General features: G+C 54.4%; 102 protein-coding genes and 1 tRNA gene (2 of these 103 running past the window's edge). 64 read left to right on the top strand and 39 right to left on the bottom strand.

Annotated elements, in window-relative coordinates; genetic code table 11:
• Positions 1-1,528, bottom strand: partial view of a replication restart helicase PriA gene (gene priA / locus F5984_RS16560; protein ID WP_152125494.1) — the 5' portion only. 986 nt of this gene lie to the left of the window's left edge; 1,528 of the gene's 2,514 nt are visible here — the first part of the coding sequence; it begins with the start codon at positions 1,526-1,528; its stop codon lies off the left edge, out of view.
• Positions 1,529-1,766: 238 nt separating this feature from the next.
• On the opposite strand from priA, the gene F5984_RS16555 reads away from it, so the two are divergent.
• Positions 1,767-5,411 carry an SdrD B-like domain-containing protein gene (locus F5984_RS16555; RefSeq protein ID WP_152125326.1) on the top strand — a complete coding sequence of 1,215 codons (3,645 nt, stop codon included), beginning with the start codon at positions 1,767-1,769 and terminating at the stop codon, positions 5,409-5,411.
• 78 nt (positions 5,412-5,489) lie between these two features.
• Positions 5,490-6,494 (top strand): YpdA family putative bacillithiol disulfide reductase, encoded by a 1,005-nt coding sequence (locus F5984_RS16550; protein WP_152125325.1) that lies wholly within the window; start codon positions 5,490-5,492, stop codon positions 6,492-6,494.
• Positions 6,495-6,573: 79 nt separating this feature from the next.
• Here the strand turns inward: F5984_RS16550 and F5984_RS16545 are convergent, their stop codons facing one another.
• Positions 6,574-8,232, bottom strand: coding sequence for a hypothetical protein (locus F5984_RS16545; RefSeq protein WP_246169045.1), 1,659 nt, complete (start codon positions 8,230-8,232; stop codon positions 6,574-6,576).
• 111 nt (positions 8,233-8,343) lie between these two features.
• Here F5984_RS16545 and F5984_RS16540 point away from each other — a divergent pair, with 111 nt between their 5' ends.
• Positions 8,344-10,773, top strand: a complete 2,430-nt coding sequence (locus tag F5984_RS16540; protein WP_152125324.1) for an alpha-L-rhamnosidase-related protein — start codon at positions 8,344-8,346, stop codon at positions 10,771-10,773.
• Between the two features lie 63 nt (positions 10,774-10,836).
• Here F5984_RS16540 and F5984_RS16535 read toward each other — a convergent pair whose 3' ends face one another.
• Both F5984_RS16535 and F5984_RS16530 read right to left on the bottom strand, forming a co-directional pair.
• A complete protein-coding gene (locus F5984_RS16535) occupies positions 10,837-14,931 on the bottom strand; it encodes a two-component regulator propeller domain-containing protein (RefSeq protein WP_152125323.1) in 4,095 nt (1,364 codons plus the stop codon).
• Positions 14,932-15,001: 70 nt separating this feature from the next.
• Positions 15,002-18,142: a cyclic nucleotide-binding domain-containing protein gene (locus F5984_RS16530; RefSeq protein WP_152125322.1), complete on the bottom strand. Its 3,141-nt coding sequence runs from the start codon at positions 18,140-18,142 to the stop codon at positions 15,002-15,004.
• 108 nt (positions 18,143-18,250) lie between these two features.
• Between F5984_RS16530 and F5984_RS16525 the strand changes: the two genes are divergently transcribed.
• The 4 genes from F5984_RS16525 to F5984_RS16510 all read left to right on the top strand — a co-directional run bounded on the left by F5984_RS16525 (position 18,251) and on the right by F5984_RS16510 (position 23,443).
• Positions 18,251-19,630: an ATP-binding protein gene (locus F5984_RS16525; protein ID WP_152125321.1), complete on the top strand. Its 1,380-nt coding sequence runs from the start codon at positions 18,251-18,253 to the stop codon at positions 19,628-19,630.
• A 124-nt stretch (positions 19,631-19,754) separates the two neighbouring features.
• Complete coding sequence (locus F5984_RS16520) at positions 19,755-21,872, top strand: sensor histidine kinase (protein WP_152125320.1); 2,118 nt, start codon at positions 19,755-19,757, stop codon at positions 21,870-21,872.
• Positions 21,873-22,003: 131 nt separating this feature from the next.
• Positions 22,004-22,381: a response regulator gene (locus tag F5984_RS16515; RefSeq protein ID WP_152125319.1), complete on the top strand. Its 378-nt coding sequence runs from the start codon at positions 22,004-22,006 to the stop codon at positions 22,379-22,381.
• Positions 22,382-22,396: 15 nt separating this feature from the next.
• Positions 22,397-23,443 carry an adenylate/guanylate cyclase domain-containing protein gene (locus F5984_RS16510; protein WP_152125318.1) on the top strand — a complete coding sequence of 349 codons (1,047 nt, stop codon included), beginning with the start codon at positions 22,397-22,399 and terminating at the stop codon, positions 23,441-23,443.
• 100 nt (positions 23,444-23,543) lie between these two features.
• Here the strand turns inward: F5984_RS16510 and F5984_RS16505 are convergent, their stop codons facing one another.
• Complete coding sequence (locus F5984_RS16505; protein WP_152125317.1) at positions 23,544-24,740, bottom strand: dipeptidase; 1,197 nt, start codon at positions 24,738-24,740, stop codon at positions 23,544-23,546.
• A 184-nt stretch (positions 24,741-24,924) separates the two neighbouring features.
• On the opposite strand from F5984_RS16505, the gene ubiE reads away from it, so the two are divergent.
• The 36 genes from ubiE to carA all read left to right on the top strand — a co-directional run bounded on the left by ubiE (position 24,925) and on the right by carA (position 46,852).
• Complete coding sequence (gene ubiE, locus F5984_RS16500) at positions 24,925-25,650, top strand: bifunctional demethylmenaquinone methyltransferase/2-methoxy-6-polyprenyl-1,4-benzoquinol methylase UbiE (RefSeq protein ID WP_019988493.1); 726 nt, start codon at positions 24,925-24,927, stop codon at positions 25,648-25,650.
• Positions 25,651-25,664: 14 nt separating this feature from the next.
• Positions 25,665-26,414, top strand: a complete 750-nt coding sequence (gene porT, locus F5984_RS16495; RefSeq protein WP_246169043.1) for a type IX secretion/gliding motility protein PorT/SprT — start codon at positions 25,665-25,667, stop codon at positions 26,412-26,414.
• A gap of 174 nt (positions 26,415-26,588) precedes the next feature.
• A tRNA-Val gene (locus tag F5984_RS16490) sits at positions 26,589-26,663 on the top strand.
• Positions 26,664-26,739: 76 nt separating this feature from the next.
• The gene (locus tag F5984_RS26930; protein WP_019988495.1) at positions 26,740-26,865 is read left to right on the top strand and encodes a hypothetical protein; all 126 of its coding nucleotides are present in this window, start codon (positions 26,740-26,742) and stop codon (positions 26,863-26,865) included.
• 226 nt (positions 26,866-27,091) lie between these two features.
• Positions 27,092-29,215, top strand: coding sequence for an elongation factor G (fusA, locus tag F5984_RS16485; RefSeq protein WP_152125316.1), 2,124 nt, complete (start codon positions 27,092-27,094; stop codon positions 29,213-29,215).
• A 168-nt stretch (positions 29,216-29,383) separates the two neighbouring features.
• Complete coding sequence (gene rpsJ / locus F5984_RS16480; protein ID WP_019988497.1) at positions 29,384-29,689, top strand: 30S ribosomal protein S10; 306 nt, start codon at positions 29,384-29,386, stop codon at positions 29,687-29,689.
• 265 nt (positions 29,690-29,954) lie between these two features.
• A complete protein-coding gene (gene rplC / locus F5984_RS16475; protein ID WP_027302969.1) occupies positions 29,955-30,575 on the top strand; it encodes a 50S ribosomal protein L3 in 621 nt (206 codons plus the stop codon).
• Positions 30,576-30,579: 4 nt separating this feature from the next.
• Positions 30,580-31,215, top strand: a complete 636-nt coding sequence (gene rplD / locus F5984_RS16470; protein ID WP_019988499.1) for a 50S ribosomal protein L4 — start codon at positions 30,580-30,582, stop codon at positions 31,213-31,215.
• Complete coding sequence (gene rplW, locus F5984_RS16465; protein ID WP_019988500.1) at positions 31,212-31,499, top strand: 50S ribosomal protein L23; 288 nt, start codon at positions 31,212-31,214, stop codon at positions 31,497-31,499. Before rplD ends, rplW begins: the two co-directional genes overlap by 4 nt.
• Positions 31,500-31,531: 32 nt before the next feature.
• A complete protein-coding gene (gene rplB / locus F5984_RS16460) occupies positions 31,532-32,356 on the top strand; it encodes a 50S ribosomal protein L2 (protein WP_152125315.1) in 825 nt (274 codons plus the stop codon).
• Positions 32,357-32,363: 7 nt separating this feature from the next.
• Positions 32,364-32,642: a 30S ribosomal protein S19 gene (gene rpsS, locus F5984_RS16455; RefSeq protein ID WP_019988502.1), complete on the top strand. Its 279-nt coding sequence runs from the start codon at positions 32,364-32,366 to the stop codon at positions 32,640-32,642.
• Between the two features lie 90 nt (positions 32,643-32,732).
• A complete protein-coding gene (rplV, locus tag F5984_RS16450; protein WP_152125314.1) occupies positions 32,733-33,122 on the top strand; it encodes a 50S ribosomal protein L22 in 390 nt (129 codons plus the stop codon).
• A 6-nt stretch (positions 33,123-33,128) separates the two neighbouring features.
• Positions 33,129-33,989, top strand: coding sequence for a 30S ribosomal protein S3 (gene rpsC / locus F5984_RS16445; protein ID WP_019988504.1), 861 nt, complete (start codon positions 33,129-33,131; stop codon positions 33,987-33,989).
• 99 nt (positions 33,990-34,088) lie between these two features.
• Positions 34,089-34,514: a 50S ribosomal protein L16 gene (gene rplP / locus F5984_RS16440; protein WP_027302970.1), complete on the top strand. Its 426-nt coding sequence runs from the start codon at positions 34,089-34,091 to the stop codon at positions 34,512-34,514.
• Positions 34,515-34,594: 80 nt separating this feature from the next.
• Positions 34,595-34,792: a 50S ribosomal protein L29 gene (rpmC, locus tag F5984_RS16435; protein ID WP_019988506.1), complete on the top strand. Its 198-nt coding sequence runs from the start codon at positions 34,595-34,597 to the stop codon at positions 34,790-34,792.
• A 13-nt stretch (positions 34,793-34,805) separates the two neighbouring features.
• On the top strand, positions 34,806-35,108 hold the full coding sequence (rpsQ, locus tag F5984_RS16430; RefSeq protein ID WP_019988507.1) for a 30S ribosomal protein S17: 303 nt from the start codon (positions 34,806-34,808) through the stop codon (positions 35,106-35,108).
• Positions 35,109-35,111: 3 nt separating this feature from the next.
• Positions 35,112-35,480: a 50S ribosomal protein L14 gene (gene rplN / locus F5984_RS16425; RefSeq protein WP_019988508.1), complete on the top strand. Its 369-nt coding sequence runs from the start codon at positions 35,112-35,114 to the stop codon at positions 35,478-35,480.
• A 1-nt stretch (position 35,481) separates the two neighbouring features.
• Positions 35,482-35,811: a 50S ribosomal protein L24 gene (gene rplX, locus F5984_RS16420; RefSeq protein WP_152125313.1), complete on the top strand. Its 330-nt coding sequence runs from the start codon at positions 35,482-35,484 to the stop codon at positions 35,809-35,811.
• 39 nt (positions 35,812-35,850) lie between these two features.
• Positions 35,851-36,405 carry a 50S ribosomal protein L5 gene (gene rplE, locus F5984_RS16415; RefSeq protein ID WP_152125312.1) on the top strand — a complete coding sequence of 185 codons (555 nt, stop codon included), beginning with the start codon at positions 35,851-35,853 and terminating at the stop codon, positions 36,403-36,405.
• Positions 36,406-36,436: 31 nt separating this feature from the next.
• A complete protein-coding gene (gene rpsN / locus F5984_RS16410; RefSeq protein WP_019988511.1) occupies positions 36,437-36,706 on the top strand; it encodes a 30S ribosomal protein S14 in 270 nt (89 codons plus the stop codon).
• Between the two features lie 99 nt (positions 36,707-36,805).
• Positions 36,806-37,204, top strand: a complete 399-nt coding sequence (gene rpsH / locus F5984_RS16405) for a 30S ribosomal protein S8 (RefSeq protein WP_019988512.1) — start codon at positions 36,806-36,808, stop codon at positions 37,202-37,204.
• 15 nt (positions 37,205-37,219) lie between these two features.
• Positions 37,220-37,777, top strand: a complete 558-nt coding sequence (rplF, locus tag F5984_RS16400; RefSeq protein ID WP_152125311.1) for a 50S ribosomal protein L6 — start codon at positions 37,220-37,222, stop codon at positions 37,775-37,777.
• 126 nt (positions 37,778-37,903) lie between these two features.
• Complete coding sequence (gene rplR / locus F5984_RS16395; RefSeq protein WP_019988514.1) at positions 37,904-38,257, top strand: 50S ribosomal protein L18; 354 nt, start codon at positions 37,904-37,906, stop codon at positions 38,255-38,257.
• 7 nt (positions 38,258-38,264) lie between these two features.
• On the top strand, positions 38,265-38,780 hold the full coding sequence (rpsE, locus tag F5984_RS16390) for a 30S ribosomal protein S5 (RefSeq protein ID WP_019988515.1): 516 nt from the start codon (positions 38,265-38,267) through the stop codon (positions 38,778-38,780).
• A 12-nt stretch (positions 38,781-38,792) separates the two neighbouring features.
• Entirely contained in the window at positions 38,793-38,972 is a 180-nt protein-coding gene (gene rpmD, locus F5984_RS16385) for a 50S ribosomal protein L30 (RefSeq protein WP_152125310.1), read from the top strand.
• A 188-nt stretch (positions 38,973-39,160) separates the two neighbouring features.
• On the top strand, positions 39,161-39,649 hold the full coding sequence (gene rplO / locus F5984_RS16380) for a 50S ribosomal protein L15 (RefSeq protein WP_152125491.1): 489 nt from the start codon (positions 39,161-39,163) through the stop codon (positions 39,647-39,649).
• A gap of 30 nt (positions 39,650-39,679) precedes the next feature.
• On the top strand, positions 39,680-40,993 hold the full coding sequence (gene secY / locus F5984_RS16375; protein ID WP_019988518.1) for a preprotein translocase subunit SecY: 1,314 nt from the start codon (positions 39,680-39,682) through the stop codon (positions 40,991-40,993).
• Between the two features lie 17 nt (positions 40,994-41,010).
• Positions 41,011-41,838, top strand: coding sequence for a type I methionyl aminopeptidase (gene map, locus F5984_RS16370; RefSeq protein WP_152125490.1), 828 nt, complete (start codon positions 41,011-41,013; stop codon positions 41,836-41,838).
• An 8-nt stretch (positions 41,839-41,846) separates the two neighbouring features.
• Positions 41,847-42,065 carry a translation initiation factor IF-1 gene (gene infA / locus F5984_RS16365; RefSeq protein WP_019988520.1) on the top strand — a complete coding sequence of 73 codons (219 nt, stop codon included), beginning with the start codon at positions 41,847-41,849 and terminating at the stop codon, positions 42,063-42,065.
• Between the two features lie 89 nt (positions 42,066-42,154).
• The gene (gene ykgO / locus F5984_RS16360; RefSeq protein ID WP_009284800.1) at positions 42,155-42,271 is read left to right on the top strand and encodes a type B 50S ribosomal protein L36; all 117 of its coding nucleotides are present in this window, start codon (positions 42,155-42,157) and stop codon (positions 42,269-42,271) included.
• Between the two features lie 6 nt (positions 42,272-42,277).
• The gene (gene rpsM / locus F5984_RS16355) at positions 42,278-42,655 is read left to right on the top strand and encodes a 30S ribosomal protein S13 (protein ID WP_019988521.1); all 378 of its coding nucleotides are present in this window, start codon (positions 42,278-42,280) and stop codon (positions 42,653-42,655) included.
• A gap of 85 nt (positions 42,656-42,740) precedes the next feature.
• Positions 42,741-43,136 (top strand): 30S ribosomal protein S11, encoded by a 396-nt coding sequence (rpsK, locus tag F5984_RS16350; protein ID WP_019988522.1) that lies wholly within the window; start codon positions 42,741-42,743, stop codon positions 43,134-43,136.
• Positions 43,137-43,211: 75 nt separating this feature from the next.
• On the top strand, positions 43,212-43,817 hold the full coding sequence (rpsD, locus tag F5984_RS16345; protein WP_019988523.1) for a 30S ribosomal protein S4: 606 nt from the start codon (positions 43,212-43,214) through the stop codon (positions 43,815-43,817).
• 146 nt (positions 43,818-43,963) lie between these two features.
• Complete coding sequence (locus tag F5984_RS16340; RefSeq protein WP_027302974.1) at positions 43,964-44,953, top strand: DNA-directed RNA polymerase subunit alpha; 990 nt, start codon at positions 43,964-43,966, stop codon at positions 44,951-44,953.
• An 83-nt stretch (positions 44,954-45,036) separates the two neighbouring features.
• A complete protein-coding gene (rplQ, locus tag F5984_RS16335; protein ID WP_152125309.1) occupies positions 45,037-45,648 on the top strand; it encodes a 50S ribosomal protein L17 in 612 nt (203 codons plus the stop codon).
• A 103-nt stretch (positions 45,649-45,751) separates the two neighbouring features.
• Complete coding sequence (carA, locus tag F5984_RS16330; protein WP_152125308.1) at positions 45,752-46,852, top strand: glutamine-hydrolyzing carbamoyl-phosphate synthase small subunit; 1,101 nt, start codon at positions 45,752-45,754, stop codon at positions 46,850-46,852.
• 70 nt (positions 46,853-46,922) lie between these two features.
• On the opposite strand, the gene F5984_RS16325 is transcribed toward carA, so the two are convergent.
• A complete protein-coding gene (locus F5984_RS16325; RefSeq protein ID WP_152125307.1) occupies positions 46,923-48,527 on the bottom strand; it encodes a hypothetical protein in 1,605 nt (534 codons plus the stop codon).
• A 16-nt stretch (positions 48,528-48,543) separates the two neighbouring features.
• Positions 48,544-49,314 (bottom strand): hypothetical protein, encoded by a 771-nt coding sequence (locus F5984_RS16320; RefSeq protein ID WP_152125306.1) that lies wholly within the window; start codon positions 49,312-49,314, stop codon positions 48,544-48,546.
• Positions 49,315-49,638: 324 nt separating this feature from the next.
• On the opposite strand from F5984_RS16320, the gene eno reads away from it, so the two are divergent.
• The 6 genes from eno to F5984_RS16290 all read left to right on the top strand — a co-directional run bounded on the left by eno (position 49,639) and on the right by F5984_RS16290 (position 55,126).
• Positions 49,639-50,916 (top strand): phosphopyruvate hydratase, encoded by a 1,278-nt coding sequence (eno, locus tag F5984_RS16315; RefSeq protein ID WP_152125305.1) that lies wholly within the window; start codon positions 49,639-49,641, stop codon positions 50,914-50,916.
• Between the two features lie 102 nt (positions 50,917-51,018).
• Complete coding sequence (locus F5984_RS16310) at positions 51,019-51,327, top strand: septum formation initiator family protein (RefSeq protein ID WP_152125304.1); 309 nt, start codon at positions 51,019-51,021, stop codon at positions 51,325-51,327.
• A gap of 79 nt (positions 51,328-51,406) precedes the next feature.
• On the top strand, positions 51,407-51,904 hold the full coding sequence (locus F5984_RS16305) for a low molecular weight protein-tyrosine-phosphatase (RefSeq protein WP_152125303.1): 498 nt from the start codon (positions 51,407-51,409) through the stop codon (positions 51,902-51,904).
• Positions 51,905-52,002: 98 nt separating this feature from the next.
• Positions 52,003-53,577, top strand: coding sequence for a 2,3-bisphosphoglycerate-independent phosphoglycerate mutase (gene gpmI / locus F5984_RS16300; RefSeq protein ID WP_152125302.1), 1,575 nt, complete (start codon positions 52,003-52,005; stop codon positions 53,575-53,577).
• A 153-nt stretch (positions 53,578-53,730) separates the two neighbouring features.
• Positions 53,731-54,300, top strand: a complete 570-nt coding sequence (locus F5984_RS16295; RefSeq protein ID WP_152125301.1) for a hypothetical protein — start codon at positions 53,731-53,733, stop codon at positions 54,298-54,300.
• Positions 54,301-54,532: 232 nt separating this feature from the next.
• On the top strand, positions 54,533-55,126 hold the full coding sequence (locus F5984_RS16290; RefSeq protein ID WP_152125300.1) for a YceI family protein: 594 nt from the start codon (positions 54,533-54,535) through the stop codon (positions 55,124-55,126).
• A gap of 85 nt (positions 55,127-55,211) precedes the next feature.
• Here F5984_RS16290 and F5984_RS16285 read toward each other — a convergent pair whose 3' ends face one another.
• The 5 genes from F5984_RS16285 to F5984_RS16265 form a co-directional block, all read right to left on the bottom strand.
• Entirely contained in the window at positions 55,212-56,024 is an 813-nt protein-coding gene (locus tag F5984_RS16285; RefSeq protein WP_394367420.1) for a TPM domain-containing protein, read from the bottom strand.
• 6 nt (positions 56,025-56,030) lie between these two features.
• Positions 56,031-56,456, bottom strand: a complete 426-nt coding sequence (locus F5984_RS16280) for a TPM domain-containing protein (protein ID WP_019988536.1) — start codon at positions 56,454-56,456, stop codon at positions 56,031-56,033.
• Between the two features lie 92 nt (positions 56,457-56,548).
• Complete coding sequence (locus F5984_RS16275) at positions 56,549-57,133, bottom strand: LemA family protein (protein ID WP_152125299.1); 585 nt, start codon at positions 57,131-57,133, stop codon at positions 56,549-56,551.
• Between the two features lie 204 nt (positions 57,134-57,337).
• Positions 57,338-58,786, bottom strand: a complete 1,449-nt coding sequence (locus F5984_RS16270; protein ID WP_152125298.1) for a DASH family cryptochrome — start codon at positions 58,784-58,786, stop codon at positions 57,338-57,340.
• Between the two features lie 208 nt (positions 58,787-58,994).
• Positions 58,995-59,732 carry a DUF547 domain-containing protein gene (locus tag F5984_RS16265; protein WP_246169042.1) on the bottom strand — a complete coding sequence of 246 codons (738 nt, stop codon included), beginning with the start codon at positions 59,730-59,732 and terminating at the stop codon, positions 58,995-58,997.
• Between the two features lie 109 nt (positions 59,733-59,841).
• Between F5984_RS16265 and F5984_RS16260 the strand changes: the two genes are divergently transcribed.
• On the top strand, positions 59,842-60,630 hold the full coding sequence (locus tag F5984_RS16260) for an SDR family oxidoreductase (protein WP_152125296.1): 789 nt from the start codon (positions 59,842-59,844) through the stop codon (positions 60,628-60,630).
• Positions 60,631-60,697: 67 nt separating this feature from the next.
• Here the strand turns inward: F5984_RS16260 and F5984_RS16255 are convergent, their stop codons facing one another.
• Entirely contained in the window at positions 60,698-61,627 is a 930-nt protein-coding gene (locus F5984_RS16255; protein WP_152125295.1) for an NAD-dependent epimerase/dehydratase family protein, read from the bottom strand.
• Positions 61,628-61,829: 202 nt separating this feature from the next.
• Complete coding sequence (gene prfA / locus F5984_RS16250; protein ID WP_152125294.1) at positions 61,830-62,900, bottom strand: peptide chain release factor 1; 1,071 nt, start codon at positions 62,898-62,900, stop codon at positions 61,830-61,832.
• A gap of 217 nt (positions 62,901-63,117) precedes the next feature.
• On the opposite strand from prfA, the gene F5984_RS27015 reads away from it, so the two are divergent.
• Genes F5984_RS27015 through F5984_RS16235 form a run of 3 tightly spaced genes read left to right on the top strand, consistent with a single transcriptional unit; the run spans position 63,118 to position 64,300 of the window.
• Complete coding sequence (locus F5984_RS27015; RefSeq protein WP_152125293.1) at positions 63,118-63,402, top strand: DUF4160 domain-containing protein; 285 nt, start codon at positions 63,118-63,120, stop codon at positions 63,400-63,402.
• Positions 63,362-63,673, top strand: coding sequence for a DUF2442 domain-containing protein (locus F5984_RS16240; RefSeq protein ID WP_152125292.1), 312 nt, complete (start codon positions 63,362-63,364; stop codon positions 63,671-63,673). The genes F5984_RS27015 and F5984_RS16240 overlap by 41 nt, the downstream gene beginning before the upstream one ends.
• A 30-nt stretch (positions 63,674-63,703) precedes the next feature.
• Positions 63,704-64,300, top strand: coding sequence for a hypothetical protein (locus F5984_RS16235; protein WP_152125291.1), 597 nt, complete (start codon positions 63,704-63,706; stop codon positions 64,298-64,300).
• Here F5984_RS16235 and mnmH read toward each other — a convergent pair.
• Both mnmH and F5984_RS16225 read right to left on the bottom strand, forming a co-directional pair.
• Positions 64,281-65,324: a tRNA 2-selenouridine(34) synthase MnmH gene (mnmH, locus tag F5984_RS16230; protein WP_152125290.1), complete on the bottom strand. Its 1,044-nt coding sequence runs from the start codon at positions 65,322-65,324 to the stop codon at positions 64,281-64,283. The two genes, F5984_RS16235 and mnmH, sit on opposite strands and share 20 nt — an antisense overlap.
• Positions 65,325-65,360: 36 nt before the next feature.
• On the bottom strand, positions 65,361-66,083 hold the full coding sequence (locus tag F5984_RS16225; RefSeq protein WP_152125289.1) for a pyridoxine 5'-phosphate synthase: 723 nt from the start codon (positions 66,081-66,083) through the stop codon (positions 65,361-65,363).
• Between the two features lie 477 nt (positions 66,084-66,560).
• Here F5984_RS16225 and F5984_RS16220 point away from each other — a divergent pair, with 477 nt between their 5' ends.
• Positions 66,561-67,688: a spore photoproduct lyase family protein gene (locus tag F5984_RS16220; RefSeq protein WP_246169041.1), complete on the top strand. Its 1,128-nt coding sequence runs from the start codon at positions 66,561-66,563 to the stop codon at positions 67,686-67,688.
• 15 nt (positions 67,689-67,703) lie between these two features.
• On the opposite strand, the gene F5984_RS16215 is transcribed toward F5984_RS16220, so the two are convergent.
• The 4 genes from F5984_RS16215 to F5984_RS16200 form a co-directional block, all read right to left on the bottom strand.
• Complete coding sequence (locus F5984_RS16215) at positions 67,704-68,051, bottom strand: DoxX family protein (RefSeq protein ID WP_152125288.1); 348 nt, start codon at positions 68,049-68,051, stop codon at positions 67,704-67,706.
• A gap of 62 nt (positions 68,052-68,113) precedes the next feature.
• On the bottom strand, positions 68,114-69,427 hold the full coding sequence (locus F5984_RS16210) for a DUF2851 family protein (protein ID WP_152125287.1): 1,314 nt from the start codon (positions 69,425-69,427) through the stop codon (positions 68,114-68,116).
• A gap of 116 nt (positions 69,428-69,543) precedes the next feature.
• Positions 69,544-70,698: an acyltransferase family protein gene (locus F5984_RS16205; protein ID WP_185155532.1), complete on the bottom strand. Its 1,155-nt coding sequence runs from the start codon at positions 70,696-70,698 to the stop codon at positions 69,544-69,546.
• A gap of 62 nt (positions 70,699-70,760) precedes the next feature.
• Positions 70,761-71,603, bottom strand: a complete 843-nt coding sequence (locus F5984_RS16200; RefSeq protein ID WP_152125286.1) for an SDR family NAD(P)-dependent oxidoreductase — start codon at positions 71,601-71,603, stop codon at positions 70,761-70,763.
• A 256-nt stretch (positions 71,604-71,859) separates the two neighbouring features.
• Between F5984_RS16200 and F5984_RS16195 the strand changes: the two genes are divergently transcribed.
• Positions 71,860-72,303, top strand: coding sequence for a thioredoxin family protein (locus F5984_RS16195; RefSeq protein ID WP_152125285.1), 444 nt, complete (start codon positions 71,860-71,862; stop codon positions 72,301-72,303).
• Positions 72,304-72,352: 49 nt separating this feature from the next.
• Here the strand turns inward: F5984_RS16195 and F5984_RS16190 are convergent, their stop codons facing one another.
• The 9 genes from F5984_RS16190 to F5984_RS16150 form a co-directional block, all read right to left on the bottom strand.
• Positions 72,353-73,477, bottom strand: a complete 1,125-nt coding sequence (locus F5984_RS16190) for a DegT/DnrJ/EryC1/StrS family aminotransferase (protein WP_152125284.1) — start codon at positions 73,475-73,477, stop codon at positions 72,353-72,355.
• A gap of 73 nt (positions 73,478-73,550) precedes the next feature.
• A complete protein-coding gene (locus F5984_RS16185; RefSeq protein ID WP_152125283.1) occupies positions 73,551-74,174 on the bottom strand; it encodes an acetyltransferase in 624 nt (207 codons plus the stop codon).
• 246 nt (positions 74,175-74,420) lie between these two features.
• Positions 74,421-75,005 (bottom strand): sugar transferase, encoded by a 585-nt coding sequence (locus tag F5984_RS16180; RefSeq protein WP_246169040.1) that lies wholly within the window; start codon positions 75,003-75,005, stop codon positions 74,421-74,423.
• Complete coding sequence (locus tag F5984_RS16175; protein WP_152125282.1) at positions 74,974-76,215, bottom strand: glycosyltransferase family 4 protein; 1,242 nt, start codon at positions 76,213-76,215, stop codon at positions 74,974-74,976. Before F5984_RS16175 ends, F5984_RS16180 begins: the two co-directional genes overlap by 32 nt.
• A 5-nt stretch (positions 76,216-76,220) precedes the next feature.
• Complete coding sequence (locus F5984_RS16170; RefSeq protein ID WP_152125281.1) at positions 76,221-77,366, bottom strand: glycosyltransferase family 4 protein; 1,146 nt, start codon at positions 77,364-77,366, stop codon at positions 76,221-76,223.
• Entirely contained in the window at positions 77,359-79,203 is a 1,845-nt protein-coding gene (asnB, locus tag F5984_RS16165; protein WP_152125280.1) for an asparagine synthase (glutamine-hydrolyzing), read from the bottom strand. The genes F5984_RS16170 and asnB overlap by 8 nt, the downstream gene beginning before the upstream one ends.
• Positions 79,179-80,381, bottom strand: a complete 1,203-nt coding sequence (locus tag F5984_RS16160) for an O-antigen ligase family protein (RefSeq protein WP_152125279.1) — start codon at positions 80,379-80,381, stop codon at positions 79,179-79,181. The genes asnB and F5984_RS16160 overlap by 25 nt, the downstream gene beginning before the upstream one ends.
• Positions 80,382-80,479: 98 nt before the next feature.
• Complete coding sequence (locus tag F5984_RS16155; protein ID WP_152125278.1) at positions 80,480-80,920, bottom strand: peptidylprolyl isomerase; 441 nt, start codon at positions 80,918-80,920, stop codon at positions 80,480-80,482.
• 52 nt (positions 80,921-80,972) lie between these two features.
• Positions 80,973-82,748, bottom strand: coding sequence for an ABC transporter ATP-binding protein (locus F5984_RS16150; RefSeq protein WP_152125277.1), 1,776 nt, complete (start codon positions 82,746-82,748; stop codon positions 80,973-80,975).
• Between the two features lie 185 nt (positions 82,749-82,933).
• Here F5984_RS16150 and F5984_RS16145 point away from each other — a divergent pair, with 185 nt between their 5' ends.
• From F5984_RS16145 to F5984_RS16125, 5 genes are all read left to right on the top strand, one after another.
• Positions 82,934-84,121 carry a glycosyltransferase gene (locus tag F5984_RS16145; RefSeq protein WP_152125276.1) on the top strand — a complete coding sequence of 396 codons (1,188 nt, stop codon included), beginning with the start codon at positions 82,934-82,936 and terminating at the stop codon, positions 84,119-84,121.
• Between the two features lie 146 nt (positions 84,122-84,267).
• Positions 84,268-85,062, top strand: coding sequence for a TolC family protein (locus tag F5984_RS16140; RefSeq protein ID WP_152125275.1), 795 nt, complete (start codon positions 84,268-84,270; stop codon positions 85,060-85,062).
• Positions 85,063-85,064: 2 nt separating this feature from the next.
• Positions 85,065-87,251, top strand: coding sequence for a GumC family protein (locus F5984_RS16135; RefSeq protein WP_152125274.1), 2,187 nt, complete (start codon positions 85,065-85,067; stop codon positions 87,249-87,251).
• 135 nt (positions 87,252-87,386) lie between these two features.
• Positions 87,387-94,067, top strand: coding sequence for a polyketide synthase (locus tag F5984_RS16130; RefSeq protein WP_152125273.1), 6,681 nt, complete (start codon positions 87,387-87,389; stop codon positions 94,065-94,067).
• A gap of 8 nt (positions 94,068-94,075) precedes the next feature.
• On the top strand, positions 94,076-99,283 hold the full coding sequence (locus F5984_RS16125; RefSeq protein WP_152125272.1) for a non-ribosomal peptide synthetase: 5,208 nt from the start codon (positions 94,076-94,078) through the stop codon (positions 99,281-99,283).
• Between the two features lie 167 nt (positions 99,284-99,450).
• Here the strand turns inward: F5984_RS16125 and F5984_RS16120 are convergent, their stop codons facing one another.
• The 3 genes from F5984_RS16120 to F5984_RS16110 are packed head-to-tail and all read right to left on the bottom strand — an operon-like array spanning position 99,451 to position 103,991.
• Complete coding sequence (locus F5984_RS16120) at positions 99,451-100,890, bottom strand: MOP flippase family protein (RefSeq protein ID WP_152125271.1); 1,440 nt, start codon at positions 100,888-100,890, stop codon at positions 99,451-99,453.
• Complete coding sequence (locus F5984_RS16115; RefSeq protein ID WP_246169039.1) at positions 100,887-102,989, bottom strand: glycoside hydrolase family protein; 2,103 nt, start codon at positions 102,987-102,989, stop codon at positions 100,887-100,889. Before F5984_RS16115 ends, F5984_RS16120 begins: the two co-directional genes overlap by 4 nt.
• Positions 102,990-102,992: 3 nt before the next feature.
• On the bottom strand, positions 102,993-103,991 hold the full coding sequence (locus F5984_RS16110; protein ID WP_152125270.1) for a T9SS type B sorting domain-containing protein: 999 nt from the start codon (positions 103,989-103,991) through the stop codon (positions 102,993-102,995).
• Positions 103,992-104,089: 98 nt separating this feature from the next.
• On the opposite strand from F5984_RS16110, the gene F5984_RS16105 reads away from it, so the two are divergent.
• From F5984_RS16105 to F5984_RS16090, 4 genes are read left to right on the top strand one after another with little or no spacing between them, the layout of a single operon-like run.
• Positions 104,090-104,869 (top strand): 4'-phosphopantetheinyl transferase family protein, encoded by a 780-nt coding sequence (locus F5984_RS16105; RefSeq protein ID WP_152125269.1) that lies wholly within the window; start codon positions 104,090-104,092, stop codon positions 104,867-104,869.
• On the top strand, positions 104,866-106,008 hold the full coding sequence (locus F5984_RS16100; RefSeq protein WP_185155531.1) for a glycosyltransferase family 4 protein: 1,143 nt from the start codon (positions 104,866-104,868) through the stop codon (positions 106,006-106,008). The genes F5984_RS16105 and F5984_RS16100 overlap by 4 nt, the downstream gene beginning before the upstream one ends.
• A gap of 18 nt (positions 106,009-106,026) precedes the next feature.
• Positions 106,027-106,980, top strand: a complete 954-nt coding sequence (locus F5984_RS16095; protein ID WP_152125268.1) for a hypothetical protein — start codon at positions 106,027-106,029, stop codon at positions 106,978-106,980.
• 21 nt (positions 106,981-107,001) lie between these two features.
• Positions 107,002-107,871, top strand: a complete 870-nt coding sequence (locus tag F5984_RS16090) for an alpha-1,2-fucosyltransferase (RefSeq protein ID WP_152125267.1) — start codon at positions 107,002-107,004, stop codon at positions 107,869-107,871.
• Positions 107,872-107,896: 25 nt separating this feature from the next.
• Here F5984_RS16090 and F5984_RS16085 read toward each other — a convergent pair whose 3' ends face one another.
• The 7 genes from F5984_RS16085 to metG form a co-directional block, all read right to left on the bottom strand.
• Positions 107,897-109,090, bottom strand: coding sequence for a glycosyltransferase (locus F5984_RS16085; protein WP_152125266.1), 1,194 nt, complete (start codon positions 109,088-109,090; stop codon positions 107,897-107,899).
• Complete coding sequence (locus F5984_RS16080; RefSeq protein ID WP_152125265.1) at positions 109,074-110,582, bottom strand: O-antigen ligase family protein; 1,509 nt, start codon at positions 110,580-110,582, stop codon at positions 109,074-109,076. Before F5984_RS16080 ends, F5984_RS16085 begins: the two co-directional genes overlap by 17 nt.
• 42 nt (positions 110,583-110,624) lie before the next feature.
• Positions 110,625-111,839 carry a glycosyltransferase family 2 protein gene (locus tag F5984_RS16075; protein WP_152125264.1) on the bottom strand — a complete coding sequence of 405 codons (1,215 nt, stop codon included), beginning with the start codon at positions 111,837-111,839 and terminating at the stop codon, positions 110,625-110,627.
• Between the two features lie 20 nt (positions 111,840-111,859).
• Positions 111,860-112,783, bottom strand: a complete 924-nt coding sequence (locus tag F5984_RS16070) for a glycosyltransferase family 2 protein (protein WP_152125263.1) — start codon at positions 112,781-112,783, stop codon at positions 111,860-111,862.
• On the bottom strand, positions 112,762-113,658 hold the full coding sequence (locus F5984_RS16065; RefSeq protein ID WP_246169038.1) for a sugar transferase: 897 nt from the start codon (positions 113,656-113,658) through the stop codon (positions 112,762-112,764). Before F5984_RS16065 ends, F5984_RS16070 begins: the two co-directional genes overlap by 22 nt.
• A 394-nt stretch (positions 113,659-114,052) precedes the next feature.
• On the bottom strand, positions 114,053-114,553 hold the full coding sequence (locus tag F5984_RS16060) for a response regulator transcription factor (RefSeq protein WP_019988579.1): 501 nt from the start codon (positions 114,551-114,553) through the stop codon (positions 114,053-114,055).
• A 372-nt stretch (positions 114,554-114,925) separates the two neighbouring features.
• On the bottom strand, positions 114,926-115,343 hold the 3' portion of the coding sequence (gene metG, locus F5984_RS16055) for a methionine--tRNA ligase (RefSeq protein WP_185155530.1). The gene runs 1,646 nt beyond the window's last position; only the last 418 of its 2,064 coding nucleotides appear in the window; the start codon falls outside the window, past its right edge; the stop codon is at positions 114,926-114,928.

The following is a 115,343-nucleotide window of genomic DNA, read 5'->3' as shown; positions in this document are numbered from 1 at the left end:
ATGTAAACTCATTTTTCATCGTCTTCTGCTTCTTTTCCACCTTCGTATCCACGAGGGTAATCTGCGGCAGCGTCGCATCGCCAAACCGCTGAAACAGCTCTACCAGTCCGTATCGTCCCTGCTGAGCCTGATAGTAACTCTCCAGAGAAGGTGTAGCCGAGCCCAGCAACACTTTGGCCTGTTGCCACTGGGCGAGCATCATAGCTACGTCGCGGGCATGGTAGCGCGGGGCCGGGTCATGCTGTTTGTACGAGGTTTCGTGCTCTTCATCGACGATAATCAGGCCAAGATTGTCGAACGGTAAAAACACGGCCGACCGCACGCCAACTACAAACTGATACTGACCCGATACCACCCCTTTCCAGACTTCTACGCGCTCATTGTCTGAAAACTTGGAGTGGTAAATACCCATTTTATCACCAAAAACGCGCTGAAGCCGAACCACAATCTGGGTGGTCAGGGCGATTTCGGGAAGCAGATATAGCACCTGCGAGCCACTTTCAAGAGCCTGCTGAATCAGGTTAATGTAAACCTCCGTTTTGCCACTACCCGTAATACCGTGGAGCAACACGATATTCTGCGTATTAAACTTGGCCATAATGGCTTCAGATGCCTGTTGCTGAGCCTCGGTAAGCCGAATTTCAACGGTGGGCGCGAGGTTGTCAGAAAAGCGCGGCTGAATGACCTCGAACGTTTCAAAAATCCCGTTTTTTATCAGAGTAGTCATCGACGACTGGGAGATTTCGTCGTCCTGATTCAGCACCGTTTTGTCGAGTCCCCGGCTGTTAAGAGCCGAATTGAGCAGCACCGGTACGTGGCGCAGATAGCGCATAACCACTTCCTGCTGTTTGGGCGATTTGTCCAGCTTTCGAATCAGGTCCAGCAAGGCTTCGCGGTCTTCGTAAGCGGCACCGAGCCGTACTTTCCGAATCATTTTCGGCACATATTTCTCCCGCACCTCCTCAAAAACAATGACGGCCCGCTTCCCAACCAACGCCTTAATAACGGTCGGTACGTTGAGTTCGCCCACCAGCCGCCCCAGTTCTTCGTAGGTGAGGGCCGGGTGTTTTTTAAGCTCTTCGAGTAGGGTAACCTCCTCCGGGCTGAGCAGTTCAGGATAGTCGAAATCGGGGTTGTACTGCACCTTCGACTGACTCGAAATCTTAAGCCCAGAAGGCAGAGCCACATTCATCACCTCGCCAATGCAGCACATGTAGTAGTCGGCCATCCAGCGAAACAGCTCGAGCTGATAGCTGGTAATCAGCGGGTAATCATCCAGAAGTTCAAGAATATACCGGGCCTGATACCGGGGCGGAGGAGTATTATGAAGCCTTGCCACGATAGCCGTTAATACACGACCATCCTTTTTACCAAAAGGAACAATCACTCTGGCACCAATTTTGATAACCTCAACCATCGTTCTCGGAACCCTGTATGTAAACAGGTTTGGAATAGGCAAAGGCAATATTAAATCCGCGAAGTAAGTAACCTCTTCTTCGTGCGAATGGGAAAATACCAAGTCTGGCAGGCTAAGTTGATTATCTGGCTCACTCACGAAGTAAAGTTACCGAAATATGGGCAAATAGCTTGGCAAGATGTTTGCAAGTCACAGCTTGTCGTAAATGTAACTAAGTAAGACCTGCACAAACCGATAGGTAGATTGGCGCTTAGCTACCGACCAAAACCCGTACGATATATCTCAACCTCTTAACCCTGACTGAATGCTCTGATTTTCAACGTTCCTTTTTAATCCAACGTACAGCCTCATGAAACAAAATATAGTATTCAATATGCCTGGCCGAGTCTGGCTTTTCGGCATTATATTCTATCTGACGGGCACATTGGCCTCTGCTCAGATTAGCGGAAGTGTATTTCGGGACTTTGACAACGACGGCGCCCGGAGTACCTCGGTTCCTACCCTAACCGGCGCCCGGAGCACCTCTGCTCCGGTTGAACTTGGGGTCGGGGGCATTACAGTTCGGGCGTACGTCGAACTGAGTACAGTTCCCATCACAACAACTACCGACGCAAACGGCGCTTACAGCTTCTCGGCGGCTCAGATCCCAGCCAACAGCCGGGTGCGTTTGGAATTTGCTAATTATCCAGGCGGCTATTTTCCCGCCCCCCACAACGGACAGGGCGGTGGCACCACCGTTCAATTTGTGCGGGCCCCGGCCTCCGACGTCAATACCGGTATCAACTACCCAAGCGACTACTGTCAGCCCGGCCCGGTGAAAATTGTGACGCCTTGTTTTGTCAACGGCGACCCCCTCAAAACAACCGACGCAAACGGGCCTATCCCAACCGAATTACAATCGGCTAATGCCGACGCTATTGTGGCCTTTGACTACAACGCGTTTTCGGTTAAAGGTGACGGCAACAGCTCGGGCAATAAAGCCCAATTCCCGGCCGACCACCTGGCCTTGGGTGGCCAGGTCGGTAGCGTATGGGGCCTGGCTTTACAGCGCCGAACGAAACAGATTTTCAGTGCCGCTGTAGTGAAACGGCACGCTGGCTTTGGTCCTCTGGGCTCCGGGGGTATCTACGTGACCGACCTCAACAGCACCTCAGCGAACCCAACCACCCCATTTTTAAGCTTCCCTAACGATCTTGGTATTCAGACCGGCCCCGATCCGCACAGCGGACTGCCGGGCAATAAATTATTTCCGAGCAACGATCCCGGCCCGATGCAGGCCATGGGACGGGTTGGTTTTGGCGGCACCGATATGTCGGAAGACGACCAAACGCTCTATGTGGTAAACCTATTCGACCGCCGGGTGTACGGCGTTAAAATCGGGGTTCCTGCCCAAAAGCCCAATCCGGCTACGGATGTCAAGTCGTGGGCGATCAATGGCCCCGGTTGCCCTCAGGGCGAGTTTCGGCCCTGGGCGCTGAAGGTTCACCACGGCAAGGTATATGTAGGCGGGGTTTGTTCGGGCGAATATGCACCGACCGATGCCTCGAATCTGAGCACGGCCGTGAGCAACACCTTACTGTCGGGGCACGTGTACGAACTCGACCCGAGCCTGCCCAACGGACAGTTTCAGCACATTCTGGAGTTTCCGCTTTCGTTTGAACGCGGCTCTGCCGACCTCACCGGCGACTGTATCAATTTCAAATACTGGCAACCCTGGACCGATCAGTTTCCGGCCCCTTGTAATGCCAATTTTGTGATGTGGCCCCAGCCCATGATCACCGACCTTGAATTTGATGTCAATGGGCACATGATTATCGGCATGCTCGACCGGTTCGGGCACCTGTCGGGCGTGGCCAATCACGACCCGAACGGCAACGGCTACTACGATGGCTTTACCGGTGGTGACCTGCTCCGGGCAGCCCCCGCAACCGGTAACCAGTTTGCCCTTGAAAACAACGGCACAGTAGGTACACTAACCAGTCAGAACGGGGTTGGCAACAATCAGGGGCCTGGTGGTGGTGAGTTTTACAGCGACGATGCCTGGGTATTTTTAGGCAACAAAGCCCACGATGAAATTAATAACGGCGCCCTGAGCCTCATCCCCGGCAAAAACGAGGTTATCTCGTCGGCCTATGACCCTATTGATGAAATTTACAAGTCGGCTGGCTGGCGGGTTCACAATAACACCAGCGGCAAGGCTGAGCGGGGGTTTGTGGTGTTTATCGACGACGCAGGCTCATTTGGTAAGGCATCGGGTCTGGGCGACAACAAGCCTATTTGCGATGTGGCTCCGGTCGAAATTGGTAACCGGGTGTGGTTCGATGATAACCGCAATGGTATTCAGGACGCCTACGAACCCGGTATTGATGGGTTGGTTGTTTTGCTGTACGACGGCAACACACAGGTGGCCTCAACCACAACCGCCAACGGCGGCCAGTGGTATTTTAACAATAGCAACGTGCCCGGTGGTCTGAAGTTCAAGTATAACTATCAGGTTCGGATGGACATGACGCAGCTGACTAATTACCTCCTGACGGCAAGCGCCCGGACCATCCGGCCCACTACCCGAAACGGAGCCCGGCTGGCGGCTACGCCAACGTACGCGCTGTCGCCGTATCAGGTAGGCAGCGGCACCGATAGCGGCATCCGGGATTCGGACGCTCAAATTGACGGCAATACCGCATTTATTAACGTCGTAACGGGCGATGCGGGAGAGAATAACCAGAACTACGATTTCTCGGTCTATGCCTGCCCGACCATTGAAGCCCAACCTAACGGCCTTACGGTTTGTCAGGGCGCACCAGTTGGTAGCCTGACGGTGAAAGCGGCATCGCTGGCCCTGACCGACAAGATAAAGTTTGTGGCATTCGATACCCCCCAAACCGACCCAACGGTTATTTACAGCGCTACCAATGTACTCGGCATTGTTACGCCCAGTTCATCGTCGACGGTAGCGGGTGGGGTGCTGGTTTCGATTGATGCTTCGGCTATCCAGACCAATACGAACGCGACCGTTACTACCTTCAAGTACGTGTATGCGGTTGTGGAGCCGGTATCGCCTATGCCGAGCACGTGCTTACCCTACGACGGCATTGTGATTACGATTCTGCCCAAAGCGCGGGCAACGGCAACGGGAGGAGTTGTTACCTGCGCCCAGCCATCGGTAACGCTCACGGCCGCGCTGACCGATGCCCAGAATACGCCGATCACCAACGGCGTGTATCGCTGGACCGGGCCTAACGGTTTCACCAGCACCGAGCAAAACCCGGTGGTCACAGTAGCCGGTACGTACACACTCAGCGCGGCAACGGCCGCTTGCCCCGACGCTTTTACCACGGTGACCGCCCTGGTTGAGCAGGATGAGGAAATACCGGTAATTGTGGATGCATTCGGGGGTGTACCCGACTGTACCACCTGTACCGTAACGATCTCGGCCACGGTAACGCCCGCCAACTCAACCCTGCTTTGGCAAGGGCCCAACAGTTTCACCGCAAACCAGGCAACGGTCGATGTATCGGAACCGGGCTTCTACGTACTCACCGTAACCGGCCCGAACGGCTGTACAGCCAGCACTGAGGTTGAGGTGCAGCCCCCCTCAAACGAAGAGCCCTGCCCCGTATTTACAGGCGGCACGTCGCTAACGCTTTGTTCGGGCAATCCGGTACCGCCCCTATCCGTTACGGTGCTTACCGAGGGAACGTATGCCGGCAGTTCGGTCGCGTTTGTTTACTCGGCAACTCCGCTGGCAGACCCGGCTGATGCATACAACGGCATGGGTACCCTGCTGGATACGGTTGCACCGACTAACGCGGTGGCTACACTCAGCACAACGGCCATTCCAACGACGAACACCTCTACGCAGACCATACGCCGGTACGTGTACGCGATCCTGTCGCCCACTCCGGCTGACCCCACCTGCCGCCCAGTTAGCCAGTTTGTCTTGTCGATCGACAATCCCCTCTGTGTGCCTATCAGCTCGGCTCGGATTCGGTAGACTTTTTACAGACAGCTAAACTTCCAAAAAAGCCTTCCCGGTGCAAACCAAGGAAGGCTTTTTTCGTGTTATGAGGCTATGCAACTCTACGACGTAATCATCATTGGTGGTGGCCCTTGCGGCCTGGCTGCGGGTATCGAAGCCGCAAAAAATGGTTTGTCTCACCTGATTCTGGAAAAGGGCAGCATTACCGAATCCATTCGGCGCTACCCGAAACTGATGCGTTTCTTTTCAACGGCCGAAAACATCGAAATTGGCGGCATCCCGTTTCCAATCTCGGGCGTAAAAGCTACCCGCAACGAAGCCCTCCAGTATTACCGTAAAGTGGCGGCTTATTATAAGCTCAACACCAAGGTGTTTACCGAGGTCGATCGGGTTGAAAAAGAAGGCGAGTTGTTTACCGTATTTACCACCACGGGCGATACGTTTTCGGCACACCGCGTGATTATGGCCACGGGGTATTTCGACAAACCCCGGCAGTTGGGTATTCCGGGCGAAGACCTCCCGCACGTATCACACTATTACGACGAACCGTTCCGGTATTCGTTCACCAAGGTCGTGATTGTGGGCGCGGCCAACTCGGCCGTTGAGGCTGCTCTGGAGTTGTACCGGCACGATGTAGACGTGACCGTGGTGCACCGGCGCGAAGACTTCAAACCAACGGTGAAGTACTGGCTCATACCTGACGTTAAAAACCGGGTGAAGGAGGGCAAGATAAAAACCCAGTTCAACTCGCGGGTAACCCGGATTGAACCGCATCAGGTGCACCTTGAAAACGTCGAGACAGGTGAGACGTCGGTACTCCCGGCCGATTTTGTCCTCGTTTTATCGGGTTACACACCCGACGCCAGCCTGCTCCGTCGGTGCGGTATTGAACTGGACCCCGAGACCCAGATTCCAACTTTCAACAAGCAGACATTTGAAACGAATGTTCGGGGACTATACGTTTGCGGAACGGTACTCGCGGGCATTTACACCGAGAAGGTCTTCATCGAGAACGGTCGCGAACACGCCCGGGCCATTCTGGAGCATATCATGGGCAAAGAAGTGCAACCGGTGAAAGAGCTCATCGACCGCATATAGACCCAAGTAGGCAGATCGTGCGCTTTCGTAATTAACTGGCGAAGGGCTCATGGCAAAACCGTGGGCCCTTCGCCGTTTTTTAGTTGCAATTTCTGCAGCCGAGCGCCAGTGTGTACACCTTGGGCATGGTGGCACGACCCAGAAAAATATCGTCGCCTTTCAGGTTGATGGTCGTGTAAAACTGGTAGTTCCCCTCGGTGTACCGAACCATCATCTGGCTTTCCTTATCGGGCGATGCGTACGGCTGGGTAGCCGCAATCAGTATTTGATCGCCATTGACAATAGCCCGCGCAAAGGGCTTCCCACTCCGTTTCTGGGCATTTGAGTTCATCCGAACCCAGGTTTGGCCGTTGTCGTACGAGCATTCGGTGTTCTCATTCAGGTACTTCTCTTTCCCGTTGAACAAGTCTCCATGGTACTTAAAGAGCCGCCAAAGCCCGTGAAGGTAGTGTTCGTACACGCTATAGTTGCGGTTGTTATCGAGGTTTTCGCGGCCCGGCACCACGGGGGCATTGGGGGTCAGCTCGTTCCAGTCGTCCCAGAAAATGGCCCCATGAGCGCCCGTAAACCAGTAAAAAATAGCCATTCCCTCAGCAATAGCAGGTGGTGCCGGAAACTCCGCCCGACTCGCCTGTCCCGGCTCCGAGCTTTGGGTATTAAACAGCCACTGCCAGGCTATCCGTTTTTTAGGTGAGAGTTTCATGTTTACCTCCTGCTCACCAAGCAGGCTCGCGAGCCAATGCCGGTCTTCATCGCCATTGTGCGGGGCTGCGTAGTCGAAGTCGGACGACAAATAGTACGTACCGGGCATCTGAAAATGAACCAGTTCGCCAAACGACTTCCCAACAATGGTATCGGGCATACCCCGGCCTCGGGTGTTTGTGGCTTCAATATGTTGCGCGGTCATTTCCCAGAGCCAGTCGGGCGAGCTGACATTATTAAAATCCGACGAGCGCGAGTACCCGTAGCTGTTGTGCGGCACCGGACCAATGCCGCCAACTTCCGTAAAGGGACTAATTACCTTCAGCAACTTCCAGATTTTGTACACGTACAGGTTGGCGTGTTCCTGCCGGTTCTCGAAGCTCGTACCCTCATTCTCAATGTCGAAGAATATTTTTCCGTACGTGCTCATCTCTCCCGAGGGCGGGCAATCGTTGAAGCCGACACAACCGCCGTCCAGCTCCGACATGGCAACGCCCATACTCTCACGCACATTGGCCGACCCCGGCGGGCGCGTGAAGTACGTATCTTTTGCCAACTCGCTATTGCGGGCCCAGGGCAGGTTGAAGGGCGGATCAGTAAAGTAGCTTTGGTACAGAATCAGGGCCCGCTGATCGGGGCGTAACCGGCTCTTCCACGTAGCCGATTTGTTGTATTTCGCTTCGTAGTCGTGCCGGTTATAGGCATCCGGGTCAAAACCAATTTCGTCCGCCGTCATCCGGGCGCGCTCAATCGACGAAAAGCCACGCCGGAAGAGTTTGTCCCAGCTTTCGTTCACGTGCAGGTTACGCCCGGCCCCGCAAAACGTGAGCGATTTAGTTGTGGGCAAGTAGAAATCGCCCACGACATCAATATTCCAATACCCCCGCACAGATTGCGGAGTAGGTACAAACGACTGCCGGGGCGTGGGCGTGAGAGTTGTTAGGTTAGGCCGGGGCTGGGCCTTTAGTGGAATGGTGGCAGCGCTGAGCAATACACAAACCAATACCCGAGCGGGCATTCGGTAGAATGCGTTCATACGGTCGTGTGAAACGTGGTGGTTACAGTGAGGCTGCGGAGGTGATTTATCAAAATCTGTGCCATTTGCAGGAAATAGACGATATACCCGTATCCTTTGTAGTTTTACCCTATGTTTCGTTTTGCCCTTATCTTCCTGTTGGTTGTTTCGGCCGCATCTGTAGAGGCCCAACTGACTCCCGCCCCTGCTACGACCGCGACCAACGCGCCGACAAACCGCTGGCAGTCGACATTTTGGGATGCCCGATGGCTGGCCCACCCCACCGCACCCGTGCGGCAGTACGGCGTGTATCATTTCCGAAAAACAGTTACCCTACCCCAGAAGCCAACCCGCTTTGTGGTTCATGTCTCGGCCGACAACCGGTACCGGCTCTTTGTCAATGGCAAGCCGGTGGCTTTTGGCCCGGCCCGCAGCGACCTGATGCACTGGAACTACGAGACGGTCGATCTGGCACCGTATTTACAGGCTGGCTCCAATGTGCTGGCGGCCCAGGTCTGGTATCTGGGCGACTCGGCCCCGTTTGCCCAGATGAGCTATCAGGTTGGGTTCCTGCTCCAGGGCGACGGGGAGGCCGAGAAAATAGCCAACACCGACGCTAGTTGGAAAGTGACGCAAAATCAGGCGTACGAACCCTTCAAAGGGCCCAATCTGCGGGCATACATCGTGGTGGGCGACGGCGACCGGGTACTCGCCGAACGATACCCCTGGGGTTGGGAACAACCGGGGTTTGATGATAGTCAATGGCCATCGGCCCGCGTGCTGTGGTTTGCGGCCAAACCTCGTGGATTAGGTACCGATGGCAACTGGGCACTGGTACCCCGGCAGATTCCGGCTATGGAGTCGTTTAAGCAGCGGCTTAAAACCGTTCGCCGGGTCGAAAATGCCCGCATGACCGACGAATTTCTGGCCGGAACCGCCCCGGTTGAAATACCGGCCCGGACCAAAGCCACCTTTCTGCTCGACCAAAGCCACCTGACCAACGCTTACCCCGAACTGACGGTAGACCGGGGCCGCGGGGCTACCCTGACCCTGGCTTACGCCGAAGGGCTCATGAACGACAAATACCAAAAAGGGAACCGTAACGAGGTAGACGGGCGGCAACTGATCGGGTTTGAAGATCAGTTTGTGGCCGATGGGGGCCGCCGAACCTTTCGGCCGCTCTGGTTCCGCACCTACCGGTATCTACAGATTACCGTACAAACAGCCGACGAACCTCTCATCTTGCAGGATCTCGTGGGCGAGTACACCGGGTATCCATTGGCCGAAAAAGCCCGATTCCGGGCCAGCGACTCTACCCTGACCGACATCTGGAACGTGGGCTGGCGAACGGCCCGGCTTTGTGCGGGCGAAACCTACTACGACTGCCCTTACTACGAACAGCTTCAGTACATTGGTGATACGCGGGTGCAGTCGATGATTTCGCTGTATGTTTCGGGTGACGACCGACTTATGCGCAAAGCCCTGCAGGAGTTTGACCAGAGCCGAATCAGCGACGGGCTTACCCAGAGCCGTTACCCCAGCGCCGACCCGCAGATAATTCCGCCCTTTTCGCTCTTCTGGGTTTGTATGGTACACGATTACTGGATGCACCGCCAAGACGATGCCTTCATCAAATCGCTGCTTCCCGGTATCGAGAGTGTGTTACGGTGGCACGAACAGCGCCTGGCGCCCAACAACCTGAATGGCCCAATGGAGTGGTGGAACTTTGTGGACTGGGCCTGGCCCTGGAACCCCGAAGCCCGCATCGGTGGCGTACCGCCCGGCGTACGGGAGGGTTCGTCGATTCTGTCGCTCCAGCAGGCGTACACCTACCTGCGGGCGGCCGAAGTCTTTGCTCACTATGGCCAGAACGACCGGGCCGCGCAATACCAGGCCCTGGCGGCCCGAATCAAAAAAGCGGTTCGCGAAACCTGCTGGGACGCAACCCGGGGCCTCATGGCCGACACCCCGCTTGGCCAAACTACCTCTAAAGCCACGTACAGCCAACACGCCAATATTCTGGCGATTCTGACCGATGCAGTGCCCATTGCGCAGCAACGCGACCTTCTCCAGAAAACAATGGCTGGTACCGACCTCACGCAGGCCACGTTCTACTTTAAGTTTTATCTGTTTCAGGCCTTGAAGAAAACCGGTCTGGGCGATCAGCTGGTGCCGCAGCTCAAGCCCTGGCGCGATATGCTCACCCTCGGCCTGACGACCTTTGCCGAAGAGGCCGACCGACCCGATGGTACCTCGGCCCGCTCCGACTGCCACGCCTGGAGTGCATCGCCGGTGTACGAATTTCTGTCGACAGTGTGCGGAATCAATCCGGCCGAGCCCGGTTTCCGAACGGTTCGGATTGAGCCTTTTTTGGGTTCGCTGACGTTTGCCGAAGGGCAGATGCCGCACCCCGCCGGTGAGATTAACGTGCGGTTTGAGAAAAGCGGCCCCACCGGCCTGAAAAGCACGGTTGTGCTGCCCGCAGGCCTTACCGGGTCGCTGGTTTGGAAAGGAAAAACCGTACCCCTCAAAAGCGGTCGGCAGGAGTTGACCTTGCCCTAACTTTTAAACAACTGGCTGATATGCTTTACGCCGTTGTCTGATAATCAACGAGTGCGCTGATTATCAGACAACCGGTTTACCATACTGCGAAGGCAGCGTGCCATATTTCTCCTGAAATACCTTGGCAAAGTACGACAGGTTGTCGAAGCCCACGGCGTAGGCCACCTGCGTAACGTTCTGATCGCTCTGCACCAATAGTTCGGCGGCCCTCGCCAACCGAACATCCCGAATAAACTGGGTGGCGGTGCTGTTGGTGATGGCTTTGAGCTTCCGGTGAAGCTGCACCCGGCTCAGGTTTAGCGTCTCGGCCAGATCTTCGACGGAAAAGGCCGTGTTATCGAGTTGGGCCGTCACCACCTCCGTCAGTCGGTTCAGAAATACCTGCTCAGCTACGGGCAAACCGGCAATAGGAGCCTCGGGGGCCTCAGCTACCGGGGTCGATGTTTGGGTGTTGAACCACGCGTATAACCTCTTCTGCTTCTCAATCAGGTTGCGCACCCGCACCTGTAACTCGTCGGCATTGAATGGTTTGGTCAGATAATCGTCGGCACCAACCTCGAACCCACCAATTCGATCCTGTACGGTAGCCTTGGCGGTCAGCATCACCACCGGAATATGGCTGGTAGCTGGTTGTGTTTTAAGCCGCTGACAAAATCCGAAGCCATCAAGCTGGGGCATCATGAGATCGCAAATGACTACATCAGGAATGGCGTTACCCGCTTTTTCCAATCCATCGAGCCCATCAATGGCCTCCAGTATTCGGTATTCGGCGGCAAATACATGGCGCACGTAAGCCCGAATATCCGCATTGTCGTCGATCACGAGCAACACCTTTTCGGGATCGGCTTCCGGGCGTAAAAGTTCGTCAGGCTGAGCTGGTGCGGGCGGTGCGGGAGCTTGTTTGGCCTGTATCAATACAGAGGCTGGCACCTGTTCAGGCGTGGGCTGTGCTTCGATCAGGGGCAAGGTCACCGTAAACTGGGTGCCTGCTCCCTCGGTACTACGGGCTTCAATGGTGCCCCCCAACACCTGAACCAGCTCTTTTACCAACGCCAGGCCAATACCGGTTCCCTCGTAGGCTTTGGGCCCCTCAACCTGATAGAACCGATTAAAAATCCGGGATAAGTGGGCGGGGGCAATCCCAATGCCGGTATCGGTAACCCGAACCACTAACCGATTCGCGGCCGGTTGCCCATACTCTACCTCCATATCGACAGTATGCCCGGCGGGGGTAAACTTGAATGCATTTGACAACAGGTTAACCACAATTTTCTCCACCTTGTCGCGGTCGAAGCGGGCCCACCGGCCCCCTTCGTTCTGGTGAAACCGAAACGTAATTAACCGGCTTTCGGCCAATGAGCTGAACGAACTGGCCAGCGTCCGAAAAAACACGGCGATATCGCCCGTTTCGAGTTCCGGCTTGAGCTGTCCGGCTTCCAGCTTGCTCAGGTCCAGCAGCTGGTTGATCAACGTAAGCAACCGTTGGCCGTTGCGCTCCATCAGTTCAAGCGTCGCTTCGGCGGGCAGGCGTTTCCTTAGATCGGTCAGCGGGCTCAAAATCAGGGTAAGGGGCGTCCGAATTTCGTGCGAAATATTGGTAAAGAACTGCGTTTTGAGAGAATCCAGCTCCGCCAGTCGGCCGGCCTCTTTCTGCTCAAAAACCAGCTTCTGTTCCAGCAGCAGCCGCTGAGTCTGGAAACGATACAGCTGCCAGCCAATCAACACCAGCAGCAGCGCATACAGGATGTAGGCCCACCACGATGCGTAAAACGGCGGACTAACGTCAATTTCGAGTGAAATAGGCTTGCTCCAGACCTCTCCATCCGTTGAACCCATTACCTGCAACGTGTACGAACCGGCCGGGAGCTGAGCATAATTGGCAAAGCGGTTGGTACCAGCCTCCACCCAGTTTTTGTCGATACCTTCGAGCCGATACCGAAACCGATTCTGGGCCGGGTTGGTGTAATCCATCACCCCAAACTCCAGCGTCAATTGATTCTGTTGGTACGAAAGGGCCAGCTCGTGGAGATAGTGTAAACTTTCGGGCAAAATGCCGTCGGGACCACCCACTTTTACAGGTTCGTTGTTTACTCGCAACCCGATAACCTGTACCTCGGGGATTGGACCCGGTTGCCGCTCAATTTCGGCAGCGGTAAACGCCGTTAAGCCATTAACACCCCCAAACAGTAATTCGCCCGAAGGCGCTTTGGTAAATGAGCTGGTGTTAAACTCATCGTCCTGAAGCCCGTCGGCCTTAGTGTAATTACGGAACTTATAGGTTTTCGGGTTAAACTGCGCCAAACCCCGGTTGGTACTCAGCCAGAGATTCCGAAACTCGTCAACCAGAATCCCATACACTACCTTATTGGGAAGCCCCTGCGCTTCGGTAAAATGGGTAAACTGCCCCGACTGCTTATCGAACCGTTCCAGCCCTCCGCCCTTTGTCCCGATCCAGAGGTACCGGTCGGGCTGGTTAGGGTCGCGAATAATGCTCGACACAAAGTTGCTGCTCAGACTCTGCCGGTTTGCCTTGTCACTGGTATGCAACGTAAACCGGGGTCGGGTGAGCAAGTTCTCCGCTTTGATCAGACCTTTCTGCGTACCAATCCAGAGTATATTGTTTTTGTCCTGTAACAGCGCGTACGTTTCGAGCTCGGCCCCATGGCCAGGCAGTAGGTCTTCGTAACTAAATACCTGAAACGCTTCGGTAGCCGGGTCGAACCGGAGCAGCTTGCCGTTGGCGGCCCCAATCCAGAGGCTGCCGTCTTTATCTTCAACGGTTTGGTTGGCTGTAAACCCAAAAACAACCTGGGCGGGCAAGGGGTAGCGTTTAAGTAGTTGCCAGTCCTCCGAAAATTTAAACAGCGTGTTTGCCTGGGTTTCGAAATTGACGTTTGAAACCCAAAACAAGCCGTTTCGGGCCTGAATGAAATTACGCTGCCGTTGATCGGGGGGCGGTAAGGCCGGGTTCAGAAACGATAAAAGGCGGTTGGCCGACCGGTCGAGCTGGGCGTAGGCAAACTGAACCCGGACGTAGGTGCGTCCCTTCCGATCAACGTACAGATTCGACAGGGTCGTGTTGGGAATATACGACCGGAACTGCCGCACCCGTGGGTTAAACTTCCGCAAGCCGTATCCACTCGTACCTACCCAGATATTGCCTGTCTTGTCTTTCAGTAACGTAGGCACCGAGTACACCGAGGGCGGCAGCGGGGCATACGCATCGCGAACGGTAAGACTGTCACGTTCAAACAGCTCCCGCGCCGACATGATCCAGAGGTAGTCGGTCGTGGCAACCGTAATCAGGTTATTATCGAGCGCCTTTACCTGCACCCGTAGATACTTTTTCTGGGGTAACGCAATTGACTTACGTCGGCCATTGTGCCAGGCTATCAGTTGCTCATCGGTAGCGGCAAACCAGTACGTTTGCTGTCCATCGGCACACATGGCGTGAAAATCGGCCGATTGCCGGCTCAATAACGCTGACCGCGTGGCTGGCTTCGGCTGACGCCAGTTGAACGAGTAGGCACCGTAACTATTACAGACAAAAGCCTGCCCATCGGGCATGAAGCTAAAATAAAAAGCGGGTAGGTTACTCTTGGTTTCGGGTAGCACCACCTGCGTGAGGCTCACCTGTTTGGTAAAGTCGGCCTCTTGCGGAAACTGCTCCTTGAGCGAAGCCGGTAGGGTGATCTTAAACACTTTTCCGACACTCGTTCCGGCCCAGATGTTGCCTTCGGGGTCTTCGGCCAGAATACTGATTTCATAACTCCCGAATGCCGGCTTCAGTAAATCACCAATATGAATGTGATGAAACCGCCCGGTTCGGTCGTCGTATAAGTTTAGCCCCTGCGTCTGGGTACCAATCCAAAGCCGCCCCTTCCGATCAAGAAGCAGCGCCTTGCAGATATTGTCCGACACACTAAACTCGTCGTAGGGGTCGTGGGTAAACACCGTAAAGTTATACCCATCAAAGCGGTTCAAACCGTCTTTGGTAGCCACCCAGATCAGGCCCGCCCGGTCCTGCGCCAGGTCGAAAATCATTCCCTGCGAGAGACCATCCGAGATGGTCAGCTCCTGCCAGCCTTTAGCGGGCTGTTGGGTCTGTTGGGCAAAAAGAGAAAACGGATAAAGGAAGAGGAAGAATAGCAGGCGCATGGCAGGCAGTTTCTGCACCTAAACTACGCATATTTCGGCAACACGAAGTTACATGAATGATATTTTACAGTTATCGTCCTTTTTCATTCTGTACCCGAATCTTACGGCAAAGCATTCGAATGATATTTTGCATGACCTCATCCCGCTCTTCCATGAGGTCGTAAAAATCAGCCTGATCGATACGGAACAGAACGGTATCGATCAGCGCCGTGACCGTAGCCGAGCGTGGTTCCGCGTCGAGCAGGGCCAATTCGCCAACCGCGTCGCCTTCGTGCAGGGTAGCCAACAGGCGGTCGCCATCGTACACACCTACTTCGCCCCGGTGGATAATGAACATACAATTGCCTACCTCTCCTTTCCGAACTACTTCCTGCCCCTCGGCATAGGCTACCTCCCGCATGATGGGTGCAATGCTGCTTAGTACGTTGGCGGGGGTGCTGGCAAACAGTGAGCTATTGCGCAGTACCAGTACCCGCTCGATGGCCGACGTGGATGCGCCCCCCGTGGATGCGGCTCCTGTGGATGATGTTGAATGTTGGTCCATAGCAGATGGATGTGAGTCGGTCGTATGAGAAGGGCCCGAAATAGGCCCGGCAACGAGCATGGTCCAGGGTGTAAAACGAGACAAGCCGTACTGGCTGATATAGGCCGTGATTGGAACAGGGGCATCGAGTGGCCCAAGATGAGTATCAACGAGGGCTAACCGGTCGTACAGGGGCAAATCGTCAGTAAGAGCCAATAGTGTGTTATAAACCGGCCGGGGAATAACGTTTTCAAGTAACTCAAGCGAATTGGCCCGGCGCTCACCACTCTGGTGGTCCAGACTCTGCCGGACACTGTTGACAGTTTCTTTGTCGTACAAGCCGGATAGCAACAACAAAAGCCGATCCACTACACTATCCATTTCGTAGGAGATAGCTTCGGTCAGCAAGGGGTCAGTTGTTTCGGTACGGCCGTGAATCAGGCGCTGGGCCAGTTGTAGTTCCTCATCCACCAGATTCTCGTAGAGTTTCTCGGCCGCATCGGTGGTCGGGTAGTGCATCAGGCTTCGGAGTAGTGCCGCCCGCATCGGCATAGGCGTGGTAGGCAGCTGATCGAGTAGCCACCGCCCACCTGCCCGCGTCCGTAGCTGATCGACTACGGCGATCGTTCGGCGGAACCGGAGCGGGTTATCGAGCATGGCCAGGGGCGTTGGCAGCACTTTCAGAACCGGATCGCCAACGGTAGCCAGCGCCCGCACCGCCGTACGACCATGTTGCCGGTCGGTCAGGAAGGTAAGCATCTGTTGCCACACAGCCGGGTCGGTTTGTACCCCGCCCGCCCGCAGGCCGGCCGCTACGAGACTCTCGTCGGTGCTTCTCAAAGCCGCCGTCACCAAAGTAGCCCGGTCAGTAAGCCGCAATTCGGCAACACAACGAAGCACAACTTGTTGGTCGACGGGGTCAGGGCTTTGGGCCAGCGCGTTCAGACTGGCCAAAGCGGGGGCGTGGCTAAATCCATTGCGGTAAAAGCCCACAATGGCCCCTTCGCGCACGGCCCGGTCACTCGTACTGAGCAAACCCGTAGCAATGGCATCGTTCGACTGCCCGGCCAGCAACTCGGCTGCTTTTCGGCGCACGGGCGCGTCGGTATCATGCCGAACCCGAACGGTCAGCAACGACGGGGGCAACTGCACCGAACGGTCGGCGACCATTTGCAACACCTGAAGCCGTACCCGGCCATCGGCGTGGTTCAGCAAGGCCCCAGCCCGGTCGGTAAGCAGGGCGGGCTGATTGGCAGGCAGGTATTCCAGAGCCCCCAGCACCTCCTCAGGCCGGTTGCTTTGCAGACTTTTCAGCACAATGGCAGTGCCTTCGGCCGGAATGGCCAGATCATCGGTCGCAATAAACCGCCGACCCAGGGCATCCTGCAACGTACTGACGTATTGCAGATAGGTTTTGGCCAGCAGACCCAACAACGTCAGGCCAACTACGCCCAGTCCCGTAAGCAAGGCCAGGTCGGCCCAGGGCGGGTCGTTGCGGAGCAGGAAAAGCAGTACCCCGGCCAATCCCATACCCAATGGCTCAAAAAAACCTTTGGCCAGCGTATGCCCTTTGAGCCGCTGTTGCGCGGGCAGGGGTTGAAATAATACGAGAATGACCGGGTCGAACAAAGCCCGGCGCACCACTTCAAATACCAGATAAAGCCCGCAGTAGTAGACCATCAGGGTTGTCTCGGCATCGCCCAGAATGGCGTCGGGCCAGAACCAGATCAGGCCGTAAAGAGCTACCCAGCCCAGCGCAACACCCGGCAGAAGCCGCAGCGTGTTGAGAATTCCGAATTGTTCCAGTGTCCGGCGCGACGCCAGTACTTTCACCACCATAGCGACCAGATAAGTCAGCGCCAGTACGTAGCCCAGATACGTCATGACGGCCTCCTGATGGTGTACCTTGTGCTTTACGTTGATGAAAAATGCAAACTCAATACCGGCGGCCACCATGGCCACGGGTATCAGGCTCAGGCATACGGCCCGAATCAGTTCGCTACCCCCAAAAAACTGCTGTACCCAACGGGTAGGCGTCCGCCTGATTGGGCGGGTGGGCGCATGCGGGGCGTGTACGTTGTGTAGCCGTATTGTGCGAGACGTAACGTACAGAGCTGCCCCAAAAAAGGCAAAGGCCACCACCAGCAGGGCCAGCAAATCGCTATGCCCGTGAATAAGAGCCGCCAGAATAGCACCCAGCGCCTTAGCGGGCAAATCGCCCGAACTGATAATACTGAACAGACGCTTACTCTGCCGGACATCGAAAACCAGGGCCGAAATAGCCCAAAACTCCAGATTGGTGAGTAGGTAAATACCTCGGAAGCCAACCATAATGGCCACAGCAGCCGCTACCGAGTGCCCAAACGCCACCAAAGCCGCAATAATCGCCGTAAGCAAAATAACGGCCCACAAGACCCGCACCACCAGTCGGCTCAGGGCCAGATGGTGCTCAAAGTGCGCGTAAACCCGGCCCATGACCATCATGCCCAGAGCCGATGCAACGTAGGCAATGGGCAGGCTGGATTCGGGATGGTTTTCGAGCAGAATGACATTGGCGGCCACGTAAACAAGCATGGTGCCAACGCCCAGCAAAAAGTTATGCAGAAAAAAGAGCCGGACGGTTTGCCCTTCATCGGCACGGATACCAAGCGAGCGGTTGATCTGTTCGGATGGGCGGTTTCCAATCATACTGGCAAAGAAAATACAAAACTGCCAGTTTCTGTACTGGGGCCGTGTTGGTGATTTACGGCGTAAGGGCGTATTTTACCAACTCTATTCCCCCTCACCTATTCTGGTATGGACGTTACCAATTTTGTTCTTTCGGGTTTATTCTGCGCCCTGATCGTTTTCTGGACCCGTCGGTTCCTCGACACCCAAAAACGGATTCCGCTCTGGGACAAACGACTCAATTTATTTTGGGGACTATTTGGGATTCTGGTCGGGTTGGCCACCGCCTTTAAAAGCGAGCTTCCGGTTGTACTGCTTTGGCTTTGCTCCATACCTACGCTCGCTTACACAGCCTGGCTCCTCCGCGACCTGCAACCGGCCCGAACGCTGTTTCAGGGCCTGCTACCGTATGTGTTTGTCATTGTCAACGCGAAAATTGTTGAGGCTGTAGCACCCGGTTTTTACAAACGGCACGACGATATTTTCGATCTCGTCTCATCCGTGATGACCGTTTGGCTGGCAGCTTCGTTTATTTTTGCCTCCCGCCAGAAAAAAGAATGGGCCCGTATTGAAGCCGAACGAGCCGAGGAAGCCGAGCGCCGGCGTCTCGATGAAGTACGCAAAGCCGAACTCGAATACCTGGTAGCCGAACGCACGGCCCAGATAAGTCGGCAGAAAGAAGAACTCGAACAAACTCTGGCCGAACTGAAAGCCACCCAGGACCAACTGGTGCAGCGCGAAAAACTAGCCAGCCTAGGCGAACTGACAGCGGGTATCGCCCACGAAATTCAAAACCCTTTGAACTTCGTCAATAACTTTTCGGAGGTAAGTGCCGAACTGGTCAAAGAGTTGATCGACGAACGGCAACGGGGACCCGAACGCGACGAAGAACTGGAAGCCGAGCTGCTCGACGACCTGACCCAAAACCTCCAGAAAATAGCGCACCACGGACACCGGGCATCGGGTATTATCCGCAGTATGCTCCAACACAGTCGCGCCAGCACCGGCCAACGTGAAGCCGTCGACATCAATGCCCTGGCCGACGAATACCTAAAACTCAGTTACCACGGGCTCCGGGCTAAAGACAAGACCTTTAACGCCAAATTTGAAGCTATTACCGACCCAACCGTGGGCAGCATCAGCATTATTCCGCAGGATATTGGCCGGGTGTTGCTCAACCTGTACAACAACGCTTTTTATGCCACCCAACAGCGCGTAAAACAGGGAACACCGGGGTATCAGCCATCCGTGACGGTACGGACCGAGCGGGTCGGCGATCGGGTGCGCATTCGGGTACGTGACAACGGGCTGGGTATGCCCGATACCGTCCGGCAGAAGATTTTCCAGCCGTTTTTTACCACCAAACCCACAGGCGAGGGCACGGGGCTGGGCCTTTCGCTCTCCTACGACATTATCACCAAAGGCCACAACGGCACCCTTACAGTCGACAGCCAGGAAGGCGAAGGCACCGAGTTTACGATTGAGTTACCCAACCAACCCCAGAGTTAGCAAGTAAACACTTAAGTACTTATTGCATAGACTGTACTGATTGACAGGCCTATGTTAGTATATTGTGGCGTAATGTGGGTAGCTCGTACGTGACAGTCAGACTTGCCCCTTAGCCACTATTCCTATGCCCATTTATTGCCGTCCTGTAAGCCTGCTTGCAACGTTATTCTGTTTATTGTGCCATACACTTTATGCCCAGCCCATTGTACTGAACAACCCTAATCAGACGTATTTTATTTTTGAGAATTGTGCGGCTTTCCATGTTAAGCCAGAGCAAAAAATTACGCTCGACTCGTTACTGCTTCATCCCGACAAGTACCCATTTTCTCCCATTACCCAAAAGACTATACAGGCAGACGCCAACCAGGCATACTGGTTCAGGGTGCAGCTGCATAACCCTACCTCTTACAACTATTTTCTGCGCTTCTTTTACGCCAGTGATATGTTGGTAAAGATGTACGAAGTTGATTCAAACAGGCACGTTCAGACCGGGCAGATTGACTTTCACGGGGCTTCAACACCCGATTTGTTTCAACGGGGCCAATCTATTCTACCGCTGAAAATCGAACAGGGGCAAACCCATACCCTGTATTTTTTTGTCCCCCACATGGGCATACCCAAGCTCCATATGGGTGTCATGTCGTCGCTGAATCTGGCCAAACACGTCCACTACGACGACCTGCTCAACGGTTTAGGGAATGGTTTTCTGGTTATCGTCGCTATCTATTGCCTCATCTTAAGCATCCGGTTGCGCGATCGGGATAACCTACTGTTTGCCCTCTCGGCTGTGCTTAGTTTGACTGTTGTGCTGAGCACCCGAGGGACCCTGCTTGAATGGCCCGGTCAATGGCCTATCACACTCAGAGACAACTATGGTATACATGTGGCCATCAGTAGTCTCTTAAACCTACTCTTTACGTTTTCACTTCTACAACTCAAGCAGCAAACACATTGGCTATACAGAATAGGGGTGGGCCTGTGCCTACTGATCGTATTTTTTATGGTAGTTGTATTGAGTATTCGTTTATCCGGTCAGGACGATCGCGCGTTGCAGACGTTGCTCGGTAGCCTATCAGCATTTGCCTCAGTCTTATTCAATATAGTAGCAAGCCTAATTATAGCCGTAAAAGGCTACCGGCCCGGTTTATTTTACGCCATCGGCCAAACGGTATTTACCATCAGTACAACCCTGTTCGTAGCCAGTTTATACGGGGCGCTCCCGTTCACTTTCTGGCACAGGAATGGCACCGTTGTCGGTACGTTTGTGCAGACTGTATTTTTCATTCTGGGGCTTACGTACAAAGTGAACCTACTCAAAAAGAATCATGAAGAGTCGATTCGTGAGCAGCTTCGACTAACGCAGGAAAACCAGCACCTCGTCGAAAATCAGAACCGGGTGTTGGAAGAGAAAGTTGAGCAGCGCACCGCCGAGCTAAAAGCATCACAAGCGCAACTAATTCAGAAAGAGAAACTTGCCAGCCTGGGCGAACTCACAGCAGGCATCGCCCATGAGATTCAGAACCCCCTGAACTTCGTTAACAACTTCTCCGAAGTAAGCACAGAGCTGGTGCAGGAGTTGAAAGAAGAAGCCCAGGCCGGGCGCACCGACGATGTGCTGGCTATCGCCGACGACCTAACCCAAAACCTGCAAAAGATTACGCATCATGGTAAACGAGCGGGCTCTATTGTACGCGGGATGCTCGAACACTCCCGTGCCAGTACAGGCGAGAAACAATCCACCAACCTCAACGCCCTGGCCGACGAGTATCTGCGTCTGGCCTACCACGGGCTACGGGCGAAGGATAAAGGCTTTAACTGTACGATTCAAACGGACTTTGCCCCTACCCTCCCCCCGGTCGATGCAGTAGCTCAGGACATTGGGCGGGTGTTGCTGAACCTGTTTAACAACGCTTTTTATGCGGTGCACGAACGGGGTCGAAACCCTGGCGGCTTACCAAACGTACAAAATTCAAATAGCTACTCACCTACAGTTCGGGTCAGCACCCGGTCAGAGCCGGGCAAAGTGGTAATCTGCGTGCGCGACAACGGCACAGGTATCCCCGATGGTATTCGGGAAAAGATCTTCCAGCCGTTTTTCACTACTAAGCCCACGGGCGAAGGCACGGGGTTGGGCCTTTCACTTTCTTACGATATTATCACTCTGGGGCATGGCGGCTCAATCATAGTCGACAGTCAACAGGGCAAAGGCACCGAATTCATCATTGAACTACCGGTTCCCTGACCTTCGTCCCAACTGAAAAAACCTCTTTGGCTCACCACAGAATCAAATAGCGGCCTGTAGGCTGTTTTTTCTGTAGTTTTGTTTGAATCGTTCCCAAACTACTCGTCCATTAATTGTTCCAACATACCCTTATGAATATTCTCGTAGTTGACGACGAAACCGATGTACGCCCTTTATTCGAGCAGCGTTTTCGGCGTGAGATTCGAAACGGTGAATTTCGGTTTACGTTTGCCGAATCGGGCGAGCAGGCGCTCGAGTACCTGAAAGATTTACTTTCGGAAGCGGTTCTGATTTTGTCGGATATCAATATGCCGGGCATGAGTGGACTCGAACTCCTGCGCCAGATCAAATCAGAGTATCAGGCCCCACCGCCCCCCGTGGTGATGATGATTACGGCTTACGGCGACGCCCAAAGCTACAATCAGGCCATGGAACTGGGAGCCGACGACTTCCTGACCAAACCCCTCGACTTCAACGAACTGAAAAATAAGCTTAAAACGCTCCAGTAGCGTACCCTCCCCTCCATGAAATCGAAGATATTAGTTGTTGACGATGAGCAGGATCTTGAACTGCTTATCAAACAGAAATTCCGGCGGCAGATTCGTGAGGGTTTGTATGAGTTCTATTTCGCCCAGAACGGCCTTGAAGCTCTTAGCCAGTTACAGCGGTTTCCGGATATTGACATTGTCCTGAGCGACATCAATATGCCCGAGATGGACGGGCTTACTCTGCTGGTGAAACTCGCCGACATGAACCCGGTTATCAAGGCCGTGATGGTTTCGGCCTACGGCGATATGGACAATATCCGTATGGCTATGAACCGGGGGGCTTTCGATTTTGTGTGCAAGCCCGTCAATTTCGAAGACCTTGAGCTGACTATGCAGAAAACCCTGCGGCATGTGCAGCAAATTCGGGAAACGCTCAAGGCTGTGAAGGAGAATAACATCCTGCGCATGTACGTAGACGAGAGCGTGCTGAAGTTCATGACCCGCTCCGAGTTTGAGGAATCACTCACGGCCAATGAGCTGATTAAAGCATCTATTTTGTTTGTCGACATCTGCGGCTTCACGGCCATTGCTGAGCGCGAAAAACCCGATACGGTTGTACAGTTGATCAACAACTACTTCGACGTAATTGTGAAGGAGGTGATTAGCCAGCAGGGGTACGTCGACAAATTCATGGGCGATGCCGTAATGGCGGTTTTCCAGGGCGATTACCACCTCGACCGGGCTATCGAAGCCGCTCTGGGAGTTCGGGCGAGCATGAAAGAAATTCACGATTCGCTCGGCGCCGACGTGAATTACAAACCGCAGGTCTCGATTGGTATCAATTCGGGCGAGGTCGTGTCGGGCAACATTGGGTCGGCTACGCTCCGACGGCTCGATTACACCGTTATTGGCGACGTAGTCAACACAGCCCAGCGGCTTCAATCGGCGGCTCAGGCCGGTCAGATTCTAATTACTGAAGCTTCGTACCAACTCGTTAAAGAATCATTTAGCTGTGAGGAAGTGGGCTCCTATCAGCTAAAAAACAAATCGGCCCCGGTGGTGCTGTATCAGGTAATTGCCTGATTTAATGAGCGAATTAGCGATTGAGTGATTGAGCGAACTGGCTGACGCAAGAACCAATCTCGGCACTCACCAATCGCTCAATCACTACTTCACTCAATCACTACTTCCGAGCCTGCCCAAGAACCCGTAGCAGATTACCGCCCCAGATTTTGGCAATGTCGGTTTCTGAATACCCCCGACGAACAAGCTCAATGGTCAGGTTCTCAATCTGACTGACGTCTTCCATCCCATTTACCGCCCCGCCCCCGTCGAAGTCGCTCCCGATACCAACATGATCAATGCCTACCAGCTTCACAATGTGGTCAATGTGGTTCACTACGTCGGCCACACTCGCTCGCTCGGAAGCATATACCCGTTTTATCGAATCCGTTTTGGCTTCAATCCGAGCCTCCACATCGGGCGTCAGCACCTTACCTACACCTGCCATACGCACGCTATTGAGTGCCTGCCGATGCGCATCGGAGGGTTTGCGAAGGTAGTCGCTCACAAAATTGACCTGCACTACCCCACCCTTGGCGGCCAGGGCCCGAATCATCTCGTCGGACATGTTTCGGGGAAACTCACACAGAGCGCGGGCATTAGAATGCGACGCAATAACCGGGGCTTTTGAGAGAGCCAGCACATCATAAAACGTTTTGTCGGACACGTGCGACACGTCGATCATAATGCCCAGCCGATTCATTTCGGCCACTACCTCCCGCCCGAAAGGACTCAAACCATTGTGCACGGGCCCATCGGGATCGGTGGCCGAGTCGCAAATAGCATTGTTGGCAAAGTGCGACAGCGTGATATACCGGCAACCGAGGTCGTAGTACGTTTTGAGCAACGACAGATCCTCCCCAACCGGATAGCCGTTTTCCATCCCGATAAACACCGCCCGTCGGCCCAGTTTTTCAATCCGATAGGCATCAGCGGGCGAGGTAGCCAACTCGGCCAGATTTGGGTATTTGCGTAACGAGGTATGTATTCGGTCAAAAATATCCAGTGCTTTTTCTTTTGCGCGGGCGTGGCCCTCGGGCGTGCGTGGCCCCTGCGCCATGTAAACGGCAAAGAACATGGCATCCATGCCGCCTTGTTTCATGCGCGGAAAGTCGATTTGGGTACCACCTTTTTTTACATCATGCGCCACACCAAGGTCAAAACCCTCTTTCTGTAGGTTAATGGGCGCATCGGCATGGGTGTCGAGCGTGAGCACCCGGGCATGAATAGCCCGCGCTTTTTTCACAAGCCGATCATCGGTGGCCAGCTGAAAAAATAACGAAAGCAGAAGCGTAAACGGGAGAAATGAAGCATTCATATAGCAGAAGAGCCCTATATGGGGCACAGAAAACTAAGCAATTGCCCGCCGACGGCCAAACTTTCCGTTTCATCAGACCGTTAGCAAAGAAAAATAAAGGGAGAAAGAGCGGAAGTGTGCATCTACAGGTTGTTTTACCCGGTGCCAGAACGCTTTCGCTCCGTTACTCTTTGGCTCTTTAGTTATGCCCGTCGTTCCTTACAAAGACAAGTCTACCAGCAAGCGCGAGCAGGTTGCCGAGATGTTCGACAATATTTCGCCGAAGTACGATCTGCTTAACCACGTTCTCAGCGGAGGTATTGATATTCTGTGGCGAAAAAAAGCCATTCGTGAGCTGAAGCCTTACGCCCCCAAGAAAATTCTCGACATTGCCACCGGAACCGGCGACTTTGCCCTCGAAGCTCTTGCGCTGAAACCCGAAAAAATAGTTGGCGTCGACATTTCAGAGGGTATGCTGAAGATTGGCCGGGAGAAAATGGTGAAGCGCGGGGTAGATCACCTGATCGAGATGCGGTCCGGCGATTCGGAAGGATTGCCGTTCACAGACAATGAATTCGATGCCGTCATCGTTTCCTTTGGCGTACGGAACTTCGAAAACCTGCTGAAAGGCCTCACCGACATGAACCGCGTAACCCGCAAGGGGGGCGTTTGTGTGGTGCTCGAATTTTCGAATCCGCGCGCGTTTCCGTTCAAGCAATTGTACGGCTTTTATTCGAATACCATCCTGCCGCTTATTGGGCGTCTTATCAGCCGCGACCAGTCGGCCTACACCTACCTTCCTGAGTCGGTGCAGGCTTTCCCCGATGGTCCTGATTTTATTCGCATTTTTGAGCAGGCCGGATTTACCAAAACTCGATGGATACCCTTGACGTTCGGCGTTGCATCTATTTACATCGGGCAAAAAGCCTGATTTCAACGTATAAAATGAACAATGGAAAATGGAAAATGCCGCCTGCATTGTTCATTTTCCATTGTTCATTCATATTCATTATCTGCTTTACAGTATTGGGTAATAGCAGTGCCCAGGCTCAGGGCTACGGGTATCAGCGTAAGCATCTTGAGTTTTACGACGACAAGCCGATTCACTACGGGTTTTTCTTTGCCATGCCCGTTACACGGTTCAACGTAAAGTACAGCCCAGCTTTTGTCAACAATACAACCGTTGAGCGGCTATATTCGCCCAACAAGGTATCGTTCCGGGTGGGCTTGCTGGTCAACGCGTACCTGACCGACCGGTTCGACTTTCGGTTTACCCCGGCCGTGTCGTTGTACAGCCGTACGGTGCAGTACGAGTTTGCCGACAAAGCAACTACCCAAGACGTACGTGAATCGACCTGGATGGAGTTTCCGTTTCTGTTCAAGTACAAGTCTGAACGTCGGCGCAACAGCCGGATGTACCTGATTGCTGGCGCTACGGCCGCCCTCGAAACGAACGTTCGGAAACGGCAGGCCCAGTCGGCCGGTCGGCTCAACACCAAAACCGCTGACCTCACTCTCGACTATGGGGTAGGCTTTGAGCAGTTTCTGGAGTACACCAAAATCAGCCCTGAGCTGCGGTTTTCGCACGGAGTGGTCAACCTGTTTGCCCCCTCTAACGCCAGCGTTGCCGCTAACACAGCCGGTATCCAGAGGCTCACTTCGCATACCGTAACCCTTTATCTGAACTTCGAGTAATCAGAAGAAGGCTGAATCAGGCAAAAATTTTTACCCGTTAATTGCCTGATTACCAAAAAACAGCAAGAGACGACTACCCATATTTTAAATTTTTTTCGGGCAAAAACTTGCATAGTGGCATTTTAGACCCCTATCTTTGCACCACCAAAACGGAAAACACCGGGGCGGTAGAAAGGGAGTTTAGCTCAGTTGGTTCAGAGCATCTGCCTTACAAGCAGAGGGTCGGGGGTTCGAATCCCTCAACTCCCACAAAGAGAAAGCGGGTCAAGTCGACCCGCTTTTTTTGTTTCCCGAACTAACCGAATCGACTGTTCGTTGTTAGCGCATGAACGACCGTTTCCGCTTCTGGCTCAAGCGCGTAGGCTGGGCTGGTTTCTTCTTCTTCCTAATCAAAGGGCTCCTTTGGCTTATTATTCCTTACCTGATTGCTAAAGGATTCTTAGCCAAGTGATATTTGACAGCACTCTACTGAATCACTAAACTGAGAAAATTACAAACGGTCTTTTCCCCAAAGTCCTTAACAATCTGCCTTTTAACACCGAGTTAATTAACTCAACACTTTGTTTTCAAATTGTTTTTCAGTAATTTTGCGTCCTAATTGTGAAAATGGCCTTGTTGTGATAACAAAGTCGTCAATCACGGTTCCGTACTAAACAACTTCATTTCCCAATACTATTATGGCAACTGATCTCCGATACCTCCGCAACATTGGTATCGCTGCTCACATTGACGCCGGTAAGACCACGACGACCGAGCGGATCCTGTACTACGCCGGTGTGAGTCACAAAATCGGCGAGGTACACGAGGGTGCTGCTACCATGGACTGGATGGAGCAGGAGCAAGAGCGTGGTATTACGATCACGTCGGCTGCTACTACCGTTAACTGGAAATACCGCGATCAGCAGTACCAGGTAAACATCATTGATACCCCAGGTCACGTTGACTTCACCGTTGAAGTAAACCGTTCGCTGCGCGTACTCGATGGTCTGGTGTTCCTGTTCTCAGCCGTCGACGGTGTAGAGCCTCAGTCAGAAACCAACTGGCGTCTGGCCAACAACTATAACGTAGCGCGTCTGGGCTTCGTGAACAAAATGGACCGTTCGGGTGCCGACTTCCTCAATGTAGTGAAGCAGGTTCGCGAAATGCTCGGTAGCCATGCTGTTCCCCTCCAGTTGCCAATCGGTGCCGAAGATCAGTTCAAAGGCGTAGTTGACCTTGTTAACTTCCGGGGTCTCATCTGGAACGAGCAAGACAAAGGGATGACCTTTACCGAAGTGCCCATCCCGGACGATATGCTCGAAGAAGCAACCGAGTGGCGTGAGAAACTTCTTGAAGCCGTTGCTGAATTTGACGACACGCTGATGGAGAAGTACTTCGAAGATCCGAACTCGATCACCGAAGACGAGATCTTGAAGGCCCTCCGTGAGGCAACCATCGCCATGAAAGTGGTTCCGATGCTTTGCGGCTCTTCGTTCAAGAACAAAGGGGTTCAAACCATGCTCGATTACGTGATGGCCCTGTTGCCTTCACCGCTCGACAAGCCGGAAATTAAGGGTACTAACCCTGATACCGACGCTGAAGTGGTTCGTCACCCAACCGAGTCTGATCCGTTTACGGCACTCGCATTCAAAATTGCTACTGACCCCTATGTAGGCCGTCTATGCTTCGTGCGGGTTTACTCAGGTGCCCTCGACTCAGGTTCATACATCATGAACACGCGTTCAGGCAACAAAGAGCGGATCTCTCGGATCTTCCAGATGCACGCCAACAAGCAGAATCAGATTGACAAGCTGCGTGCTGGTGATATTGGTGCCGTGGTTGGTTTCAAAGACATCAAAACGGGTGATACCCTGTGCGATGAGAAGAGCCCAATCATCCTGGAATCAATGATCTTCCCTGATCCGGTTATTGGTTACGCTATCGAGCCGAAGAAAACGGCCGATCAGGATAACTTCTCGAAGGCTATCACCAAACTGATCGAAGAAGACCCAACCCTGAAAGTTGAGTCGAACGAAGAAACCGGCCAAACCATCATCCGGGGTATGGGTGAACTTCACCTTGAAATCATCATCGACCGTATGCGTCGTGAATTCAAAGTTGAAGTAAACCAGGGTGCTCCTCAGGTAGCCTATAAAGAGGTACTGACGAAAACCGTAGCGGGTCATCGTGAGGTTTACAAGAAGCAAACCGGTGGTCGTGGTAAGTTTGCCGACATCGTGTTTGATCTTTCACCCCGCGATCCTGAAGAAGACGGCGTGACAATTAAGCCCGGTCTGCAATTCGTGAATGCTATTGTAGGTGGTGTAATTCCGAAAGAATTTATCCCAGCTATCGAAAAAGGCTTCCGTGAATCAATGACCAACGGTCCGCTTGCTGGTTACCCACTGGATTCGATGAAAGTTCGGTTGTTCCACGGCTCATACCACGACGTTGACTCTGACTCACTCTCGTTTGAATTGGCAGCTCGGATGGGCTTCCGCGAGGCAGGTCGTCAGGCAGGTCCGAAAATTCTTGAGCCAATCATGGCAGTAGAGGTACTGACGCCGGAAGAATACACCGGTCCGATCACAGGTGACCTCAACCGCCGTCGGGGTATCATGAAAGGTATGGATACCCGCGCGGGCTCTCAGGTGATCAAAGCCGATGTTCCCCTTTCGGAACTGTTCGGCTATATTACTGAACTCCGCACGATGTCATCAGGCCGGGCTACTGCCAACCTGACCTTCTCTCACTACGAGATTCTGCCAACCAACTTGGCTGATGGTGTAGTAGCGAAAGCAAAAGGCACGGTGAACGCCTAAGTCGTTGAAAAATAAAGATAAAAAAGGGTCAACTTTTCGGTTGACCCTTTTTTATTGTCCTGTCTTTTCGTACCTTTGCACCCTCAAAATGCCAGCAATGGCGACCCGACTGAGGAGTAAATGGTTCTTTCTCGGACAGGTTAAATAAAACAAAACGAACCAGGTATAATGAGCCAAAAGATTCGCATTAAGCTGAAGTCGTTCGATCACACGCTGGTCGACAAATCAGCTGAGAAGATTGTGAAGGCGGTAAAATCGACGGGTGCTGTCGTAAGCGGTCCCATCCCACTGCCAACTAACAAAGAAATCTACACTGTGCTGCGTTCACCCCACGTGAACAAGAAGTCGCGGGAACAATTCCAGCTTTGCACCTACAAGCGTCTGGTCGACATTTACTCAACCAGTGCTAAAACGGTAGATGCCCTGATGAAGCTCGAATTGCCCAGTGGCGTTGATGTAGAAATCAAAGTTTAATTTACAGCCGCCCCAGGCGGTCAGAACATAACTCGGGTGAAGGTCCGAAAGGAAACCACATCTGGCATTTTTCGGTGGATAGTACACAAACGTGTATCAGCCGCTGGCAGAAAGGTCAGGTGTGTTCAACGCCTGACCTTTTTTATGTTCTGCGCGTAAATGCAAATTGGTGCTTGTAGTCCTGACTGATAATCACTAATTTTGCGGCTCCGTTTTCGGAGAGGAGTACAATTTTTCAAACTTTTTCCTGCTTACAACAAAAAAAATGTCTGGTTTAATAGGAAAAAAAATCGGGATGACCAGCGTGTACAATGCGGACGGGCAGGCTCTGGCATGTACAGTCATCGAAACTGGTCCCTGTGTTGTTACCCAAGTTCGTACCGGTGATAAAGACGGTTACGAAGCCGTGCAATTGGGTTTCGGCGAGCGTAAAGAAAAGCACACCAACAAGCCGCTGCAAGGTCACTTCAAGAAGGCTGGCACCACCCCCAAGCGCAAGCTGGTTGAATTCAAAGAATTCAAAACCTCGCTTGAACTGGGTCAAACGTTGCAAGTTGCCGACGTATTCGTCGAAGGCGACTTTGTTGACGTTGTGGGCACTTCGAAAGGTAAGGGCTTCCAGGGCGTTGTAAAGCGTCATGGCTTTGGTGGTGTGGGTGGACAGACCCACGGACAGCACAACCGTCAGCGGCACCCGGGTTCGATCGGTGCCTGCTCGTTCCCCTCGCGGGTTTTCAAAGGACTGCGCATGGCAGGTCGTACAGGTGGCAACCGCGTTAAGGTTCAAAACCTGCGGGTTCTGCGGGTTATGCCTGAGCAAAACCTCCTCGTTGTTAGTGGATCAATTCCAGGCGCCAAAAATTCATTCGTAATTATCGAGAAGTAAGGACATGGAAGCAATCGTATATAACAGCAAGGGCGAGGATACGGGTAAGAAGGTTACGTTGCCAGAAACCATTTTCGGCATCGAACCCAACGAACATGCGATTTACCTGGACGTTAAGCAGTACCTGGCCAATCAGCGTCAGGGAACGCACAAAGCGAAAGAGCGGGCTGAAGTAAACCGTTCGACCAAGAAAATCAAGAAGCAAAAAGGAACGGGTGGCGCCAGGGCCGGCAGCATGAAATCACCTGTATTTGTAGGTGGTGGCCGTATTTTCGGTCCCCGTCCACGCGATTACAGCTTCAAGCTGAACAAGAAAGTAAAAGCACTGGCTCGCCAGTCTGCTTACGCCGTAAAAGCTCAGGAGAACAGCATTTCTGTTATCGACTCTGTTGCCTTCGACGCTCCGCGCACGAAGAGCTACATCGAATTCCTGAACGCGCTTTCAGTTGCTGACCGTAAAACACTGCTTATTCTGCCAGACGTGAACACAAACGTGGTTTTGTCGAGCCGGAACGTAGAAAAAGCGAAAGTAATGACGGCTACGCAGGTCAGCACCTATGATTTGATGAATGCCGACCGTCTGCTTATCAGCGAAGAAGCGCTGTCAACCATCCAATCTCTTTTTGAGCAACAATCATGAGCGTTCTAAAAAGACCCATTATCACGGAAAAAATGACAGCCCAGTCTAAGCAGGGAAAGTATGCTTTTGAAGTGGCACGCACCGCTAATAAAGTTGAAATCGGTAAGGCTGTCGAGAAAATGTACAGCGTCAATGTGACGTCAGTACGGACGATGACTACGCTCGGAAAAAAGAAGAGCAAGAACATCCAGGGTCGGATTGTAAGCGGCATGACCCCAACAACCAAAAAAGCCATTGTCACGGTAGCGGAAGGCGAAGTAATCGACATCTACGCTGACCTGTAACAAGGCGGTTGCACTGAAACGCATAACGAATCATGGGAGTTAAGAAACTAAAACCAGTAACGCCCGGTACCCGCTTCCGCGTGGCTCCGGACTTTGCCGAGATCACTACCGACAAGCCAACCAAGAGCTTGCTGGAGCCGATCAAGAAATCGGGTGGCCGGAACGATCAGGGCCGCCGGACCATGCGCTACATTGGCGGTGGTCACAAGCGGATGTACCGTATCATCGACTTCAAACGCGATAAAAACGGTATGGCTGCTGAGGTAATGACGATCGAATACGATCCGAACCGCTCAGCCCGTATTGCCCTGGTGCAGTACGAAGATGGCGAGAAACGCTATATCATCGCCCCTCAGGGTCTGACGGTAGGTCAAACCATCCGTTCAGGCGAGGGCTCTACCCCCGACGTAGGTAACGCAATGCAACTGTCGGCCATGCCGATCGGTACCATTGTTCACAACATCGAACTGACGCCCGGCAAAGGCGGAGCCATGGCTCGCTCGGCTGGTACGTATGCTCAGTTGGTAGGTCGTGAAGAGCGTTACGCTATTCTGCGTTTGCCTTCGGGCGAAACTCGCCGGGTACTGAGCAACTGTGTTGCCACGGTTGGTTCGGTATCAAACCCAGACCACATGAACGTGGTAATGGGTAAGGCTGGTCGGATGCGCTGGTTAGGCCGCCGTCCGCGTGTTCGGGGTGTTGCTATGAACCCTGTTGATCACCCGATGGGTGGTGGTGAAGGCCGGGCATCTGGTGGTCACCCACGTTCACGGAACGGGCAGTTTGCTAAGGGTCAGAAGACTCGTTCGCCGAAGAAAGCATCAAGCAAGTTGATCATTAGCCGCCGGAAAAAGTAATTAATAAATGGCACGTTCACTCAAGAAAGGCCCATATATAGATTTCCGTCTGGACAACAAGGTTCAGGCTCAGAATCAGTCGGGCAAAAAGTCGGTTATCAAAACCTGGTCGCGCCGTTCAATGATCTCACCTGATTTCGTTGGACATACGTTTGCCGTTCACAACGGGAATAAATTTATCCCCGTGTATGTAACGGAAAACATGGTGGGTCACAAACTCGGCGAGTTTGCCCCAACCCGGAACTTCCGTGGTCACGTAGCGAAGAAAGATAAGGGCAAACGATAAAGGAGTTTTCAGTTTAGAGTTTTCAGTTTGGCGTAGGTGATGCCAACAACGAACCGAAAACCGAAAACCGAAAACTGCAAACTTGTAAACATGGAAGCAGTAGCAAAACTGAAAAACGTGCCCTCTTCGCCCCGCAAAATGCGGTTGATTGCTGACCTGATTCGTGGTCAGCGCGTGAGCCGGGCACTCGGTATTCTGAAATACCAACCCCAGCAGGGTGCAGATGTGTTGCAGAAAGTACTGTTGTCAGCCGTTGCCAACTGGCAGCAAAAAAACGCTGACACCAGCATTGAAGACGCCGATCTGTACGTAAAAACGATTTTTGTTGATGGCGGCCCGATGCTGAAGCGTCTCCGTCCGGCTCCTCAGGGCCGTGGCCATCGGATTCGGAAGCGGTCAAACCACATTACGTTGGTAGTCGACAGCGCGGCAATGCCAGAAGAGTTAGTAGAAGCGACTCAAACAGAAGTAAACGAGTAACAACGCATGGGACAGAAAGTTAATCCGGTTGGTTTGCGGCTTGGTATCGTCCGTGGTTGGGACTCAAGCTGGTACGGTGGCAAAGAATTTGCCGACAAACTGGTCGAAGACGAAAAAATCAGAAAATACATTGCAGCCCGTATTCCGAAAGGAGCTATTTCTCGGGTTGTTATCGAACGTACACTGAAGCGGATTACCCTTACGATTCACACGGCACGTCCGGGTATCGTAATCGGTAAAGGCGGTGGCGAGGTTGACAAGATCAAAGAAGAGCTGAAGAAGATCACCGGTAAGGACGTTCAGATCAACATCTTCGAGATTAAGCGCCCCGAAATCGACGCGAAGCTGATCGGTGAAGCCATTGCTCAGCAGCTGCAGGCTCGTATCTCGTTCCGTCGTGCCATGAAGCAGGCCATTCAGGCTGCTATGCGGGTAGGCGCACAAGGTATCAAGCTGAAGTTGTCGGGTCGTCTGGGTGGTGCCGAGATGGCGCGTACCGAGCAGTACAAAGAAGGTCGGGTACCTCTTCACACTTTGCGTGCCGATATCGACTACGCAATCTCTGAAGCCCAAACCATCTACGGAAAGATCGGTATCAAAGTATGGGTCTTCAAAGGTGAGGTTTACGGTAAGCGTGACCTGTCGCCGGCAGCTATGGCAAGCGCAGCAGCCGCTGGTGAGCGTGCCGCTGGTGAGCGTAGCAACGACCGGGGCGACCGTCGCGGTCCGCGCGGTGATCGCGATGGTGGTAACGACCGCGGAGGCCGTGGCCGGAACGACCGGGGTGGTAATGACCGTGGTGGCAACAACCGGGGCGGTGGTAACAACCGTGGCGGTGGCAACCGGGGTGGAGGAAATCGTCGATAATTAAGCGATAAGTGATGAGTTATGAGCGATGAGCGAAAGAACTTAAGTCAAACGCTTACTCATAACTCTTAACTCATAGCTCATAACTTCTTAATAAAGATGTTACAGCCAAGAAGAACCAAGTTCCGTAAGATGCACAAAGGCAAGATCAAAGGTCTTGCCACCCGGGGCCACGAAATTGCATTCGGTACGTTTGCGATCAAATCGTTGGAGCAGGGCTGGATTACGGCACGTCAGATAGAAGCGGCTCGTATCTCGGTAACCCGGGCTATGAAACGCGAAGGCCAGGTCTGGATTCGGATTTTCCCAGACAAGCCCATCACCAAGAAGCCCGCCGAAGTGCGGATGGGTAAAGGTAAAGGTGCTCCTGAGTATTGGGTAGCCGTTATCAAGCCCGGCACGATCCTGTTCGAAACGACAGGTGTTCCTTTGGAAACGGGTATGGAAGCCCTGCGGTTAGCCGCACAAAAGCTCCCCGTTCGCACGAAGTTCATTGTACGACGCGACTACCAGGAACAAGCATAAAATCAGAGCTGTGATTTTTCTGATTTAACTGATTCGCAATAGTCACCATAATCAAAAAAATCACAGTTCAGACTCTTATCATGAAGAAGGAAGAAATCAAGGCGCTCTCGGCCGAGCAATTGAAAGAGCAGATTACAGCCGAAGAAGCTCGGTTGCTTAAACTGAAATTCGCTCACGCTGTATCGCCCATCGAAAACCCGATGCGTATCCGTGAGGCCCGCAAACTGATTGCTCGTTTACACACGGAACTGACCGCAAAAACGCGCCAGCAGGCCTAAATAGCTACCCACAATGGAAGGACAGCAAACAGAACAGCCCCAATCGGAGCAGCAGGCTTCGGTAGAGCGTAATGCTCGGAAAGAGCGGATCGGGCGTGTGGTCAGCAACAAAATGCAGAAGACCATTACGGTTGCCGTTGACCGCAAGGTGAAGCACCCGATGTACGGTAAATTTATGAACCGTACCACCAAGTTCATGGCTCATGACGAAAACAATGATTGCGGTATCGGTGATACGGTGCGCATCATGGAAACTCGCCCCCTGAGCAAAAACAAGCGTTGGAGATTAGTCGAAATTATCGAAAAGGCCAAGTAAGCCATGGTACAGCAAGAATCAAGATTAGGTGTAGCCGATAACAGTGGTGCCAAAGAGGTACTGGTTATCCGCGTGCTGGGCGGTACGGGCAAGCGGTATGCATCGGTAGGCGACAAGATCGTTGTGACCGTAAAGGCAGCTATTCCGTCGAGCAATATTAAAAAAGGGACGGTTTCAAAAGCCGTTGTGGTTCGGACCAAGAAGGAAGTACGCCGGAAAGACGGATCGTACATCCGGTTCGAAGACAATGCCGCCGTTCTGCTCAACAATAACGATGAGCCCCGCGGAACCCGCATCTTCGGACCTGTTGCCCGCGAGCTGCGTGAGAAGCAATTTATGAAGATCGTTTCTTTAGCCCCGGAGGTATTGTAAGATGGAAAAGAAGAAAGCTAAATTCCACATCAAAACGGGTGATACCGTCGTGGTGATTGCTGGGAACTCAAAGGGTCAGCAAGGAAAAGTAACGGAAGTGCTGGTAGAAAAAGAGCGCGCTAAGGTGGAAGGTGTGAACATGATCACCAAACACATTAAGCCGACCGCACAGAATCCGCAAGGCAGCTTAGTACAAACGGAGGGAACGATTCACATCAGTAACCTGATGCTGATTGATCCGGCCACCAGTCAACCGACGCGCACAGGCCGCCGGGTGAATGACAAGGGTAAGTTGCAGCGGTACTCGAAGAAGACCGGCGAATTCATCTAACCGGTCGGGTAGTTTATCACCATTAAACGAGTCAAGAAAGTGGCAAGCCCAAGATTAAAAGAGAAATATCTCAATGAGGTGGTCGCCCAGTTGAAAGACAAGTTTCAGTATAAGTCGGTTATGCAAGTACCGCGTCTGAGCAAGATTGTTATCAATAAAGGGATTGGAGCCGCCGTTGCTGATAAAAAATTAGTAGACGTAGGTGTGGATGAGCTGACTCAAATAACGGGTCAGAAAGCCGTTCAGACTGTTGCTAAAAAGGCCGTTTCGAACTTCAAACTTCGGGAAGGCATGCCGATCGGCGCAAAAGTAACGCTGCGTGGCGACCGGATGTACGAATTCCTGGATCGTTTGACAACGGTAGCGTTGCCTCGCGTACGGGACTTCAAAGGCATCAGCGACAAAGGGTTCGATGGTCGTGGCAATTACACATTTGGTGTAAAAGAGCAGATCATCTTCCCAGAGATCAGCATCGACAAGGTATCGCGTATTTCGGGTATGGACATTACGTTCGTAACAACGGCTGACTCAGACAACGAAAGTTATGAGTTGCTGAAGGCCCTCGGAATGCCCTTTGCCGGCAGCAAGAAATAAGCAGTAATCACGCTAAGGACGTCATAAAGACATGGCAAAAGAATCAATCAAAGCACGGGAGCGGAAGCGCGAAGCATTGGTAGCTAAATATGCTACGAAGCGGGCAGCCCTCAAAGAAGCTGGCGATTATGCTGCTTTGGATAAACTGCCCCGCAATGCATCGCCAGTTCGGTTGCACAATCGTTGCAAACTGACCGGCCGTCCCAGAGGCTATATGCGCAAATTCGGTATCTCACGCGTAACGTTCCGTGAGATGGCCAGCGCAGGTAAGATTCCGGGCGTAACGAAGTCAAGCTGGTAAGCGCTAATTGCATCTAAATCAGCACTTTTATTTGTAATTCAGTTTCCGTAATTTTGCAGCCCGATTAACAGAGAGGGCTGTGAGCAACACGAGGAAGAAATGAATACAGACCCAATTGCAGACTATCTGACCCGAATCAGAAACGCCATCCGCGCTAAGCACCGGATTGTGGAGATCCCTGCATCCAACATAAAGAAAGAAATCACCAAAGTTCTGTTTGACAAAGGGTACATCCAGAACTACAAGTTTGACGACAACGGCCCTCAGGGTGTGATCAAGATCGCTCTGAAGTACAACGCCGTGACGAAGCAACCCGCCATCGTTGATCTGCAGCGCATCAGCCGCCCAGGTCTCCGCCAGTACCGGGGCGCCGACAACCTGCCACGGATCCTGAACGGTCTTGGCGTTGCAATTGTGTCTACTTCTAAAGGCGTAATGACCGACAAAGAAGCCAAGACACTGAATGTAGGTGGTGAAGTGTTGTGTTACGTTTATTAATCCATTGATCGAACAATGTCTCGCGTAGGTAAAAAACCCATCGCTCTGCCCAGTGGCGTTTCGTTGTCAATCGACAATGGTAACGTCGTGACGGTAAAAGGCCCGAAAGGCACGCTGACTCAGGCTGTTGATCCAGATATCTCGGTCGCAGTAGAAGAAGGCACCATTCAGGTAACTCGCCCCACCGAACAGAAGCGTCACAAAGCGCTGCACGGCCTGTACCGTGCCCTGGTCAACAACATGGTAGTAGGTGTAAGCACCGGCTACAAAATTGACCTGGAAATTGTCGGTGTAGGTTATAAGGCTGCCGTTAACAACAACGTACTGGAGCTTCAGCTTGGCTACTCACACAACGTTTACGTTGCTGTACCGGGCGAAATCAAAGTATCCGCTGTGACCGAGAAAGGTCAGAACCCGAAGGTTATCCTGGAGGGTATCGACAAGCAGTTGATCGGCGATGTAGCTGCCAAAATCCGCTCACTCCGTAAGGTTGAGCCATACAAAGGCAAAGGTATCCGCTTCGTGGGTGAAGTTATTCGCCGGAAAGCTGGTAAATCTTCGTCTAAAAAATAAGTTTTCTGTCGACAGTTTTCAGTTTCAGACTGACGGGTCTCTGGCCAATCAGAATGTACCTACTGAAAACTGGAGACCGGAGACTATCAACTTGATTAATCGCCTATTTGGTCGGTATCAAATAAGATGGCAACGAATAAAACGGAACGGCGTCAACGAATCAAATACTCGATTCGCGCCAAAGTATCAGGTACGGCAGAACGCCCTCGCCTGTCGGTATTTCGGTCGAATAAGGCGATTTACGCCCAACTGATTGACGATGCAGCCGGCCACACGCTGGTAGCTGCTTCTTCAGTTGAACTGAAATCTGAAGCAAGTGGCTTTACGGTGGACGTAGCCAAGGAAGTTGGAAAGCGGATTGCTGAAAAAGCAGCTTCTAAGAATATCACGGCTGTGGTATTCGACCGTAACGGCTACCTGTACCACGGAAAAGTAAAAGCATTGGCCGACGGAGCCCGTGAGGGTGGCCTCAAATTCTAAGGCAAGCATGGTAACGAACGTAAGACCTTCAAAAGTAAACGAGTCCGATCTGAAAGAGCGCGTAGTCGCTATCAACCGTGTAGCCAAGGTTGTTAAAGGTGGTCGTCGGTTTAGCTTCTCAGCCATCGTAGTAGTTGGCGATGGTAATGGTGTGGTAGGTTACGGGTTGGGTAAGGCCAACGAAGTAACTGACGCCATTGCAAAAGGTACGGAAGACGCCAAGAAGAACCTGATCCAGATCTCTCTGCTGAAGCACACTGTGCCTCACGAGATGGAAGGTAAATTCAGCGGTGGTTTTGTACTGCTCAAGCCTGCTGCCCCCGGTACGGGTGTAATTGCAGGTGGTGCTATGCGCGCCGTTCTGGAAAGCGCTGGCGTACGCGACGTATTGGCGAAGTCGAAAGGCTCGTCGAACCCGCACAACGTGGTAAAAGCGACAATTAACGCCCTGCAGAAAATGCGCGCTCCTCACCAGGTGGCCTTCCAGCGTGGGGTGAAATTGTCAAAAGTGTTTAACGGCTAAACGGATCGCATCATGGCACGCGTACGCATCACACAGGTTCGAAGCATTATCGACCGTCCGCAGACCCAGAAGAACGCGATCAAGTCGCTTGGTCTGGGTAAAATCAACCGGAGCATTGAGCTGGATTATAACAGCGCTATTGCCGGTGTTGTGAACAAGGTAAAACACCTCGTTAAGATAGAAGAGATCTAACCCTTGAGGAGTTAGATAGTGGACGTTAGATGTTGGACATCAGACGTTAGACATTGACGATTACCTCGCTAACAATCAATGTCTAACGTCTATCGTCTAATATCCAACGTCTTTTTTGCGGTTTGCAATTCTTTTTACGAATTTTGCAGGCTGCAAATAATCATTGCAAGTACAAACACAATAATAAAATGAATTTAAGCAACCTTAAACCGGCTAAGGGTTCCGTCAGAGAGCGCAAGCGAGTCGGTCGCGGACAAGGCTCAGGAATGGGTGGTACATCTACCCGTGGCCACAAAGGGGCGCAATCACGCTCAGGCTACAGCCGTAAATTACACTTCGAAGGTGGTCAGATGCCCCTTCAGCGTCGGGTACCCAAGTTTGGTTTTAAGAACCCGACCCGCGTAGAGTACAAGCCTATCAACCTCGATACCCTGCAGATTCTGTTTGACAAAACAAATGCTGCCGTTATTGATGAGACCGTACTCCAGCAAAATGGTTTGATGGCAAAAGGTGATTTGATCAAAGTTCTGAACCGCGGTGAGCTGAAGGCATCTGTTGAGGTACATGCCCACGCTTTCTCGGCCAGCGCCAAAGAGGCCATTGAAAAGGCAGGTGGTAAAGCTGTAGTACCAGCACAACCTGTTCGGGCCAACGAAAAAGAGGGAGAGAAGAACTAATCTGTGAGCACGGCAACGGCCTGAAATTTTATGAATCGTCTTATCACCACGCTCAAAAACATCTTTTCAATAGAGGAATTACGGACTCGTATCCTGAATACTCTGTTGTTTATTACCGTCTTCCGTCTGGGCTCAGCGATTGTACTGCCCGGCGTTGATCCCAAGCGCCTGGATATTAACACCGGGGGTTTATTGGGTTTGTTAGACACCTTTTTGGGTGGTGCCTTCAGCAAAGCGTCAATCTTTGCCTTAGGCATTATGCCGTATATCTCGGCCTCTATTGCCATTCAGCTGTTGACGCTGGCCCTACCGTACTTTCAAAAAATGCAGAAGGAAGGCGAATCTGGTCGAAAAAAACTCAACCAGATTACGCGGGTGCTGACCATCGGGGTAACTGCCGTGCAAGCATTGACGTACATCCGTACGACGATTCCAGCCGACGCTCTATTCATCGACCGGGGTCTGTTCACAATCTCTTCACTGTTCATCCTTACCGCCGGAACAATCTTCTGTATGTGGTTGGGTGAGCGGATTACCGACAAGGGTATCGGCAATGGTATTTCCATGATCATCATGATCGGGATTGTTTCTCGTTTTCCGGGTGCAATTCTGGGTGAATTCCAGTCACGTGGTTCATCAGGTCTGTTGATTTTCGTTCTGGAACTGGTCGCTCTGTACTTCGTGGTAATGGGTGCAGTTATGCTTACCCAAGCGGTTCGTCGGATTCCGATCCAGTACGCAAAACAGGTGATTGGTAATAAAGTGGTGGGTGGTCAGCGTCAATATCTGCCGCTCAAGCTCAACGCAGCCGGTGTAATGCCAATCATCTTTGCTCAGGCGCTGATGTTCATTCCAACGTATCTGGCAGGGCTTTTCGCTGAGAAAAGCGACTTTGCTGCATCCGTGCAGAACGCTTTCCAAAGCTATACCACCTGGCAGTACAACGTGCTGTTTGCCCTTCTGATCATCGTCTTTACGTTCTTCTACACCGCCATCTCGGTTAACCCAACCCAGATTGCCGATGACATGAAGCGTAGTGGCGGTTTCATCCCTGGTGTGAAGCCCGGTATTGCTACCTCAGACTACATTGGTATGGTACTCGACCGTATCACGCTTCCCGGAGCTGTAATGCTCGCCATTGTTGCTATTCTTCCAGCCATTGCCAACTTACTTGGCATGACTACTGGCTTTGCGCAATTCTTCGGCGGCACATCACTCCTGATTATGGTAGGTGTAGTTCTTGATACGCTCCAGCAAGTAGAAAGTTACTTACTCATGCGTCGGTACGAAGGCTTGATGAAATCAGGCCGTGTACAAGGACGTGCCGAAACTGTAGCTGCCTAATGTCTGCAAAGAGTAACATGATTTACCTTCGGAGCGATGAAGAACTTGCGCTGATGCGCGAGAGTGCTCAGGTCCTGGGTAAAGCTCATGGAGAAGTAGCAAAGCTGATTCGTCCGGGTATTACGACCAAGGAACTTGATACGGTAGCCCAGACGTTCATTAGAGATAATGGGGGTATTCCATCATTTCTGGGCTTTAACAATGGTACTGCTACTCGTTTTCCAGGTGCGCTTTGCATCTCAGTTAACGACATCGTAGTGCACGGTTTTCCAAGCAAGTATGAGTTACGAGATGGGGATATTATCTCCGTCGACTGCGGGGTTCAACTTAATGGATTTCACTCTGATAGTGCTTACACCTACCCAGTGGGTGAGGTAAGCCTCTCGGTACGGAAACTGTTAGCCCGCACGAAAGAGTCTTTGTACATCGGCTTGGAGAAAGCGATTGATGGAAACCGGATTGGCGACATAGGCTACGCCGTACAGTCGTACGTGGAGCGTTTTGGGTACTCGGTTGTTCGGGAGTTAGTCGGACATGGTGTAGGTAAAAACTTGCATGAAGCCCCCGAAGTACCCAACTACGGTAAGCGTGGACAAGGCGTAAAGCTGCGAGAAGGAATGGTACTGGCGATTGAGCCGATGGTCAATTTCGGAAAGAAAGCGATCACTCAGGACAAAGATGGCTGGACTATCCGGACAGCTGATCGGAAACCATCCGCCCACTTTGAACATACCGTAGCGGTGCGGAAAGGTAAGGCAGAGATTCTGACTACATTCCAATACATCGAAGAGGTAACAGCCAACACCAGCCTGGCCGTTGAACTGGATGCCTCTATGGCGGTTTAAAACTGAATATGGCGAAGCAGAATTCAATAGAACAGGACGGCGTTATTTTGGAGGCATTATCAAATGCAATGTTCCGGGTAGAACTGGCCAACAAGCATGAGGTAGTTGCTCACATATCGGGAAAGATGCGGATGAATTACATCAAAATCCTTCCCGGTGATCGTGTGAAGTTAGAAATGTCGCCTTACGATTTGAGTAAGGCGCGGATTGTGTACCGATACAAGTAAGTTTTCAGCTTTCAGTTTAGAGTTTTCAGCTTTCCAAAAACTGCTGGCTTATAACTGAAGACTGACGACATTAAACTGTAAACTTTCAAATGAAGGTTAAAGCATCCATCAAGAAGCGCAGTGAAGACTGCATCGTGATCCGTCGGAAAGGGAAACTGTACGTGATCAACAAGAAGAATCCCCGATACAAACAAAGACAAGGTTAATTTTCTATGGCACGTATTGCAGGTGTTGATATTCCGGACAAGAAGCGTGGCGAGATTGCGCTGACGTATATCTTCGGAATTGGTCGGAGTACCGCACAGAAGATTCTTTCGGGTGCTGGTATCAGCCTCGATAAGAAAGCAGGCGAATGGACAGACGAAGAGTCGAGCGCCATTCGTAACGCGATCAGCAACGATTTCAAAGTTGAAGGCGCGCTGCGCTCAGAAGTTCAGTTGAACATCAAACGTTTAATGGACATCGGTTGCTACCGGGGTCTGCGGCACCGGAAAGGTCTGCCGGTTCGTGGTCAGCATACGAAGAACAACTCTCGTACGCGGAAAGGCAAGCGTAAGACGGTTGCTAACAAGAAGAAAGCGACTAAATAAGTTTTCAGTTTAGAGTTTTCAGCTTACAGTTTTCGGACTGTGTATTTTGACTGAAAACTGTAAACAGTAAACTGTCAACTAAAAAATGGCACAAGCAAAACGCAAAGACAAGGCGAAGAAGCGCATTGTAGTGGTTGAATCGGTTGGCCAGGTACATATCAAGGCTACCTTCAACAACATCATTATCTCAATCACCAACCTGAACGGTCAGGTAATCTCATGGGCATCGGCTGGTAAAATGGGCTTCAAAGGCTCCAAGAAAAATACCCCCTATGCCGCTCAGACTGCCGCTCAAAACTGTGCAGCCGTAGCCCACGACCTGGGTATGCGCAAAGCAGAGGTGTTCGTGAAAGGACCGGGTGCAGGCCGTGAGTCAGCAATCCGTACCATTCAGAACTCAGGTATTGAGGTGACTACAATCCGCGACATTACTCCGATGCCCCACAACGGCTGTCGGCCACCCAAACGCCGTCGCGTATAAAACGGGTGAATTGAATAAGGCCAGGCGACATTCGGTTGTGTCTGTCCATGTTCCAACTTATTATTCGTTCATTAAATGGCACGTTACACAGGACCAAAAGCCAAAATTTCGCGCAAGTTTGGCGAGCCTATCTTAGGCCCCAGCAAAGCGCTCCAGAAGAAAAACTATGCTCCCGGCATGCACGGGCGTGGTCGGAAGCGGAAGCAATCTGAATACGCTGTACAGTTGCTGGAGAAGCAAAAAGTAAAATATATCTACGGTATTCTTGAGCGGCAGTTCCGCGCCCTGTTCCACCGGGCCGCCGTTAAAGATGGTATCACCGGCGAAAACCTGCTTAAATTCTGCGAAGCTCGTCTTGATAACACCGTGTATCGCTTAGGTATTGCTCCCTCGCGCCGTGCTGCTCGTCAGCTCGTTTCGCACAAGCACATCGTAGTTGATGGCGAGGTAGTAAACATCCCGTCTTACTCGCTGAAACCGGGTCAGATCATCAGCGTTCGCGAAAAGTCAAAGTCGCTCGAAGCTATTAGCACCAGCCTGTCAGCTCGTAATGCTAAGCGTTACAACTGGGTAGAGTGGGACGCTCAGCAACTGTCAGGCAAGTTTATCAGCTACCCTGAGCGCGATCAGATCCCAGAGAACGTAAACGAGCAGTTGATCGTCGAATTGTATTCGAAGTAATTATTCGTTTTGGCGTTCCGACGCTTTCGCGCGGGGCCGCCCGTGCGGTCCGATGTTTGGCAGAGCTCTTCTGGAGTTCTGCCTCCTTTTGCATCTAACGGGTTTCTACTCCATTGGCAGGCGAGCTGCTGTTAACATAAAAAGGTATGTCAATTTTAGCGTTCCAAATGCCCGATAAAGTTGTGGTTGAAAAAGCCAACGACTTTCACGGAGTATTTGAGTTTAAGCCCCTCGAAAAAGGGTACGGCGTCACGATCGGAAACGCACTTCGGCGAATCCTGCTGTCGTCACTCGAAGGGTATGCCATTACGAGCGTGAAGTTTCCGGGCGTACTGCACGAATTTTCGTCGATCGAAGGGGTTGTTGAAGACGTAACAGAGATCATCCTGAACCTGAAAATGGTTCGGTTTAAGAAGATCTCTGATATGATCGACAGCAAAATTACGGTCAATATCAAAAAACAGTCTGTCTTGACGGCTGGTGACATTTCGAAGTTCACGTCTTCCTTTGAAGTACTGAACCCCGATCTGGTCATCTGCCATATTGACGATACGCGCGACCTGGAGATGGAAATCTTTGTGGAAAAGGGTCGTGGCTATGTTCCGGCTGACGAGCCTCGGGCAAACGAATTGCCTTTCGGCCACATTCCGATCGACTCAATCTACACGCCGATCAAGAATGTGAAGTACAGCGTTGAGAACACGCGGGTCGAGCAAAAAACCGACTTTGAGAAATTGATTCTCGACATTGAGACCGACGGCTCTATCCATCCGGAAGAAGCGTTGAAAGGAGCAGCTTATATTTTGATCCAGCACTTTATGCTGTTCTCAGATCAGAATATGACCTTCGAAACGACGAAGCCCGAAGAAGAGAACGTGGTAGACGAGGAAATGCTCCATATGCGCAAGCTCCTCAAAACGCCATTGTCGGACCTGGACCTCTCGGTTCGGGCCTACAACTGTCTCAAGTCAGCCGATGTACGGACGCTGGGCGAACTGGTTCGTCTGGAAATTTCCGACATGATGAAGTTCCGCAACTTCGGGAAGAAGTCGCTTACGGAACTGGAACAACTGGTGGCCGAAAAAGGATTGAATTTCGGCATGGACGTATCGAAATACAGATTAGACGAAGACTAAAAAACTAAGGAGAACGGAGACAAGAAGTAGGTAGGGAAGCAATCTTTCCTCCTTATTTCCCCTTCCTTCCTCCCTCTACCAAAATGAGACACGGTAAGAAAGATAATCACTTAGGCCGTACGCACTCGCATCGGGAAGCTATGCTCTCGAACATGGCGTCGTCGCTGATTCTGAAGAAGCGGATCGAGACGACTTTAGCGAAAGCCAAAGAATTGCGGAAGTTTGTGGAGCCATTGCTGACGAAAGCAAAGGATGACACCCACCAAAACCGCCGGATCGTTTTCCAAACGCTCACCAGCAAAGAAACGATCAAAGAACTGTTCGGACCTGTAGCCGATAAGATTGCCAGCCGTCCGGGCGGTTACACGCGCATCATCAAGCTGGGCAACCGCCCTGGTGATAACGCCGAAACTTGTCTGATCGAACTGGTTGACTTCAACGAAACGCTGCTCGCAGCTGCTCAGGAGAAAGCTGCTGCCCGGACCCGTCGGGGTCGTCGGAGCAGTGGTGCTCGTCAGGCAGCCGATACTGCTGCTATCCCAGCTGCTGAAGTGGTAGCCGATGAGCCAGTAGCTGCTGAAGAAGCTCCCGTAGCCGAAGCCGCTGTTGAAGAAGCACCTGTAGCTGAGGCTCCGGCCGCTACAGAAGGCGAAGCGCCTGCTGAAGAATCGAACGATGAGCCGAAGCAAGCTTAATGCAACGGAATTAAACATAGTGAAAGAGGGTTAGCCATACTGGGTTAACCCTTTTTTTTGGAGTAACAAACCGAATATACCTGATTAAGGCAAGAAATCGACGATGAAACACACGCAACAGCCGGAGGCTTTATTGGTTTTGCAGGATGGTTCCGTTTACAGGGGATTAGCGCTCGGAAAGCGCGGTACAGCAGGGGGTGAAATCTGCTTCAACACGGGTATGACGGGGTATCAGGAAATTTATACCGACCCTTCTTACTACGGCCAGGTGATTATCAATACCACCTCGCACATTGGTAATTACGGGGTGCAACACCAGCTCGAAGAAGAATCAAACGGCGTGAAAGTACGCGGTATGGTGTGTAACTTCTTCTCGCAGGTGCACTCACGTTTTACGGCCGATGGCTCGCTGCAGGACTATTTCGAGAAAGCCAATATCGTGGGTATCCACGGTATCGACACTCGGCAACTGGTTCGCTACATCCGGGATAAAGGCGTGATGAACTGTATTATCTCGTCAGAAATTCTTGACCCGGTTCAGCTTTTAGCCGAACTGAACAAAGTGCCCGACATGGCCGGGCTGGAGCTGTCGTCGGAAGTAAGTACGCAGCAAGCCTACGAACTGGGTGAGGAGGATGCCCGGCTCAAGGTGGCAGTACTCGACCTGGGCGTGAAAAAAAGCATTCTGAGCAACCTCACCGACCGGGGAGCTTATTGCAAGGTATTTCCGGCACGCACGCCGTTTGAAGAGCTGGCCGCCTGGAACCCCAACGGTTTCTTTATCTCGAACGGCCCCGGCGACCCAGCAGCCATGCCCTATGCGGTTGAAACGGTAAAACAGGCATTAGCTACTGAAAAACCCTTGTTCGGTATTTGCCTGGGCCACCAGATTCTGTCGCTGGCCAGTGGTATCTCTACGTATAAGATGCACAATGGTCACCGTGGGTTAAACCACCCGGTTAAGAACCTGATTACGGGGCTTTGTGAGATCACGTCGCAAAACCACGGATTTGCCGTGAAAGGCGACGACGTTCGGGATACCGATAACGTAGAGATTACTCACCTGAATTTGAATGATAACACCATTGAGGGCATCCGGCGGAAAGACAAACCTGCTTTCTCGGTTCAATACCACCCAGAAGCTTCGCCAGGCCCGCACGATTCTCGCTACTTGTTTGATGAGTTCGTGCAGCTGATGCACTAATACAGAAAGCCCGGCCGATGATTTCGGCCGGGCTTTTCTCATTTGCACCGATTACCTATACTGGAACTTACTACTTGCAATACATTTCGGCTTTTATCTTGAGCGCCCAAATCGCTTTATCGACGAGATAGTCGTTTTGCCGTAGTGGCCAGGATGCGCCACCGTCGGTGCTGGCCCGAAAATCGTAACGCTGTCCCACGCGTAACTTGTAGGAGGTTACGCTACGCTGGGTGCGCGTAGCCGAAACAAGATCGCGCCAGTTGCCTTTGCCTACTTCGCTATACTGTGTGAGCATCAGAGCCGGCAAAGAGGCCTCATCGAGCCGTTTACCCTGTGGGCACGAAAACTGAAATTGAAGCTGCATGGACGGTGGTACCGGCAGTTCGTTCAGTACAAGCGGAATAGGCGTTTGGTCGCAGGATGTAGCAAGAGCCGACTCCCCTATCATGCCCCCTTTAGCACCTCTTCCCCAGGCATCGGTCTCATCGAAAACCCGTAGCATAAATGAACGACCCGCTTCCTGATTCGCAATGGCTATCCGATCATTATTATTCACACCCGCGTAAAATGTGGTAACCACCGCTTTCGTTTGGGCATCAATCAGCTGACACTTATACTTCACATCAACGCCTGCCAGTTTACTACGCACGCTGAATACCGGACCGAGCGAACATACGGGCGTTGTCCAGGCAGCAATGTACGAGGCAGCCTGCGTAAAGCGGGCCTGTAAGGTCAATCGACCGGTGCTGGCCTCCCGAACAACCATTCCTGCTTTCTCAGGCTTCCAGACGCCCGTAATGCCGTCGTAACTGAACACAGGGATTGTATCACCGGGCTGAATTGCCCGAGCTGCACGTGGGTTCACCGTAGCCGGATTCAGGTCCATAATCAACTCGCCCGCCTGCGATAATTGCTGCACCAGTTGAAAGTCTTCGTTGAATAGCTTAATGGATACCGAACCGGCAACCGATTGTGCCCGGAGCGATGTACCAGCCCCTACCCCCACTACATTAGAGAAGACAGGCCCACCCGGCAACTGTCCGGCCGCATTGCCAGTGCGCGCGTTGGTATGAATAAGCTGGAGCGTCAATTTTCCGCTCACGGGTTTCCCATCCCGATCCGTGAAAGACGTTCCTGAAGGAATCTGTACCCGCGCCATATCGCCCTGAGACGTTGGACTGGTATGCAGAGAAAGCGTCGAGCCCACATTGGTCGGCTGCCCACTTTGGTCGGCAGGCGTCATACCAACGGGGGGCTTCGACAGGCTAATTAGTGGGAGTGACCGTACCTGCCGGTTTCCATTAGTCAGTACAAACGGCTGCACAACGGTTAGATAATCGGGTGTAACAACGGCTACCGTAAAGCGAAACGGACGCTGAACCGATGGCGTCACTTCTGGCGATACGGCCAGCAGCAGAACACCATCAGCCGTGATTTTGTATTTTTTTGAATTAAGCGTCGTGACTACCGCATCAGCATCGGGCCCGCTAATGATAATGCGGCTGTTAACGGGCAGCGGATTACCCGCCGGATCGTACAACCGGCACTCGATCACTCCGCTCTGAATAGGGTCTTTAAGACTAATCGTGACCCCCTCCAGCGGATTCTGGCAAGCCTCCAGACTCAGAAACAAGCTCAGTAAAAATAGAGCAAATACGTACAGGTAGCGATTCATAACAATGTCCAAAAAATTAGGGAAGCCGATAGGTCAGCGAGACTGTCAGCGTCGGCAAAAAACGGTATCCTGAAAGGTTACGCTCTACAATCGGGATTTGCTCATCAATCGTCGTTGTTTCCAGAAACCCAGTATAATCGAGCGCAACCCGTGGTTTACCCATATAAAAAAAGCCAACTTCGCCCCCTACACTTAGCTTGCGCTTAGGGGCTACTTTGCCCAGCCCCACACCTGCATACGGCATGACCTGTTGCCACTTGAAGCCCAAATCAACAATGCCCACATCTTCGGGGGTAAGCTCCAGCCCGTCGAAATTCAGTTTATCCTCGGCATGAATGCGTAGGCTGAGCGACGGATGCCAATTGTACGCAAGGCTGGTAGCCACGTACAGGCTCCTACCTTTAAACACCTGCCAGCGGGCACCCAGCTCAGCCAACCCAACCATAAAATCGGGCTGCAACATGATGTAGGCGTTCTTATCCAGATTGACCCGATTCGGCTTCCGATACGCCAGATACTGCCCACCAACGCGCATCATAAACCGGCCCGAATGCCCCACCGAACGATTGTAAAATCCGCGAACGCCCAAGACACCAGCCTGAATACTGACTGACTGCGCAAGTCGATGAACGCCCGTATCAGCCGGTGTAACTGATGCCCCAAGGCCATGCTTGCCACCGGCAGCGCTCACCTCTGTATGGACTAATCGACTTCCAGCTAGTACAGACGTGTGCAGGCTTACCCACAAGACGCCAGCACATAGGGCGACACGTAGCAGTGATTTCATGGTAAGGGTATGTACAAAATGCCTACTATGTCCAGTGCTTCACTTGACAATTCAAATATAGAAAACAGAGGGAATACAAATGAATAAATTATCAATTATAATATTGTAAACTGACTGCTCTGCATTCTTTTTGAGCAGAAATCGTATCACACAGATACCACAGCCTATAATTGTTTGCCCGGCTTACCCGTCGTTTCTGAGGACAATCCAAAAAACTCCTTCTTATTTCGTTACTTTGTCTGCAAAAAGGGCTGATGACCAATGATTATATCAGTCCACAGGGAAAAAATAGAATTTTTAGTTGTTAACCTTTTTTATATCGCAATGAGTACCATTCAGAGCATTCATGCCAGACAAATTCTGGATTCACGGGGCAACCCAACCGTTGAAGTTGATGTACGGACCGAGAACGGCTTTCTGGGCCGGGCAGCTGTACCATCGGGTGCTTCAACCGGTACACACGAAGCCGTAGAACTACGCGACGACGACGCGAGCGTGTACGTAGGCAAAGGTGTGTTGAAGGCTGTTCAGAACGTGAACGAACTGGTTGCCCCTGAGCTGGCAGGTGCTTCCGTTTTCGAGCAGAGCCTTATCGACAAGGTGATGCTGGAACTGGATGGTACACCCAACAAAGGGAAACTGGGCGCCAATGCCATTTTGGGTGTATCGCTGGCCGTAGCCAAAGCAGCCGCTCAGGAGGCAGGCTTGCCGCTGTACCGGTACATTGGTGGAGTAAACGCCAACACGCTGCCCGTACCGATGATGAACATCCTCAACGGGGGCTCACACGCCGATAACTCAATCGATTTCCAGGAGTTTATGGTTATGCCGGCCAACGCACCCAGTTTCTCTGAAGCCCTGCGGATGGGTACTGAGATTTTCCATACCCTGAAAAAGGTATTGAAGAGCAAAGGCCTGTCGACCAACGTAGGTGATGAAGGTGGATTTGCCCCCAACATCACTTCAAACGAAGAAGCTATCCAGACAATCCTGCAAGCCATTGAGAAAGCAGGCTACCGCCCCGGCGAAGATGTTTGGATTGCTATGGATGCCGCTTCGTCGGAGTTTTATAACCCCGAAACCAAGCAGTACCACTTCAAGAAGTCGAGCGGAGATAAACTGACCTCGCAGGAAATGGCCAACTACTGGGCCGACTGGTGCAACAAATACCCCATCCTGAGCATCGAAGACGGTATGGCCGAAGACGATTGGGAAGGCTGGAAGATGCACACCGATCTGCTGAAGAACAAAATTCAGCTGGTGGGCGACGACCTATTCGTGACCAACGTAACCCGCCTGACACAAGGTATTGAGCAAGGTATTGCCAACGCTGTACTGGTTAAGGTAAACCAGATTGGCTCACTGACCGAGACCATAGACACGGTAAACCTGGCGAAGCGTAACTCGTACAAGAATATCATGTCGCACCGTTCGGGTGAGACCGAAGATGCTACTATCGCTGATTTGGCCGTTGCTCTGAACACGGGTCAGATCAAAACAGGTTCGGCCTCACGTTCGGACCGGATGGCGAAGTACAACCAATTGCTCCGGATTGAAGAAGAACTGGGCGAGGTAGCTTACTTCCCGGGTCTGAAGTTTTAGTGGATAATGCACAATGAATAGTGTGTAATGCACACGTTGAGTTGGAGCTCCCTACTCAGTACGCATTGCCCATTATTCATTGTGCATTACAGTGTATTCATTATGAAGCGTCTCCTCCGATACGGCCGTAACTTTTACGTGGCCACAGGCGTTGGCCTGCTGGTCTGGATGTTGGCGTTTGATGCAAACGACCTGTTTGCGCAGTTCCGCAACTGGTGGACACTCCGGGATCTGGAAGAAAGCAAAGCCTTTTACCAGGCAGCTATCAAGCGAGTGCAGAACCAGCGTAAACTTGTGTTGGGTACCGATCAACTCCGGGAGAAGTATGCCCGCGAGCGGTACCTGATGAAAAAGCCAACCGAAGACGTGTACGTACTGGTTGATGAAAACAACGAACCGATTGAAAAGTAGGCAGTAAGCAGTGGCAGTAGGTATTTTTTACCCGTCAGCACTGCCTACTGCCACTGCCCGCTGCCACTTACTGCCCACTATGCTTTCCGTTCTCTTCGTTTGTCTGGGTAACATTTGCCGATCACCGGTAGCCGAAGGCGTCTTCCGTGGTTTAGTAGCTCAGCGAGGACTGGAGAACGAAATCAGCTGCGACTCAGCAGGCACCTCCTCGTACCACTTGGGCGAGCTACCCGACCGGCGAACCCGCCAAAATGCACAGGAACACGGCCTGAACCTTACCCACCGGGCACGCCGAATGATCGGCGAAGACCTCGCCCAGTTTACGTATTTCGTAGCAATGGACGAGGCCAATTTCGACGCGGTGCTCAAACTCAGTCAGCGGAGCCTCGGCTTAGTAAGCGACGAAAATATCTTTCTGCTTCGTGAATTTGATCCGGTAGTTGGCAATGACCCCAACGTACCCGACCCGTACTACGAGGGCCCCGAAGTATTCGAAGAAGTTTACCAGATTACCTACCGCTGCTGTGAGCAGTTGCTCAATTATTTGCAGGAAATACACCAGTTAAATGGCGAATGAGTGAATAGCGAATGAGCGGTAGTAGCTTTTACTCTTTGCCGAGCGCGGCCCGCACTCTTTCACTATTTCACTCTTTCACTCTTTCGCTCTTTCGCTTTATGGACAAGAACGTCATTCTTCTCATTCTCGACGGTTGGGGCATTGCTACGCAACTCGAACGGTCGGCGCTGGCAGCCGCCAAAACGCCATTTATTGACTCGCTTTTTACCCGCTATCCCCACAGCCGACTGGAAGCGTCGGGGCTGGCGGTTGGATTGCCTGCGGGTCAAATGGGTAACTCCGAAGTAGGCCATATGAACCTCGGGGCGGGTCGTATTGTGTATCAGGATCTGGTAAAGATTAATAAAGCCGTTGAAGAACACACCCTCGACAACGAGCCGGTACTGACAGACGCGCTCAACTACGCTCAGCAAAACGGTAAAAAAGTACACTTTATCGGCCTCGTGTCTGACGGGGGCGTTCACTCGCACATCGACCACCTGAAAGGACTGGTGTCCATTGCGCACGCTAAAGGGCTGAGCGATGTGTACGTGCATGCCTTCACCGATGGGCGCGATACCGACCCCAAAAGTGGCCTCGGCTTCCTTAGCGACCTACAGCAACACCTGGCCGCAACAACGGGTAAACTAGCCAGTGTGACGGGCCGTTTCTACGCCATGGACCGCGACAATCGCTGGGAGCGGGTACGGCAGGCGTACGATGTGATGGTGCGCGGGTCGGGAACACCCGTGGGTGCCGCCAACGTATTGCAGGCTATCCAGGCCTCGTACGATGAGGGTGTCACCGACGAGTTTATCAAGCCTATTGTGGTAACTCAGGAGGATGGCTCACCCGTGGCAACCATCGACGAGGGCGACGTGGTGCTGTGTTTCAACTTCCGCACCGACCGGGGCCGCGAAATCACGATTGCGCTCACCCAACGCGACATTCCAGAGCAGGAGATGCAGAAACTAAATCTGTATTACCTGACCCTGACCAACTACGATAACGATTTTACCAACGTCCACGTCATCTACGACAAAGACAACCTCAACAATACCCTTGGCGAGGTGGTAGCCGCTGCCGGCCGGACGCAAATTCGGATTGCCGAAACCGAAAAGTACCCGCACGTGACCTTCTTTTTCTCGGGTGGCCGCGAGGAGCCGTTTGCTGGCGAAAAACGGCTACTGTGCCAGTCGCCCAAAGAAATGACCGTGTACGATGCCGATGGCAACGCGACGGTTATTCCGGTGAAGACCTACGATCAGAAGCCCGAAATGGCCGCCTACGATATTCGGGACGCTATTGTGCCCCAACTGCAAAACAAATCGGCCAACTTTATCTGCCTCAACTTTGCCAACACCGACATGGTAGGCCATACGGGTGTATTTGAGGCTGTGGTGAAGGCTGCCGAAGCCGTTGATGCCTGTACGCAGGCTGTTACCGAGGCCGCTCTGGCCAGCGATTACTCGGTTATCATCATTGCTGACCACGGAAACGCCGACTACATGGTGAATGACGATGGTACGCCCAACACGGCGCACACCACAAACCTGGTACCTTGTATTCTGGTCGACAATCAGTTGAAGCCTACCCTGCACGACGGCAAGCTTGCCGATATAGCGCCTACCATTCTGGAGTTGATGGGTATTGCCAAACCCGCCGAAATGAACGGCCAGAGTTTGATTAGTTAGCGCCCACAAGGGAATTTATGTTGCCGGAAACATCGTTGTAAAGAACGTCCGGCAGTATTTGAATAGCCAGACATGACATCTTGTATAGAAAGATGTCATGTCTTCCTTTTTTAGCTTGCCCCTCGCGCCAGCAACATGACACTCACAAATGCAATGAAATTCCTTGTTTGTCTGCTTCTCAGTTTCGTTTTTTTAGGTTGCGAGAATGCATCCAGCAAACTCCCCACCGAACCTGTGTACTACGATGTAGCCGGCTATGTGTCGGGGCAGATTGAGAAACTGACAGCCCAGAAGCCGACAGTGGAGAAAAGCACTTTCATTAGCGGACAAACCAATTTACAAACCACCGCCCAAATCGACTGGGCCAAAGAACTCGAACTGTTTAAACAGGCTGATATTAACAAGCCCGCCTTTCGGACCAGTTACACCATTACCCGCCCCGATTCGCTCACCTACGAATACAAGCTGAAATCGACCGAGGACAAACTCACTGTACGCTCGCTACGCGTACAACTCGACTCCGTTACGCGCCAGCCTATCCAGATTCAGGCCGTTCTGAAAACCGAAAACCCCTTGTACATGTCAGAGCGTCATCTGGTCCTGATTAGCGGTTCTCAGCCCCGCCAGGGATGGGGTGTGCATAGCTACCAGATCGAAGGCTTTCAGCAACTTACTTACTTCGACCGGAACAACTTCCGGGTAAACGGACACATTAGCCGGTAAACAATCTCCTGCTTTGTCACTCATTGCCACAGCCGTTCATTCTGATTGGCTTTGAGCCTCCGTGCGCGTTGGTCGGCAAGTTTTGGTACCCTATCGGTGCAAACCCCTTCTACATCGATAGTTACTTGATTGGATGAATAGAACTGTGGTTATTTGTTCCTGTCTGAAAGCTGCCGCATTGACAGCCGCCCAGATAATGGATTTGTTTTCTTTCACCTTTTCTATCATTCCTATGAAACGCCTGTCGCTTCTTGTTGCTGTTGCCCTTAGCTCACTGAGCACGTATGCCCAAACCTGGAACTTAGACAAGTCACACAGCCGCCTTGGCTTTACGGTTACACACCTTATGCTGACGGAAGTGGATGGTAACTTCAAAACCATCGACGCTACGGTGACCTCGTCGAAGCCCGATCTGTCAGACGCCGTTTTTGAACTGACTGCCGACGTAAACAGTATCAACACAGACAATGAGCGTCGGGATGGTCACCTGAAAAGCGCTGACTTCTTCGACACGGCGAAGTTTCCGACGCTGACGTTCAAGAGCACGTCGATGAAAAAAGTAGAAGGTAAGAAATACAAGCTCATGGGCGACCTGACCATGCACGGTGTAACCAAGCCCGTTACGCTCGATCTGGTTATGAACGGACCTATCACGCAGGAGACGCCCCGTGGCAAGTCGGAAAAAGTTGGCATTAAAGTTAGTGGTACCCTGAAGCGGTCTGATTTTGGTGTTGGCTCCAGCTCAACGGCTGTTGTCAGCGACGAAGTTGAATTGCGCGGTGCAGCTGAGTTTGCGAAGCAAAACGCTGTAACGGAGAAAAAATAAGGGTGAATTTCGGTTTCTATACTCATACGCAAAAAAGGGGACTCAGTTGAGTCCCCTTTTTTTATCGTGTCGGTACGTGTTCTTCTTAATAATCTCCACCAGCGCCACCACCTCCGAAGCTACCGCCCCCGAAGCCGCCAAAGTCGGAGCCACCACCTCCGCCACCACCGCCCCAGCTACCCGATGAGCTACCCCATCCGGTGTACGTGGTGTACGGAATAAACCAGCCTCCGCCACCACCACCCCGGTACCGGTTGCCACCACCCCGGCGGTTTATCCAGCTAAAGAGGATAATAACCACCAAAATCAGGAAGATCCAGACGAAAATATCACCTCCACCATCTTCATTGGCGGGTTCCGATTTATACTCGCCCTGTGCCCGCTTGATAATTTCGGTGGTAGCCGCGTCTAAGCCCTGAAAGTATTGCTGCTGCTTAAACGCCGGGACAATGATATTATCCACAATTCGGTTAGCAACGGCATCAGGAATGGCCCCTTCGAGGCCATAGCCCGTGGCAATGTAGATTTTACGGTCGCCCGTGGCCCAGGCTAATACCAGACCATTGTTTTTGCCTTTCTGCCCTACGCCCCATTTGCGGCCCACCTGAAATGCAAAATCACCGATGGGGTACGGTTCGGTCGTTTTGACAATGACGAGGGTGATCTGCGTCGAGGTAGAATCGTTGTATCGGCGCAGCTTTTCTTCAAGAATGGCCCGTTCGCCGGGTTGCAGAATCCCAACGTAGTCATTGACCAGACGGGGCGGGTTAGGCCGGTTTGGAATGACATCGTTGGGGTTGCCTGTTTGCGCACGCACCGCCGTGCTCACCGTCAGGAGCAAAGCCAGTAGCCAGCATAGCCCAAACAGGCGTCGGTTACGGAATATAGGATCGTTCACAAGCAATCAGCTAAACGAAATATCGTCGGAGAGTTCATTGGAATCGTCGGCCAGCCGGGGGAAATAGTGCTTCAGTTGCTCACCAGCCCGGGCTATCCCGCCAGCCAGCCCTTCGGCATACTGACCCTGGGCAAAGTGCCGACGCATCAGTTCTTTGGTTTCGTCCCAGAATCCGGCAGGTACCCGCGCATCAATACCCTTGTCGCCAATGACCGCAAACTTCCGATCATCAACGGCCAGGTAAAAGAGAACGCCGTTTTGCTCACGGGTCTGGTGCATGCCTAAATGGGCAAACACCTCAATCGCCCGCGCCACCGGGTCGCCCGTTGGGCAAGGGCCCTCGATATGGACCCGAACCTCGCCCGACGTGGCTAACTCAGCCTGCTTAATAGCGGCTATGATCTGTTGTTGTTGTTCGGCAGGGATTTGCATGGCTTAATGCGTAATGTATAATGATGAATGCGTAATGAAAGAAGGCCAGTCTTCATGAACGTTCTTACGCATTACGCATTCATCATTACGCATTATTTAAAGTCTACCGTTGGTGCCGACTGGGCTGCCTGACTGGCCTCAAAGAAGCCCCGGCGCTGGAACCCGAAAATACCGGCAAAAATGTTGTTCGGAAACGACCGCACCGATTGGTTATAGTCACCTACAACCTGGTTGAAGTCGTTACGGGCCACCGTAATTCGGTTTTCGGTTCCTTCGAGCTGCGCCTGCAAATCAGAGAAGTTCTGTGTTGCACGCAACTGCGGATAGTTTTCGGCTACTGCCAGCAAGCGCGACAACGAGCCCGACAGTTGATCCTGCGCGGCCTGGAACTTCTGAATATTTTCGGGGGTCAGCTGGTCGGCGTTCAGGTTGATGCCCGTAGCATTGGCCCGTGCTGAAATAACCGCCTGCAATGTGCTTTTCTCAAAGTTAGCAGCCCCTTGTACCGTACGCACAAGGTTAGGAATCAGGTCGGCCCGGCGCTGGTATTGCGTCTGAACGTTACCCCAGGTTTTTTCAACGGCAGTATCTTTTTCGACAAGGCCGTTGTATGAGCTACAGCCATACATGCCCAACAGGGCTAATACAACGACAACGATAATTGTGGTTCTTGACATGGTTTCTAATTTGATAAACGGGTTGATCGTCAAATCGGGGTAAAGCTAAAAAAAATCCGATCAGTTCTGTATTGACTATTTTTTAGAGGTCGTTGTTTAAACGATGAGCGGCCGAAAAACGCGATTAGCTTATCAAAGGCTCCCTGTGCCCCTAAACAAATCGGGCCGGAAGATGTATCTCCCGGCCCGATTTGTTGTTTTGATTTAGCGTTTCAGCCACTTATTTGGATTTACCAGCGGCATTGGGTAGGTATCACCCAGGGCCACGTCATACTGCCGCTGCTCTTGCGGGCTCAGGTTCGAGACGATATGGACCTTCGGGGCGGGCACCTTGGCCAGTTCGGGGAGCCAATGTTTTACGTACTCACCCGCTTCGTCGTAGCGAGTCGCCTGGCTGTAGATGTTAAAATACCGATCCTCGCGGGGATCGTTGCCCACACCGGCCGTGTAGTTCCAGTTGCCCCAGTTGCTGCACGGGTCGTAGTCGACCAGCATACTCTCGAACCAGGCTGCGCCCCAGGTCCAGTCGATGCCCAGGTCTTTGACCAGAAAACTACCCACGTTTTGGCGACCCCGGTTGCTCATGAAACCAGTAGCGGCCAGTTCGCGCATGTTGGCGTCGACAAACGGGATACCCGTTTGCCCCTCGGTCCAGCGAATAAATAAATTTTGGTCGTGCCGCCAGCGTTTCTGGAGGTCGTGCTTAATACCGCTCGGCTTGAAAATACGGTCGCCGAAGCGGAGGGCCACAAACCGGAAGAAATCCCGCCAGATCAACTCAAAAATGAGCCAGTAGGTCGAGTCGTTTTTCACGCGCTCGTCTTCGTAGCGTAGCACCTCTTCGTAAATCAGCCGGGGCGACAAACAGCCATGGGCCAGCCAGGCCGAAAACTTGCTCGAGTAGTCCTCGCCCAGCAGCCCGTTGCGCGTTTCTTTGTAGGTCTTAATCAGGTCTTTTTCCCACAGGTAGCTTTCGAGCCGCTGCAGGGCCACGGTTTCGCCCCCCTTAAAGGCCACCGCCCGCCGGGCATCCGGGCGGTTCAGGGCTTCGATCTGCTCGGCCGAAAAACCGAACGAAGCAAGCGACGGCATATCGCCGGGGTCGATCTCGGGCACGAGCTTCACCCGCATGGGGTCTTCGACCGTCGCGCGGATTTTGGCCCGGCGCTCTACCTGATTCCGAAACTGCGAGAACACGTCGGGCAAACGCGAAATATCGAAGGGCAAATCGCGCACGTGGTAGAGCGTCGATTGCCAGAACAGCTCCAGGTCGATATTTTGCGGTTTGAGCAGCTTGCTCAACCGCGACTCCATGCCGGTTTCTTCGCTCGTCACCTCCTTGCTGGCATAAATGGCATCCGCTTTGATCTCGCGGGCCAGCTCGGCTAGTATCTGAGCCGGGTCGCCTACGCGCACAATCAGGTGAGCGCCCCGGTTGCGCAAGTTACGCCGGAGGTCGGCGACACTCTCAACCAAAAAACTAGCGCGAAAAATTTCGGTTTTTCGGAACCCCAGACGTGGTAACTGCGCAAACAGAGCCGGGTTGAAAATAAAAACGGGGAGTACTTCGTCGGCCTGCCGGACAGCGCGGCTAAAGGCTTCATTGTCGTGTAATCGTAGGTCGTTACGGAACCAGTACAGGATACGCTTCATTTTTTAGTAACAGTAGGCAGTAGCAGTTAGCAGTGGAAGTAAGCAGTGGAGGAAGGCCGTGAGCAATATAAGCTCAACCGTTTCCTACATGATTTGTTCGCAAGAACTGCCCACTGCCCAGTACAGTGAAGCGGTGCTTCGCTGGGCTGTAAAGCCAAAGGTGTTATCCTATTGGCCTAAGGGCCCAGCGAAGCACCGCTTCACTGTACTATTTTTGTTCGTTCAGGTTCCAGTTATAGTCTAAATACGAGATTTTGGTATCGGTGGTCAGCTTGGTCTTAGAATACCGGTTAATCCAGCTCTCCAGCGTCTTGCCACTTTTCTCGAAGTCGTCGCCGTACCAATCCAGAATTTTCGAGAGCGACGCCCGGCTCCCCGAAATGGCATTTTTAGCGGGGTCGTTCAGGAAATCAACGCCCTGCTCATTCAGTTGGGCATCCAGCCGATTGCCTACATAGGCTTCATTCCGAAGTTTCGGGCACGACACAGCCGCGCACACCAGGGCGAAATGAATCCGGGGGTCGTTGAACTGCTTGCGGATGGTTCCATGCTCGATGTTGTCGAGGCTCATGGTTTCTTTCCCAATTTTGATAAAGCTCTTGGCCCAGGGCGTATTCACAAACGGAATCTGAATTTTGCTACCAATGTCTTTGATGCTTTTGACCGGGTAATAGTCCAGAATCAGCCGGAGTGTGTAGGCATTGTACGCGTTGATCCAGTACGCCAGCTGGTCATTTTTGCTCCAACTCGTTGCGGGTGGGTTTTTGCTCAACAGGTCCAGATAAGCATTCAGGTCTTTGGGGTCTTTTTTAAGGGCCTTATAATTAACCATCCCTTTTTCGTCCACGTATTTTTTCAGAACCCGGTCGAACAGGCTGTGGTCAACCGACTGCGGGGCCGATGCCCCAACCGCTACGGCAAGTAAGAGGCAGCACGCAGCTACCATGAAGGTGATTTTTTGGTACATCGTGAACGGGGGAATACCCTACTTTTGTCTCTAACCATATACGCGCTGCAAAGGCCAAAAGTTTACATCGTACCGACAGAATTTCTCTATGAATCTTAATCTTACAGGCAAAACCGCCCTTGTTTGTGGCAGTACACAGGGCATAGGCCGTGCATCGGCGGTGGAGTTAGCCCTGCTGGGTGCCAACGTCTTTCTGATGGCCCGTAACGAAGCCGCCCTCGCCCAAACCATCACCGAACTCGATACGAGCCAGGGGCAGCAGCACGGGTTCGTTGTGGCCGATTTTAACCAGCCGGGCAATGTGGCCGAGGCTTTACAGGAATTGTGGACCAAAACATCTGTTATCCACATACTTATCAACAATACCGGCGGACCGGCCGGTGGGCCACTCATCGACGCACCCGCCGAGGCTTTTGTTCAGACATTTCACAACCATCTAATCAACAACCAAACGCTGGTGCAGGCCGTGGCCCCCGGTATGCGCGAGGCCGGTTACGGGCGCATTGTCAATATTATCAGCACCTCGGTTAAGCAGCCCATTGTGGGGCTGGGCGTGTCGAACACCATCCGGGGGGCCGTGGCACAATGGGCCAAAACCCTCTCGCTGGAGTTGGGGCCCTGGGGCATCACGGTCAACAACGTGCTACCGGGCTACACCCGCACGGCACGGCTCGATGCTGTGCTTAGCATGCGGGCTGGCGCTTCAGGCAAGACTGAAGATGAAGTAGCCGCCCAAATGGAGCGCGAAATTCCCATTGGCCGCTTCGCTTCCGCCGAGGAAGTGGCCGCGGCCGTCGCTTTCCTCTGCACGCCCGCAGCCGCCAGCATTTCGGGTATCAACGTACCAGTCGACGGCGGCAAGACGGGCGGGCTGTAAATAATGCATAATGATGAATGCGTAATGTGTAACAAATTGTTCGTGTCAACGCATTACGCATTCATCATTACGCATTACGCATTACTTCTATCGTCTGCCGAATAGCCTCTTTGTTTGTGGTGGGGATGTAGTTGAAACGGCTGTCAAACTTGGCCGAGTCGAAGAAATACGGGCGGTCGTACTGGTAGCGCATTTCGTAGATTTCCTTCATAATCGGCACGAATAAGCCCAACGCCCAAAGGCCCCAGCCGGGTAGCGTCTGCACACCCGCTTTGGCGTTCATGACCTCGGCGAACAACTTGGCCCACTCCTCCCCAGTGGGTGCTTCGGGGGTTACGGGCAGGTTCCAGATCTGGTTGAACGCATCGGGCGTATTGCCCAGCAAAGCCGTTCCTTTGGCCAGATCGGGGGTATAGCCCGTAGAGTGCGGCACCTTCGCGTTGCAAAGCCACTGCGCCGATTTCCCCTTCACCAGATTATCGTAAATAAGCGTCATGGTGATACTTGTTTGCTTGACCGGCCCGAAAAAATCCGGGGCTCGCGCGATGATTGCATCGATGCGTCCCTTTTCTACAGCGTCCAGAATAACCCGGTCAACGGCGGCCCGAACCTCTCCTTTTTTGCTGGTTGGGCTCATGGGCGAGGTTTCGGTGATATGCCGAACGTTATCACCCCCGATGGCATAGACATTATCAAAAAACACCAGTTTAGCCCGGTGTTTGGCGCAGGCGTCCACCACGTTCCGAATCAGCACGGGCCAGCGTTCCTGCCAAAGTTTGGTGTTATAATCGAAGCCTATGGTCAGGTAACACACCTCACTACCAGCCACCGCCCGGTCGACCTGAGCGGCATCGGTCAGGTCGGCGGAGAATAACTGATCGGTGGGGTTAACAGCTTTAGGATTTCGGCTCACCAGCCGAATATCCGTTGTATAGTGCGGAAGGGCCTTTGCCAACTCCACACCAATGGCTCCACCAGCTCCCAGAATCGTTTGCATAGCGCGTAACTCTTGTTGTTTCGGGGTCGATATTCGGACTTACAGAGCCCATAACAAACAAAAAGCGTCTGTACGGCAAACCACCGGTACAGACGCTCTATTTGGAACACAAACGGGAGGGGCATAATGATGAATGCGTAATGCATAATGGGCTGACGCACCAATCATTATACATTACGCATTCATCATTATGCATTATCCATTAAACTGCTCCTTCCTTCAGCCGTTCGGCGTTTTCGGCAATACGGAGTTGCTCAATGAATTCGCCGATGTCGCCGTCCATTACCGACGGCAGGTTGTACACCGTCAGGCCAATGCGGTGGTCGGTCACGCGGCTTTGGGGGTAGTTGTAGGTCCGAATTTTGTCGGACCGGTCGCCACTACCCACCATCGTTTTGCGCTGCGACGCAATAGCGTCGTTATGCTTCTGCAACTCAATCTCGTACAGGCGCGAGCGAAGTACGGTGAGGGCTTTGTCGAAGTTTTTGAGCTGCGAACGTTCGTCCTGACACTGCACCACAATTCCCGTGGGAATGTGCGTGAGTCGCACGGCCGAATACGTTGTGTTTACCGACTGACCACCGGCCCCCGACGAGCAGAACGTGTCTTTCCGAATGTCGTTCATGTTCAGTTCCACATCTACCTCTTCGGCTTCGGGCAGCACCGCCACGCTGGCTGCGGAGGTATGAATCCGGCCCTGGGTTTCGGTAGCGGGTACACGCTGCACCCGGTGTACGCCCGACTCGAACTTCATTTTGCCGTACACATCTTCGCCCTCGACCTCGGCCACAATTTCTTTGTATCCACCCGACGAGCCCTCGGTAAAGTCGACGATAGACATACGCCAGCCCTGTTTTTCGCAGAAGCGCTGGTACATCCGGAAAATATCACCGGCAAAAATGGCGGCCTCATCGCCCCCGGTACCACCCCGAACTTCGAGGATAATGTTTTTGCTGTCGTTCGGGTCTTTCGGGATAAGCATTTCTTTCAGCGTCTCCTCCATAGGCTCCCGTTGCGGCAGTAACTCATCGAGTTCGGCCTTGGCCAACTCGCGAAACTCTTCGTCTTTTTCGGTCGCGATAATCTCTTTAGCGTTATCGATTTCGGCCAGTAGCTGCTTGTAAGCGGTGTACTGATTGACGATTTTTTCGAGGTCTTTGTATTCTTTGCTCAGTTTCATGAACCGTTTCTGGTCCGACACAACCTCGGGCTGCACAATCTGTTGGGCAACCTCATCGAAACGCTCACGAATGGCTTCTAACTGTTCAAGCATAATTCTGGGGAGTAAGCCCGCATCGGGGCGGGGCCGCCCGGGTGGGCTGATGCAAAATTAAGACATTTTGGCCGCACCAAGGGCATTGCGTAACTTTAAGGTAAAACCTGATCCAATTGGTCGCTAACCACACAGTACAACGCCTTGACAGATGTAGTGACGATTGATGGTTTTGCGCTGAACGTAGACGCGGTGTACCGGAAGATTTTGTAAAAAAATGCCAAAATTTTTTGAACTGTATGGATGGCGATTCTTTGCGGTAATGTTCGATTTACTAAACGAACCCTTCCACATTCATGTTACTGATAAAGGAAAGAAAGAATGTAAGTATTGGATTACCCAAACTGGCGTAATCCAGTTAGCTTTCAATCGAGGTTATTCCGAACGAGATTTACGCAAAATTGAAAAGGCAATAGCCGAGCATTTAGTAATAATCATTGAGCATTACCAAAGACTTTGTCATGAGAACGGCGTTAAACCCAGCTACAAGAAACTCGCCTAAAGCCAAATCGTCTAATCCAGCCCTCGACATTCTTCCAGAACACTTACCAGACCTGTCGGCAGTTAATGTGACAGAGTCACTTGTTGTTTGTCGGTTCGAGGACGGTCGGTCGGTTTCGTTTCCGCTTGACTGGTCAGACAAACTCGCCAAAGCCACTACCGAGCAACGCCAGGCGTTTGAGTTTAACGCTCACTTCATTTTTTGGGATGATCTTGACGAAATCATTGGCGTCAGAAACATCCTGTTAGGTAACAAACTTCGCTGGTCGTAATTTATGATATTATCGGCCTGTACTTGTACCATGACTATTACGCACGCGCTCCGAGTTCACGCATTCACTCTGGCAACCTCCGTTGCCGTTTCGCTCACGCTCCTTTCCTGCAACCCCGACCGGCTGAAACAAACCGAGGCCCTGAAGCAGGAAATGGCCGACAAAAAGATTAAGCGTGTGACCAATGCCGACCTCAACGAACGGGTCGATGCCTGGGGAAAGCAGATTGCCGAACTGGCCCAAAAAGAACTGGAAGACAAACTAAAAGCTGGCAAATCGGCCGACTCGCTATGTGAGCTCCGGCAACTGCCCAAAACAGCCGCCCTGGCCAAACGCTACGCTCTGGAAATTGACTTGCTGGGGCCGCCCGATATTCAAAACCCCAAACTGGCTCCCAAAGAACGCGAGGTGCTCGACGCCTATCTGTACAACGCCGAGAACAAACTCCCCCAACAGGCCAACATTCAGCGCATTGCCGATACCCTTTACGTATTCAACACGGCCGTACCGGCCGAAAGTCCCATCTGCAAGGCCTGTTTCGGGGATCAGAAACAACCCTTAGCCGTATGGCGGCTGGCATTTACCAAACGCGAGATTATTCGGCGAATTAGTGTGAAGAAGAAGTAACGGCAAGCGCGTCGGCCCAGGTGATTAGTTGTTGAGCCGTTTCGGCGGGATGGTCGTGCGACACCGGAATAGTCGACACCGTTTCCGGATCGCGTTCGCCAAGCCCGTGCAGGTACGCCTTGTCGTAGTAATGCAGTGTCAGGTCGGCTACGGTTGCATAATCATTTTGGGCCAGAGCCTCCAGGGCATCCTGCGTGGCTTTGCCACCAAGCCGCTTCCGAATCCGGTCGGTCGCTTCCACAAGTAAGCTATGATCAATGCCCGTGTATTCGCGGACCAGCCGTTCGATTCGGACAGGCTTGGGCACGTCGACAAAGGCTACCGGGGCGGCTCGCATCTGCAACCAAAGGGCCATCGGGATAAAGCAGGTGCCGATATTGCGGCTTTCGTCTTCGAGCCAGATCCGACGGGTAGGGTCGAGAGCACGCCAGTGTTCAAACACCCGGTTTTCAAATTGCTCAGTTGAGGTTTGTGGCGCCTGCCCAATAGCCCCGTACGACGAGCCTTTATGGTTGGCCAGAGCCTCCAGGTCAATAATCTGTTCCCCCTGCGCGGCCAGTTGTTTCAGGATGTCGGTCTTGCCTGAGCCTGTTTTACCTCCCAGAATAAGCAGTTGACGCGGTTCGGCAAAGGCCGACAACACCGTGTTTCGATAGGCTTTGTAGCCCCCTTCGAGCGTATGCGCCCGAATACCGGCCGTGTTGAGCAACCACGAAAACGACCCACTCCGCATACCCCCTCGCCAGCAATGCACCAGTACCTCTTTACCTGTCGGGTCCAGTTTGCGGGCCTTCCGAACGAAACCTGACATTTTGGGCCCGACGTAATCGAGACCCAGCAGCACGGCGGCATCTTTACCCGCCTGCTTGTATTTGGTACCCACCAACGCCCGCTCTTCGTTATCGAACAACGGAATATTTACCGCACCGGGCAGGTGCGCGTGGGCATACTCTCCCGGCGACCGTACATCAATGATTGGCAACGTTTGGGCCTTTTTCAGAAACTCATCGACGGAAAGCGGCATAGGGAAATTGCGGGTAGTTAGTTAACATAAAATGGTTCAGACGCCCTCCGTCAGGCAGCGCCGGTACAGCTGAATGGTGTTTTCCAGGCCCAGGTAAAGCGCATCGCAAATGAGCGCGTGCCCGATCGAAACCTCCAACAATCTAGGCACCTGCTGTGCAAAAAACCGCAGATTGTCGAGGCTCAGATCGTGACCGGCATTGAGTCCCAAACCCAGCTCCTGCGCTTTCAGAGCCGCCCGCACAAAGGGCGCAACGGCAGCCTCCCGATCGGTAGGGTATTGAGCCGCGTAGGGTTCGGTGTATAACTCAATTCGGTCGGTGCCTACAGCTTTGGCTCCTTCTACCATGCGCTCGTCGGTATCCACAAAGATAGATACCCGAATTCCTTCCGCTTTAAACGTTTCGATAAGCCCGCGCAGGTGATCGGCATGGCGGATGGTATCCCAACCAGCATTGGACGTTATGGCATCGGGTGCGTCGGGCACAAGCGTCACCTGTGCCGGTTTCACCCGCTTCACGAGTTCGATAAACCGGTCGTCGGGGTTGCCTTCAATGTTAAATTCGGTCGTGACCACGTCGTGCAGATCGAGCACATCCCTATACCGAATGTGCCGCTCGTCGGGCCGGGGGTGCACCGTAATACCCTGCGCCCCAAAGCGCTCACAATCAAGCGCAACTTTAACCAGATCAGGATTATTGCCTCCGCGCGCATTCCGCAGGGTAGCTACTTTATTGATGTTGACAGATAGCCGAGTCATATTCTTGAGGAGAAAAGAGGAAAGCAAAAAGGAGAAAGCTTCCTCCGGTCTCAATCGCCTTTAGCAGATGTACTCATCCGTAACTTTTAGGACAGTGAGTTGGTTCGGCCGGTATAGACAATACACACGTCAGAAGTCAGGCTAACATACATCAGACCTTACGCTTCGCCAAGATTTAAACAAAGGCTTGTACCGCTTTTTATTCGATTCGGCCATCCATACAGACGGCACCTCAGTACTGGACATTAGATGTTGGACATTAGACGTTAGACCTCCTTACACAATGGTAGTAAGTCTAACGTCCAGTGTCTGAAGTCCGAATGTCCAGCACTGAATACAGCACAAAAAAATGAAACCTATTCTACTGTAAATCAATAAGTTAAACAGAAAAATCATTCACAATACACCGAACTCAACCAAGCTTTACCACGTTATCAATATAGCCTGTAAAGGGTACTTACTACGCAACGTTTTTCGATGAATCACCCTCCAGTTTCCGATACGGCCGTATCTGCTGATACCCGTCCGGCGCGTTTATGGATGCCCAAACGCGTTGTTTTTACGCCCGACGCCCTCAACGAGCCATTCGGGCAGCAGATGTACGAACGTCTGAGCGGCCTCGACCTGCCAATTGAGGTGCTGAAGAATAACCGCCTGACGGGTTTACGCGGTGCCGACGACCGCGAAACGTACCGAATTGCCAAAAACACGCTCGCCATTGTAAACGCCCCTCCGAGTGCGTTCCGGCTACAGCCTATTCCACCCTCGGCCAATTGGCAAATGAACCTTGCCGAAGGCTGCCCGGCTCACTGCCAGTACTGTTATCTGGCCGGTAGTTTGGCGGGGCCACCGGTGGTCCGGGCTTATGCCAACCTACCGGCTATGCTCGCGAATACGGCCTCGTACGAACGCCATTCGAACGTTGGTATTGGGGAGCGACGGGGTGAACCAACCTCGTTTGAGGTGAGCTGTTATACCGATGTAATCGGGATTGAGCACCTGACAGGGAGCCTCGCCGAGTGTGTGCGATATTTTAGTGAGCGCGACGAAGCGCAACTACGATTTGTGACCAAATACAATCAGGTCGATAGCCTGCTTCCGCTCGAACACGGGGGCCACACACGTGCCCGGGTTAGCCTCAACGCCGAACCCATTGCCCGGCGGCTCGAAGGAGGCACGGCCTCGGTCGAAGCCCGGTTACAAGCCTTACGCCGATTAGCACTCCCCAAACAACTGGGCGGGGGCGGCTACCCTGTCGGCATTATTATTGCCCCGATTATGCCGATCCCCAACTGGCGCGAACACTATACCCACCTGCTCGACCGTATTGCCGACGCGCTGGATTTTGGCCCCGGTATTCACCCCGCCGACGTCAACGTAGAATTTATCAGCCACCGATTTACGCCCGGTTCCAAAGCCGTGCTACAAAGCTGGTACCCCAACACCCCGCTCGACATGGACGAGGGCGACCGGGCGGCTAAACGCAACAAGTTTGGGGGTGTCAAGTATGTGTACCTACCCGACGAGATGAAAGCACTGAAAACATTTTTCTACGATGAATGGACCCGGCGGTTTCCGCAGGCCCCTATTCTGTACTGGACTTAGTGGCGCGGGCATTTCTTACACATACAGCCACGCCCAGTAGATCAGGAAGCCCTGCAACGGCAAGCGCCCCCACACTAGCCAACGGGGTAGCTTGCCAAACTTGTCGGAGGTGGCCATATAGACGTTGGCCGGAAACACGGCAATCAACAGCAAAATAATGCCGATGGCCGCTACCGACCGGGTTGCCGTAGAAAGCAACCCCAGAGCCAGTACAACCTCGGCCACTCCGCTCCAGAACACCAACGCATTGGGTGCAGGCAGGTATGAGGGCACAATAGCCCTGAACGCCCTCGGCTTTACAAAGTGCATGATGCCCGCAAAGCCGTACATAGCGGCCATGGCGTAGAGCCAGAAATCGTTCATTGTGTATGTGGTCACGATTTTTAGATGGTAAACAAGCAAATCGGAAGCCGAATATAGCCCCCTCACCGGGCACCCACCAAACTGGCACCAATCTGACAGCTAAGGCATTTTTTGGGCGTACAAAAAGCATTGAACAACTCAATGGAAGCCTGCGAGTCGAAGGCCGTTCGGATGCCCAGGCCCAGTGTTTCCCAATGGTCGGTGATGGTATTCTTTTCGGCGGGCAACTGTTCCAAAAGCCCAATAGCCCGATCCATGTACTCCGACCGGTCGCGGTGGTGGGCGTAAGCCGCCAGCAACGGAGCCACCGTATTGATCAGGATATTCGTGGCCGAAGCCATACCCAACACCGGGGCTGCTTTGTTGGTAGCCACCCCAAACCGGTAATGATCGGCCCAGTATTCGGAGGGGGTAACCTGTAGTTTTTTCAGGATAGCGGGCGCATCGTCGATACCCACAAAGAGCGAAAACAAACTCCCGTGGTTGCTCACCAAACGGGCAAATTGCGCTAGCCGGAGCGTCGGAAAATTGGCCGGTCGCAAGCGCCCCCATTTCCAGACGTGCGGAGGCAACTGATTGTCAATCAACCCAAACTTGGCCCCCAGAAACCGGTACTCGCGCCGGAGTTCGTCAACGTACCCATCGGGTTGAGCTACTTCATCGAGCAGGCCACTACAGCCAAACAACATCGCTTCGACCTGCCGAATGGAGTTACGGTGTTTGAGCAACGTTTTGAGCGGAACCGCCCGGCTCAACTGGGCCATTGGGTCAGTGTTGATTTTAAACCCGAAATTCATGGCCAGCAACCGGTACACGGTTTCTTCCCAGTCCTGCGTGGTTTCATACATAGCCCGAACATCAGCTGCTTTGCGTTCGAGCCGTTGCAGCAGTGCCTTGTCAAGCATAGAGGTGATGCGCAGGGGCTCCACCGCCCGGAACTGACCGGCGCAGGGAATCTGATCGGGCGCGGCTGTCAGGGCGTTGTACCGGCTGAGCAGGTCGGGAGCCGTACGGGCTTGCAGTTCAAGAGTCGGCAGCAGCGATCCATCACTCCGGGTAGGCCGCGAGGTCATGGGCCGCAGCGGGTCAAGGGCGGGTCGGTCGTCGGTCCAGACGAGGTGCAGAATCACGTTGTCGTACGCCCGGTCGTAACCGTGCCGATGCGCCACCCAGTCCGACGCTCGGGTATGGGCCTCTACATTGCCGGCCCACTCCACGTCGTTGATCAGGAGCCGGGCATTCAGAAAATCAGGGCCGGCATTGGGGTTTCTAAAGCCGGGATGCAGTACCTGAACCGTTTCGCCCTCGGTGGTTATCAGGGCAGTATGGTCGAAGTACTGAAATTGCCAGAGAAAATAAAGAAACGCTTCGGTCACGGTGGTTGGCGCGTAAATGATCCGACAAGAAAATCAATTTTGCCCAAAGACCTTACGTAACCGCTTTATTTTCTACTGGCAACTTATGACTAGCCAACCAACTGACTACCGGTCGTTTATACTTTCACAATAATGTTTCGACGGTACATGATCCAGAGGATAACGCCCCAGATCACGACAAACGTGAGCGCCCCCGCCAGTGATGCATTGTACGGGCTGCTGAAAAACGGCGCAATAAACGAGCGGTAGAGGTACTCGATCAAGCCCACCTCGCCCCCATCGGGACCGGGCACTTTCACCAGATTCATGATGCGCGGAATAAGCCCCGACATAAAGAAGACCGTAATGGCATTGACCCCGTAGGCCACAAACGGCAGCGATAAGCGCCGGTATAAAGGCCGCTCTGGTCCCACCACATCAATGAGCCAGTAACAGGTAGCCAGCCCTAACATAGCCAAACCGCCCGTGAGCAACACAAACGAGCTGGTCCAGATTTTTTTGTTGATCGGGAAAAGGGCGTCGGCAAACAAACCGGCAATGGCAATTAGCACCCCCGCCGAAAACAGCCACGCAATTTTTTCGGCCACCGGCCGGTTTCCCCGCAGCCAGGTGCCAGTGAGTACCCCCAGTAAGCCCGTTGCAATAGCGGGCAGGGTGCTCAGAATCCCCTCCGGGTCCCAGACCTTGGTCGATTTGTAAACGTGCGCCGGGGTCAACACCAGATTATCGAGCCAGGCCGACAGATTGGTGGTCGGCTCCAGATTTGGGTAGCCCACGCCGGGCACAGGCACCACCGTCATGAGCAGGTAATAGCCCAGCAGCAAGGCTCCCGCCAGCAAGCGCTGCCCGCGAACATCGGTCCGCAGAAACACAAACGAACACACAATGTACACAATCCCAATGCGCTGCAACACGCCCAGAATCCGTACGTTGGTCGGGTCAAATTTGGGAAAGAAGTTCAGAAACAGCCCAAGTGCGAACAACGTCAGGCCCCGCCGAACAATTTTGCGGGCAGCATCGCCCGTATCGCCTTTCTGCTTTATGCCACCCAGCGCAAACGTGATCGATACGCCCACGATGAACAGGAAAAACGGAAAAATAAGGTCAGTGGGCGTCCAGCCGTTCCATTCGGCATGACCGAGTGGCGCATAAATGTGGGACCAATCACCGGCATTGTTCACCATAATCATGGCGGCTACGGTGAGCCCCCGGAAGGCATCTAATGAAAGCAAACGACCCGAAGCAGCCGGGTTAGTAGAGGTACTGATCATGGGCGACGGAAAAATACGGGTTCAATATACACCATTGCCCTATTTTCACCCAAGCTCTGTGCTTAATCCAGTGCATTAAGAATTCGCTCGGTTTGCGCTTTCAACCGGGCCCGGTTGGCGCGGTTCTCCGCAATAGCCAGTAATTTCCGGGGTTTCTGCCCGACAAAATAGGTTCCGGTCACGGCCGCCACATCGGGTGAGGTAGCCAGATACACACTCGTTTGCGCGCTTGCGTTGGAGCCCACTCGAAACCAGGAAGCCAGTCCATCCAGCCGCTTTCGCAACGGCCCCACCAGCCACCCAGTCAGGCCACCCCAGCCCTGCCCCACCGTATTGACCGTAATGCCCGTTGGCTGTAACTCCCGGGCCAGGTCGAGCGAAAAATACAGGCTAAATAGAGTGCTGTTGAGATAGGCATGCAACCGATGCGGCACTTGTTCAGATTGCAGGTCGTCCAAATCGGGCCGGGCCAATTCATAAGCAACCGATGTCGTATTGATGATTCTTGCGCCCGGTGTTTGTTTCAGTAACGGTAACAGCCGGTACGTAAGCAGGTAAGAAGCCAGATAATTCAGGGCAAAATGTGTCTCAAGCCCATAGGCCGAGAGAGGTTCGGCTGTCGGGATGCCTCGGTTGAGGTTGTTGATCAGTACATCCAGACGGCCGAACCGCCGGGTAAACGCAGCCGCTAACTGCCGGACCTCGGTGGGCGACGAAAAATCGGCCAGAATAAACTCAACCGCTTCGTTGCCACTTTGCCGCTTCACATCCTGTACAGCCGCCTGGGCTTTGGCCGCATTCCGACCATGCAAAACAACCAGATAGCCCGGTTGGCGGGCAATACCCACAGCCGTTTCTTTACCGATTCCGGCCGTTGAGCCGGTAATCAGAACTATTTTTCTCATACTTACGGTGGGCAAACAGGTGCGGAACGTGCTTCCGCCTTTTCTTTCGACTTCCGGCTGTTTTACGGGGTCACTCAATCCTGGTTTAATTCAATTCGGGAGTCTTTTTGGGGAAAAGCGGTTGGGCCGACGAACAGTAAGAGTGAGTTGGCCCGGTGTTTGTAGAGTATACAGCAGGCGTTAATTTCGTTATCTTAAAACTAAGGAAACGAAAGCGATACCCTGTTTCGTTATACCATCAAACCACTCGATATACATGAAAAAAGCGATTTGGCTACCGTTTGCATTACTGTTGCTGGTGGCAAGTACTACCTGGGCTGGTAATAATAACCCTAAAGCCGATGAAGGAATCCGGTTCAACACGGCGTCGTGGGCCGAGGTCCTGAAAAAAGCAAAAGCCGAAAACCGGCTTATTTTCCTGGATGCCTACGCCAGCTGGTGCGGTCCCTGCAAAATGTTGCAGAAGAATGTGTTTACCCAGAAAGAAGTGGGCGATTACTTCAACAAGAAGTTTATCAACGTAAAAATAGATATGGAGCGGGGCGAAGGACCGATGCTCTCGCAGCGCTATCCGCTCGAAGCGTACCCGACCCTGTTTTTCATCAATGGCAACGGTAAAGTGGTGAAGAAAGCGATTGGGTACATGAGCCCCGACGAGCTGCTCAGTGTAGCCAAAAGCGTTACGGGCAAAGGACTGTAAGCTCTTCCTACTTTTTCGAATAAAAGCCCTGAATCACGGTTCAGGGCTTTTATTTTTTTACTAAAGCACGCCGTACTCGATCAATGACCCGTTCAACCTGGGCATCGGTCAGGGCGGAGCCCGACGGTAGGCAGAGTCCCTCGTTGGCTATTGCGTCGGTTTCAGAGCCACCGTAAAAGTGACAGTCCGCAAACGCCCGCTGACGATGCAACGGCATGAATACCGGCCGAGTTTCGATGTGTTCGCGTCGGAGCCTGTCGATGAATGCATCGCGGGTGATGCCTATCCGCACCGGGTCGAGTCGCAGGGCCGTTAGCCAGCGATTCGAGAAGGCCCCCGCTCGCTCGGGCTGAAACATTAGGCCCGGCACCTGGCTCAGGGCACCGTAATACCGCTCGAAAATAGCCCGCCGGGCCTTCACCCGATCGGCTAAAAACGGGAGCTGGTCCAGACCAAACCCGGCATTGAGTGGCCCCATGCGGTAGTTACTCCCCGGCTCAACGACGCAAAACGGTGGCTCGAGTTGCCGACCCTGATTGGCCACTACGCGGGCTTTGACAGCCAGTTGTGGCCCGTTGGTGAGCAATGCTCCGCCCCCATATGTGGTAATCACTTTATTAAGGTTGAACGAAACGGCGTTGAGCAGCCCTAATGTACCGCAGGCCCGCCCGTTAAGCTCCGCTCCCAGCGACTCGGCCGCGTCGGCCACCAACGGCAAGTCGTACCGGTCGGCTACTTCCTGCAAGGCGGGCCAATTGGCAGGCATCCCGTACAAATCGACCACCAGAATGGCCCGTAGACGCTGCCGTTCGCGTTGCAGGGCCGTTTCGAGTGCGTCGGGGTCGAGGCCCCACGATTCCGGTTCACTCCCCACAAAAATCGGCTGCGCCCCAACGCTCCTGATCGCATTGGCCGTAGCCGCAAACGTCAGTGTGGGGCAAATAACCGTATCGCCCGGCCCAATGCCAAGGGTACGCAGGGCCAGTTCGAGGGCGGCTGTACCAGATTGGGTGGCCAGGGCAAAGCGTGAGCTAACCGATTGCGCCAGCGCCTGTTCAAACTCCGGCACCCACTCCGCCCAGAGGTCGGCCGGGGTTGTTTGCAGGCGGTTCAATTCAGTGCCTGTCTGATGCGGAGTTGATAAGGGGATAGACAGCGCTGCGGTGTCGGTCATACAACGTTTTTAGTTTTTGGGTTTATTGGTTTGGCTTTTCGGGGTTTTGCCTGAGCAGGCCAGTATTCAGTGCTTACATACTGAGCGAATTTTGCCGGATAAAACGCGCCGGATTACCCCACACAACGGCCCCATCGGGCACAGGCCGGGTAACCACCGCCCCCGCCCCCACTACCGCCCACCGGCCAACAGATACGCCCGGAACCACCACTGCCCCGGCCGCGATCAAGGCACCTTCACCCACATGCACCCCTCCGCACAGGACGGCACCCGGCGCGATCTGCACAAAATCGCCAAGTCGACAATCGTGGTCGACCGAAGCACGGGTGTTTACTAGCACATGCTGCCCAAGTACGGCCCCGGTTTGCACAACGGCCTGATGCAAAATCACCGTACCAGCCCCCAGTTCGGCACCCACATCAACCAGGGCCGACGGGTGAATAACTGTCGCGAACGAATGTCGGGCAGTCGCTGCTAACGCGCGCCGTATCGAATTGTCACCTACAGCCAGTAACAAAGGCACCTCAGGTCGGTAGGTAGCTTCGTAACGGCCCCATACCCGTAACTCGCCCAAAAACTGGCGCTCCAGATCGTCGTCGAACACGCCCGCTACCCGGTAGCCAAGGGCCTTGAGCACACTCAGCAGCACGCGGGCGTGACCGCCCGCTCCATACAGCAATATCTCGGGTGGGTTCATTGGAAGGTGTTTATCGTTTTTCGTTTATGGTTTTTCGTTCACCCTAACACACAACTATTTGTATTTCAGATAATTGAACAAAAAAGACAAAGTATATCTTTCAGTACTGGACATTCGGACTTTAGACACTGGACACTAGACTTACTACCTTTATAGATGGAGGTCTAACGTCCAGTGTCCAACATCTAATGTCCTAATAGCCAGTACTGAGAAGTATCTCCTGAGTACCGAACTAAAAGCCATCCACTACCTATCCTCATCAGATAGTAACCGTTGAGCGGGTGGGGAGGTGTCCAGCAAAACGGGTAGCGTCCGCCAAAGTATTTGGCAGTCGACCCAAAAACAGCGATTCGCCACGTACCACGCGTCGAGCGCGAACTTCTCATTCCAGCTCAGTGCATTACGCCCATGTACCTGCGCCCAGCCCGTGAGGCCGGGTCGTGTCTGATGGCGGGGGTACCTACCCACAGCAGAATCGTATTCGGCCAGTAGTGGGCGTGGCCCCACGAGGCTCATCTGCCCCATCAGAACATTCATCAACTGCGGCAGCTCATCGAGCGACGTCCGGCGTAGCCAGTATCCCAGCGGGGTTATGCGGTCGCTATCAGGGCGCAAGGTTCCGTCGGGTCCGCGAGCGTTGGTCATTGACCGAAACTTGAGTAGATAGAAAATTCGCCCGTGCAGACCAATACGCGCCTGCCGGAATAAGGGTGAGGCTCCGGTGGTAACAACCAGGGCCAGCGCAATAGCCAGCAACAAGGGCATAAGTAGCAACAAAGCCAGAAAAGCCACCAGCCAGTCAAGAGCGGGTTTGATGCAACGAACGTACACGATCCAGAATAGTTAAGTAACGGTGAGCCAAAACCCGGCGGTCGGCTTGGGCACAAACATATTGATACCCATTCTCGCCCTGCGCCGTAACCGAATCAGGCGATTCAAGATACAAACGAATAGCCTCAATCCATACCTCCGGCTTTGCAGGGTCTACGTACTGTCCAAAACCGTGATGCTCAGCCAGCTGGCGCGACAGGCCGTCGATACCCACCAGTACGGGTTTCCGGCACGCCAGATAATCGGGGAGTTTAGCCGACAACATGGTGTTGAAAATTGGGAGCGAGCGCATCAGCACGAGCCCGGCGTCGGCTGCGTCTATCCACCGAATCACCTCCAGTTTCGGCAGAGCCGATAAAAACCGAACGTTGACCAACCCACGCCGGGTGGCCTCAGCCTGTAGGTTAGGCTTTTCGGGGCCGTCGCCCAACAGCAAAAACCCAACACGGTGGGCTTGTAGCGCTTCGGCCGCGTCGAGCACTACAGACAACCCATTGGCGGGCCCGTGTGCCCCGGTGTAGATCACCCAAAACAGGCCATCCAACTGCTGTTTCCGCCGAAAAGCGTACCGGTCAAACGTTTCCAGAGCACGTTGGGTCAGCATCAGATCGGCCCCGTTGGGTATGGTTGACACGTTGGCGGCATCAACGCCTTTCCGGTTAACCAGCCACTGCTCAAACGCGGGCGTAAGCGTGACAATATGCGTTGCCTTTCGGTACAAAAATGCTTCGAGCGTGTAGGCGAGTTTTTGCGCCAGCGGGTTTTGGAGATAGCCCAGCTGCTCAGGAGCATCGGGCCAGAGGTCGCGCAGTTCGAGCAGCAACGGCTTACGGTACAACCAGCTGAGCAACCAGCCTGTGAGCCCGACCGTCAGCGGTGGCGAGGTGGCCAGCACCACATCGACCGGGCGCGGCACCCGCCACAAGCCCGCCCAAAAACTTGCCCCGAAAAAGGTAGTGTAGGCCCACAAACGGCCCATTCGCCCCCGGTTGTACCACCGCGACATCCGCACCCGGATTACGTGCAAGCCCGGTCCCGTTTGTTCGGGTTGGGTGCGGTCAAACGTTTGTCCGCTGAGGTAATGCACCGACCCGGCCAGCACCGTTACGCGGTGTCCGGCGGCTATCCAATACCGCGCAGTTTCGTTCCAGCGCCCGCTCCCGGCCGCGCCCTCGGGCAAAAAGTATGGATGAATCAGCAGAATGTGCATGGGCGTTACGCTGCCGCCAGGGCGTCTTGATAGGCTTGCAACAAGGCTTGCCAAAGGTCTTCCTGCCGGTACAGGTGTTCGATTCGACGACGGGCGTTCAGCCCCATCTGCTTCCCTTGTTCGGGATTAGTCAGCAACTGACGCAGGGCTTCGCGCAGGGCAACCGGGTCTTTGGGCGGTACCAGAAGCCCCGTTTTGCCGGGTTCTACCACATCGCGGCACCCCACAATGTCGGTAGCGATTACGGGCCGTTGCATAGCCCCCGCCTGTAGCAGCACGTTGGGCAACCCCTCGCGGTAGCTCGGCAGCACCAGCGCATCGGCCAGTTGCAGGTACGGACGTACATCGGCCTGATACCCCACCCAGCTAATGTGCGAGTGCGTACTGATGAGCTCTTTCGTATCCGAACGAACGGGATTAAGCCGCTCTTCGTAGTCGCCCACAAACAGGAGTCGCACATCCCGATTCAAATACACCAGCGACCGAAAGGCGAGAATCAGTTCATCAAGGCCTTTGTCGCGCACCATTCGGCCGATAAACACAAACACAAATGCTTCGGGCGGGATAGTCAGTTGCCGACGCAGGGCCTCGGCCCGCCTGACCAGCACGGGCGTTGTTGAAAAGTAGCCGGTGTCGATTCCGTTGCTGCTGCCGTTGCTAATTACCCGGAGTTTCGGGCCATCGTACAGGTTCTGCCGAATGTAGTTGGCCAGGCTGTGTGAGTTGGGCCACACGGCCGTAGCGCAGGCATAGGTTAGTTTTTCGGCCCACCGTAACAACATCCGTACCACGGGCTTTTTCTCCGTCAGCGGAAGCCCAGCCACAGTGTGTATGCGAACCGGCACCCGCGCCAACCACGCAGCCACCATGCCCACCAAACCGGCTTTAGGTGTATGCGTATGGACCAGTGCCGGACGGAGCCGACGCAACAACCGGTACGTTTTCCAGATAGCCCACCCGTCTCGCAGGGGGGTGATACGCCGGGTCAGGGGCAATGCAAAATGCGGGCATCCTTCCAGATCGGCCGGGCTATTGTCGGGGGCGCTCGCTGCGTACACCTCAAACCCGTTGGCACGCATGAAGGTCAGCTGCCCGTTGAGCAGGGTACGGAGCGATTCGGGTACGGTGGTTATGCGGAGAAGTTTAGCCATGCCGGTGCAGATTTCGATACCAGATTTCGAGCGACAGCAGCATCCAAATCAGTTTGGCCCGTTTTTCGGGCGCAAATCGGCGTGGGGCTTCCAGCAATTGCCGGATAAACGCGCCCCGCACCAGCTGATTGGCCAGCGCAGGCCGTTGCAGATAATCGTACACCAATGGCCGGAGTGGCCCGTCGACCCACTGCCGAAGCGGCACCTCAAAGCCCCGTTTGGGCGCACTCACCAGAGCAGGCGGCAAATAACCCCGGGCCAATCGACGGAGCAGCACCTTGGTTTGTATCCCTCCACTACGCCAGCTTACTTTCATCGAATCGGGCAGGCTCAGAGCCAGCTCGGCAACGGCATTGGCCAGAAACGGATTACGAGCCTCCAGCGAGTGGGCCATCGTGGCAATATCGGTTTTCTTCAACAGGTCGGCTGGGAGTAAAAACTGCATGTCCAGCCACTGCAACTGCCGACAGGGACTTTGGGTAGCTACCTGCTCTATTTTCGTTTCTATCTCGTACAGACTACCGGGCCAAATCAGCTCCGACTCATAGCCACTCAGCACATCGGTCGTGATGGCCAGATACCGCCCCGCCCCCGACTGATTGAACGGCTGTAACAGCCGATAAAAATGGCTATAGTACGATTGTTTGTGGGTCGGAAAAGGCAGTACACCCGCCAGCCGCCCCACCCACCGACCTACCCGATTGGGCGGGGTGTACAAACCAAGCCGGGCCGCAGCATACCGCCGATACCCCCCGAACAGCTCGTCGGCCCCGTCGCCGGTGAGCACCACCGGTACCTGCTCACGGGCCGCTTTAGCTACCCAATACATCGGCAAAGCCGAACTATCCATAAACGGCTCACCGTACCGGGGTAAAATTGTCAACACCTCGTCGGTCAGTTGTTCCAACGGAGGCTGTATCTCGTGGTGCCGGGTTTGGTACAACCGCGCCACCTGCCGGGCCATCGGCGCTTCATTGTAGGTACTGCCGGGCATAGCCAGCGTAAACGTCGGGATGCCGGGCCGATGCCGAGCCGCAATGGCCGTAATCAGCCCGCTATCAATACCTCCACTCAGGAGTACACCCACCTCACCATCGGCCGTATCGAGCCGTTGCTGAACCGATTGGGTCAACACGTCGCGGAGTTGCGAAAGCGGGTCTGAAGCCGACTCGGCCGAGTAATGAGTCGGCATTCCGAACGCAGGTTGCCACCAGTGCACCGTAGCCGCTTTGGGCGTGTAGGCATCGAGCACCTCCAGATGACCGGGTTGCAGCAGTCGTACATCCCGAAACGGGGTTTCGCCCGGCATAAAATAGCCAGCCCGGCAGTAGCGCGTGAGGGTACCCCGGTGTATGTCTATGGGTACGTACCGCTGTAAGGTTCGCAGCTCCGATGAGAACGCCAGTGCCGAACCCAACTGCCAGATGTACAGGGGCTTCTCACCAAAACGGTCGCGGGCGAGCCAAAGCCGGTTTTCGAGCGTATCGAACACGACAAGAGCAAACATACCGTCGAGTTCGGGCAACATCAGTTCGCCCAGCCGCTCCCACAAGTGCAGCAGCGTCTCGGTATCGCTGTCTGATTGGCATTTGAGCCCGTACCGGTACCGCAGTTCCAGATGGTTGTAAACTTCACCGTTAAAAGCCAGCACCCAGCGACCACGTTGCATGGGTTGCTGCCCGGCCTCACCACCCTGGATGGCGAGCCGGGTATGCACCAGCGTCAGCGGCCCGATTCGCAGACAGTTAGCCTCATCGGGGCCGCGATGCCGCATATACGCAGCTACCGACTCAGGGTCGGGAATGGCGTAATTCAACGTACCGAAGATACCGCACATAACGTCCGTTGGTTCGTTGATGATGAAGATTTCAGCAGCGTAGCATACCCCAGCATGAGTAGTTGACTCAACCAGAAAACAGGGTGCCGGGCTACGTAATGGAAGCCGCCAAATATCAGCAGGGCTACCAACCCCGCCAGCAATACGTAATGGCCCGACCGAATCAGACCACGGGCAACATGGTACTGAAACGCGAGCAACAACAAGCCCGCCAGTACGCCACCCGACGCCATCCAGTCGATGTACAGGTTATGAGCCTCCTGCCCCTCGAAGGCACCGCCATTGCCCGAAAAGGCACCCGGCCCCAACCCAAACAGGGGCGAGTAACTCACGGCCGTTAGCCCATGTTGCCACCGTAGCAGCCGCAAATCGCCCTGCCCGCCAATGGCATAAATGTCGGCAGCATACGTCCAGCAAAACGCCAGCACTCCACCAATGAGCCATAAACCAACGAGTGTAATCAGCGCCAGGAGGTAAGGACGCTCATAAGCCGGCCGACGCTGTGCCCAGGCACGTACCGACCAGAAGCCCGCCAACCCGAAACCAACGGCCCAGGCCAGCCGTAACGCTTCGGAGCCCGACAGCCAGCCAACCGCCAGACAGGCCGCCAGCCCGATACACGAAAAAAGTCGAGAGTGGGCCGATGCAGCGTGCATCAGCCAGAACGGAAGCGCGCAAACGTACAAGGCTACCTGATTTGGGTTTGACGATACGCCGTTGAGACGCCCAATCCAGGGCGAAGTCTCACCCAGTACCCACCCAAACAAGATATAGACCAGCCCATTAGCGAAGGCAAACGCAACACCCGCCCTTAACAACTGCCGCACCAGATACCGTTGCCCGTCGGGGTCGGTCAGGTGGGGCATGAGGCAGCACAGACTACCAAAGCAAAACAAGAGGGCTATGGCATCGTGCCAGAAACTACCCGGAAGCCAAACTCCCAAAGCCAGCGCCCACAACGTACCCGTGAATAAACAGAGCAGGCTGAGGCATACAAACCACCGCCAAACCCGGCTCATGGGCGTGGTAGAGCTTTGTTCGGGCATCGACAGCAGGGCTATGACTGATGCAATCCCCAACAAGACCTCGCCCGGCCCAACGCCCATCAGCCGCCAACGCGAAGCCCCGCAACCAACAATGGCCCAGGCAAATAGGCTAAGAAGTCGACGGATAGGCATGGTTACAGTTTTGGCGTAACCTATAAAAAAAGCCGGGCGGTTTTTGCAACCGCCCGGCCTACTTCCGTATATTTAATACACTTTTAACAGAATTCGGCTTACGCTTCTTCAGTAATCGTAACGCTCTGAATGGTATCGCCCTGACGAATCTGGTCAATCACATCGAGACCCTCCACTACCTTACCGAATACTGTATGGTTGCGGTCAAGGTGAGCCGTGTTCTGACGGTTATGGCAGATAAAAAACTGCGAACCGCCCGTGTTACGGCCCCGATGCGCCATGCTCAACACACCCCGGTCGTGGTACTGATTGTCGCCGTCGAGTTCACAGGGAATGCTGTAGCCGGGGCCACCCGCGCCCGTACCCGTGGGGTCGCCCCCCTGAATCATGAAGTTCGGGATAACCCGGTGGAACTTAACGCCATTGTAAAAGCCCGATTCGGCCAGTTTTACAAAGTTGGCAACCGTGCCCGGCGCGTCTTTCTCAAAAAATTCGATGATCATTGTACCCTTATCGGTACGCATTTCGGCTTTTTTCATGGCACAAAGGTACGGCTCTTTTGCAAACGACCGGTAGGTTATCCGCAGCTCCTTAGCGCACGGCCAGGGCTTCTTTCCGCTCGCCAATCTGCTGCCGCCACATAGCGTAATACAACCCGCGCTGTTCGAGCAGTTCGGTATGACCGCCCTGCTCCACCACATTGCCTTTCTCAAGCACAAAAATGCGGTCGGCGTGCAGAATAGTGCTCAACCGGTGGGCAATCAGAATGGTAACGTGCTGCCGCGAGGCCGACAACCGGCGCACGGTATTGGTAATTTCTTCTTCGGTGAGCGAGTCGAGCGCCGAGGTTGCCTCGTCGAACACCAGCAGGGCGGGTTGCCGCAACAGAGCCCGCGCAATGCTCAGGCGCTGTTTTTCGCCCCCCGACACTTTTACACCCCCTTCGCCAATGACCGTATCGAGCCCCTGCGGAGCGCGGGCCAGCAACGAATCGGCCGCGGCCTGATGCAGAGCCTGTAGGCATTCCTCGTCGGTTGCCTGCGGAGCCACAAATCGGAGGTTTTCGCGGATGGTGCCCGCAAAGAGTTGAGTGTCCTGCGTGACAAAACCAATCTGTTCGCGCAGTTCGTCCATGTCTATTTCGTTGTTCGGCACGCCGTTGTACCGAATATGGCCCGACAGCGGGGGGTAAAGGCCCACCAACAGCTTCACAAGCGTGGTTTTACCCGACCCCGACGGCCCCACAAACGCAATGGTTTCGCCGGTTTTGACGCCAAACGAAATACCGTTGAGCGCCGGAGAGTTGGCCGTCAGGTGCTTGAAATGAACCGCATCAAACGACAGTTGCTCGATGGTTCCGATAGGACGCGGGTGGGCCGGGCGCACCTCTTTCGGGGTATCCAGAATCCGGGCAAAATTGGCCAGCGACGCTTCGGTTTCGCGGTAAATGTTGATGATATTACCCAGCTCCTGCAAAGGCCCGAAAATGGCGAAGGAGTAAATAAACAAGGAGAAAAACTCACCCACCGTAATGCGGCCCTGCACCACCAGAAACAGCATAAACAACATAATGGTGTTGCGCAGCAGGTTGACAAACGTACCCTGCACAAACGACAACGACCGGATGTAGCGCACTTTTTTAAGTTCGAGCTTCAGAATCTTCTCCGTGGTGCCGTTGAGCCGCTCGGTTTCCTGTTGGGCAAGGCCCAGACTTTTGACCAGCTCGATATTACGCAGACTCTCGGTGGTAGAACCAGCCAGGGCCGTGGTTTCGGCCACAATGTTCTTTTGCACCACCTTGATTTTACGGCTCAGCAGCGAACTCACGAAACCCAGCAACGGGATGGTCAGGAAGTAAACCGGTGCAATAGGCCAATACACCGTACTGGCGTACCACATCACAAACACAATACCCACCACCGAGGTAAACAGGATATTAACGAAGGCCTGAATCAGCTTTTCTACATCGGCCCGGACTTTCTGCAGAATACCCAGGGTCTCGCCCGAACGCTGATCTTCAAACACCTGATAGGGCAAATCGAGCGAGTGGCGCAGGCCGTCGGAATAGAGCCGGGCCCCCAGCCGCTGCGTGATAACATTGACGTAGTAATCCTGAAAATTTTTGGCAATGCGGCTCACCATAGCTACGCCCAATGCCTGTAAAATAAGTATGCCCGCGCCCCCGGTCAGGAAATCGGCAAAGGTGGTTTGGGGTAGCACCGCCCCCTCTTTAACCACGTACTGATCAATGATTTTGCGAAAAATGTACGGATCGAGCAGAGAGAAAATCTGGTTGATAGCGGCCAGCAGCAACGCCAGTATCAACAACCCCCAGTAATGGCGTAAGTACGAGTAGAGTAGCTTCATAGTATGTGTCGGTAGAGTAGTAACAGTCAGATCAGAACCGGTCTGGCTGTTGGATAAACCCGCCGAAACCCAAAATAGTGGCATGTTCGGGTTACTTATTTTCTGAGGGTCAGATGGTTGCTTTGCCAACTTTTTTGCGTCAAAACCTAAAGGGCTTCAACCAACCGCAAGAAGCTCCGTACGGTATGGGTATTCTCGCTTTCCTCTGGTATATTCTGATTGGGTTTTTGGTATTTAATGTGGGGTATGTAGCCATTTGCGCCCTTGCGGGCCGGTTTGGCCGGGCCGACGATGTGGAACCCTCACCCAGTCAAACGACCTTCCGAAAAATCGCCGTACTGATTCCGGCCTACAAAGAAGATGCCGTTATCATCGACTCGGTTCGGGCAAATTTGCAGCAGAACTACCCCGCCCACCGGTTCGACCTGGTGGTGATTGCCGACTCGCTCCAGCCCGAAACCCTGAGCCAACTGGCCACTTTCCCGATTCGGGTGGTGCCTGTTGTGTTCGAGCAATCGACTGTGACCAAGGCCATCAATGCGGGTTTGGCCGCTATTGCACCTGACCCCTACGACATAGTGGCCGTTTCGGACGCCGACAACCATATGGCCCCTGATTTTCTGGCGCGCATCAACGCGGCCTTCGCCGGAGGCTGGCGAGCCGTGCAGGGGCACCGGGTTGCGAAAAACAGCCATGCCGGTGTGGCCGTGCTCGATGCAGTCAGCGAAGAGATCAACAACCATATTTTTCGGAAAGGGGTGCGGGCTCTGGGCCTTTCGAGCGCCCTGATCGGCTCGGGCATGGCCTTCGACCCGGCGCTCATGCGGGCGGCTATGGCCGGGCAAACCACCACGGGTGGCTACGATAAAGAATTGGAAATGAACCTGCTGCTGGCAGGCCACCCCATTGCGTATCTCGAAAAGGCATTCATCTACGACGAAAAAGTAGCCAACCCGGCGGTGTTTCAGCACCAACGTACCCGCTGGATTGCCGCCCAATGGCAGTTTCTGGTGCAGTATTTCGGGCGGGGAATGGCTAGTCTGGGTCGGGGCCAAGTCGAGGGCGCGTTTAAAATTTTGCAAACTCTGGTACTTCCGCGCGTGCTTCTGCTGGGCGTATTGGGGCTGACAACGCTGCTGGGCTTGGCGGCCGGGGCCACCTCATACTGGCTTACCCCCCTTGTTTTGTTACTCATTCTGCTGGGCAGCTTACTACTAGCCGTACCTCGTTACCTCTGGCAACAACTCACCCTGCGCGACCTCCTGCTCGTGCCGACGCTGATGCTCCGGTTTGCCCGGGCCGTGTTCAACATGCGAAAAGCGTTCAGCCGTTTTATGCATACTCCCCACGCGGCTAAGCATTCCAATTCCTGAATCGGCCTATCCCCAAACATTGGCAAAAAGGATTAACATGAACGACGTGACATAATGCCGAAACCACGTCAAAAGAATGCAGCCACTCACATACCCAGTTACAGCAATCAAGCCCATAACTTGTGTATAATCATTTGTTAAAGAGCATGATGGTAAAACATCTGATTATCAGTCTATTTTTCCTGCTGATAATCTTATTCCATTCGGTTTGCCTGGCGCAGCGACCGAATCCGCGCAATCGAGTTTCGTTTGGGCAATCGGTTGGGATCGTCAACGACAGCACGTTTCTGGATGTAGACCAGGACATTGCCGTGCAACTGATGCCGTTCGATGACCTGGTTAAGATGGCCGTTTCGTACTCGCCCCTGATTAAGTATCAGAACGAAGTGACCAACTCACTTGGCTCCGCCCGCGACCTGTCAAAGGTTCAGATTTTGCAAAACGCGTCGGGTTTCGCCAACTATTCGGGCGGCAACCAGTCGCTGGTGACAACGAGTCTCCTGCAAAAAGGCGACCAACTGGGGCAGATTGCCAACGGCTACCGCTTCGGGGTCGACTTCCGGGTGTCGCTTTATGATCTGTTTGGCCGGAAACATCAGATCAAACAGGCTACGGCCAACTACCGGGCCTCGGTAATTCAGAAAGACATTATTGAGCAGCAGATTCGTCGGGAACTGATCACCATTTATCAGGACATGATTACGGCCCAGCAGATTCTGAAGCTTCGGCTTACCGACGAACAGGCTGCCCTGGCCGCTCTGCGCATTGTGGAGGCCGAAAACCAGAAAGGCCGCGCTACCAGTGAAGCCATCTCAACGGCCACCAACCGGTACATCGAGTCGAAAGTGGTGACCGAGCAGGTGAAAGGTGAGTTTCTGAAAAACGTCCACCAGTTCGAGTCATTAGTGGGCGTTCCTATCCAACGTATGAAACGATTCTGAAAATGAATATTGAGGTCTTACTCCGGTTGCTGAAACAGCACCTGATCTGGTTTATTGTCTTGCCGCTACTCACAGCCGGCATGGCGTTTTATGCGACCCGCAACGAGGTAAAAACCTACATTTCGTATGCGTCGTTGTACACGGGCTTGTCGTCGGGCTACTCGATCACATCGGATCAGCGCCCCTCGTTCGGCGATCAGTCGGCGAGTGCGTTCGACAACATGCTCACCACCCTCAAATCAAAGGAAACCCTGCTCCGAATCGGAACCAACCTCCTGGCCGACCACCTGCAACTAAGCGAACCTGACACGCTCGTGCTTGGGCGCGCGGGCTTTGAGGAGCTGCAACAGGCGTTTCCGACCGATTGGCGGCTCATACTCCCTATTTACGGCAACGTGACTGACCTGCGCCGAGCCATCGACAGTCTGGCTAAGGTGCCTACCGATAACCCGGTGAAGCAATTGCTCCTGAAGTCGGAACTGCCTTACTCGATTCTGGTCATTGGCGAAAAACTGGACGCTACCTCCCGCAAAAACACCAACGACGTGATGTTGCTGGAGTACGAGGCCAACGACCCGGCTGTAGCCCAACGCACGCTGGTACATGCCATCTCGATTCTGAATGAGCGGTACTCGACCCTCAAAACAGCCGAAACCAACTCGGTTGTGGGATATTATGAAGGTAAGCTCAAAGAAGCCAAAGCCGCCCTCGACAAGGCAGAGGCCAATTTGCAGGCCTTCAGCATACAACACCGCGTACTCGATTATGACGAAGAGGCCCGTAACGTAGCGGCCTCCCGCGAAGCGCTCGTGGGCGAGTACAACGAAGAACTGATGCGCCGGAATGCGGCCAAGGCCGCTATGGAAGCCCTCCGGTCGAGAATGGGGCAGCAGGGCACCATCAAAAAAGTAAACAACGACCTTTCGGAGAAGCAGCGTAAACTGGCTCAGGCCGAAGCCCAACTGGCCAATGCCCGTGCCTACAACCAACCGAAACCGGTAATCACGCGCCTGCAAACGAAGGTAAAGCAGGCCGAAGATGAACTGAAAGCCAGTGCACAGCGGTACGATGCCGCAACGACCACAGACGAATCAGTGCCGCAGCAAACCATCAGTGCCGATCTGCTGGCCAAAACACTTGAGTACGAAGAATCAACGGCCCGGCTGGAAGTGTACCAACGCCGGATTAACGAGCTGGATAATAAAACGAGTCAATTCAGCCCGCTGGGAGCACAGTTGCGGCAGTTGAAGCGTGACCTGAGTGTGGCCGAAAAAGAGTATTTCGACCTCCTCCAGCACGTAGATCAGTCGCGGACCAAACGGCAGGACGTAGCCGGGGGAAAACTCGAACCGCTCGATGCGCCCGACTACCCGCTACTACCGCAACCCTCTAAACGGCTTCAGCTGATTATTGTCGGGTTTGGTGTCGGCGTTTTTCTGGCCCTGTTGCTAACGGCCCTCCGGTTCTGGCTCAACAAAAGCCTCAACTCACCCGAACAGTCCGAGCGACAGATCGGTCTGCCCATGACGGCCATTTTCCCGACGGTGAAAAAGCCCATGGTCTACTCACGGGTGACCCGCACGGCCCGAACCATGTTTGAGCAGTTGTTCAACGCTATCAATATCGAAATTGCCCAGAGCCGAGACAAACCGTACCCGCCCGTACTGACCCTATTCAGCATTCGGGGCAAGCAGGGTAAATCGTGGGTGGCCGAGGGCCTTAACCGGCTTTACACCGACGCCGATCAGCGGGTGGCTTACTGCTACCCCCGGCAGAGTCCGAAAGAACGGCGGGTGTACAAAAACGGGGTTACTCTGTTTCCGTACACCGTTCGGGCCGACTTTATGAACGTGACGAGCCTCGAGTATCTGGTCGATCACGATCATGACTTCGACCCGTCGCAGTTCGACCGGATCGTGCTGGAACTTCCCCCGCTCATCAGCAATCAGATTCCGGTATATCTGATGAAAGAGAGCGTGCTGTCGCTACTGGTGGTTGATGCCCAAAGCAGCTGGGGCCGGGCCGAGAAACAACTCCTGAACCTGTACGCCCGTGTCACCAACCAACCTATGCTGGTGGTGCTGAATCGTGTAGGGGGCGATCTGTTGCAGATTACCCCACCCACCGATGTCAAACAGGCTCCTGTGTACCGCGATCAAACGTTACAACCGCAACGCTACGAATCGTAGGGTATTCGGGCAGCCGACCGAACAATAAACAAATCACTTACAGTTAGTTAGAATTTAGTCTGTTAATGGGACGGGGTCAGCCTCCCCCTGAACATTACACAACACCCTAACCTCATCATCATGTGATTCGATCGTATGCATACATCTATCCGTCAAGAGGCTGGGAGCGACGCTGTTTCCGGGTTGCGGGTGCATGGGCTTGTCGAACAGGCAGCTCGGGCACACGCTAACCAGACAGCCGTCGTATTCGGCGACCAATCACTCACGTATCAGGCACTCAACGACCGGGCCGACCAACTGGCGCGCGTCATTATCCAACACGACCGGACGGCGCGCCTGATCGGCGTCAGCACAACCCGGTGTCTGGAGATGGTTATCTCGGTTCTGGCCATTTTAAAAGCGGGTAAAGCGTACCTTCCTCTCGACCCAACCTATCCGGCGGCCCGCCTGGCGCAAATCAAGGCCGATTCGGGACTGAGCACCTGCCTCGCCCCGGCGTCTGACACCCACCTGTTCACCGAACTGGGGCTCCGGGTAATTGCGCCCGATACCACAACCAACGCCCCCGTCGACCCAGCCGAGCCTTTCTCTACTGCATACGTACTGTACACCTCGGGCTCAACCGGCCAACCCAAAGGCGTTTGCATGGGGCATGGTCCGCTGGTTAATCTGCTCCGCTGGCAAGCCGACGCATCGGCAGCCGGTGTCGGAAGCAGTACGCTACAACTGGCTCCCCTGGGCTTCGACGTGTCGTTTCAGGAAATATTTGCCACCCTCAGTACTGGCGGCACGCTCGTGCTGATCGACGATACACTCCGGCTCGACCTGACGGCCCTGCTCTATTTTATGGATGACCAGGGCATCAACCGGCTTTTTGCCCCGTTTGTGGCTTTGCAGTATCTGGCCGAAGCCGCCGTTGCCAATGAGCAATACCCAGCCTCATTGCAAGAGGTGATGACGGCGGGTGAGCAGCTAAAAATCACTCCACAGGTAGCTCAGTTTTTTGCCGCCCTCCCCCACTGCACCCTATTCAACCAGTACGGCCCAACCGAGTGCCATGTGGTTACGCAATTAACCCTCAGCGGCAACCCGGCTACGTGGCCAGCTCTGCCTACCATTGGCCACCCCATACCGGGTGTGCAGGTGTACATAGTCGATGAGGCCCGTAACCCCGTGCCCAATGGCGAAACGGGCGAAATTTGCCTCGGTGGGTTGTGCGTGGCCGAAGGGTATCTCAACCAGCCTCAGCTGACCGCCGAGAAATTCACCTCCCTACCCCTACCCGGCCACACACCCGTACGCGTGTACCGCACCGGCGACCTTGGCCGCATTCTGCCCGATGGCTCCATTGACTTTCTGGGCCGTCGCGACGATCAGGTAAAAATCCGGGGGCACCGGGTCGAACTGGGCGAGATTGAAGTGGTCCTCAGCGGCATAGAGGGGGTTCGGCAGGCAGTGGTTGTGACCCGCGAAGGAGCCGGTGGACAGCAGCAGATCGTAGCTTATTTGGTTACCGACGCCCCCTTTACGAACCCGGCCGGGCTCCGCAAAACGCTGGAATCCCATTTGCCTGCGTACATGATGCCCTGGGCTTTCGTCTGGCTACCCGATCTGCCCCGCACCACGAGTGGCAAAGTGGATAAAAAACGATTGCCCGCACCCGAACGCAAGCGCCCCGAAAGCATCGGGCCGTTTCGGCAAGCCCGTACCCCGCTCGAAAAACAGCTTGCCCACATCTGGGCCGAGGTGCTACACGTTGACGAAGTGGGTCTGGACGACCGGTTTTTCGATCTGGGCGGCAATTCGCTACTGGCGCAACGGCTGGTGGCGGCTTTGCGGCAGCAGGGTCACACGCTTCCTGTCACGAAACTGTACCGGTTTCCGACCATAGCCGGTGTGGCGCAGGTGCTGGGGCAGGCAGCTCCGCCCGACGTTACGCCTTCCGAGTCCCTCAGGCAGCTGAGCACCCGCCAAGCCTCCGGCGACATCGCCATAATTGGGCTCTCAGGGCGGTTTCCGGGTGCGGCTACCCTTACCGAACTCTGGCAAGTGCTGGTTGAAGGCCGGGAAACCATCCGGTTTTTCAGTGAAGCCGAACTCGACCCCACCTTACCCGCTTCGGTGCGGCACGACCCCTCGTACGTAAAAGCGCGGGGTATTCTGGAAAACGCCGACGCGTTTGACGCCCACTTTTTTGGGTTAACGCCCGCCGTGGCCCAACTCATGGACCCGCAGCAACGGCTGTTTCTGGAAATTGCGACCGAAGCGCTGGAGCAAACCGGTTACCTGAAACCAAACCACGGCCAGAAAATAGGCGTTTTCGCCGGGGCCGGCAACAACAGCTATTTCCCCAACAACGTACAGCCCAATACGCGGCTGGTTGAAGCCGTAGGAAGCTTCCAGGTGATGACCCTGAACGAGAAAGATTACATTGCCTCGCGCACGGCTTACCAGCTAAACCTCAAAGGCCCGGCCGTAAGTGTGTATTCTGCCTGCTCTACCTCCCTGTTGGCTATTGCGCAGGCAGTGCAAAGCTTGCGCAGCGGGCAGTGCGATGTGGCCCTGGCGGGTGGCGTCAGCATTACGGTGCCTATCAAAAGCGGTCATCTGTATCAGGAAGGGGCCATGCTCAGCCGCGACGGGCACTGCCGGTCGTTCGATGCCGACGCGCGGGGCACCGTTTTCAGCGACGGTGCGGGCGTTGTGCTCCTCAAACCACTCGACACCGCCCTACGCGACGGCGATACCATCTGGGCCGTGGTGAAAGGCGCGGGGGTGAATAATGATGGAGGTGGCAAAGGTGGGTTTACGGCCCCCAGCGCCGAAGGGCAGGCCGAGGCTATTCGGATGGCTCTGGCGGATGCGGGTGTCGGCCCTGAGCACATCAGCTACGTGGAAGCCCACGGCACCGCTACCCCACTCGGCGACCCCATCGAGGTTGAGGGATTAACACTGGCTTTTGGCTCTGGTGTACCTAAACAATACTGCGCAATTGGCTCTATCAAGAGCAATATGGGCCACCTAACGGCCGCTTCGGGCGTGGCGGGGGTAATCAAAACGGTACTGGCCCTACGGCACCGGCAGTTGCCCCCCTCCATCCATTTCAACCGCCCCAACCCGGCCATTGACTTTGCCAACAGCCCGTTTTTCGTGAATCATACGCTGCGGCCCTGGCACACCACCCAAGGGCAAAAGCGACTGGCGGGCGTTAGTTCGCTGGGGGTTGGCGGCACCAACGTCCATCTGATTCTGGCCGAAGCTCCCGAACCCGGCAGCCCGGCTGTACCCGAGAACTGTACCCGTCCGGTTGCGCTTCTGACATGGTCGGCAAAATCGGCGGGCAGCCTGACAAGCTACGCCAGCCAACTGGCCCGCGTCCTGCCCAACCCGACCCTACCCGAACTGGCCGACACGGCCTACACGCTACAAACCACCCGGCCCGACTACCTCCATCGCCGGTTTGTGGTGGCCGCCCCCGGCACCGATGCATCGGCGCAATGGGCAGACGCCCCCGCGAGTCATTCGGTCAATACGCTGACGCAGGCTCCCGACGAGCTGGTTTTCCTGTTTCCTGGGCAGGGAGCGCAATTTTTAGGCATGGGGCGTAACCTGTACAAAAACGAGCCCGTATTCCGGCAGGCTGTCGATACGTGCGCCAACCTCCTGACTGGCCACCTCGACCTCGACATTCGGGCCGTGATGTACCCCGACGTTTCGGATGCAAAAGCCGAGCAACGGCTCAACAACACTCGCTACACCCAACCGGCCCTGTTTGTGACCGAGTACGCTCTGGCTACGCTTTGGAGCAGTTGGGGAATTCGGCCCACGGTATTGTGCGGGCACAGTATCGGTGAGTTTGTAGCGGCCCATCTGGCGGGCGTGTTCAGCCTCCCCGATGCCCTGCAGCTGATTGCCATACGCGGGCAGCTTGTGAGTGAGCAGCCGCGCGGGCACATGCTGTCGGTACGTATGAACGCCGATGCCGTGCGCGAACTGCTGCCGCCAACGCTGTCGATGGCCGCCGTCAACGGCCGTAACCTGTGCGTAGTGGCCGGGCCCGACGAACCATTGGCTGACTTTGCCCGGCTTCTTGATGGGCGCAGCATCCCGAACAAACCACTGGCCACCAGCCATGCATTTCACTCGGCCATGATGGAACCGGTGGTCGGTATGTTTGAAGAAACCGTACGGCAGATTAGGCTGAACCGGCCGCAAAGCCCCATTGTGTCGACCGTAACCGGGCAGCTGCTCACCGACACGCAGGCGACCGACCCGCGCTACTGGGCTAACCACCTGCGCGATACCGTCCGGTTTGCCGATGCGGCCGATACACTCCTGGCACTGGGCCATTCGGTATTTCTGGAAGTTGGCCCTGGTCAGACACTGACCACGCTCATTCGGCAGCAGGCACTACTCAAAACGACCTATGCCCTACCCGGCATCGTGTCGCATCCGAACTGGGAAAGCGCCTGTCAGGCTATGCTCACCACGCTGGGGCAGCTCTGGCTCTACGGCCTTACGCCCGACTGGCAGGCGTTTTACGCCGGGCAGGCACGGCAACGGGTTACCCTACCAACCTATGCGTTCGATCGGAAACGGTGCTGGGTAGATCCGCCCGTTGGAACCCGACAACCGGCTTCCGAGACAAGCGCCCCCTCACTGCTGTCAGGTCCGCTGGGCGTAGCAGCACCCGTTTCTATTCCACAGTCTCCCCCAACCACACTGATGCGCAAACATCTACTCCTTTCCAAAATAAACACCCTGCTCGAAGAAGCCTCGGGGCTGGATATTTCCGGCGGAGGTGCCGACCAAAGCTTCCTCGAACTGGGTTTCGATTCGTTGCTGCTGACGCAGGTGGCCCAGACCCTCAAAAAAGAGTTTGGCTTACCCATTACCTTCCGGCAACTGACGTCGGCCTATGCGACGCCCAATCAGTTGGCCACCTACCTCGACGCGTCGTTACCCGCCGATCAGTATCAACCGATGCCAGCCCCGATACCTCCGCAGGCACCGGCCGTTCCGTACCCACAACCCGACAGCGCACAGCAAGTACCCGTTGCTGGCGACACGCCACTGGGACTGATTGCCCAGCAGCTTCAGATTCTGGCCAAACAGGTGGCACTGATGCAGGGGGCCATACCCGTGCAGCAACCACCTATTGTGCAAAACAATCACGCCCCGGCGCCCGCAGTCGTTAGCGCACCCGTACCTAAATCGGTGAGCGTATCGGTCCCTGACATCACGCCCGAGGAAGCCGTCGAGTTGAAAAAACCCTTTGGTGCAACGGCCCGGATTGAACGGCAGGCATCAGGCCTGACACCCGTTCAGGAGGCTTTTATCCAGAAGCTGACAGCCCGGTACAATCAGAAAACCGCCGGTAGCAAGGCCTACACCGAAACGCACCGCGCCACCATGGCCGACCCCCGGGTGGTGACGGGTTTCCGACCTCGCACCAAAGAATTGGTATACCCAATTGTGGTCAATAAATCGAGCGGGAGTCGCCTGTGGGACATCGACGGCAACGAATACATCGACGCGCTTAACGGCTTTGGTTCCAACATGTTTGGCTACCAGCCCGACTTTATGAAGGCCGTTTTGCACGAGCAAATCGAAGCAGGCTTCGAGGTAGGCCCTCAGCATCAGCTGGCGGGCGAGGTTTGTGAACTGGTTCGGGCGTTTACGGGCCTCGACCGGGTGGCCTTGTGCAATACCGGGTCCGAAGCGGTGCTGGGTGCCGTGCGCATGGCCCGCACCGTGACCGGCCGCAACCTGATTGTTGCCTTTTCGGGTTCGTACCACGGCATCAACGACGAAGTGTTGGTACGGGGTACGAAAAAACACAAGTCGTTTCCGGCGGCATCGGGCATCATGCCGGAGTCGGTGCAGAATATGCTGATTCTGGAGTACGGCACCGACGAAAGCCTGCGCCTTATTCGCGAACGGGCGGACGAGCTGGCGGCCGTACTGGTGGAGCCGGTGCAAAGCCGCCGACCGGAGTTTGTCCCGATCCAGTTTCTGAAAGAGGTACGCGCCATCACGGCTGAAGCCGGAGCAGCCCTCATCTTCGACGAGGTAATTACGGGCTTCCGAATGCATCCGGGCGGAACACAGGCCCTGTTTGGTATCCGGGCCGACCTGGCAACCTACGGCAAAGTGGTGGGTGGAGGGCTACCCATTGGCGTTATGGCGGGCACCCGCACGTTTATGGATGCCCTCGACGGCGGGCACTGGCAGTTCGGCGATGCGTCGGTGCCGGAGGTGGGTGTCACGTACTTTGCGGGCACGTTTGTGCGGCACCCGCTGGCACTCGCGGCCGCCAAAGCGTCTTTGCGCCACATGCAGGAAATCGGCCCGGCCCTGCAAGAGGCCCTGACCGCCAAAACAACCCGACTCGCTAACGCGCTCAATACCTTCTTTACGCAGCAGGGGTTGCCCCTGTACGTGGCGCATTTTGGCTCACTCTGGAAAATCAAGTGGAATGAGGAGGTTCCCTACGGCGAACTGCTCTTCACGCTCATGCGCGACAAAGGAATTCACGTCTGGGATGGCTTCCCCTGTTTCATGACCGAAGCCCATACCGATGCCGAAATTGACACCATCGTCCGGTGTTTTATCGATAGCGTGCACGAATTAACCGAAGCTACTTTTTTGCCCCGCAAACTGATAAATGGACTTAAAACTTCACCCGACCCAGTATCTTACGAGATCTCACCCGTACCCGGTGCCCGCTTAGGGCGGGATCAACAGGGAAACCCCGCCTGGTTTGTGCCCAATCCGGCACAGCCCGGCCGGTACTTACAGGTCGAACTACAGTAAGCCGGAGCATGGACAACCGTACCACACAAATTACGTATAAACCCGTTGATTTCGACCCGTTTACCGGACCCGAGATCGAACGACTTATTCCTATTACCGAACCGCAGGCCGAAATTTGGACAGCCTGCCAGTTTGGGGGCGACGATGCGAACCGGGCCTACAACGAGTCGGTATCGCTCCGGTTGCAGGGGGCGCTCAACCCCGACGCCTTCGAAAAAGCCTGGCACAGCCTGACCCAGCACCACGAAAGCTTACGGTCGGCATTTAGTGGCGACGGAACACGCCTGCTTATTTTTCAGGACCTTACCCTGCCTCTGGTTTACACCGATGCAGGTCAACAGTCCGAGGCCAATCAGCAAAAACTCATTGCCGATTGGGTAGCCGCCGACGTGCGGCATACGTTCGACCTCCAGAACGGGCCACTCGTCAAAGCAAGCCTTATTCGCTTGTCGGATGAGCTTCATCATTTTACCCTGACCGCCCACCACATCATCTGCGACGGCTGGTCGTTGGGTATTTTGCTGCAGGATTTAGCCACTTTCTATTCCGCCTACGCGCAGGGTCGGGTGCCGGTTGTACGGCCAGCCGACTCCATAAGCCGATTTGCCCTCGAACAGCAGGCCGCCCACGAAAGTCAGGACTCAAAACAGGCCGAGCAATATTGGGTCGACCAGTTTAGGCAGGTACCGCCCCCGCTCCACCTGCCCACCGATTTCCCACGCCCCAGCCGACGTACGTTTGGGTGCGCCCGGCACGACTACCCCGTTGACCCAACCCTGGTGGGGGCTGTTCGTAAAATGGGTGCTCAGGCCGGCAGCAGCTTTGTGGTGACTATGCTGACCGCGTACGAGGTCTTGTTGCACGAACTGTCGGGGCAGGCCGATCTGGTGCTGGGCCTACCGGCCGCCGGTCAGCCAACTACAGGGTACGACCGGCTGGTGGGCCATTGCGTGAACTTACTCCCCCTGCGAAGTACGCTGCAACCCGACGACTCGTTTGCTACGTACCTCGCCCGCCGAAAAGACCAGATTTTCGACGCGCTCGACTACCAGCAGTTCACATTTGGGCGGCTACTCCAGAAAATAGCCGTTCCCCGCGACCCCTCGCGAGTGCCGTTGGTATCGGCCGTGTTCAACGTGGATATGAACCTCGACAGCGAGGTCGCGTTTGAGGGGCTTCAGCATCAGTTCAACAGCAACCCACGGGCATTCGAGAACTTCGACCTGTCGGTGAACGCGACCGGTTCGGGCGATACGTTATGCCTGGAGTGGACGTACAACACTCAGCTCTTCCGTCCCGAAACCATCCAGTCGTTTCAGCACCGGTTTATCGCCCTGCTCGAAGCTCTTGTCAATGATCCATCGGCTCCGCTTCTGGCTCCGCAACCCGCACCCACGGCGGCCCAACCTGATACCGAGCCGCTGCATGTGCTACTGAGCCAGACCGCCCAACGGTTTGCCGATAAAACAGCCGTACGGTTCCGGGACCAAAGCCTCACCTATGCAGCCCTCGACGGACAGGCCAACCAGCTGGCGCACCTGCTGATGGCCAATGGCGTTCGGAAAGGCGACCGGATTGGCCTCGCCCTCGAACGCTCCGCCGAGCTGATTGTGGGCCTGCTGGCGATCATGAAAACGGGCGGCATGTACATCCCCGTCGACCCGCGCCACCCCACCGACCGCATCCAGTACGTACTGGCCGATGCCAGTTGCTCTGTCTTGCTGACGAACCGGACGCACCAGGGCCGGATCGACCTGCCGTTACACGAGCTGATTCTGGAAGATATTACCCCGACGCTCCCCAACTACCCGTCAGACGCGCCCGCCGTACCTGTCTCGCCCGACGATCTGATTTACGTCCTCTACACCTCAGGCACCACTGGTCGGCCCAAAGGCGTTCAGATTTACCACCGCAGCGTAGTCAACGTGCTGCGTAGTCTGACCGCGCACCCCGGCCTCACTTCGGCCGACAAAACGGTGACGATGGGCACCATTGCGTTTGACATCACCACCGCCGAAATCTACCTTCCCTTACTCGTGGGGGCCGAACTCGTCGTGGTCGATACCGATACGGTGCGCAACGGACAAGCCCTGGCCGAACTATTTCGGAACGAGGCCATCACGTTTGTACAAACCACCCCAGCCACCCTCCGTATGTTATGGGAAACCGGCTGGCGCGGCTCCGCCGACCTGCGCGTGATTTCCTGCGCGGAGGCTCTGCCCAAAGACCTGGCCGATAAACTGCTGGGTACCTGCCGGGAGCTGTATAACTACTACGGCCCAACCGAAACAACGGTCTACGCAACGGGCAAGACGATTTTACCCACCGACGACCTCATCACCATTGGCCCGCCAATCGGTGGAGTGCGCATTGTGATTGTTGATGAGCAACTCCAGCCCCTACCCAACGGGATGGCGGGCGAACTGGTCATTGGCGGGGCGGGTGTGGGGGCAGGCTACCTCAACCAGCCGCAGCTTTCGGCCGAAAAGTTTGTCACGTTGCCGTTCGCACCGGGCGAGCGGTTTTACCGGTCGGGCGATCTGGGCCGATACCTGCCCAACGGGGATATTCAGTACCTCGGCCGGATCGATCAGCAGATCAAGATTCGGGGGCACCGGATTGAACCGGGCGAAATTGAGCACCAGCTACTTCGGTTGCCGGGTATCGACAATGCCGTGGTGATGGCCCGCGAAGACCAACCCGGCGACCAACGACTCGTGGCCTACGTGGTGCCGGGTAGCAGCCCCGCCGATGAAGGCGATGCGGGCTGGAAAAGCCGTTGGGATGCCATTTACGAAGCCGGCCTCAACGACCCCAATGCCGACCCCGCCGATGTAGCCGATCTGGACATTCGGATTGCCGAGCAGCTCTCCGACCAGACAGACATCCGCGAGCAGGCCGACGAGTGGCTGAAACAATCGATCAAACGGATCAAAGCCCTGCACGCCCGTCGGATTCTGGAAGTAGGCTCCGGGGCCGGGCAATTGCTGTTTGAACTGGCCCCCGAAGCCGATAGCTACCTCGCCACCGACTACGCCCAGTCGGCCATCGATAACCTGAACCAGCAACTCACCCGGCGCAACCTGACCAAACAAGGGCAGATCCGGGCGCAGGTGGCCCTCGCCGACGACTATTCGATGGTTGAACCGGCCTCGCAGGACCTGGTACTGGTGCACAGTGTAGCCCAGTATTTCCCCGATCTGCGCTATCTGCTCGACGTAATTCGGGGGGCCGTGGCGGCTACCGCACCGGGCGGCTGTGTACTGGTGGGCGATATGCAGATTTACCGCCTTCAGGAGCAACATCACACCGCCGATCAGTTTAAACGAGCCGCCGACTCTCAACGGGTCGCCGATTTCCGGGATGCCGTGAACCGGCGCATCCGGCTCGACGACGAGCTCATGGCCGACCCGGCGTTTTTCTACCAATTACCGAGCCTGATACCCGCTATTTCGGCGGTTGATGTGCAGATCCGCGAAGGCGCGGCCATCAACGAAACCACCAAATATCACTTCGATGTGTGGCTATACGTGGGCGAGGCTCCGGCAACGGCTGAGGTCTCTACTACGCTCGACTGGGATACGGTAGGGTCCGTAGAGGCTCTGGAAAGGCACTTACGTCAGCATCCGCTGGCGGGCGTACGGCTCACAGGCGTACCCAACGGGCGTACAGCGGCCGATCATGCCCTGCGAAACTGGCTCCACGAAGCCGACAGTCTGGCATCTATTCAGCCGATTCGGCAACGACTGGCCCAGATTCCGGCGGGCATTGACCCAAACCAGTTCTGGCAATTGGCCGAGCAAACGGGATTCCGGGCTTTTGTGCGCTGGGCGTCGGATGGGCACGACAATGCACTCGATGTCGTTTTTATCCCCGAAACAGCCAGTGCCCAGTTACCCCCAATGCCGACCGGGCTGACCGAAGGGATACAACAGCCCCTCAGCTCACTCGTGAGCGAACCCTACCGCGCAACGCCCACCCTCACTAAAGAGCAAATAGGGCAGTGGCGGCAACAATTGGCCCAAACGCTGCCCGGCTACATGGTGCCCACTGATTTTGTGGCGCTGGCCAAACTACCGGTAACGGCCAACGGTAAAATTGACCGGAAAGCCCTGCCTGCCCCAGCTTTCGCCCGAAAAGAAGCCGCCCCGAAACCCTCGGGCGAGCCCAGCACCCGCGAAGAAAAACAGATAGCCGCTATCTGGCAGGAGATGTTTGGCCTACCGAACATCAGCGTGGACGATAACTTCTTTGAGTTGGGCGGGCACTCTATGCTGGCTGTGCGGGCGATGGCGCAACTCGAACGCGAAACCGGTCGGCGGTTACCGCTGTCTACCCTGTTCGAAGCACCCACTATTCGGGCGTTGGCCCGGCTTATTCAGCCCGACCAGACATACAGTCTGCAACGGTCGCTGGTGCCTATTAAGCCGTACGGGAGCAAGCCCCCGATCTTTGTGGTGCATGGCGGAGGGCTCAATCTACTCACGTTCAAAGGGCTGGTAGAACACATGGACGCCGAGCAGCCCATTTACGGGTTTCAGGCCCGCGGTCTCGACGGTACCGAGGAGCCCCTTGATAGCATGGAGGCTATTGCCGCCGACTATATTGAGGAGTTACTCGAACACGATCCCAACGGCCCGTACGCGCTGGCGGGCTACTCGTTTGGCGGGTACGTAGCCCTCGAAATGGCCCGGCAGTTGCAGCAGCAAGGCAAAGTGGTGAAGTTGCTTGGCATGTTCGATACCAACGCCGAAGACTCAACCCAAAGCCGCCCGTTCCTGAGTCGGCTGACGTGGCGTTTAGGTCGGCAGATCCCCAAAATGGCCTGGATTGGCCGGTCGCTGCTCGAAGACCCGATTCCGACGCTCCGGTATCAGGGCGAATACGTAGAGCGGCAGGTAAAAGGCGTGTTGAAGGCCGTGGGCCTGGCGAACAACGAGCCCATGCCCCTCGACGACCATCTGCAACGGATGATGGAGAAGCACGAAACGGCGTTTCACACCTACCGGATTCAGCCATACGACGGGGAAATTCATGTTTTCAAGGCTCGGAAACGGCTCTACTACATCGAAGACCGCGAATTTCTGGGCTGGAAGAAATTTGCTCTCCGGGGGCTGCACATCCACGATGTTCCGGGCGACCATGCCACCATGCTGCTCCCCCCCAACGACAAGGAATTTGCCCGGGTTCTGCAAAAAGCCCTTGATGAGAGTTAGGTAAAGATAACGTGACTTACGGAAAAATGCTGCCCGGTCCACTGGTGCGGCTTAGGGCTTCGACAGGCTCAGCCTGACTGCAACCTTGGGAGCATCCTGTCAGGCTGAGCCTGTCGAAGCCCTAACTGTCAGCAACTTTTCGTAAGTCACGTTATCCTAAATCATGTTTAGCTTTTAGCCAAACGCAGAGCCCGCAAATCGGCAAACGAAAACTTGAAGGCGAGGGTCAGGCTCACGTACGTAAGGCCCCCAAGGGCTATCTGCGCTACGGTATGCACCATGCCCTCATACCCTACCAGGGTTTTATACGCGGCAATCACCGCTACCATGATTACCCCAAACAGCAACGGCTGCACGAAGTTTTTGAGAAACTGCCCGAAGAAATCGCCCACGAGGTAGTGCACCAGAAAAAAGTTGGCCACGAGGTTGAAGAAGGTCGCCAGCAGAAACGAAAGGGCAATGCCCGTTACCCCGTACAAATGCCCCAGCACATACACGAGCGGAATCTTCACCACCAGAGTAGCCAGGTTTAGATAAAACAAAAGGTTGGGCTTGCCGCGCGTAAACGCCAGCGTAAACAGCGGGTGGCTGAGGCAGGCAAACAGGCTTACGAAAACGAAAATCTGAATCAGATGGGTCGTTTCCTGCCAGCCCGGCCCGTAAATCAGCGGAACAACACTTTCGGCGGTGATAAACAAGCCAGCCAGCAAGGGCAGATTACAAAAAATAAGCACGTCCAAGATTTTCAGATAGGCTCGTTTCAGCCCTTCAATATCGTCCTTCATCTTGGCCAGAATGGGGTAAGCCACCTGTAAGATAATGGGGTTCAGCCGGTTGATTGGAAAAACAGCCAACTGATACGCCAGGGTATAATAGCCCAGCATTTTCACGCCCAGAATGCTGCCGATAAAGAAATTGTCGGCGTTAGACTGTACAAACCCCAGAATCCCGTCGCCCAGGTTATACACGCCAAAACGCAGGTGTTCCTGCACCTGATTGAGCGAAAACCGCAAGGCGGGCTTAAAATACCGGCGACCCAGAATTACCTGCGTGGCGCTCTTCACGGTCTGGCTGATCAACTGCCCAATAATCAGCGATAGCTCCTGAAAACCACTGTATGCCAACACAATCGTAGCCCCCGCACCAATCACGGTTCCGGCAATATCGACAGTTGCAACTGACCGGAAGCGCAGCTCTTTTTCGAGCAAAAACATGTACAGCTGCCCAATGTACACAATCAGAAAATAGCCCGATGACAGATGCAGCACCCGTTCGAGCCGGGGCTCGCTGTAAAACGAGACAATGGCGGGTGTTGCCAGCTGAATCACCACAAAAATGAACGCCCCCACGAGCATATTGAGCCAGTAAAGTGTGGACAGTACGGTGCGGTCGCTCTCCTGTTTGTAGATGATCGAGTTGGAAAAACCGAGGTTGGCAAACACGCCGAAGAAGCCAATAATCAGGTTGCTGACACTGACTACCCCAAAATCGGCCGGGTTGAGCAGGCGGGCCAACAGGGCGACCTGCGCAAACTGAAACACGGTTGAGATCACGGTCGATAACGTGATCCATTTACCGCCATCCATGGCCTTTTCTTTGTTGCTCATTGGGGTGCAGAGGTCTTCAATGGAGAGGTTTGTGCGCGGAGGCCGGTTGCGGGCTTACCCAACATCACAAACGTGGGTGTTTCGGTTACGGTCAGCGTCAGTTGCCCCGACGTAGCTACGCGGCTGGTGCAGGGCATAGTTTCGCGGCCAGCCGCGGGGATGCACACGCGCACGGTATCGCCCGGCCGAACGGGCAGCGTGTACGTAGCCGTACGGGCCTGCTCGTCGGGAACAACCAATACATAGGACGTTTGGCCCCGGTATTCGTAACGGTCAACCACAACCGAGTTTTGGCTGACGGTTTGGCGGTACTCGTAATTGCCCATGAGCCGGAGCGCCTGCGCCAGATAATCGGCCGCAGGCTTGCGGGTTTTGTTTCCGTTGATGAGGCCCATCGAGCTAAACTGAGTCGGGTTGTTTGGGTTATCGTCGTACAACTGGTAGAAAAACGTGCGGGCCACTCCCACGCGGGTAAACAGGAGAGACGTCCGTAAAATCCAGTCGGCCTGGGTCTGCAACACCGATTTAGCACCAATCGGAATGGCATGAAACGGACTGCCGGGGTGCGTATCGTAGCCCGTTTCGGTAATCCATACAGGCATATCATAGGCCAGTTCGTGCGCCAGTTGCACAAAAGCGGCCGCCTGCTCACCCACACCCGACACTTCAGGGGCAGCCCCGCGCGTACCCCCACCGCCCTGCGACGAACGGGCGTCGTTGGCATACAGGTGGTAGTTGATTACGTCCCAGCAAAGGTCAACCCGCCCATCGGGCCGGTAGCCCCGGTGTTCGCGGCACCAGTCGACCATAGCCCGCAGGTAATCGAGCGTTGGTGAAGCCAGCCCGCCCATCACGACGGTTACGGTCGGGTCAGCGTTTTTAACGCCCACGCCCGGCCCCAACGTGTTTTTGTGCCCATCATAGAACGCCGACAGATTAGCCGCGTACTCGCGGGCCGTTTGGTAGCCCTGACGCCCGCCCCAGGTGCGGTCGCGCTCGTTTTCGCACTCGATGTAGCGAATAAGGCCCAGCCCGATTTTCTTCTCATTGGGCGGCATCCAAGTTTTTACCGTACTGATTTTCACCAGCGCGGGGTTCACCTGTTTGTTAGACCCATACCGGGCTATGTACTGAAATCCCACCCGTGCCTGTTCGATGTACGATTGCGGCCTACTCAGGTCGCGGCCGTACGGAGCCGGGTTGTTGCCGTAATCGCGTTGCCCGGCCGGGTACGTATGTTCCATCCATTTCGGAATCGTTTTCAGACAAGCCAGCACCTCCACCCCTTCGCGGTGGAGCCGTTCGTACAGAGCATCGTAATTCCAGGCTCCGCTAAGGGTCAGGTTGTAGGTGTACTGACCGGGTTGGGCTTCGAGTTTTTCCCAATCCATGTAGTGCCGTACCGCCCCAAACCCCCGAATGGCCGGTACCCGGCTCTCGTCAATCTCCCACGAGCGGGCGGCCTCTTCCATATTCCACTCGAACATATTTACCCCTACGGCCTGCCGAAACGGCGTCCCCGTGCGGGCCGGGGCTTTAGTGGGCTGTTTGCCGGGCGTGTAAGTACCGTACAGCTCCAGTTCCGATGGGTACGCGCCCGACGTATTCAGGAGCAGATACCGGGCGCCGGTTACGGACTTGGGCAGGGCAAACGTGTTCGGGCGGGCGGGGTCGGGGCCTACCCATTCTTTGTATTTATCGCCAATAAACCGGGCAATCGGTATTCGCTGCCAATCGGCGGTGATGATCGAGAGTGTCAACGGAGCATCGGTATTCGTATCGGTATAATCGTAGAGCCGGATGCTGTCGATGCGCATGGTTTCGCCCTCGCGCAGCGGGTAGTACGCATCGTAATTTTTCAGCAGCTTGTTGTACCCGGTATGTACCGCCTGATCGGTAATGCCGTCGAACAACCCCGCGAGACCATTCTGGGCATTCACTACTTGATACCAACGTTGGCCGTCGATGGGGATTTGGTGGGGCTTGAGCCGGGCTACAGGGACCGATGCGGGCGTTTGTGTAGCATGCCGACGGGGGCCGTCGAGCAGAAATAACAACCCGACACACACCACCGACAAGGATAAAAAATAGGGTTTCATGGATTAACGAAGCAGCATCACACGCCCCGACCGGACGTAGGTAGACGTAGTAGTGGGCGAGTCGGCAACCCGGTAAGTGACCATCCAGGTGTACCCACCCGGCGGGCAGTCAACACCACCAAACCGGCCATCCCACTGCTCCGACAAGGTATTGCTGGCGAAAACAAGACTCCCCCACCGGTCGAGAATCTTAATATCGACCGAAACCGCTTCGGCCAGATAAATGGCCAATCGGTCGTTGTGTCCGTCGTGATTCGGGGTGAAGGCATCGGGCACATACACCGGTTCGGGTGGGCAGGCACTGCACCGAATCAGCTCCAGATCGTCGAGGGCCAAATCATTGCCACAGCCACCGGCAGCCGCATTGTTGATGAGTTTGACCAACACGGGCTCATCGGTTTCGGGCATGGTAAACGAAGCCGAAAACCGACGCCATTCGGGCGTAACCGTTTCGGGGATAGACCCAATATCGATGCGCCGAAGCGGGCGACCTCCCGCCGTTTCGATTTCGATGGTGAGGTTGGGCAGCGAAGAATCGGTACAATTATTAGGCTGAAGTAGATTGAGGCCCCACACCGAAAACTCGTAGGTAGTGCCCCCGCACAGGCCGGGGATAGTTTGCCGGAAAAATTCACCCGGCCTATCCGACCCGTTCACAATCAGCATGGCTCCGCCCGCATTGCCGGTGTGGTCGGTGGGCAGGCCGTGCCAAACCGAGCCGAAGCATGTACGGTCAACGGCCGACGCAATGGTGTACTCGCCATTGTCGGGGCAGGCTTTGGTCACGTATTGGTACGAGGTGCGGCCACTCAGCGAAGCCGTGGCTTCGGCCGTGCCAAACGACTCACGAATGAGCACTTCGGCCGTAGCACCCGAACACGACTGGGCAGCACTGTGCTGGCCGGTGGTAAAGGTGAAAACCCCAAACCAGCCAGCAACCAGGCAAACAGATCGGCGTAGCCGTTTTGCCGTTTTCAGGCGTAATACAAAATGGGCGGGCATGCTTCTCTTTAGACGTTGGCGGCTTACCACAGTCACCCAACCTGCGCTATGGATTAAATAACCCGACAGAACTTCTCAAATCCGCTTACTTTTATCCCATGCAAACGGCTCTTGTCACTTGTCATTCATCGGTTTCGGCACTCTGGCAACCCGGACAGCCCCTCGCGCCAGCTCCCGATACTGTTTCTGTTTTCCGAATGCCGCTCCCCACCGAAGCGGCCACCGTGGCTCTCTGGGCAACGCTCCTGCAACCCGCCGAACGCGAGCGGGCCGACCGGTTCCGATTCACGGCCGACCAGCACCGGTTTGTGGTCGGGCGGGGCTTGTTTAGGCTGCTGGCGGGCGTATTCTCCGGGCAAAATCCGGCAGAAATCCGCATAGATACGGGCACAACGGGCAAGCCCTTCCTGCCCGACCACCCGCAGCTCCACCTCAATATCTCACACTCTGGGACCTGGATTGTACTGGCGGCCGGGCGTGTTCCGGTGGGCGTCGATATAGAATTTATGCGGGCCGATGTTGACGTCAGCGACCTTTTTTCGTCCATATTAAGTCCGGCCGAACAGCGGGCCCTGGTGCAGAGCCCGGATGCGCAGACCCTTTTTTACCAGTTCTGGACGCGAAAAGAAGCCTTGATGAAAGCTACAGGACAGGGTATGAACGACCATCTGATGGCGATTCCGGCGCAGGAGGGCACCCACCGTACCGATGCGGGCCTACTCGGCGCAGACGGGCACTGGCGCGTGTATCCCTTTTCGGTAGACCAGGGCTACCCGGCGGCCCTTGCCCTGCCCGACGGCCCGCAAACCGTTTGTTTTTACGAAATCGACCCGGCCTGCTTCAGTAGGTGGTGCCCGGCTCACCCCGACGAATCATGAGAATTGGTATTGAGGCCCAGCGGCTCCTGCGTCCCCACAAACACGGTATGGATATCGTAGCCGTCGAAACGATTCGCGCCCTGGCCGAGTACCCCCAACACGAGTTTCTGGTATTTGCCCGACCCGATACCGACCGCACCGGTCTGCCTACGGCCCCAAATATTCAGATTATCGAACTACCGGGCGGAGCTTACCCCCTCTGGGAGCAGTTTACGCTGCCTAAAGCCGTAAAAACCTACCAGCCCGACCTGCTGCACTGCACGGCCAACACGGCCCCGCTGCGGGTTTCGGCTCCGCTCGTGATTACCCTGCACGACATTATTTTTCTGGAAAAAGCCATCGTGGGCGGCAACTGGTATCAGCGGCTGGGCAACGGGTATCGGCGCTGGAACGTCCCCGCCGTTGTAAAAAAAGCCGACTGTATTGTCACGGTCTCAGACTACGAGCGGCAACGGATTATCGAACACCTCCGGTTGCCCGCCGAGCGGGTGGTTACGGTGCACAATGCGGTCAGTCGGCAGTTTCGGGTTATTACCGATGCAGACACCCTGGCGCAGGTACGCGAGCGGTTTCGACTCCCGACCGAGTTCATCTTTTTTCTGGGCAATACCGACCCCAAGAAAAACGTCGTTGGCGTATTGAAGGCTTTATTGATCCTGAAAAACAAAGGGTTACTAACTCTCCCACTCGTGATGGCCAATGTATCGGCCGAGTACGTCAATGGCTTGCTCGACCAGATTGGCGGCCGGGCGCTGACCAACGATATTTTGCTGTGTGGGTACATTCCGAACACGCTGCTGCCAGTGGTTTACAATGCCGCCAGCGTGTTTTTGTGTCCGTCTCTTCGCGAAAGCTTCGGGTTGCCTATTCTGGAGTCGATGGCCTGCGGTACCCCCGTACTGACTGCCAGCACCTCGGCCATGCCCGAAGTAGCCGGCGATGCGGCCCTGTTGGCCAACCCGGCCTCCACCGACGAAATGACCCACCAACTCCACCGGCTCCTCGACTCGGCCGAGTTGCGGGCGCAGTTGCGCGAACGGGGCCTTGAGCGGGCCAACGCGTTCTCCTGGCAACATACCGCCTGCCAGTTGATGGCAGTTTACCAACAGCACGTCGGCGAGCCGACACCCTCTGTTTAGCCCTCTCCCATAGCTTGTATGCAACGACTTCTGCTCAAATTCCTGTACGTTATGGCCGCTATCCGGTACCCGCAGTACCGGGGCGATCTACCGTATTTTATCCGCGACAACTGGTTTGCCCGGCTCAATCAACTTCGCTTCGTTCGGCGCGATTACCTCACCCGAAAGCCGTACAAAGTGATTTCGTTTCAGGGCGAGTTTGACCAGGAATTGCGCTATTGCCTGCCCTTTGCGTACTGGCACCACCGCAATGGCACCCTAAAGCAAACCATCGGTTGCGCCAACACAAAGCCGTTTTACTATTTCAGCGAGAACCACACCGAACGCTATACCGAGCGAATCTGGCAGAAAGGCTACGACAGCTACGACGTGCCTAACATGACCCACAGCCCAACGTACGATTTTGGCAAGTGGACCCCACCCCCGTTTAAAAGCCATTACCGCAACAACCTGTTTGTGTACAACAAACCGCTGCTGGTGATTGCCAACAAGTACAACATTGAGTGGGACCGCCCACCCGTTAATTTTTTGAGTATCGACGCCCTCGACCGGCTGATCTCGCGGTTAAAAAGAACTTATCAGATTGTGTATAACCGGCCGCTATCGGGGCAAATTGTGCTGGACAACAGCGAAATTATGGATTTGGGCGAACATGCCTGGCTTCGGGCCAACCACCCCGAAGTACTGCTCATGAACGACCTCTTCGAGCAATACCGCACGCAGGTAGCTAACTACAACCATCTGCAACTGATGGTGTACGCCAACGCCGACCGGTTTGTCTCGATGCACGGCGGTACGGCCGCCCTCGCCAGTTACTTCGGGGGTATCAACGTGATTCTGTCGCACCCCGGCGGTGGATTCGAGCACGCTTTCGACGAATACAGCACCCTTTTCCCAGCGTTCTCGGGCGCCAAAATTCTGCACGCCAAAAGTACAGAAGAGGTTTTCGCGTACGTAGACCAGTATTTTTAACCCCCGACCGGATCAACCTGTATGGTTATTGCAAAAATCACAAGCGGCTTGGGCAACCAGTTGTTTCAATACGCGCTGGGGCGGCATTTGGCCATCCAGAACCAGACCCGGCTTTGGTTCGACCTGCGCTACTATCACCAAACCTACGAAACCGATACCCCCCGCCAGTTCAAACTCGACCGGTTTTCGATTGACTACGACCTGCTCGATTATTCGCCCTGGCTGTACGTGTCTAAAGCCACCCGTTTGTTGCCCGGCCGGTCGTTGCGCCCTCTTTTCGATACCCGCAAAGAGCGGCATTTTCACCTTGACCCCAGCGTACCTAACACCAAAGGGGCATTTATCACGCTGGACGGCTTCTGGCAATCGGAAGGGTATTTTGCGGCCAATACCCCGGCCATTCGGCAGGAGTTGACGTTCAGGCGTCAGCCCGGCCCGATGTACGCTCAGTACCAGCAACAGATTGAGCAAACCCCGGTGCCGGTTTCGGTGCATATCCGCCGGGGCGACTATGTGAGCCACCCGGAGTTTAGCCAGTCATTCGGCGCCCTCAACGATGCCTATTACGAGGCTGCTTTGGCCCGGATGAGCGCGCATTTTCCCGACGCGACTCTGTTTGTGTTTAGCGATGACCCCGAGTGGGTACGGCAGCACATGCGCTTTGAGCGCCCGCACGTACTCGTCGAAAACACCGGCCCCGACGCCGACGTGGACGACCTGCAACTGATGAGCCTTTGCCATCATCACATCATTGCCAACAGTTCGTTTAGCTGGTGGGGAGCCTGGCTCAACCCGCGCCCCAACAAACGGGTGATTGCCCCCAAACAATGGTTTCGGAATAAACCCTGGAACACGGCGGACCTGATTCCGGCAGACTGGGTGCGCCTGTAGAACCGTTCCGGGCTCGCTAGCGCGTCTATGAATGCTGAAGAATAAGTTGCCTAAAGATGGCTTCAAACTCGTGCGAACGCTGCTCCCACGAGTTATTACGGGCCATATCGACCCGTTGGGCAATGCGCTCGGGGCTTTGATCGGCTAAGGCCCGACGCAGGGCCTGCACAAATACCTCAGGCGAGGAGGCCATTTCGACCACGCCCGCAAAATCATCGAGAATCGAAAAGGGTGTAGACACCACCGGCAACCCGGCCGCCAGATACTCGTTGATTTTGAGCGGGTAGATGGTGTACGTATGCTCGTTGCAAACAAACGGAATCATAGCTGCCGATAAACGGGCCAACAGTGGGGGTAAATCGGTGGGCTGATGCGGGGGCGTAAACACGACATTGGGGTAACGCGAAAGCCGTTCCGTCAGGGTCGGCTCTTTTATTTCGCCGATAAACTGAAACGTCACGTCGGACATCTCCCGAACGCAATGCTCCACTATATCGACGTTGATCCGGTTGTCGGCCGTGCCCAGATACCCCACTACCGGCTTCTGGGGCGGGCGGTTTTCGGCCAGTTGGCGCGCCTGATAAAACAGCTCGAAGTTGACGCCATTTTTCACGCAAAAGGCGTTCGGCTGCCGTAGCGCTTTGGTTTGGAGCAGGGTTTCGGACGTAGTCACGACGGCATTGACCCGGCGCAGGTATTCATCTTCGTAGCGTCCGCCGTGCCGATTCATCCAGCGGGCAATACTGATCTCATCGAAACAATAATAGATGGTACCGGCCTCGTTGAGCTGATGCAGCATGGGCAAGCCAAACACCGGATTCATCCCGTTGATAATCAGGGGGCGTTTCATACCCAGCTGCCGCAACACGCTCCGCAGGCTCTTCACCAGGCGGTTTACGTTCCAGGTAATCAGACGGTCGTGCCGTTCGGGCGACAACCAATTGATCGGCAGCATAGTTGGTGGGTGCCACACGTACACCTCACTCCCCTTTTTCCCCGGCTTTTTTACCAGCTGACTACTCAACCGCATCATGGTTCGGACCGGCACCCCGCGCTGCCCGGCCACGCCCATCAGCAAATCTTTGTACGTATGCTGATAGTCGACGTACAGCACCCGGTGCCGTACGGAGAACTCACACATCAGCTGCACAACCGCCTTCTGGAAGTCGCCCTCCCAGGTGGTCTGACCAACACATACGATACTATCGAAAGGCTCCATGTACGGGGTAAGATGGGACGCGGTGTAACAATGAATCGTCGACAGAAGGCTCCGGCTTACGCGCCCAACGATGGGCCGACGTAAACAGCATGGAGCTGATAAATACGATGGTACTGGTTGGAAACTGCCCCATAATAGGGTTCGAATAACTCACTACGGCAATACCAATAAACTCGGACAAGAGTACCAGCATGAGGGTAGTCAGCCAGGGGTCTTTGATCTGCCAAAGCCGATACGTACCGATCAGAATCATACCCATCAGCATGATGACGTAGATCACCACCCCCACAATACCCGTCTCAATCCAAAGCTGCACATACCAGCTATCGGGTGGAATTTGAGCGGCCCAGTGATTGGGCGAAAAACGAACCCCCGCCCCCGACGACGAGCCGACCCCGGCCCCAAATGGCAGGTCTTTGAGGTAATTACGAATGCGCTGCTGATTTTCCAGCCGTACCAGAAACGACTCATCCTGCGTGGGGCGCAAGGCCGTTCGGATGCGGTAAATCTGATACACGTTGTTGCCAATGTTGGTAAACAGCAGTACCGCCAGCAACGGCGCGGCCAAACTGACGCCCTGAATGATGGGGATAATTTTGCGTTGAAGACCCAGGTAAGCCGCGTAACCGGCAATGAGCACAAAGAGCGACGACCGCGTTCCCGAAACGGCGTATCCCCAGAACAACACCAGCACCAGCACCAGATAGAGCACCTTCGATGGGATCTTTTTGACCTGAAAAAACAGAATCAGGCTCACCAATGTGACGCCCGCCATCTCAGAACCGTACTGCCCGGCGTCGGAATAAAACGAGAAGCTTCGGAGCTGTCCCCACAAAATGTGGGTTTTCTCGGCCCCGGCAGCCAGCCAGTTTTGCTCGGCGGGTGTGAGGCCGATGTATTGCTGCTTGAACCCCCAGAAAGCCGCCAGCACTGACCACACCAGCCACGTTCGGATAAAGAGCCAGACATTGGCTTGCGTGATGGGCGTAACCAGCACAATGATGGCCAGAAAAAACCAGTTGAGCGAGTACGACCGGGCGTGATAAAACCAGGCGGGCGGATACGGCGCGTTGGGATTGAAATAGGCTAAAATGGTATAAACGAGCCAGATAGTCAGCAGATAAAAAGCCGGATTGTGCAGTCGGCGCCAGTTCATCTGTCGGCCGTTCAGAAAGACACTTAGCAACGTAAAAACCAGTAGCCCATCGAGGCCGGTCCCTACCGGAAGTTCGTTTTCGAGAAACCGTGACGCCCCGATCAGAAAACTGAAGTTTATGTACAGATACAGGCCAATGCGGGGTTCGAGCAGAATACTCAGCAACACGGCCAGTACAACCGGCAGTGCCACGGTAATCAGCGCCCCCTTGACGCCCATCGTTCCAATGAGCCAACCACTTGCCAGTGCCGTGGCCACACCGAACAGCCCCACCAGCCAGGCTTTATCCCGGAGCCGGTCCATCAGCATTTCGGTAAATGAATCAGTATGGGTCATTGTCTTTTTCGAATCGTTGAGTTTGAGTCGAATAGCCTCTGCTTAGGCCGCTCGCTTCGATTTTTCCCAGACACCCGTCAAATTACCTCGGTTGAACCGGGCAAACCCCAGCAGTACACACCAGTTCATGAATACGAAATAGAACGGCACAAACGTCAGTTTCAGGCGGGTTTGTCGGTTTTCGAGCACATAACCCACATAGGCAGCCACGTAGAAAACAACCTGAGCCCCCAACATACCCCACCATAACCGGGCCGCGCCCGCCGGTATCTGGGTATCACCCACGTACAGCACACCCAGAATCAGGACATTGAGCAAGAGTAGGGCGGGCAAACAAAACGGTGTTACGGCCCACCGCAACACCCGGTGCGACACATACTGAAAGCTCAACCAGCCATAACGCGCCACATTGAGCAGGTACGCCAGCCGTTTCATGGCCTGAAAACCACCGGCAGCTATCCGAACTTTCCGTTTTTTTTCTTCACCCACCGAGTGCGAGGGGCGTTCGAGGGCGTAGGCATCGGGGGCATACTCAACCCGGTACCCACGCCCGGCAATACGAAGCGAAATCACAAAATCATCGAGCAGGGTATCGGGTTCCACAGGTTCGTACAGGTCGGTGCGAATGGCAAACAGCTCACCCGCAGCCCCCACAATGGTGTGTAGTTGCGCGTCCAGTTTTTTCAGAAACGACTCGTACCGCCAATACAAGCCCTCGCCACTGCCCGCAGCCGACTCGGCGTCGGCCATCTGAATCCGTTTTTCGCCCGTTACGGCCCCCACACCCTCCGTAAACCGGCTCACCAAGCGGCTCACGGCCTCTGTGTTGAGCTGCGTGTTGGCATCGGTAAAAATGGTGATGGGCGTTTGCACCTCGCTCATGGCCCGGTTCATAGCCGCAATTTTGCCCAAACGTTGACTCCCCGACAGAATACGGAGGTTAGGTATCTCCTGCCGGGCCAGGAACTCAGCCGAGCCATCAGTTGACCCTTCCACCACAAACAGAAAGTGCAGTCGGTCGGCCGGGTAATCCTGAGCGAGGCAGTTACGGAGCTTGGCGGGCAAATAATCGGCTTCGTTGTAAGCCGGCACCACCATGGTTACGTGCGGTAACTCTGCAGGTTGGCTGTTTTGGTACCGGTTACCGCGCAGTTTTACGAGCACCCAGGCCACAAGGCCGTACCCCAGATAGGTGTAAAACACCACAAAGCTCAGCCCCGCAAATAAACCCACCAGTATGTAATAGAATGCAGTCATGGATGAGGGTGGAATAGGTGTTATACGGGCGACGTACTTCCTGAAGTCAGGTTCCAGAACACGCCACGCGCAAAGGCTCTGGCATGGGCAAACTGCCCTTTCAGGGCGTATGTAAGCAGATGCTTGGGCAGCACAGCCCCGGCAAAAAAGGCGTAAAATGCAGCTCGTTGGGCAGGTGAGCCATGCCGACGCATGAACAGAATCCGGTTACGGGTCAGGTAGTACGTTTTGAGCGTACTATGCCGACCTACCGAAACCGACTCTTTGTGCAAAATGGTAGCCGACGGCTGGTAGTAGATCTGATACCCGGCGTTTCGGATGCGCTGCGACCAGTCGAGCTCTTCGTAATAAAGGAAAAACTGCTCGGCAAACCGCCCTACCTGCTCCACCACCTTCCGGCTCACGAGCATGGCGCAACCGTGCGCAAAAGGGGTAGGCCCCGGCTGGTCGAACTGCCCCTGATCGGTTTGGTTGCAACCCACCATATGCGCCGTTCCGGTTAGCATATTCATGGCTCCATACCCGGCATATTGCAACAGCCGGGGGTTATCGAAATAGCTGATTTTGGGGCATACCACGCCCACCAACGTCGACTCCTCAAACGGCCGAAGCAATTCATGCAGCACGTTGGGGGTCAGCTCCGTATCGTTATTGACAATAAAAAAGTACTCCCCACGCGCGTGCTGCATCCCCAGATTATTGCCACCCGTAAAGCCCAGATTCACCTCACTCCGCACCACGTGTGCCCACGGGTACAGCGCCATATCGACCTGACTGTTCAGGCTCGGCTCCGACGCATTGTCGACAACAATCACTTCATAATTCGGGTACGCCAGCGCCCGCACCGACTCCAGAAACTGCCGGGTTGTTTCGGCCTGATTGTAGTTGATGGTCACCATCGACACGAGCGGGGCCTTATCGCCTACACGTTTTCCTTCTGCCATAAGCTAAAGAGAGTCCGCCACATGATAAATAGGTCTGTTTTGAACGAGAAGGTTTGGGCGTACTCAATGTCGAGAGCGGTTCGTTCGCGGTCCGACATAGGCCCCTGCCCCTTAGCCCGCTTTTTTACCTGCCAGAGCCCCGTGAGGCCAGCCGGCCCGGCAAATCGCTGCGCCGACTCGTTGGTGGTCAGCTTTTCCGCTTCGTACAGGGGTAAGGGCCGGTTACCTACCACCGACATATCGCCCAGCAGTACATTGAGCAGTTGCGGTAGCTCGTCGATACTGCTATTGCGCAAAAACGTACCCAGGCGCGTAATACGGGGGTCGTTTCGGAACTTCATAAACTTGGCCGCTTCTTCGTTTTCGCGCAGGTACAGCTTCTCGCAAATCAGCCGGTTCTGGTCGAAGAGTGGCTGCTGGCACGCAACACCCCGCTCGCGGCAGGCACTGCACAAAAACGTGGATGAGCCGGTGGCCGGGTCTTCCGAATCGGCCGGTTGCGGGCTTTTGGCATAGATATTGGAGCTGGCCAGGCTCGTGATTTCCTGGTCGGCCCGGACCCGCATTGTCCGAAACTTATACATGTTGATGATCCGGTAGTTGGTACCAGCTCGGGTAGAGCGATAAAAAACCGGCCCTCTCGAATCGAGTTTAATCAGAATGGCGACGAGCAGCAGGAGTGGTGAAAGCAGGATCAGAGCTACTGATGACACCAGCACATCCACAGCGCGTTTCCACCAGGGCAACCGGAACACAAAGGCCGTCTGCCCCCCAACCGGAGCCGGGGCCTGCTTCAATCGGTCATAGACCTCCGTGTAATAATCTACTTGTTGCCGAATACGTTTGTCAGGCTCCTCCGCGTCAATAATATCCATAACTCCTGGGGTTGATGAAACTCTAACGATCTGCCTGTCAAGCTCTCTCGTCAACAAAACGGGCACCGACACCAGCATTCGGTTTGTCCGAACCAGGGTCAATACACCAAAACTGCTTTGTTGGTCTACAATAATCAGATCTACCGGAGTAGCGCCGACCAACCACAGTTCTGCGTGTTTTGTATTCCGAAAACGCGTGAGCAAGCATGATCCGCCCAATGAATCGATGAGTCGATTCACGATATAGTCGTCTTCCTCGATCAGGAGAAGACTGGGCTTTATCGAACTATTCACAAAACAAGGAGGCTGTATAACGAGGACTTAGCACCGTGATGCTGGCACAGATATTGCTGTGTTTTTACCAGACAATTGCACACACGGGCTATCTAACCAATCAGGCACTTTGCGACACACTGTACCCACGCGAGAAAATCGACAGGAAGCGAGACTTGGGCTGCCAGGCGCTTTTGGGTTCGGCACGGTCCAGATCGGCCACCATCCGCTCGTCGGTTTGGGGAACCGTCCGGCGCAGGAGTGCATTGAGTTTGGCCTTCACTTCGAGGGGGTTGAACGGCTTGGAGATAAAACTGTCAACGCCTTGTTCAAGACACTCAATTCGGGTGTCGCTGGAGGTAGCACTGGAAAGTATAACAATTGGCGTATGAGCAATAAGTTTACTCATACGAATCAGTTTCGTGATTTCGAGACCGCTGAAAAATGGAAGATTCAACTCGGTAAGCACACAATCGTACCGATTTCCCTGAATTAATAGCCGAGCCGCGTCCTGACCTGTGTTAACAACGGTTATCTCAAAGTCCTTTTCAAGCGTTTGCGTGAGAATACCGGCTACATAGGTACTTTCATCTACTATGAGTAGTTGGAACTTCGGTTTCATTGTATGGATTTTTTAAAGATGGGTTAGATCTGTCCATTTAGACTATTTTATATATACCGAGTAACTCATCTTAAGATCACAATTTGTCCTATTTCGAACAAGTGGTCTTTTTGATAGCATTTTTTCTATAAGTCGCTATATATTTCTACACAACAGTACCTGTAAGTAGCTTTAAAAGGCACATAATTAATTTGTTCTTAATGCTATTTCAGCGACAAAAGCTATCAGATTTTATTACTATACCAAGATCATTTTGTAACCAATACGAGTAACGATAGGGCATATTCTCTGCATTACGGGCCTACTCACTAAGTAAAAAAGCCGGGTTTTCACCCGGCCTTCACAGCATTTCGTACTCCAATAAATTGAGTATTAGCTAACAGTAGCTCCGTTCCAAACCCCCTTGCTGGGTGGCAGCATGGCCAGGGCTCCGTCGCGGTCTTCGGCCATCAGAATCATACCTTGCGACTCCAGCCCCATCATCTTGCGCGGAGCCAGATTGGCCAGAAACGTTACCTGCTTTCCGATCAGATCTTCGGGTGCGAAGTGCTTGGCGATACCGCTCAGAATCTGGCGGCCACCCATCCCATCGTCGACCCGTAATTTGAGCAACTTATCACTTTTAGGTACCCGCTCGGCTTCTGTAATCGTACCGATCCGAATATCCATTTTGGCAAAATCGTCGTAGGCAATCTCGCCTTTGAGGGTGGGTACCTCTTTGGTAGCTAACTCGTTCATGCGTTTAGCGTCGTGTAATTTTTGAATCTGTCGATTAATCACATCGTCTTCC

This window comes from Rudanella paleaurantiibacter (assembly GCF_009184635.1).
GTDB classification, from domain to species: Bacteria; Bacteroidota; Bacteroidia; order Cytophagales; family Spirosomataceae; genus Rudanella; species Rudanella paleaurantiibacter.
This window is presented reverse-complemented; position numbering and strand designations above follow the sequence as displayed.

What these genes read in the sequence shown, in the direction of transcription:
- F5984_RS16305 (WP_152125303.1), top strand. Translation starts at nt 51,407, where the DNA reads ATGCTTTCCGTTCTCTTCGTTTGTCTGGGTAACATTTGCCGATCACCG.
- rplV (WP_152125314.1), top strand. Translation starts at nt 32,733, where the DNA reads ATGGAAGCAGTAGCAAAACTGAAAAACGTGCCCTCTTCGCCCCGCAAA.
- rpmC (WP_019988506.1), top strand. Translation starts at nt 34,595, where the DNA reads ATGAAGAAGGAAGAAATCAAGGCGCTCTCGGCCGAGCAATTGAAAGAG.
- F5984_RS16170 (WP_152125281.1), bottom strand. Translation starts at nt 77,366, where the DNA reads ATGGCTAAACTTCTCCGCATAACCACCGTACCCGAATCGCTCCGTACC.
- F5984_RS16290 (WP_152125300.1), top strand. Translation starts at nt 54,533, where the DNA reads ATGAAACGCCTGTCGCTTCTTGTTGCTGTTGCCCTTAGCTCACTGAGC.
- F5984_RS16145 (WP_152125276.1), top strand. Translation starts at nt 82,934, where the DNA reads ATGGGTATTCTCGCTTTCCTCTGGTATATTCTGATTGGGTTTTTGGTA.
- rplW (WP_019988500.1), top strand. Translation starts at nt 31,212, where the DNA reads ATGAGCGTTCTAAAAAGACCCATTATCACGGAAAAAATGACAGCCCAG.
- F5984_RS16320 (WP_152125306.1), bottom strand. Translation starts at nt 49,314, where the DNA reads ATGAAATCACTGCTACGTGTCGCCCTATGTGCTGGCGTCTTGTGGGTA.
- F5984_RS16110 (WP_152125270.1), bottom strand. Translation starts at nt 103,991, where the DNA reads ATGCCCGCCCATTTTGTATTACGCCTGAAAACGGCAAAACGGCTACGC.
- F5984_RS16100 (WP_185155531.1), top strand. Translation starts at nt 104,866, where the DNA reads ATGAGAATTGGTATTGAGGCCCAGCGGCTCCTGCGTCCCCACAAACAC.
- rpsJ (WP_019988497.1), top strand. Translation starts at nt 29,384, where the DNA reads ATGAGCCAAAAGATTCGCATTAAGCTGAAGTCGTTCGATCACACGCTG.
- rpsE (WP_019988515.1), top strand. Translation starts at nt 38,265, where the DNA reads ATGGTAACGAACGTAAGACCTTCAAAAGTAAACGAGTCCGATCTGAAA.
- map (WP_152125490.1), top strand. Translation starts at nt 41,011, where the DNA reads ATGATTTACCTTCGGAGCGATGAAGAACTTGCGCTGATGCGCGAGAGT.
- prfA (WP_152125294.1), bottom strand. Translation starts at nt 62,900, where the DNA reads ATGCTTGAACAGTTAGAAGCCATTCGTGAGCGTTTCGATGAGGTTGCC.
- rplQ (WP_152125309.1), top strand. Translation starts at nt 45,037, where the DNA reads ATGAGACACGGTAAGAAAGATAATCACTTAGGCCGTACGCACTCGCAT.
- rpsQ (WP_019988507.1), top strand. Translation starts at nt 34,806, where the DNA reads ATGGAAGGACAGCAAACAGAACAGCCCCAATCGGAGCAGCAGGCTTCG.
- gpmI (WP_152125302.1), top strand. Translation starts at nt 52,003, where the DNA reads ATGGACAAGAACGTCATTCTTCTCATTCTCGACGGTTGGGGCATTGCT.
- F5984_RS16235 (WP_152125291.1), top strand. Translation starts at nt 63,704, where the DNA reads ATGACTATTACGCACGCGCTCCGAGTTCACGCATTCACTCTGGCAACC.
- F5984_RS16095 (WP_152125268.1), top strand. Translation starts at nt 106,027, where the DNA reads ATGCAACGACTTCTGCTCAAATTCCTGTACGTTATGGCCGCTATCCGG.
- rpsN (WP_019988511.1), top strand. Translation starts at nt 36,437, where the DNA reads ATGGCAAAAGAATCAATCAAAGCACGGGAGCGGAAGCGCGAAGCATTG.
- ubiE (WP_019988493.1), top strand. Translation starts at nt 24,925, where the DNA reads ATGCCCGTCGTTCCTTACAAAGACAAGTCTACCAGCAAGCGCGAGCAG.
- F5984_RS16505 (WP_152125317.1), bottom strand. Translation starts at nt 24,740, where the DNA reads ATGAATGCTTCATTTCTCCCGTTTACGCTTCTGCTTTCGTTATTTTTT.
- asnB (WP_152125280.1), bottom strand. Translation starts at nt 79,203, where the DNA reads ATGTGCGGTATCTTCGGTACGTTGAATTACGCCATTCCCGACCCTGAG.
- carA (WP_152125308.1), top strand. Translation starts at nt 45,752, where the DNA reads ATGAAACACACGCAACAGCCGGAGGCTTTATTGGTTTTGCAGGATGGT.
- F5984_RS16120 (WP_152125271.1), bottom strand. Translation starts at nt 100,890, where the DNA reads ATGAGCAACAAAGAAAAGGCCATGGATGGCGGTAAATGGATCACGTTA.
- F5984_RS27015 (WP_152125293.1), top strand. Translation starts at nt 63,118, where the DNA reads ATGCCAAAATTTTTTGAACTGTATGGATGGCGATTCTTTGCGGTAATG.
- F5984_RS16215 (WP_152125288.1), bottom strand. Translation starts at nt 68,051, where the DNA reads ATGAACGATTTCTGGCTCTACGCCATGGCCGCTATGTACGGCTTTGCG.
- F5984_RS16515 (WP_152125319.1), top strand. Translation starts at nt 22,004, where the DNA reads ATGAATATTCTCGTAGTTGACGACGAAACCGATGTACGCCCTTTATTC.
- rplX (WP_152125313.1), top strand. Translation starts at nt 35,482, where the DNA reads ATGGAAAAGAAGAAAGCTAAATTCCACATCAAAACGGGTGATACCGTC.
- F5984_RS16195 (WP_152125285.1), top strand. Translation starts at nt 71,860, where the DNA reads ATGAAAAAAGCGATTTGGCTACCGTTTGCATTACTGTTGCTGGTGGCA.
- F5984_RS16070 (WP_152125263.1), bottom strand. Translation starts at nt 112,783, where the DNA reads ATGGCAGAAGGAAAACGTGTAGGCGATAAGGCCCCGCTCGTGTCGATG.
- rplN (WP_019988508.1), top strand. Translation starts at nt 35,112, where the DNA reads ATGGTACAGCAAGAATCAAGATTAGGTGTAGCCGATAACAGTGGTGCC.
- rplO (WP_152125491.1), top strand. Translation starts at nt 39,161, where the DNA reads ATGAATTTAAGCAACCTTAAACCGGCTAAGGGTTCCGTCAGAGAGCGC.
- F5984_RS16225 (WP_152125289.1), bottom strand. Translation starts at nt 66,083, where the DNA reads ATGACTCGGCTATCTGTCAACATCAATAAAGTAGCTACCCTGCGGAAT.
- F5984_RS16545 (WP_246169045.1), bottom strand. Translation starts at nt 8,232, where the DNA reads ATGAACGCATTCTACCGAATGCCCGCTCGGGTATTGGTTTGTGTATTG.
- F5984_RS16190 (WP_152125284.1), bottom strand. Translation starts at nt 73,477, where the DNA reads ATGACCGACACCGCAGCGCTGTCTATCCCCTTATCAACTCCGCATCAG.
- F5984_RS16150 (WP_152125277.1), bottom strand. Translation starts at nt 82,748, where the DNA reads ATGAAGCTACTCTACTCGTACTTACGCCATTACTGGGGGTTGTTGATA.
- F5984_RS16090 (WP_152125267.1), top strand. Translation starts at nt 107,002, where the DNA reads ATGGTTATTGCAAAAATCACAAGCGGCTTGGGCAACCAGTTGTTTCAA.
- F5984_RS16240 (WP_152125292.1), top strand. Translation starts at nt 63,362, where the DNA reads ATGAGAACGGCGTTAAACCCAGCTACAAGAAACTCGCCTAAAGCCAAA.
- F5984_RS16080 (WP_152125265.1), bottom strand. Translation starts at nt 110,582, where the DNA reads ATGACCCATACTGATTCATTTACCGAAATGCTGATGGACCGGCTCCGG.
- secY (WP_019988518.1), top strand. Translation starts at nt 39,680, where the DNA reads ATGAATCGTCTTATCACCACGCTCAAAAACATCTTTTCAATAGAGGAA.
- F5984_RS16160 (WP_152125279.1), bottom strand. Translation starts at nt 80,381, where the DNA reads ATGCCTATCCGTCGACTTCTTAGCCTATTTGCCTGGGCCATTGTTGGT.
- rplF (WP_152125311.1), top strand. Translation starts at nt 37,220, where the DNA reads ATGTCTCGCGTAGGTAAAAAACCCATCGCTCTGCCCAGTGGCGTTTCG.
- F5984_RS16220 (WP_246169041.1), top strand. Translation starts at nt 66,561, where the DNA reads ATGAATCACCCTCCAGTTTCCGATACGGCCGTATCTGCTGATACCCGT.
- rplC (WP_027302969.1), top strand. Translation starts at nt 29,955, where the DNA reads ATGTCTGGTTTAATAGGAAAAAAAATCGGGATGACCAGCGTGTACAAT.
- rplR (WP_019988514.1), top strand. Translation starts at nt 37,904, where the DNA reads ATGGCAACGAATAAAACGGAACGGCGTCAACGAATCAAATACTCGATT.
- F5984_RS16065 (WP_246169038.1), bottom strand. Translation starts at nt 113,658, where the DNA reads ATGGATATTATTGACGCGGAGGAGCCTGACAAACGTATTCGGCAACAA.
- mnmH (WP_152125290.1), bottom strand. Translation starts at nt 65,324, where the DNA reads ATGCCGCTTTCCGTCGATGAGTTTCTGAAAAAGGCCCAAACGTTGCCA.
- F5984_RS16185 (WP_152125283.1), bottom strand. Translation starts at nt 74,174, where the DNA reads ATGAACCCACCCGAGATATTGCTGTATGGAGCGGGCGGTCACGCCCGC.
- F5984_RS16280 (WP_019988536.1), bottom strand. Translation starts at nt 56,456, where the DNA reads ATGCAAATCCCTGCCGAACAACAACAACAGATCATAGCCGCTATTAAG.
- F5984_RS16325 (WP_152125307.1), bottom strand. Translation starts at nt 48,527, where the DNA reads ATGAATCGCTACCTGTACGTATTTGCTCTATTTTTACTGAGCTTGTTT.
- F5984_RS16140 (WP_152125275.1), top strand. Translation starts at nt 84,268, where the DNA reads ATGATGGTAAAACATCTGATTATCAGTCTATTTTTCCTGCTGATAATC.
- F5984_RS16530 (WP_152125322.1), bottom strand. Translation starts at nt 18,142, where the DNA reads ATGATTGGAAACCGCCCATCCGAACAGATCAACCGCTCGCTTGGTATC.
- F5984_RS16275 (WP_152125299.1), bottom strand. Translation starts at nt 57,133, where the DNA reads ATGTCAAGAACCACAATTATCGTTGTCGTTGTATTAGCCCTGTTGGGC.
- F5984_RS16295 (WP_152125301.1), top strand. Translation starts at nt 53,731, where the DNA reads ATGAAATTCCTTGTTTGTCTGCTTCTCAGTTTCGTTTTTTTAGGTTGC.
- F5984_RS26930 (WP_019988495.1), top strand. Translation starts at nt 26,740, where the DNA reads ATGAACGACCGTTTCCGCTTCTGGCTCAAGCGCGTAGGCTGGGCTGGT.
- F5984_RS16550 (WP_152125325.1), top strand. Translation starts at nt 5,490, where the DNA reads ATGCAACTCTACGACGTAATCATCATTGGTGGTGGCCCTTGCGGCCTG.
- F5984_RS16155 (WP_152125278.1), bottom strand. Translation starts at nt 80,920, where the DNA reads ATGAAAAAAGCCGAAATGCGTACCGATAAGGGTACAATGATCATCGAA.
- ykgO (WP_009284800.1), top strand. Translation starts at nt 42,155, where the DNA reads ATGAAGGTTAAAGCATCCATCAAGAAGCGCAGTGAAGACTGCATCGTG.
- F5984_RS16135 (WP_152125274.1), top strand. Translation starts at nt 85,065, where the DNA reads ATGAATATTGAGGTCTTACTCCGGTTGCTGAAACAGCACCTGATCTGG.
- F5984_RS16130 (WP_152125273.1), top strand. Translation starts at nt 87,387, where the DNA reads ATGCATACATCTATCCGTCAAGAGGCTGGGAGCGACGCTGTTTCCGGG.
- F5984_RS16535 (WP_152125323.1), bottom strand. Translation starts at nt 14,931, where the DNA reads ATGCGCCTGCTATTCTTCCTCTTCCTTTATCCGTTTTCTCTTTTTGCC.
- rplP (WP_027302970.1), top strand. Translation starts at nt 34,089, where the DNA reads ATGTTACAGCCAAGAAGAACCAAGTTCCGTAAGATGCACAAAGGCAAG.
- F5984_RS16255 (WP_152125295.1), bottom strand. Translation starts at nt 61,627, where the DNA reads ATGCAAACGATTCTGGGAGCTGGTGGAGCCATTGGTGTGGAGTTGGCA.
- F5984_RS16265 (WP_246169042.1), bottom strand. Translation starts at nt 59,732, where the DNA reads ATGGTAGCTGCGTGCTGCCTCTTACTTGCCGTAGCGGTTGGGGCATCG.
- F5984_RS16085 (WP_152125266.1), bottom strand. Translation starts at nt 109,090, where the DNA reads ATGGAGCCTTTCGATAGTATCGTATGTGTTGGTCAGACCACCTGGGAG.
- F5984_RS16125 (WP_152125272.1), top strand. Translation starts at nt 94,076, where the DNA reads ATGGACAACCGTACCACACAAATTACGTATAAACCCGTTGATTTCGAC.
- rpsD (WP_019988523.1), top strand. Translation starts at nt 43,212, where the DNA reads ATGGCACGTTACACAGGACCAAAAGCCAAAATTTCGCGCAAGTTTGGC.
- F5984_RS16525 (WP_152125321.1), top strand. Translation starts at nt 18,251, where the DNA reads ATGGACGTTACCAATTTTGTTCTTTCGGGTTTATTCTGCGCCCTGATC.
- rpsH (WP_019988512.1), top strand. Translation starts at nt 36,806, where the DNA reads ATGAATACAGACCCAATTGCAGACTATCTGACCCGAATCAGAAACGCC.
- rpsS (WP_019988502.1), top strand. Translation starts at nt 32,364, where the DNA reads ATGGCACGTTCACTCAAGAAAGGCCCATATATAGATTTCCGTCTGGAC.
- F5984_RS16105 (WP_152125269.1), top strand. Translation starts at nt 104,090, where the DNA reads ATGCAAACGGCTCTTGTCACTTGTCATTCATCGGTTTCGGCACTCTGG.
- rpsK (WP_019988522.1), top strand. Translation starts at nt 42,741, where the DNA reads ATGGCACAAGCAAAACGCAAAGACAAGGCGAAGAAGCGCATTGTAGTG.
- F5984_RS16115 (WP_246169039.1), bottom strand. Translation starts at nt 102,989, where the DNA reads ATGAAACCCTATTTTTTATCCTTGTCGGTGGTGTGTGTCGGGTTGTTA.
- F5984_RS16200 (WP_152125286.1), bottom strand. Translation starts at nt 71,603, where the DNA reads ATGAGAAAAATAGTTCTGATTACCGGCTCAACGGCCGGAATCGGTAAA.
- F5984_RS16510 (WP_152125318.1), top strand. Translation starts at nt 22,397, where the DNA reads ATGAAATCGAAGATATTAGTTGTTGACGATGAGCAGGATCTTGAACTG.
- F5984_RS16555 (WP_152125326.1), top strand. Translation starts at nt 1,767, where the DNA reads ATGAAACAAAATATAGTATTCAATATGCCTGGCCGAGTCTGGCTTTTC.
- F5984_RS16205 (WP_185155532.1), bottom strand. Translation starts at nt 70,698, where the DNA reads ATGATCAGTACCTCTACTAACCCGGCTGCTTCGGGTCGTTTGCTTTCA.
- rpsC (WP_019988504.1), top strand. Translation starts at nt 33,129, where the DNA reads ATGGGACAGAAAGTTAATCCGGTTGGTTTGCGGCTTGGTATCGTCCGT.
- rplB (WP_152125315.1), top strand. Translation starts at nt 31,532, where the DNA reads ATGGGAGTTAAGAAACTAAAACCAGTAACGCCCGGTACCCGCTTCCGC.
- fusA (WP_152125316.1), top strand. Translation starts at nt 27,092, where the DNA reads ATGGCAACTGATCTCCGATACCTCCGCAACATTGGTATCGCTGCTCAC.
- F5984_RS16075 (WP_152125264.1), bottom strand. Translation starts at nt 111,839, where the DNA reads ATGACTGCATTCTATTACATACTGGTGGGTTTATTTGCGGGGCTGAGC.
- F5984_RS16340 (WP_027302974.1), top strand. Translation starts at nt 43,964, where the DNA reads ATGTCAATTTTAGCGTTCCAAATGCCCGATAAAGTTGTGGTTGAAAAA.
- rplD (WP_019988499.1), top strand. Translation starts at nt 30,580, where the DNA reads ATGGAAGCAATCGTATATAACAGCAAGGGCGAGGATACGGGTAAGAAG.
- porT (WP_246169043.1), top strand. Translation starts at nt 25,665, where the DNA reads ATGAACAATGGAAAATGGAAAATGCCGCCTGCATTGTTCATTTTCCAT.
- rpsM (WP_019988521.1), top strand. Translation starts at nt 42,278, where the DNA reads ATGGCACGTATTGCAGGTGTTGATATTCCGGACAAGAAGCGTGGCGAG.
- F5984_RS16540 (WP_152125324.1), top strand. Translation starts at nt 8,344, where the DNA reads ATGTTTCGTTTTGCCCTTATCTTCCTGTTGGTTGTTTCGGCCGCATCT.
- F5984_RS16520 (WP_152125320.1), top strand. Translation starts at nt 19,755, where the DNA reads ATGCCCATTTATTGCCGTCCTGTAAGCCTGCTTGCAACGTTATTCTGT.
- eno (WP_152125305.1), top strand. Translation starts at nt 49,639, where the DNA reads ATGAGTACCATTCAGAGCATTCATGCCAGACAAATTCTGGATTCACGG.
- F5984_RS16310 (WP_152125304.1), top strand. Translation starts at nt 51,019, where the DNA reads ATGAAGCGTCTCCTCCGATACGGCCGTAACTTTTACGTGGCCACAGGC.
- rpmD (WP_152125310.1), top strand. Translation starts at nt 38,793, where the DNA reads ATGGCACGCGTACGCATCACACAGGTTCGAAGCATTATCGACCGTCCG.
- F5984_RS16260 (WP_152125296.1), top strand. Translation starts at nt 59,842, where the DNA reads ATGAATCTTAATCTTACAGGCAAAACCGCCCTTGTTTGTGGCAGTACA.
- F5984_RS16270 (WP_152125298.1), bottom strand. Translation starts at nt 58,786, where the DNA reads ATGAAGCGTATCCTGTACTGGTTCCGTAACGACCTACGATTACACGAC.
- F5984_RS16060 (WP_019988579.1), bottom strand. Translation starts at nt 114,553, where the DNA reads ATGAAACCGAAGTTCCAACTACTCATAGTAGATGAAAGTACCTATGTA.
- F5984_RS16175 (WP_152125282.1), bottom strand. Translation starts at nt 76,215, where the DNA reads ATGCACATTCTGCTGATTCATCCATACTTTTTGCCCGAGGGCGCGGCC.
- infA (WP_019988520.1), top strand. Translation starts at nt 41,847, where the DNA reads ATGGCGAAGCAGAATTCAATAGAACAGGACGGCGTTATTTTGGAGGCA.